Source organism: Parapedobacter sp. GCM10030251 (assembly GCF_042666505.1).
Taxonomy (GTDB): Bacteria; Bacteroidota; Bacteroidia; order Sphingobacteriales; family Sphingobacteriaceae; genus Parapedobacter.
The window spans coordinates 630,423-745,765 of record NZ_JBHTDN010000001.1 but is presented as its reverse complement, the minus strand read 5'-3'; the positions used below and the strand labels follow the sequence as shown (position 1 = coordinate 745,765).

Below are 115,343 nucleotides of genomic sequence, written 5' to 3'. Positions count from 1 at the left end.
CACGATATACCGATCAGCGGGTAACCTCCCCGTAAACCTGCCTGTATCAGCGGATAACGCACCGGTATCAGAAAGATTTCCCTCTCTGTTGACGATCGCATATTCAACCAATTCAGCCACACTCGCTTGATAGTGTACTCTATCTGTATTTCGGATAAACAGGTAAGTTAAATCAGGAATTGTCGTTTTTGAATCATTCATGGCACTTTATTTAAGAATTTCGCAAATCAAGTGCAGCAAATGTATGGATCAAATCTCATATTTTAAATCAAAAATTACTGAAAATCAGACTATTGTAAATAATACACTAAGTCAATCAATTGTCACACAGAACCGTTTATCGTTTTAGCCCCGATTAGAAAAAAATTTTCACAAAATTTTGATGCAAACGTTTACCGACATCGTCGGTTACTTTTAAAGGTTGCCGGCTTTTATTATCTTTAACGATTTGCCAATTACAGTAAAAATATGAACTTATACGCTATTGATACCGGATTCTTTAAGCTTGACGGCGGCGCCATGTTTGGCGTAGTTCCCAAATCCATATGGCAGCGAACCAATCCTGCTGATGAACGGAACATGTGTACATGGGCCAACCGGTTGTTGCTAATCGAGGATGGTCCACGTCTGATTTTAGTAGACACGGGAATCGGGAATAAACAGGGAGAGAAATTTTTCAGTCATTATTACCGGCATGGGGAAGCAACATTGGACAGTTCACTGGCCGCGCACGGCTTTCATCGCGACGATATTACCGATGTTTTTCTCACACACCTTCATTTTGACCACGTAGGTGGAGCAATTGTTCGCGAAAACGAGCAGCTCGTGCCTGCTTTCAAAAATGCCATTTACTGGAGCAACAAGCAGCACTGGGACTGGGCCTTGTTCCCGAATCACCGTGAAAAGCCCTCATTCCTGCAGGAGAACATTATTCCGATCTATGACAGCGGCCAACTCCGCTTCGTAGAAGCCGAGGACGGAGTTAGCTTTTCGGAAAACATTAAAATTCGCTTTGTGTACGGACATACGGATGCCATGATGCTTCCACAGATCAATTACAACGGAAAAACGTTGCTGTACATGGCCGATCTTCTTCCGTCGGCCGGCCATATTCCGCTACCCTATGTAATGAGCTACGACGTGCGCCCGCTCACCACCATGGAAGAGCGGAAAAATTATTGGCAGGAAGCGGTTGATCATGATTACGCGCTGTTCCTCGAGCATGATCCGGTAAACGAATGCTGCACGATACAGCTTACCGACAAGGGGTACCGTCTCAAAGACACGTTTTCCCTAAGCGAATGGCTTTAAATTCAAAAATTAAAGCCGCCATGGAATTGCACCCTGGCGGCTTTTGTTTAGTTTAGTTAGTGTATCGATTATACCGAGGCCTGGCTTTGGCGAATAATGTTCAACGCACCTCCGGCTCTAAACCAACCGATCTGCTGATCGTTGTAACTGTGGCTCACTTCAATCCGCTCTTCTGAACCGTCTGCGTGATGAAGCACCAGCGTAAGCGATTTGCCAGGAGCGAATTCCGTCAATCCGACGATGTCGATGGTATCATCTTCGAGAATCTTATTGTAATCGTCTTTGTTAACAAAGGTCAGCGCCAACATCCCCTGCTTTTTCAGATTAGTTTCATGGATACGCGCAAACGATTTTACCAATACCGCTCGCACGCCCAGATGGCGAGGTTCCATGGCCGCATGTTCACGCGACGAACCTTCCCCATAATTCTCGTCCCCAACCACGATCGAGCCGATTCCAGCCGCTTTGTAATCACGTTGTGTGGCCGGAACAGGACCGTATTCATTAGTTAATTGATTTTTTACCGAATCCGTTTTATCGTTAAAAAAGTTAACGGCTCCAATCAATAAATTATTGGAAATATTATCCAAATGCCCCCGGTATTTCAGCCAAGGGCCCGCCATTGAAATGTGGTCGGTCGTGCATTTGCCCTTTGCTTTGATAAGCAATTTTAATCCCTTGATATCCGTACCTTCCCACGCCGGGAACGGATCAAGCAATTGCAGGCGATCCGAAGTCGGCGATACGGCTACGACTACATGGCTGCCATCTTCAGCGGGCGCCTGGTAACCGGCATCTTCTACGTCAAAGCCCTTCTGCGGAAGCTCATCCCCAGAAGGCGGATCTAACTTCACGGATTCCCCTTTGCTATTCACCAATGTATCCGTAATTGGATTGAACGATAAATCACCGGAAATTGCGATCGCCGCCACCAGTTCCGGTGATGCTACGAACGCATAGGTGTTTGGATTTCCGTCCGCACGCTTGGCGAAGTTCCGGTTAAACGAATGAACGATCGTATTTTTTTCTGCCTTTTCCGCACCCACGCGGGCCCACATGCCGATACACGGTCCGCAAGCATTGGTAAAAATAGTGGCATCCAAATCGGTAAACGTATCCAACAAGCCATCCCGTTCAGCAGTGTACCGCACTTGTTCAGAGCCTGGATTGATACCGAATTCTGCCTTGGTCACCAGTCCTTTCTCCACAGCCTGTTTGGCTACCGACGCTGCACGCGATAGATCTTCATATGATGAGTTGGTGCAGGATCCGATCAATCCCCACTCAACCTTCAGGGGCCAGCCATTCTTTTCGGCTTCCTCCTTCATTTTTGAAACCGGAGTTGCCAAATCAGGGGTAAACGGTCCATTCAAATGCGGTTCCAACTCGGACAGGTTAATCTCGATCACTTGATCGAAATACTGTTCCGGATTAGCATAAACTTCGGGATCGGCAGTCAGATGTTCCTTGATTGCATTAGCCGCATCCGCTACGTCGGCGCGGTTGGTTGCCCGGAGATAACGCTCCATCGACTCATCGTAGCCAAATGTTGAAGTCGTTGCGCCAATCTCAGCTCCCATGTTACAAATCGTCCCCTTTCCCGTACAGGACATGGACGTTGCGCCTTCACCAAAATACTCGACGATGCAACCGGTCCCCCCCTTAACGGTCAGAATACCTGCGACTTTCAAAATAACGTCCTTTGGTGCTGTCCAACCGTTGAGTTTACCGGTCAATTTGATACCGATTAATTTCGGAAATTTAAGCTCCCAAGGCAGACCTGCCATCACGTCGCATGCATCCGCCCCTCCTACACCAATGGCTAGCATACCAAGCCCACCTGCGTTAACGGTGTGCGAGTCGGTACCGATCATCATACCGCCTGGAAACGCATAGTTTTCCAATACCACTTGGTGAATGATCCCTGCTCCGGGCTTCCAAAACCCAATTCCATACTTATTGGACACGGAAGCCAAAAAATTAAACACTTCCTTGCTCTCGGTCGTCGCTACCGCCAAATCCTTTTCTGCGCCTTCCTTGGCGCGAATCAGGTGATCGCAATGAACCGTGGATGGAACGGCAACCCGGGGCCGCCCCGCTTGCATGAATTGCAGAAGAGCCATCTGCGCGGTCGCGTCCTGCATCGCAACACGATCAGGCGCAAAGTCCACATAGGAAACTCCCCGTTCATATCGTTGAGTTGCATTGCCATCCCACAAGTGGGCGTATAAAATCTTTTCCGTCAGGGTCAAGGGCCTGTTCACCACTTTGCGGGCAGCTGCAATACGTTCGCTGTATTGCGCGTAGGCCTTTTTAATCATGTCGATATCGAATGCCATTTATCAAAAGAATGTTATCGTGTTATAAGAAGAAAACGACAGGTGAGGTGTCGTTGTATCACAAAACTGCGCGAAGTTACAAAAAAATCAAGTTACAACGAGGAATGAGCACCGGCGGATTCAATTTGGAAATATTCTAAACAACCACAGATTAGACCAATCAGGCAGAAATCAAATCGGGAGTGATCCGTTTCAACTCGGCAATGGTGTGTGTCGGGTTCTTTGCCGCAAAAATGGAATTTCCAGCCACCAATATGTCCGCTCCGGCTTTCAATAAAGCCAATGCGTTATGGCTGCTTACTCCGCCGTCTACCTCAATAAGTACCCGTTCGTTTCTGTCGGCGGCGAGATCTCTTAATTCCCGTATTTTTCGATAGGTCGCGTCAATAAATTTCTGACCGCCGAATCCAGGATTGACAGACATGACGAGAACCAAATCCACATCTTCGATGATTTCATGCAGGTGCGACACCGGCGTACTCGGGTTAATGGCCACTCCTGCCGTGCACCCCAATTCCTTAATGGCATGTACTGTACGGTTCAGGTGGGTGCAGGCTTCTAAATGCACCGTAATGTTATCGGCACCCGCTTCCTTGAATTGTCGGATGTATTTTTCGGGTTCGACGATCATGAGATGCACATCCAACGGCTTCCGCGCATAGTGAGCAATGGACGCCATCACTGGAAATCCAAAGGAAATATTGGGCACAAAAACCCCATCCATGATATCGATGTGAAACCAATCCGCCTCGCTCTGGTTAACCATGACTATGTCGTCATGTAAATGAGCAAAATCTGCGGAAAGAACAGAAGGAGCAACAAGGTGTCTGCGCTTGGACATGGTTCTTTTTCGGCAAAGATAACGAATTACAAGCGATCTTTGCCAAACAGAATTAACTGTCCTTATTTGTCGGCAAGAAAATCGAACCGGTCCCCCAACTCAGGAGAATGATTATCCGCAGGGTCTATTTCGTTGAGGTAGGCTGCTTCGGGATACAAACTGCCACTAAGCAACCTGTTTAGCCATTTCCGTACGAATGGATATTCAAATTCTGACTTATCCAGCGTAATCAAATATGCGTTATCGGTAATTTCAATACTTGATTTCGTCGTCATATTTCCAACAATTTAACTTCGGAAAAGGTACGGCTCAAATGATAAGCGAATATTAACCTTGATTTATCATACTGTTAAAATCCCATTCGGCAATTTTTTTTTACTTTTGGGATAAAATAGACAGTGTGGCACGATTAAAGATCAAATATAAGGCAACTGATACAGGAGGAAAGTATGCGATCCTTCCCAAGTATGGAATGATGTTAGCAAGCATTGTACTGATTACGGTATTCCTGCCCAAGCAACCCCGCTTCCGATACGAGTTTGAAAAAGGCAAAGTATGGATGCACGAAGATCTGATATCGCCTTATAACTTCGCTGTGCTAAAAACCCAAGCTGAACTTGAAAAGGACCGGGAAAATGTACTGAAATCCGTATATCCCATTTATGACAATCATACCCAGGTAAGCGAACAACAACTCACGCAATTTGAAACCGACCTCCCCGAAAAATGGCAAACCGGCGGGCTGGATACATTGGAAGAAAACCTGAACACGTACGAACAGGTAGGCAAACAGCTGCTCACAGACATCTATAAAAAGGGAGTTATTGCACTAAATAACAAATTTCAGGGGGAACAAACGCATTACAATTTTACTCTGCTTACCGACAATGTCGCTAAACAGTTGAACACGGCAGCAGTGTTTACACGTGAGTCGGCCGTTGAATTCATTAAGAAAAGCCTCGACAACCGATCGGCGATTAAGCAAAAGGATTGGCTGGCCAAATTATTAAATGACTATATCGCTGTAAATTATCTTTTTAATGAGTCGCTGACATCCCGGTTAGAAGAAGATGCATTGGCAAGCATCTCTACCACCAGAGGCATGGTGCAACGCGGCGAACTTATTGTAGCAAACGGCACCACCATCAATAACGAGACGTATCAGAAAATCGAATCGCTGCGCAAGGCATATGAAGAAGAGGCACGCATTGGCGGCAACCGTACCCTGGTTATGTTGGGTCAGTTTTTCATCGTCGCGCTGGTCGTTTCACTTCTTTTCGTTTTTATCTACCTATTTCGAAAGGATATCTACTACAACAACCGCCTGATTTTCCTTATTCTCATTGTCATCACTGGCATGTTGCTGGTATTATCATGGGCCATTAAAATTAATCTTCCCAGTCTATATTACATCCCATATTGCATCGTTCCCGTCATTATGCGGATCCTTTTCGACACGCGATTGGCACTTAACATTCATCTTTTGATGGTTTTATTGGCTGCTTTCTTTGTCCCTAACAGTTTCGAATTTGCATTCCTGCAATTTTCCACAGGTATGGTCGCCATCTACAGCATCAAAACGCTGGTGAAACGGGAACAATTCCTGATCTCATCTGCGATTATTTTGGGCACGTATCTGGTGGCGTATATTGGCATGGGTTTAATGCGCGACGGATCCTTCAATAATCTTTACTGGTCCGATATTGCGCCCTTCGTATTCAGCGTATTGCTCACGTTGTTGGCTTACCCGCTGATTTATGCGTTTGAGCGATTGTTTGGTATTATTTCAGACGTAACTCTCATGGAGTTAACTAATAGCAACTCCAAATTACTCCGGGAACTTTCTTACAAAGCACCGGGAACTTTTCAACATTCCATGCAAGTGGCCAATATTGCCGAGGCAGCGATATACAAGATCGGCGGAAATACGCTCTTGGTACGGGCAGGCGCCTTATACCACGATATCGGAAAAATGGCGAACCCGCAGTATTTTATTGAAAATCAAACGAAGGGGTACAATCCCCACGATGGCCTTTCTTTTGAACAAAGTGCACAGATTATCATTTCACATGTAGCAAAAGGTGTAGAGTTAGCCCGCAAACACCAGCTGCCAGAAGTAATCATTGACTTCATACGCACGCATCACGGCACCACCCGGGTCGATTATTTTTACCAGTCCTATATTAAATCGTTTCCTGAAAAATTTGTAGACGAAGAAGTATTCCACTATCCAGGGCCTATCCCGTTTTCTCGGGAGACCGCCGTATTGATGATGGCAGATTCGGTGGAGGCGGCATCCCGCAGCTTAAAGGAACCTACTGCGCAGAGCCTCAACGATTTAGTAGACAAAATTATCGAATCCAAATTGAGCCAAAAGCAACTCATCAATAGCAACATTACCTTGAAAGATATCACACAAATCAGCGAAATCTTCAAGGATATGCTGAAAAGCATCTATCATGTGCGTATTGACTACGAAGCCAATAAAAAAAGCAATGCATCTCAAAAAGCGGAAGCTGCGCAGTAAACCGGCTTGCACCTGAGAAATTTGCTTTTTTTAAATTCAGGTTTTTCAAATTCGTTTTTTTGTAGTACGTTTGCAGGCGCAAAACGGTGAGGTGCCTGAGAGGCCGAAAGGAACAGTTTGCTAAACTGTCGTACTGGAAACGGTACCGCGGGTTCGAATCCCGCCCTCACCGCAAGCAACGGCAAACCCGACTTTCGTCGGGTTTTTTTGTTTAACAGGTGGTAGCCTCCCCGCAAGAATTCCTATGAGGAAGATCCGGGAAGCCAACCCTTCATGCCCCGATCCTCAGCCGTACCGGGAAGGATGCTGTTAAGCAGGAATGCCCAAAGGCCCGACACGAGCATGGGCGTAGCCAATACAACATTAATAAATACCATCAACGATGTATTTCCATCTCGATCGGATGTTCTTCCATACCAATTTCACTATGGCACCGACGAAAAGCAAAATGATGCCCGCGACCAAGCATACAAAGCGGCTGGCACATTGAATAGGCCTAAGCTTGCTTGGAACGCAGCCCGATAAGCAGCGCTCCACCGAGATACTGCAACTTTTTTATTTTTTAAACTAATATGGAATCCCAACTGTTATCAGATGTAAACCATAGTCGTTGACGGTTTTCGGATGGGTATCGGATTCAGCAACTTTTATAAACGCCTTGGATTCGGTAAGATAAATTAGCGACATTATCAACGGAACGACTTTATCATTGAGTTTAAAAACGATAGCAGATGAAAACAACAATCGGCATTATAGCAGGAAGCCTGCGTAAAGAATCCTTTTCCAGAAAAATAGCCAAGGCATTAATCCCAATGGCGCCGGACGGTTATGAGTTCAAGCTTGTTGCCATTGACGATCTGCCGATATACAATCAGGATTTTGACGATCACAACGAAGTCCCCGAATCATATATTACGTTCAGAAATAATATCGAGTCGCTCGATGGCGTGATTTTTGTCACTCCTGAGTACAACAGATCAGTACCTGGTTGTCTGAAAAATGCCATAGATGTTGCCTCCAGGCCGTACGGCAAAAATAAATGGGATGGTAAGCCGGCAGCGGTTTTCAGCAATTCGCCCGGAGCAATTTCGGGTTTCGGTGCCAACCACCATTTACGTCAAAGCCTGGTATTCCTTAATGTACCGGTTATGCAGCAGCCCGAAGTGTATTTAGCTAATGTACAGGATCTACTCGATGAGAGTGGCAGTCTCAAAGATAACAAGACAAAGGATTTCCTTCAGCAAGCTGTCAACGCTTACATCACCTGGTTCAATAAAAATCATTCCACCAATTCCTGATCTTCATTGGTCCGTAATGAATGACCAGATCGCTTAGTGAATTGTAGTCATTTTACCTGAACATTTTCCTAGCGGCACTATTGGGTTTTTTGGTTGATAACACATGAAGCATATTGATTTGCGCCTGGACTTCCTGCTGGATTCTCGGATCACTGAATCCTTTGTGTTCGAGTATATCCAGATCTTCATCCTGGAGTTCCGTATCGATTACGCATATAAGGGTTTGGGTTAGGTTTAATTCGAAACCCCGCGCGCCTGTCATGCAATATTGCAATATATCATTTAACGAGACGATCAGTTCATAAAGCGCTCGTTCTTTCGGATAGGTTACATCCAGGTCGGCTTCGTCAATATTCTGAAGGACAGACATGAATTCTTCGAGTTTCCTGTTGGTTACCTGGCTTTCGCCGTCAACCATGTCCCATAAACAATCAAGGATATTTCGGATCATGGATGCTTCGGATCCCGATACATGCTTTTCCATAATATCCTCGCTTAAGGAGTATAATTCTTCGCAGAACCATGCTGCCCAAAAAATCAGGTTGTGATCGGGAATTGTGGCGGTCTTCTCCCTTACTTCTTTTAGGTATTCTTCAAAGTCCTTCATTCGACTATTGTAGAGTTATTTCAATTTCCCTTCTGATTGAAACGAACTTCGACAAGATAATGCTGATTTGCAAATCCCCGTGTTAATAAAAAAGGCAGCGGCGCTATAACAAACTTTTACAATCTTTGCAACCAATATGAATTTCTCACATTATACAGCACGTTGGGCTAGGTCCTGGAAAGGTTAAGCCAAAAATCCTGAATGGCATACTTTGCATAAGTTGTATATCTCCAACTAGAATTTTTACAGAAATTAACTTCGGTTAAACCCGACGACATGGTTGAATGAGTTGACGGGGCACAACTGGGTGAATAATTCCCGTGTTTCCGGCTTGATTTGGTTACAGCACAGAAGATCCGCCGTTGCCGGAACTTCTGTGCTGCCGTTTTAAAACGTCTCGCCGCCAACTTAATTAAACGCTCAATATCCACCTTACATCAAAAGCATCGGTTATTTCGATCAGCTTTTGGCCTCGGCCGTCATCCTTACCTATGGAAGAACCCGGTTTATTGAACCTCAGTTTTCCAATGAGCGCCTGCCTTTCTTTAGTATTTCGGCAATGCAGAAAAATAGACAGATAGTTACCGAGCGTCCTTCCTTCGTTGTGCACCAAGTCAGATCCGTAAATCGTTATCCCGTCGGAAACAAGTGATCCGCTTACCACAGGTACTTCTGTATAACCTTCTATCGTTCCTTCAAAGGTCTCAAAATTCAAGGTCCCGCCAAAGCAAGTTTGGTAAAAGGTGAGTGCCTTCCTACAATTACCTGAAAAGGTGATGAAGACTGCACTCACTATTTTACTACCTGCGAAAACCGTCACAGCGGGATCCATTACAGAGGGGTCCGTTATAGCTGATTCCATTACGCATCCGGAATTTCGGGCTCGACCAACTTCATCAGTTTGTCCAGCGACTCCTGCCAACCCAAATAACACATTTCTGCCGGTATTGCTGCAGGGATGCCTTCCTGCAGCACGCTTAGATCCGTGCCACACACGACCTTTTTTAGCCTTACAGTTGTGATCATTTCTCCTGGCAAGCTGGGGTCATCAAATGCGTCGGAGTATTTGATGAATTCATTAGGCTTGATCTCCAGATACGATCCACCGAAAGAGTGCCCATTCCCGGTGCTGAAATTGATAAACGTCATGTGATACTTTCCTCCTACCTTAAAATCCATTTGCTGGACCGTGCATAGAAAGCCATAAGGGGGTAGCCAAGTGGCATAGGCCAGTGGGTCGGCAAATGCTCGAAATACTTTTTCCGGACTTGCCTTGATGACCCGGTGTAATGAAACTGAATTACTTTCCATGATAGTAAATTCCAATTGTGACTGTTAATTAATTACTTCTTACTTTCCTTCGCTTTTTCCTCATTTTCCTTTTTCCGGAAGGCTATGATCTTCTTGATCAACTTTTCCGGCAGCGGCTTATCCGTTGGAATCTGGATAACCGACTTACTGGTTTTATAGCCTGCCAGATCCGCTTTGAAGTGCTCCCAAAACGCGTCGCTATAAGGATGCGACAAAGAGATATGTTTCGGAAATGCACAATAGTATATCAAATAGCCTTTGTATTTAAAGCAGGGAATTTGATAGCTGATGCTTTCCTCTGCATCGGGCACCACTTCATGAATGATCTTTCGGATAATCTGCATCCGCGCTAAGGATTCACCGCTAAATGCCTGATGATACTGATCGATGCTTTGATAATTCGTCTTAGCCATGGGTATAGATTTTTTGGTTATATACATACGAAACGGCCAGAATGCCCAACACCACCAGCGGCAATAGCATAAATCCAATGTTTTGATCTACAACCGCGTGGCTGATAAATGCGAAAATTAAATTAAAGGTAAGCCCTGCATACGCCCACTCCTTTAGTTTGCCGGGTATTCTGGGAAAGGATATGGCGATAACGCCGAGTACTTTAGCAATGACAAGTGCCTGGGCAAAATAGTCGGGGTAGCCCAAAGGCTTCGTGCCAGCGTTTACATACTGAGGTGCGAATAGCAGTGTGCTAAGCGGCATTACACCTTCCCAAAGAACGATGATGATCGTTGCGATCCAAAAGATGATTTTATTCTTTTTCACGTTAGTAGTTTTTAAATGGTATCAATTCGTTGATTCAACATATTTTACAAAGCTGTCCAAGATCGCTTGCCATCCCTGTTTCTGAAATTCAGGATCATTCTCGGTTTCCGCGTCAAATGTCGTAGCGATATGGGTTTGACCGTTCTGTGCTGAAAAAAAGGTCGTAGCCTTTCTTCCGTCTGGCATGGTGTATGAAATTTCCTTATGGAGTTCCACCTGATCATAAACACCTTCGAAATCAAACCCGAAGCTACCATCTTTGGCTTCCATCCTGGTCTTGAATTTACCGCCTACTCTCAGATCGTTTTCGCTGCTTGGGCTATGCCAGCTTGGATCCGCAGTATTCCACCGCATAATGTCGCTCGGTGTATTCCAAGCTTTCCAAACGTTTGCTACAGGAGCTTTTGCTGTTGCTTCTACCGTAATTCTTGTTACTTGTGCCATTGTTAGTTAGTTTTTTTAATAAAATTTATAGTTAGTTTTTTTAATAAAATTTACGATTCAAATTTACATCGGGCCGTCAAACTGCGGCTGTAGTAAAAATGACAATTTTAGGGGTGGATTATGACAAAACTATTTCATAACTTGCGGCTCAATACCGCTGTTTGATATGCAGATTTCTGTCTTTGTACCTGAATATGGGGTAATTGAGGCCGTTACACCGCCATTTAGAACCTTCCACACGGCCAATGAGTTTTTAACCACCTTTGGTAAAAAACCTATTTTCAAAGTTGAATACGTGGGCCTACAGGAATATGTACCGGCCAATAATGGCGAATATATTATCAAAACCGATAGGCTGCTTAAAGATGTATCGACGACTGATTTGCTGATTATCCCCCCCACCTTTGGAGATACCGTCAAAGGAATTCAAGCCAATGCCGAAGCGATCCCGTATTTTAAGCAGTTACACGAGAAAGGTTCGAGCCTTGCGAGCTTATGTATCGGCGCTTTTCTGCTTGCCGAAACTGGTTTGCTAAACGGCAAAAAATGCTCAACACATTGGGCGTATATTAGCGAGTTTAAGGAGAGATACCCCGATGTGGAAGTAGAAGATGGTGCGATCATCACGGAGCACGACAATATTTACAGCAGCGGCGGAGCGAGCAGCCTATGGAACTTAATATTATACCTGGTCGAGAAATTTTCAGACAGGGAGACCGCAATCATGATTTCAAAATATTTTGCGTTGGATATCGGAAGAGACAGCCAATCTCAATTTGCGATATTCAAAGGTCAACGAAATCACGGTCACGAGGATATTCAAAAGGTGCAGGATTACATTGAAAAACACTACTGTAATAAGCTATCCATAGAAACCTTGGCAAAACTGATTAATACGGGCCGGAGAACTTTTGAAAGAAAATTCAAAGAAGCTACCAACAATACGCCCATAGAGTACATACAGCGAGTGCGAATAGAGGCCGCCAAAAAATTCTTTGAGGCATCCCGCAGGAACGTAACCGAAATTATGTTTGACGTAGGCTACACGGACACAAAGGCATTCCGAGACACCTTTAAAAAAATTACAGGGCTTACGCCTATCGAGTACAGAAATAAGTTCGCTAGGGTGACAAATGAGGTATGACTCAAGACCCTAGGCAACTTTTCGGATCAAACTCCATGTCATTGCTATTTTCAGGGCTAGCATCGCACCAAGGAAGCCCAGCAGCGTTGCGTACCCGGTATAGGAAGCCAATTTCCCAAACAGCAGCGGCATAACCGTTATGCCAATATAGGCGCTGGCCATCTGCATGCCCATAATTGCCTGGGAATGCTTTTCGCCGAAATTGCGCGGCGTATCGTGCAGCAGACTTGGAAAAATGGGAGCACATCCCAAACCAACTAACAAAAAACCGGGCAGGAATAATGCCTTCACGGGCAGCAACAGCACCAATAATCCCAGACCGATCAATCCCTCGCCTATATAAACAAGCCGCTTGTTGCTCAGCCTGTCGGAAAGGAATCCCGACGCAAAACGGCCTGCGGTAATTCCCACAAAATAGACGGATATCAGCCTCGCAGCATCTTCCGGCTCGACGCCTCTGGTGAATACAAGAAAACTTGCGCCCCACAATCCGAAAGTTGCTTCGATTGTACAATAGCAGAAAAAGACTATGAGCGCCTGTTTCACTCCCTTGATTTTGAGCAACTGATAAAACGAGCGGCGTTCCCCCTCCCCTCTCGGGTTGTCGCTTGTTGCAGCGCCTCGTATCCAAAGCGGCGTTGAAGCCAGCAACACCGCAAATAGTGCAATCTGGATCCAACCGACCGTCCGATATCCACTGGTCCACGCTTCGCCAGCCGACAAGTAAGCAGCCATGATCATTGGGCCAGTGGCCGCCCCCACCCCCCAGAAACTATGCAGCCAATTCATATGCCGGGCCCGGTAGTGCAACGCCACGTAATTGTTGAGCCCCGCATCTACACAGCCTGCGCCAAGGCCAAGCGGAACCGCGAGCAAGCATAGGTAGCTGAAATGCTGTGATAGGGAATACCCCAATAGCGCCAACGCGGTGATCAATACACTTAAGGTTGTAATGGACGCGACACCAAATCGGTTAATCAATCTCGCGCTCAGCAGACTCGAAACAACCGTTCCCCCGGCCACGATCATGGAGATGATCCCGGCAAAGTGGACCGGAACCTCCAGGTCAACATACATCGTCGGCCATGCGGGCCCTAATAGGGAATCTGGAAGACCAAGGCTGACGAATGCGAGGTATATCACCACAAGCAGTAGGCCTCTTTTCACGTTCATGCTTTCGAATTAATGCTCATCTCGTTAACATCCGGGGGACGGCCAAAGCTATAAAAAAATTGCATTTAATCCACTTGCAGCCGGGGTTAAGCCTCACGTCTTTTAAAGTAAACGATTCGAGGCTCCTGCTGAGATTCGGTGATGCATATTGACCCTACGTAGCGCAAAGCAAAATCCGTACTTTTGTAATCTGAATTTGATTCGAAACAAAATGGGACACATCAGAGCTTATTACGAACGCGTAACGGAATTGAGCGAGTCCGATTGGCAGTATATCGCGGCATTATTTGAGTATGTAAAGTTTTCAAAAGGAGAAACCATCACAGAACAAGGCAATATTGAACACTTTCTGTATTTCATTGAGCAAGGGATTATCCGGTATTATATCTGTGACGAAACAGTGGAGACCACATTTGATTTCTGCTTCGAGAAGGCGTTTGCTAGTGCGTACAACTCGCTGATCACCCAAACCCCGTCGGAATACCGGCTTGGTGCATTATCCAATACGGTCGCCTGGCGGATATCTTATGAAAATCTCCAGAAGATGTATGACAATACCCGTATCGGGAATGCCGTCGGACGATTCCTTAGCGAAAAATTATATATCACAAAAAGCAGCCGGGAATTAGCGTTATTGAGGTTTACCGCGAAAGAACGTTATTGCCATCTCTTTTCGGAACGCCCCGAAATCATCAAGCACATCCCGCTGAAATACATCGCATCCTATATCGGCATCACACCGCAGGCCCTGAGCCGGATTCGCAGGGAAATTTGTTAACATAGATTCATTGCATTCAAACCCGTTTCTTCAGACCTTTGCCCTAAAAGGATTGAAAGTGATTTTACCCATACTTGCCTACGGACATGCCATTTTACGACAAAAGTGCCGGCCTGTCACCAAGGACGATCCGGAACTGAATGTATTAATCGACCACATGTGGGAGACCATGAATGGAGCGAACGGATGCGGACTGGCGGCTCCGCAGATTGGTGAACCCATCACGTTATTTATCGTGGATAGTCAATCGACATTCGAAAATTGTGAGCCGCAAGAACGGTCGCTTTATTTTCCTGCAGAGGACGAAGGAATTAGGGAAACATTCATTAACGCCCGAATAATCAACAGGACAAGTGAAGCCTGGGAGGATGAGGAAGGTTGTTTGAGCATTCCCCATCTTAGCCGAAAGGTAAAAAGACCTTGGACGATTGAGGTTGAATATATGGACCGGCAATTCATAACACATCTCAAGACATTCAGCGGTATGACCGCACGTATGATACAACATGAGTACGATCACACACAAGGTATTTTGTATCTGGATTATATACAGCCCCTTACACGAAAACTCATGGAAAGCAAGCTTCGGAAAATTTCAAAGGGACAAATCCGCGCAAATTATCCCATGCGTTACAAAAAATAATTGCAATATTTTTTATATTTGCACCGGTTTCATACAAGCCGACTAACTACTTCAATAGACTCCGTAGCTCAGCTGGTAGAGCAACTGACTCTTAATCAGTGGGTCGACAGTTCGAACCTGTCCGGGGTCACCTCTTGGGACAAGTCTAAAACAACCGACTTGTCCCATTTTTTTGCTCTCAGTCATTCCCTCATCGTTTCCGACGGTAATGTAACTGTGTTAATCCGGTGTCATATGTCTTTACCGTTACAACTTCAAGCAATTGTTCAGGCCTTCCGTCCTTAAAGAGTTTTACGCCGGCACCCAATAGTACGGGTATAATGGAAATTATAAACTCATCTACTAACTCATCTTTTAACAGTTCATTTATCACTTCTGCTCCACCGTCACAGTAGATATTCTTACCTTTCTCAGATTTTAACCGATTAACCAGTTGGGTCAAACTTCCTGTGTAAAATGTTGTTCTGCCCACACTTGGCCTATTGGTTCTTGTTATAACGAAAACATCTCTTTCTCCGTTATCATAATGAGAAGTGCCGATTTCCTTAAGCACATAATCATAGGTTTTCCTACCAATAATTAATGTGTCGATTGTGTCCGAAAATTCGGCATAACCATAATCTTCTCCATTTTTCTCTACAAGTTTCAAGAAACTTAGATCGTCATTTGGCTTTGCAATGTAGCCGTCTAAACTCATCGCAATGAAAAGTGATAATTTACGCATCTGTCTTAAATATTAAAGTCTATGCAAAATTACTTTCCCATAACCAGTAAACTTTGGAAAAATGCGACAAAATTAAAGTTGAGATGGGGCCATCCCTGTATTTCTTTTGATCTCGTTTGTTAAATGTGAATGGTCATAATAACCACACTCAAACGCGATATCTGCCAAACTTGTTCGTTGCTTGGATTCGTTTATTCTAAACAACGCATTTTGAAACCGAACAATACGAGCATACTCTTTTGGGGTGATCCCTAATTGTATATTGAACTTTCGCTCTAATTGCCTTACGGTTGTAAAGTTCTTTTTTGCGATTTCGCTTATAATTACCTGACCTTGCGATTGATGAATATCTTCCAAAACTGATTTCACGAGTCCGTTTACAGGTTGTAACCTGTGGATGAAAAACTCATGTAAATAGTGCACTCTATTATTCATAAATTTATCGATGTCAAAAGAGTGCCTTTTCTCGAGCTGAATCGTTTGGTCTATTATTTCATTTTGCGGAGCGTAGTTGTAGAAATTTGGGAATACGCCTGGTTTCAAACATACGCCGAACAAGTGCGTATTTTCATCTATGAAGCTGTCCTTAAAGGATGTCATTGCCCCTACTGCGTATGTTTTTCCAAAGTCCATTTTAGCCATTCCGTTATCTGTAATGCAGGTGTCTCCCAGATTGAGGATTACCCCTGCGCAGCCGTCAGGGAAATTTCTTTCCCATTGTTTATCCATATTTTCACCAGTAAGTTCCCAAAAGGTGTGAATATACGGTGCTAATGCTGAAGATGGCGTTATTTCCCTATACTGCATGTCTGATTATATTAGCCCGGAAATGGCCGTTAAACTGAATCGTCACAACTCATTCCATATTCGCCGGTAAAGGTACCGTTCTATAAATCAGCATTAATTTGCCAGCGTCATTTCGTCGATAAGGTGACCGGCTCCGGCGAACTTATCGATGATAAACAGCACGTAACGGATATCCACGGCGATGGTGCGTTGAAGTTCTTTGTCAAAGATCACGTCGCCGGCCATCGCCTCAATGTTTCCGTCGAATGCGATACCGATCAATTCTCCTTTTCCATTCAACACGGGTGAGCCGGAATTGCCCCCAGTAATATCGTTATCCGTTAGGAAATTGACAGGAAGGTTGCCCTCTTTATCTGCATACCGTCCATAATCCCGGTTTTCATAAAGGGTCCGTAGCCGTTCCGGAATATCAAATTCCTCGTCACCGGGTTTATATTTGGCAATGGTTCCCCTCAATGTCGTAAAATAATTGGCGCTGGCATCGTTCTTCGGATCAGGTGGCAATGGATTAATTTTGCCATAGGTTAGGCGAAGCGTACTATTGGCGTCTGGATAGTACGTCTTTTTGGGATTGCGCTTTCGTGTTCCTTCCACGTACAAGCGAAAAGCTCGTTGGAAACGCCCTTGGCGCTCCTGCTGCTCCGGTGAAGTCTGCCGGTACCGGTCAAGCAAGGCCTCCGAGAGCCGATACAGGGGATCTCGCTGCAAACTGAGCGTGTCGGGATCAGCGAGAAAAGCATCGACCCGTTCGCGGGATGCGAACACACTGGTTTCAAAAGCCGAATCGATATAGCCGGAAAAATCCCGGCGGTGATGCCGGTACAGTGAATCGATGTACACAGGTACTCCCCATTCGGCTGCCTTTTCGGTATATAGGTTCAATAGAGAAGCAAGCACATCGCGCTCCAGGGGTAAGTACAGATTATCATAGGTACCTTCGAGGCTCATGGTAATTTGCTGCGATACCTCTTTCCGCTTTGCTTCGTTCTGTGCCGCATAATATAGGAGGGCATTGCCCAGTGAGGAGGGCAGCGCCGCGAAGGTGCTGGACCGCAGCAACCCGATCAGGTAGTTGTCGTGCCGGGCTTTCAAGTCGGTTTCTTTATAATATTGATTAATGTCGTCAACAACAGCGCCGTAGCGTTCCCGGTTGCGCCGCTTCTGCGCCCATTTATCGAACCGGACTTCTTCTGCTGCCTTGATGCGGGCCGTTTGGTGCTGGGTGAGGGCATCGATCATTCCTTGCCGGTTCTTCCAATAATTGGCAACCTGGGAATACTTGGAGGCGTAATCCAGTTTAACCTTAGGATCGGCATCCATATATTTTTTCATCTGATCCATTCCAAGCTTGGAGGCTTCCACCCATGCCGGGTATGCATAGTTCACGTTCTGGTCCACACCGCCCGAGGGCATCCAGCGATTGGTACGGCCGGGGTATCCTAAAATCATCGCAAAGTCATCCGCGGTGTACCCGTTCAGGCTGACCGTGAGGTGATGTTTCGGCTTCAGCGGTACATTGTCTGCCGAATACGGCGCGGGATTACCGTCCCGGTCTGCGTATACCCGGAATAGCGAGAAATCGCCTGTATGGCGCGGCCATTCCCAGTTATCTGTATCACCTCCGAATTTACCGATGCTGTTCGGCGGTGTACCCACCAGCCGAACGTCGGGATAATCCTGATAAACAAAATAGTAATATTCATTACCTTCATAGAACGAACGTACGGAAACGGTATATTTCCCGCCTTCATTGTTTTCCTGTTCGATTTTAGCAATTTCCCGGTTGATCGCGCGTTCCCGGTCAGCCTCGGTCATTGTATCATCTACGACACTCAATATCCGCTGGGTGACGTCGTCCATTCGGACAAAGAAACGTACAGAGAGCGCTTTCGGCTTCAGTTCGTGCTGCCGGGTAGCCGCCCAGAACCCGTTGGTCAGGTAATCGTTTTCCGGGGTCGACAATTCAGCGATAGCACCATAACCGCAATGGTGATTGGTAAGCACGAGCCCTTGTCCGGAGACGATTTCGGCCGTACACCCGCCACCGAACTGCACAATAGCGTCTTTGATGCTGGAATGGTTGATGCTATAGATTTCCTCCGCGGTCAGCTGCAGTCCCATTTTTTGCATATCGCGCTCGTTAAGGCGCTTTAAGTGCATCAGGAACCACATGCCTTCGTCGGCAAGGGCGCTAAGCTTTAACGAAACAATAAGTACTAAAACGATGATTTTCTTCATAATGAAACAAACTAACTTCCTGAATTTAATCTTTCTGTGCCTCCGGCGGGTCCGGAAGTTCATGTGCGCAGGCAAAGCTACGGATACCCTGCAAATTATGCAATAAAGCTGCCGGGGTATTTTCATCGGTGAGCGATCAGAAGACTGCCCTGCCCGTTCATCGATGAGTGCGTAAGTATATTTCTTCCGGACTAGCGTTGGTCACCGGACTTTTCAGTCGTGGAATGGGGCGAAATCCCGTCAAATCAACCGCTGGGGTGAGGTAATCCTCCCGTATCGGTTCCTCACGCACCAGATCAGTGCTTAGGTACTTCTTGTTGCTGTCGCAAAGCAGCGTGACAACGGTAGCATCCGGACCGAGTCGCTGCTTAAGCCGGATGGCGCCAATCACGTTGGCCCCAGAAGAGATGCCCACCGCCAATCCCAGCACACAGGCCAGTTGCTGGGCCATCAGAATGGCGTCACCATCGCTGGCCTGGATCACCGCATCCAATTCGCTGAACCGAATAATAGGAGGAATAAACTCATCAGAAATGCCCTGAATCCGATGTGTACCAGCCTTGTAGCCGGTGCTTAGGGTAGGGCTCTCAGCCGGTTCAAGCGGATGGACTGAGATGGTGGCGTCACGACGCTTAAAGTAGCGGGCTGCCCCCATCACGGTGCCGCCTGTACCGACGCCAGCTACGAAAGCGTCGGGCTTGAGCCCCCACTGCTCCAACTGCAGCCAGATCTCCGGCATAGTCGTCAGTTCATGTGCTTCGGCGTTGCTGCCGTTCTCGAATTGACGGGGCAGGAAAACGTCGCCCATGACGGCCAGCTGCTCGCAATGTGCAATACTGCCGCAAAAACCTCCTTTCTCCCGGGATATTAATTCGACCTTTGCACCGAAGCTGCGGATAATATCCACCCGCTCTCTACTGAGCCAGTCGGGCATAACGATCGTCACCGGGTGGCCCAGTGCCCGGCCAATGGCAGCCAAGGAGATTCCGGTATTGCCACTAGTTGCCTCGACAATCATATTGCCAGGAGCGATCTGTCCGCGGGCGTACGCGCGCTGGAGGATATGAAGGGCCATACGGTCTTTCACACTGCCCGTCAGGTTATAGTGTTCACATTTCACATAGATACAATCAGGCCGGCCCTTGTATCGGTAGTCCAGCCGGAGCATCGGTGTATTACCCACGAGGTGCCAAAGCTGGCTGATGACGTTTTCGACAGTAGTCATTGTGTGCATTTTTTTACAAATCTCCACAACACCTAAAATAACCGCAACACATCGCATCAAAAACCGAATTTTAAACGGAAAAACATAAAACTCACCGAATATTTTCCTAATATTGCCCGGCCGACGGACGCCGTCGCTAATTTTTTAACCGGTTACGCCTATGGCCATATTAGACCCGATTGATCTAGAGCTGCTTCGCATTCTGCAACGAGATAATTCGCTTACAAACAAGGAACTGGGCGACCGGCTACACCGCTCACCTACCGCAATCCAGGAACGGCGGCGGAAACTGCTGGAACAAGGATACATCAAACGTTCGGTGGTAATTCTTGACAAACTGAAAATCGACCGGACGTTGACCGTTTTTGCCCACGTCTTTCTGAAAGAACATAGTGCCGAAGCCCTGGACCGCTTTGAACAGGAAGTAACGGCATTTCCGGAAGTGATGGAATGCTTGCAGATGGCCGGTAATCTTGATTTCATCCTTCGAATCGTTACCCGCGATATGGAAGGCTACAACCGGTTGTTGCGAGAACGGATCGCCACGTTGTCAAACATCGCGACCATCCAGAGCTTTTTTGTGTTGCGCGAGCCCAAAAGCGACACAGCCTATCCGATTTAGATTAATCGAAAAAGAAAAATCCGAACAACTCCCAGGCGCATTGGATACGAACGATGTGGAGATGCTCCAGACAAATTTACCAGTTGCGCATCACGTTCCGATGGTCTCCTATCAAAGGATTTATACAAAAACGAAAGCCAGCAAAAACAAACAATATCCGAGGTTTTTTGTGAACAAATTAAGGAGAAGTCACAAAAATGAAAAAGTGGGTAACGGAAATTCTGGCTCTTGATCCGGTTAGCGGTCACTTAAAAACCTACGGAGGACCACACATTGATGCGCCTACGTGGGAAGAAGCAACGTCATTCTGCCAAGCCAACGGACTCGGATACTGCAGGGTAGTCGGGCAACTTATCGCCGAAGTTGATGAAACCACCGGAGTAAAAGTAGACTATGATAACCTGAACTAACGCATAACTAATTTCAACGTAGGTCGCTTAAATCAAATAATTTTTGCCATATTTAGCGCACGAATAACGCTAACAACAGCGAACGGCTTCTAAAGAAATACAGATGAAACTTGCTACTTATAACGTAAATAGCATCAATGCGCGGCTTCCGATCGTGTTGCGATGGCTGGATGAATGCCAACCAGACGTCGTGTGCCTCCAGGAACTAAAAGCGATACAGGAGAACTTCCCGGTTGAAGCTTTGAAAAATGCCGGCTATGAATCCATCTGGCATGGGCAAAAAAGTTGGAACGGCGTAGCCATTCTTTCGCGCCTGGGAAGGCCAGCTGAGGTTTGCAGAGCGCTCCCTGGAGATCCAGATGATACGCATAGCCGCTATATCGAAGCAAAAATCAACGAAATAGTGGTCGGTTGTTTGTACTTACCTAACGGCAATCCGGCTCCAGGACCTAAGTTTGACTACAAACTCAGCTGGTTAGATCGCCTCATCGCCCACAGTCAATCACTGCTTGAACAAGGTTCGCCGGTAATATTGACCGGCGATTTTAATGTCATTCCCACAGAATCGGATGTGTACAAACCCGAACGATGGGTAGACGACGCACTCTTCCGTCCGGAAACTCGGGAATCCTTCCGTCGGTTGATTGCTCAGGGATGGACCGATGCGTTGAGAAAATTACATCCCGACGAAACCATTTACACATTCTGGGACTATTTCCGAAATGCATTCGGTCGCAATGCGGGGCTGCGCATCGATCATTTTCTACTGAGTCCTGCAGTGGTACCCAGGTTACGTGCGGCAGGTGTGGACCGGCATGTACGAGGGTGGGAAAAATCCAGTGATCACGCGCCGGTTTGGATCGAGTTAGATTGATTTGAGCTAATGCAAACAAAAGTTACCTAGTTACAGGGTTCGCTGCCCGTTAACCAAATCGCCCTCAGCTTTTTGGCTTGCGGTGATGCCAAATCGTCAATGACCAGCTTTTTAGCGTCATCGGGGTGATAGCGTATCCCTACCAAATCAAAGTAATCCTCATAAGGGATCGGCGTATTGCCTTGTGTATACTTCACCAGGAAATCCCTAGCTTCGCCATAACTTAGCTTCGCAATTTCGTCGAAAAGTTCCTCGTCCTCAAAAAACCGATCTTTTCCGTAACGGACTCCAAGGTCATGGGTCAAGTCCTTCAGGCCATACCCTCCTTCGGAAAGGTGCAACAGGTAAATATCCAAACAAGCTCCGATCAAGGCTCCCTTTTGATAGACATTTCCATACTGATCGGCATAGGTAGACGCTGCATATTTACTCAATTGAGTAAATGCCAGCGAATCGTCGTAATTCGCACGCGAATCAGCAATTTTGGCCGCTAGCTTATCCAAAAATTGCTCCGGAGTATTGATGCCGCTTTGTACTTGCACATGATGGGCAGTATATTCGGTCGTACCTTCGTAAAGCCATAGATGCTTGGACAACACGGCAGTGTCGTAATTAAATTCTTTTACTTCCCTCGAAGCAATGGTAAGCGGAGTGATAATATGAAAAAATTCGTGCGAAGACACGTCGACAATCATATTTTTCAGTACTTCCGAAGGCATTTCGGGAATATAGTAAAAAGAAGACATCGTGTGTTCCAATGCGCCGCCCAGCCCCAGCGGAAAAGACTGCTTAATCTTCATATCCTTGAAATAGTAAAGGAATGCATAGCGATCCGCGGGCAATTTGCCTCCCAGGTATTTTCGGGCCCCGTGAAGCAAACTGGTAAGCCAATTAGCAATTTCCCGCGATTGGATCAGCTTATTGGGCGAATACACAGACACCAATACCTCACAATTGCCAACTTGAACGGTTGTGGTGTCAGGAATACCGTACATGATCGGGGTATCATAAAGATCATCAAGGCTCTCCATATGGAAAACATCGCGGGTGGCGGTGCTTTCTACCGGAAGCTTAGCCGAAGATCCATAGAAACCGGATGGTTTTTCGAAAGTCAGCTCTATGGGCAGCTTATTATGTCCCTCCATGTACCCGAAAATACCTGGCGTATGGACAACTACGTTTTTATCTTCAATGTTCGTGGCCGCCATCGGATAAATATGATGTTCTTTGTCCGTATCAAAGATATCCTCAACTTCGTAGCTGATTTTGTAAAGCTTTTTGGCTTTGCCAATTTCCCACTGGTTGGTATTCAATTGCTTCACCGGCAGCCTCCTCCCCTTTCGGTCTACCGCCACGACGTGGGTTGCAAAAGCACCATAATCGCTGATGGCATAGGTACCCGGGATGATCTTGGGTAGCGCGAAGACAACCGTCGATTCGGTTATCTCCGGCGTGATAAGCGTTACGTTGAACCTGTCATCTTCAAGACGGGTTAAATCAACCGTATATTGGTAGCGTTGAGCCCATGCCATTTGCAGGGAAGCAATTCCTGCACATAGCAAAAGCAGTGCGTTTCTCTGATTATACATAGGAGCCAAATGTAACACATTTTGGCGAAATATGAGCCGGTCATACAATCCATCCCGATGCCGCTCCATCGCTAATTTGGTTGCTATTTTTCGTTTAGCCGTCGGATGATGTTGGCGAGTTGGTGGTTGTGCCGCAATGTGTGTACCAAGACGAAATTAAGCCATTCCATGCGGGTCAGGGCGCCCAGGGTAGGCAGCTCAAAATCAAGGCACGTCAGGGTCATATCTGCGTTGCTTTCTGCGAAATGCAGAATCGCCGTCGTTCGCGACGCTAAGGAATTTAGGAGTAAGTTTTTATCAAGTGATTCCTGACTTGGAAGAATGAACTCCGGGGATTGCATTTTTATCTCGAAATTAAGAAACTGCTCACTTAACGGCGTGATATAAGCCCCAGGATCACGCGTTGTAGGCTTGGTATGTCCGGTAAGGCATTCTACGACATTGTAAGATTGCCTCAAGTGATCGCCTACTTGCCCTGCGGTCCAGCTCCCCGGAAAGGGAACCGCGTTTAGCTCATTTTCATCAAGGGAAGATAAAACGGACGTCAATTCATTGAACGCATTTTTCAGCGAGTTGGATAAGTTCTCCTGCATACGAGTTTAACTAAAAAGTTCACCTCTGCAAATTTACGGTTATCACAGCCCGATGGCACGGCAGATTGTGACAATCGGAGGGCCTAAAAGGACAATCTTTGCGCGTAACAGGCCGCTACCATCTAGCCAAACGGTAGGCGCTGTCCCAAAACCGGTACTCCAGCCGACTGGCCGTAACAAAGGCTTCGATCATTTGTGCCCGCATTCGGTCCGTAGTAGCGCCCGCTGCCCTATTGCACCGGCTTATGGCTTGTTGCACAGATTCTGCAAAATCTTCTCCAGCGTACGTTTCAATCCATCGGCGGTATGGATTATCATGGGTTTTCTGGTGAGCATACGTGTAATCGCCCACTTCTTTGTAAATCCAAAAGCAAGGTAGCACCGCCGCCATTGCTACCTCCACGGGCTCCAGGGCAGCCACACTCTTTAGGTAATGGACATAGTGATGACAACCAGGCTCAAGTACGCCACGTTCGACAACGCCAAAATCGCGGAAATAGGATTCATGCAATGCGCTTTCCACGATAATCGCATTCGCTCCAAAGCGCATAAACGCCAGTGCGTCATCGTTGTCGGCAGCCCGGGTGCCGATAAGTGCCAATGCACGTCCGAAGTGCGCCAGGTAGCCGGAGTCCTGCGCCATGTAAAATTGAAATTTTTCCATCGGCAAAGTACCTTCCCGCAATTCGGTGAGAAACGGCATGCCAATGATCGATTGATAAATCGGCTCAATAGCCCTCCAAGCTTGCTCAGACCAGGTCATGTTTCCTAAGTGGTTGTGGGTTAAAAAAATGATTCAGGGGGCCATTACCTTTGCCGATCTGTACATCTCGGCCATAAAGAATGGCTTGATGCACATACTGCTGTCCTTTATCCACCGCTTCTAGTAGACTTTCCCCCAGGGCAATGAAACTGGCGATCGCTGAAGACAGCGTGCAGCCTGATCCGTGGGTATTATCCGTTTCGAACCTATCAAAGTTAAACTCGTGGGTAGAGCCTTGTGCGTCAAAAAACAGGGACGTCAGACGGGGGGTCTTTAAGTGACCGCCTTTCAGCAATACGGATCGGCATCCCAATTTGCGTATTTTTTCTCCGGCACGGCGCATGTCATCCAGCGTGCGTACTGGCATCTCGGCAAGAATAGCTGCTTCGTCCATGTTCGGAGTGATCACCGTCGCCAAAGGAAACATCCGCTCGACAATCGTCTCAATGGTATGATCGGCGATAAGTTGGTCGCCGCTCGTTGCCACCATCACCGGATCAAACACTACCGGAACATTTGGATACCGTGCAAGCGTATCCACAATGGTAGCCACCAGCTCACCGGTATGCACCATGCCGATTTTAATGGCATCGGGAAAGATGTCGTCGAGAATGGTTTCGATCTGCGCACCCACCGCGTGTTCCGGAATCGGGTAGATGGACCGCACGCCTCGTGTATTCTGCACAGGTAATGCGGTTAAAGCCGACGTTGCATAACAACCCAGCGCCGAAATCGTTTTGATATCGGCCTGTATCCCGGCGCCACCGCTGCCATCGAATCCGGCGATGGTCAATACGGAGGGGTAACGAAAGCTCTTTACATTCATATTGTGTTGTTAATAAGTTCTGTCAATTCACGAGCTGCCTCATAGGGACTATCCGCGGAGCAGATCGCCGAAACAACGGCAACGCAATTGGCGCCAGCCTGCATGACTTCTACCACATTATCGCGGTTCATGCGACCTATGGCAACCAGGGGCTTTCCGGTTTGTTGGCGGATTTTCCGTATCCCTTCTATACCCCATTCGGTCAGCGTGTCGCGCTTGGTAGGGGTACTGAAAACCGGGCTGATTCCCAAATAATCGGCTGCTTCGGTTTCGCGGCTATCTAGTTGTTCCAACTGCTCAATTGAATAACCGACCAAACCGGCGCCCTCCCAAATTTTGCGGACTGCCTGCGGGCGCACGTCGTTCCGGCCTACATGGATACCGGCTGCTCCCAACTGCATGGCCACGTCCAGATTATCGTTGATCACCAGCGGCACACCATAGCGATCGGTCACCGCCTTCAATCGGGTGGCATTTCTCAAAAACGCTTTTGTTTCGAGCTCCTTTTCGCGCAGCTGAAGTATTTCCACCCCGCCAAGGATCGCTTGTTCGGCCACCCAGACGAAGTCCCGGCCACGACAATCCGCCTCGGAAATCACCAAATACAACCGGTATGGAAATAAGGCACTAAATTGCATAAGATATCCGGATCCCTTTAACAAACTCTTCTTCCGTAATGCCGTACAATTTGTCGAGTAAGTTAACCTGCAAGCTGCCGGGGCCAGCACTCACTGCAGCCGCCAATTCACCGCTGATGCCTAAGAGTGCCATGGCCGCACTAACTGCTTCCATGGTATCCGTTACCACGGCAACAAAAGCGCCGATAATTGCAGTAGCGGAACAACCCAATCCGGTAACCTTGGTCATCAGCCGGTCGCCATTATCGATACGCACCGGCGGGCCTTCTCCAACCACAAGGTCCGTCTCTCCAGAGATGCACACAACGCTGCCATACTGCTCCGCGATAAACCGTGCTGCATCCAACGCTTCTTCACTGGCGGCGGTACTGTCCACCCCTTTGGTGGTTTTGCGATTCACCTTGGCCAAGGCCATAATTTCAGATGCATTGCCCCTGACCACCGTAGGCCGCATGGCCAGCAATTGGCTGAGAGCCTGATCGCGGTACGGGGTTGCCCCCGCCCCGACGGGATCGAGCACCCAGGGTTTGCCGGAACGCTGGGCGATGGCCGATGCCTGCAACATTGCCCCAAGCCAGTGTTCATCCAGTGTGCCGATGTTGATCACCAACGACTGGCAAATCTGAACCATGTCAGCCATTTCGCTTTCCGCGTGCGCCATGATTGGCGACGCACCCACCGCTAGAAGCGCATTGGCGGTAGTATTCATCACCACAAAATTTGTAATGTTCTGCACCAGCGGAGATTGCCGCCTTACAATCTGTACGTGATTCCAAAGTCGCTTTTCCATGTTTAAATCTCTAAATCAATGGCTAAAGCGGGTTCCTTTGGAACGATTGGAAGCGATTCGTCACAGGATGGGCATGACGACGGAACTTTTCCCTACGCCGGTATGAGCCGGATCAGGTTCAAAGGGTCTTTCTCAATTCTTTTCAGAATACCCCTAAAGCCGCATCAAAGATATAAAAAAATAGTGGTTTTTTTTTCACGCAGACCAAACAATAACAATCCCAAAACTTTAGTTTAAATAAGGAGAAAGGAAATATGATGACAACACCAGCCACATATAAAATAGGCGGCCAACTGGAAATCAACCGGATGGGCTTCGGAAGCATGCAACTTACAGGCCCCGGGGTGTGGGGCGACGCACCCGACCGTGAACTCGCCAAGCGTGTGCTGCTTTCCGCCGTTGAATCGGGAGTCAATTTCATCGATACAGCCGACTCGTACGGTCCGCACACCAATGAGAAGCTCATCCGGGAAGCATTGTCCCTGCATTATCCAGACATCGTCGTGGCTACAAAAGGCGGATTGGAGCGCACGGGGCCAAACCAATGGCCTGTCAATGGCCGGCCAGAACATATACGGCAAACCATCGACGACAGCCTCCAGCGATTGGGCAAGGATGAAATTCAACTATGGCAGCTGCATCGCATAGACCCTGATATACCGATCGAGGAAACGCTTGGGCCGGTGGCTGAAGCCGTGAAGGCCGGAAAAATCCTACATGTAGGCCTTTCAGAAGTGGGTATTTCCGATATCGAACGTGCCGAAAAGGTGGTGCCTATCGCCTCCGTACAGAACCTCTACAACCTGTCAGAACGCAAATGGGAATCGGTTGTTGACTATACAGCAGAGCGTGGATTGGCCTTCATACCTTGGTATCCTTTAGCTTCGGGCCCTGACAAGTTACAAACCAAAATCGGCGCGCTGGCGCAGAAATATCAGGCTACACCAGCCCAGGTTGCACTGGCGTGGTTATTGAAGCGATCGCCCAATATCCTGCTCATTCCGGGCACCAAATCACTCCAGCATTTACAAGAAAACTTAGCGGCGGTTCGAATCGGGCTGTCCGACGAGGATGTCGAAAGTTTAACGACGATGAGCAACGGGCATTCCAATCCGGCATGAACGATTTTATCTTAAAAGTGGTGGCAACGGTTGTCGGTGTCGGAGCTGCGTCGGGCTTGTTTTATCGAGACGACTCGGTATATCTCATTTCCGACAACACCAATTACCTGTATCGTTATTCGCTATCGGCCAATACGCTTAGCAAGACCTTACTGGTAGATGACGACACCCCCCGCGAGCAGCTCCCCAAAAAACAAAAACGAGATTTTGAAGCGATTTCGATTGCTGAAAACCGCTTCTATATTTATGGATCGGGATCAGGCAGTATCAGAAAACGAAATATACAGGTTGCCATTAACGTCGCTGACTCAGGCTGGCGCATGCAGAATGACCTGACGTCATTATACACACGCCTTCGCGGACTTTTCCATATTTCAGACGATGATTTCAATGTTGAAGGAGCCGTACATCACAATGGACAAACCTATCTCTTCAACCGCGGCAATGGCCCAGGACATGTGAACGGCATTTTCAGATTAGGTGCCGCCACACGCGACACGGCATTCATTCCCGTTGATTTGCCTAAATTGGAAGGCGTACAAACAGCTTTTACCGATGCGGTTGTGCTAGACGACAAACTGTACTTCCTTGCCGCCGCTGAAGATACGGAATCCACTTATCACGATGGTACCGTATATGGAACGCTTCTGGGTACGCTTTCCTTGCCAGACCTGTCTTTACAGCGCTGTGCGGTCATCTCTCCTTCTCATAAATTCGAAGGGCTCACGTTCGTTAGGCGGGATGCCAAGCGGTTAACTTTCTTTCTATGTGAAGATTCGGATACAGCCGGTCTGGAAACGAACATTTACCAATTGTCTATTTCCGAATAATCGGATCTGGTAACTCTTCAATCTTTCAGGGAAGCCATATCAATTACGAAGCGATAATGGACATCGCCTTTCAACAACCTTTCGTACGCCCTATTGACGTCTTGTATATGGATCAATTCAATGTCGTCCGTAATGTTTTTTACAAATGTAGGCGAATCCTTTCCTTTAATCCAACCGTGGTAACTCAGAAAGTTAGGAACCGTCAATGAATCCCTGGAATGTTCGTATCGTAAACTTTAGTTAGTAGTGTTCATTTTTCACCTTACGTGCCCATGTATCAAAAGGTGCCAGAAATTCTTCCTGGCGATAAAATTCGAATGGAATCTTCCGGTCATTAATGGAATGTATTATTTCCTCATAAATAAATGCATCGTCGAAACCTGCAGCCGCCGCATCCATACGAGTAGCGGCATACCATACCCGTTCTGGTCGTGCCCAATAAATCGCCCCCAAACACATGGGACAGGGTTCACAGGAAGTATAAAGCGTGCAACCACTTAACTGGAAATTGCCCAGGTGGGCGCATGCCGACCGGATGGCTACGATTTCTGCATGGGCAGTGGGATCCTTATCCGATAGAACCCGGTTGTAACCGCTGCCAATGATTTGCCCTCCTTTAACAATAAGGCAACCAAATGGCCCGCCATGGTTGCCTCTCACCCCTTCTTCGGCAAGTTCCACTGCTTGCTTAAGAAAAGAAAGGTCACTTTCGGTAATTCTGTTCATAATTAGTGCATTTACCCCCTTCACACCTTAGCCATTTGAAAGCCATTTTATCACCACGATCCAGGATAAAGATACACATATGCAGCAATTATTTTGCGTGTAACGGGAATTTCACTAAATTTGCGTCCGAAAAATAGAAATAAGCTATATGTAATCTTCCTTTCTTTCGTGAACCATCCGCCCGTGCTTGTCCCGGCAAGGGCTGTCCGTATACCCTACACGCTAAGAAATAATGATTACACTAGAAAACATAGCTTATTTGCTTCCCCATAAAGATTTGTTGTTCAACAACGTACATTTATCGGTCCGTAAGACTGAAAAAGTTGCTTTGATTGGCAATAATGGCGTCGGGAAATCCACCCTTTTGAAAATAATCGCCGGTGAATTGCAACCTTCGGAAGGTCAAAGGCAGGTTGACTCTACGCCCTATTACGTGCCGCAACTATTTGGGCAATGGAATCACCTTACCGTGGCTCAAGCGTTGGGAGTAGCCGAAAAGATCAATGCACTCCACGAAATCCTGGGCGGTCACGTGACTGAAGATAATCTCAGTGCACTAGATGATGACTGGGCGATTGAAGACCGCTGTACGGAAGCGCTTGGTAAATGGCAGCTAACCGACCTGGATGTATCGCAGCGGTTGGCGACCTTGAGCGGCGGACAGAAAACCAAAGTCTTTCTTGCGGGAATTTCCATCCATCAACCACACCTTATCTTACTGGATGAACCCAGCAACCACTTGGATACTGCCGGCAGGGATCTGTTGTATGAATTTGTGGAATCCACATCCCGGACAATGGTAACCGTAAGCCATGACCGGACACTGTTGAATTTGTTGAATACGGTTTGTGAGCTGGATCGTCAGGGCATTACCACCTATGGAGGCAATTATGATTTTTACGCCACGCAAAAGCAACTGGCGAACCAAGCCCTGCATCATGACATACTCGCCAAGGAAAGAACACTACGGAAAGCCAAGGAAAAGGAGCGCCAAACCCAAGAGCGGCAACAGCGGTTAGACGCGCGCGGAAAGAAGAAACAGGAAAAGGCCGGAGTAGCTCGCATTATGATGAATACATTACGCAACGGTGCCGAAAAAAGTACCGCTAAAGTAAAAAGTGTTCATGCCGATAAAATCAGCGGGATATCGAAGGAACTGCACGATCTGCGGAAGGAATTGCCTGGCGTCGACCAGATGAAATTCGACTTTGATAACTCGGAATTACATCGCGGCAAATTGCTATTTTCGGCTATTGGCATCAATTTCAGCTACAAAGAAACCTTACCTAATGAACCGTTACTTTGGAAAGAAAACCTGACTTTTCAAATCACCAGTGGCGAACGGATTGCCTTGAACGGGGACAACGGTTCGGGTAAAACCACGCTAATCAAAATGCTGTTGGGCGATCTAGAGCCGCAAACGGGCACACTCCAAAGAGCAGCTACCCATCGCGCCGTATACATAGACCAAGACTATTCGCTGATCGATAACCGCCTAGCCGTGTACGAACAAGCTCAATCATTCAACACTACCGCATTGCAAGAACACGAAATTAAACTCAGGCTCAATCGTTTTTTGTTTACAAGGGACGAATGGGATAAGCCCTGCAGCGCACTGAGTGGCGGTGAGCGGATGCGTCTGATGCTTTGCTGCCTGACGATTGGAAGCCAATCGCCGGATATCATCGTTCTGGATGAACCCACAAATAACCTGGACATCCAAAATGCAGAAATACTGACGGCAGCCATCAACGAATACCAGGGAACGCTGATTGTGGTATCCCACGATGATTATTTCTTACAGCAGATCCATATTGAACGGACACTCACACTCGCGCGCTACGCCGATATCCCCATAGGCTGACCATCAGTGCAACGAACGCCCAAACCAACATTTGCCAACAAACCAGCTGCCAGCCACCAAGGGCCCAACAGGTTACCCCGACCCAAGTGCCTAACGCGCCACCAATAAACATGAGCGTCATGTACATCGTATTGATCCGGCTATGCGCAGATTCGTCCAGCGTATAAATCTGTGCCAACGTACTCACCTGGGTTGCCTGCACCCCGATATCCATCAATACCGTCGCCACCAGGAAAGCGATAACAGAATGCGGGAACCACTGGATAACGAAGATGCTAACGATCACCAAGCCGACAGTAAGCACCTGATTTTTTGCCGGATTTCCCTTGTCTGCCAGTCGGCCAAACGCAGGTGCAACCAATGCCCCACCGATGGCCAGCACACCAAATAAGCCAATCGTATCGCTTTCATAATAAAACGGGGCTCCACTTAGGTGAAAAGTAAGCGTGGTCCAGAAGGAGCAGAACGTTCCGAATGTAAATATTCCCAGTGCCGATATGCGTCGCAGCAAGGCAAATCGCTTAAACTGCACCACTGTGGAAGCCAGCAACGCGGCATAATTGCCTCCGTAAACCGGCGGCACCTTCGGCAATAGCCATGCAACCAACCAGGTAGTGACAACCAAAAGACCGGCGGATATACCAAATACATGCCGCCATGAAAACCAATCGGCTATGCAGCCGCTGAAAATCCGTGCACCCAATATTCCCACCAATAAGCCAGTAAACACAATCCCTACCACTTTTCCCTTATCCCGGATAGCCATCGCAGCAGCCATCGGCACCATCACCTGCGTAGCCACTGCAAAAAAACCGATTAACAAACTCAGCGAATAGAGACCGAAAAGACTGTTAACCAACGTCATGCCAACCAGCGTAACCATGAGCAGGAGCTGTAACCTGATAATTAGGTTTTTCCGCTCCAACTTATCACCGAGAGGCGTCACAAAAAGCAATCCAAGCCCATAGCCTGCCTGTGAAAGCACCGGCAAGTACCCTACCTGATGCTCGTCCAATGATAGATCCTTTCCAATTGCTGTCAGAATCGGTTGATTATAGTAGATATTAGCCACACATACGCCAGCCGAGACTGCCAGAACGCCGATCTGTGTTTTTGAGATTCCCTTAACTGCTAAATTTTCCAACGGTATTTTCCTCCGCCGCAAATTTCCATTATTACCGCAGAAATTATAAACCCATCAGCAAATTTCATGTAACAAAATTCTACTTTTTTATCCACGCGGCATATAGATTGCCCCCATACTTTGATTTCCGGTGCCCCAATTGCTCAACCTGATTATAACCGGCGCGCAGAAACAAAGCACTGAGGGACCTGAAATCGACGGGGTATGGCACCCATGGGTTAGCGGCCAAGGTATCGTATTCCACCACAAGAAATGCGTGAAGCGGTTTGCAGTAGTTTGACAGGTTGTGAATTAAGACTTCTTTGTCGCGTACATAATGCATGGAATTCGCGAGCATAATACCGTCCAGGTCTGTTAAAGGCAGCGGCTCATGAACGAAATCCCCCTGTTGGAAGGTGATAGCCGCTCCTCCGGCCCTGTTGTTCAACTTCTGTGGCTGGACATCAACGGCATATAGGGTACTGCCATGGGGCAAAAGATTGCCCAGTGCATAGGTAAAGGTGCCCTTTCCGCATCCCAGATCGGCCCAGCGCTGCGGATCGGAAATGCCCGAAAAGGCACCTTGTATTAACGATGACCAATCATCCATGGCCTGAATGAGCTAATTACCGTGTAGTATACCCTCCGTTGGCAAAAATGGTTTGACCGGTGATCCACCAGCCGTCGGTTACGAGGAACTCGACCAACGGAGCAATGTCCCTAATGTCTGTAAGTCCGCCGAGTGCCGACGCCGATTTATGATAAGCCACCGCGTCCTCGCTTTCCTGTCCATAAAAAAATGGCGTATCCATCGGGCCTGGCGCCACGGCGGTAACGGATATGCCGCGATTACCAAATTCTTTGGATGCCATACGGGTGAAGTGCTCCACCGGTGGCAGATCATCCAGGTGCCGGTCCAATAGTTGGAAATATGCCTGCGTAATCTCTTCCCTTCTACCTGTCTTTTGAATGTTGTCCATTTAATTAGCTAGTCAAACCGTTGAGGTGAATATACAATTTCTTTACCAATTAGTGGAAATCGCGTCGTTTCCGTAAGAAATCCAGCATATCGATTTCATCAATGATACTAAAAATTTTTGCTTAAATTCGCGTCCATATCCAACACGCGACAACGATGTCCTACTGCGACTACATTCCGACGATGCAACCCGAAGCGCGCCGTGCGCTGCACAAAAATTACCACGACAACCATTACGGCTTTCCGATCCATGACGACAATGAGTTGTTTGGCCGCCTAATTCTGGAAATCAACCAGGCTGGCTTGAGTTGGGAGACCATTCTGCGCAAAGAGGAAGCTTTTCGGAAGGCGTACCACAATTTCGATATTGCGAAAGTAGCCGCCTATACAGAAATCGATCGAGAACGCCTATTATCCGATGCCGGCATTATCCGTAACCGACTTAAAATCAACGCTGCCATTGAAAATGCCAAGGCGATTGTTGCATTGCAAAATGAATATGGATCGTTTGAAAAATGGTTGGAACACCATCATCCCAAAACGCTTCCCGAATGGATGAAGCTGTTCAAAAAAACGTTCAAATTCACGGGAGGAGAGATCGTCAATGAATTTCTGATGAGTACGGGCTATCTTCCCGGCGCGCACGCCCCCCATTGTCCTGTGCACGCCGAAATATTGAAGGCAAAACCGCTTTGGGCCAGTAGATAGCTTTATTTCTTAAAAATAAAATACACCGCGAGAACCAAAAACACAAATCCGATTAAGTGATTGACCCGGAGTGGCTCGCTTTTAAAGAACACGATAGCGAATACGGCGAAGACCGTAAGCGTAATCACTTCCTGGATAACCTTTAGTTGCCAGAGGTTGAATGGCCCACCATTCTCACTGAAACCGATCCGGTTGGCCGGCACTTGCAAGGAATATTCAAATAAAGCGATACCCCAGCTGATAAAAATCACACCCACCAAACCCAGGTTGTTGAACCAGTTCATTTCCTTGAACTTCAAATGTCCGTACCAAGCAAGTGTCATAAATGCATTGGAAAGCACCAGCAATCCAATCGTTAAAACGGCTTTCTTTACCATATTCTGAGAACGACGTACGAAGGTACAACGAATTTGCAACTCACGAAAATGGCCGCCCCAAAGGAACGGCCATTTCATCAGCGGCATCGATAAATCACCAAATCACGATGCGCTTTTCCTTTGGCACAAACAACTTGTCACCCTCTTTGATATCAAATGCTTCATAAAACGCGTCCACATTTACAAGCGGGCCGATCGCCCGGTATTGTGCGGGCGAGTGTGGATCTGTTTTCACCTGATTGACCACAAATTCTTCCGTGGTCTTGGTGCGCCAGATCGTCGCCCACGAAAGGAAAAACCGTTGTTGCTGCGTAAAACCATCGATTTTCCCGGGGTTACCCTTATCGTTCAGGTACATTTCAAGTGCCTCATAAGCCACAGATACACCTCCCAGGTCACCGATATTCTCGCCCAGCGTAAATCGTCCGTTTACAAACACACCCGGTATGGGTTCATAGGCTTCAAACTGTGCTGCTAACGCAGCCGTTGTTTGGTCAAACTTCGTCTTATCTGCTTCTGTCCACCAATTATTGAGGTTTCCGTCTCCGTCATATTGCGAACCACTGTCGTCAAATCCGTGCGATAATTCATGGCCGATAACTGCGCCGATGCCACCAAAATTAACGGCAGGATCCGCTTTGTAATCATAAAAGGGCGGTTGCAAGATTGCTGCGGGGAAAACGATCTCGTTATAGAGCGGATTATAATAGGCATTAACCGTCTGCGGCGTCATTGCCCATTCAGATTTGTCGACCGGCTTGTCCTGCTTGGCCCGATTTTCTTCAAACTGCCAACGGCGGGCATTCAGCACATTCTCGAACAGCGAGGTACCCACCTGAAGTCGGGAATAATCTTTCCATTTATCCGGATAGCCAATTTTCACATGAAACTTGCTCAGCTTTTCCAGCGCCTTCTCCTTGGTCTCCGCAGACATCCACTGCAATTGACCGATTCGGTGTGCAAAGGATTTCCGCAGGTACGAAACCAACTCCTCAGCGGCGGCTTTTGCCTCTGCCGGGAAATACCGATCGACATACAGTTTACCCATCAGTTCGCCGGCCACCCCATTCACAAATTGCAGGCCCCGTTTATCGAGCGATTGTTGTTCTTGCTGCCCCTTCAACGTCTTTCCCCAAAAATCGAAACTGATCTGATCCAGCTCCCGGGTCAGGCTTGTCGCCGCATCATCGGCAATTCGATAGCGTAAAAGATCTTTAATGAGCGCTAAATTTTCCGGTTTCAGCACTTTGTCTAGGTTTTGATAATAGTTTAACTCGCCGATAATAACTGTATCGGCAGTGAACCCCAAATCCGTAAGGTATCGAGCTAGGTCAATGTTCTTCACCAGGTTTTTCAAATCCGCCACAGCTACAGGATTGTAACGGAGAGAAGCATTGCGTATTTGCTCCACTGTGAGCATGTGACCTGCCAATTCTTTTTCGAAAGCTACGATCTTGGGACCTTTTAAATCGCGCGTCAGCTGCCCGACTTTCGGCATCAGGACATTGATGTAGTTTTGGTAATTGGCCAGTGTTTTTTCATTCGCTTCATCTTCTTTCTGATAATAAGCTCTTCCCAATCCCAGGTTTGCAGCTCCTAGGTACAGGGCGTTTACATTACTGTTTTTCATGTGTGCGGACACGCCGACGCTGAAAAAAGGGTTGCCGCCAATCGGTGCCATTTCTACGAGATATCGATACAGGTCGTCGAAGTTCTGTATTTCATCTACCTTTTGAAGAAAGGGTTTGATCGGTGCGATCCCCACTTCTTCCCTTGTATCGAAATCGGTATAACTCCGGTACAAATCGGCGATTTTCTGTCCATCCGACCCCTTTGGATAATCCTCGCTCAAAGATTCTTTCAGGATTGCCAGCGTAGCTTCCTTGGTATTTTCTCCCAATTCATTGAAACTCCCCCACCGCGACTGATCCGAGGGGATTTCCACGGTTTTCATCCAATTTCCATTCACATAGTTATAAAAATCATCTTGTGGCCGCACCGAGGTATCCATAAAATCCGGGTTGATGGCGGGCTGTTGTTGAGCTGACGTAGTGAGGGTGGCAATCGTGCAAAATGCCACCAAGGTTACATACTTCCTGTTCATGTGCATTATTTTAATAAAAAAAGCAAAGTTAGAAAATAATTGCCTTATCTTCGCGGACACAAAAGTTAACCTTATGAAACTGGTACATAGCATCCAACTAGCCCCGCACTATCGGGACAGGGCTTGAGGGCCATCGGCAGCTTGACCTTTGGCATTTCCCTTTTTCAGGTTTTACCTGAAACAATCCGTTATTTTTTTACGTCTTAGTTTTAATCATTTTTTTCCGTCGGATCTGCCCGCGCGTCCCCGGAAAGGCAATAAACGAATCATTGATACCATGACACCTACTTGGAAGCGAACATTCGCCATCATATGGACCGGACAATTTGTGTCCTTGCTTAGTAGTTCTGCCGTAAATTTTGCGATCATCATCTGGCTCAGCCTCGAAACCGGTTCGGCCGAAGTACTGGCATTCGCGGCCATTGCTGCATTTCTTCCCCAAACCATTATTGGCCCATTTGCCGGTGTTTATATCGACCGCTGGGACCGCAAACGCACCATGATCGCGGCCGACGGGTTCATTGCGTTGTGTACCCTGTTCATGTCCTTACTTTTCTACCTCGGGTATTCCGAGCTGATTTTCATCTATATCCTGCTAGCCCTGCGGTCAGTTGGATCGGCCTTCCACATGCCTGCCATGCAGGCATCGGTCCCACTTCTTGCTCCCGAATCGGAATTGCTTCGCATTGGGGGGATCAACCAAGTCATCCAATCGGTATCGAGTATTGCTGGTCCGGCGCTCGGCGCATTGGCAATCGGCTTGATGGATATTGGCTATGTATTGCTACTCGACATCGGCGGGGCTGTCTTTGCCATCGCTTCTTTGCTATTGGTACACATTCCCAATCCCAAAAAAGATGCAACAGAACAACAGCAAGGGATAAAGCAGGTGCTACGCGACCTTCGTCTGGGCATAGCGGCGGTGACGTCAAACAAAGGCATATCCTGGCTTTTCGGATTTTCTATTCTGGCAACTTTCTGCATCATGCCCGTGGCTGTATTATTCCCGCTGCTGACGCTTCAGCATTTTGGTGGCGGAAAATTCGAAATGAGTGTGATCGAAGTGGTCTGGGGCATTGGTATGCTCGTAGGCGGCGGTTTATTGGGGATATTCAAGCCTACGATGAATAAGATTATCATCATCAATGCCATGCACATCTTGCTAGGTGTTAGTTTGGCTGCATCCGGTATACTTCCCGTCACGGGGTTTGTTTTCTTCGTGGCGCTCACCGTCCTTGGCGGCGTTGCCGCGTCGATTTATAATGCATCCTTTACAACCATTCTACAAGAAAAAATCGACCCAGCCATGCTTGGGCGGGTATTTTCCATGTACTTCAGCATTGCACTGCTACCATCCATGATCGGACTTCTCAGTACAGGCTTTTTAGCCGACACGGTTGGCATCGCCCTCACCTTTGTCATATTGGGCAGTGTAATCGGTGTGATTGGAATCGTATCGTTTTTCGTGCCCGAACTGATGAAACTGGGCGTCAATGAGGTTGCTTCTGAGGTGTTGGAAGAGGAAATGGGTACCAACTAACCCGTCTTCCTTTCCTGGATTTGTCTCGATTAAGCAAAACGGAGCGTCAACCGGGAAAATTGAAAGCGATGCTAAACGGAATTCCGACATCGTAACGATTAATAGTGAACCGGGGTCAACACTAAAAAAATAGCAATTTTGTCCCATTGTCCATAAATGAACAGCAGGTGTTCGGTATCGAACACCGCTGCGGTGGGACGCACACACATAATTCTCATTATCAGTAGGTTGTATTTTTGGCTTTAAATCTGTTCTTTTTGTCATAATGGATTCAGTCGAGTCTTTGCATTGTAGGTCTCGACAAATGAAGACCTGAGTGCAACTGGTTTAAAAACAAGAATTAAATGACCGAACTTAACATCATATTCCGGACGCTGTGGAAGCACAAGCTGTTCACGACCATCAATATCCTTTCGCTCACGTTTTGCCTCACCAGCGTTATCGCCATGCTGCTGTTGGTAAGCAAGCTGGTCACATTCGATGGTTTCCATGAGCAAGGCAACCGGCTCTATGGGCTACAGGAAGGTGATGACAAGAATCCGCTTGCACCGGGAACGGTCTTCCCGATCGCCGAACGGCTCCATACAGATTTTCCCGAGGTGGAACGGTACACCCGGATGCTTACCTGGGACAACTACCTGTTGGGCTACGGTGAGGGTGACTGGTCGGTCAACCCGGATTTTGTGGATCCAGACTTTCTTCACATGTTTACGTTCCCCCTTCTCTATGGTGATACTGCTACGGCGCTGACCGACATTAACAGCATTGTACTTTCCAACGAACTTGCGTTGCGGGTGTTCGGTGATATCAACCCTGTAGGAAAGGAAATCCGATGGAACGACTCACTGCGACTGACAGTGACGGGGGTGCTGGAACCGCTCCCGGGCGCATCATCATTGAATTTCACCGCGTTGATGCCGACGCAATGGCTATATCGCCATACGCCTTATTTCAGACAGATGGCTGATGAGGGGGAAGCCCGGTTCCTTACGTCCTACGTCCTACTCAAAGCGGATGCCGATCGTACCGCCTTCGAAGAAAAGCTGATGGCCGCTGCACCGCGCTATTACCCTCAAAAAGATCGACACCCCCAATTGGGACTTATCCTATTTAAGGATATCACGCCGCGCTATGAACCCATGCTGCCGTACTATGTGGGCGGCCTACGCCTCATCGTACTTTTTCTGGTGCTGATCGCAGGTGTCAACCTCATCAACCTCACGTCGGCATCGGCGTTGTATCGCATCCGCGAAATCGGTGTGCGCAGTGTATTGGGATCGTTGAAACGGCAGGTGCTCGGCTTATTCCTTTGGGAAACCGCCGCGGTTGTTAGTATATCGCTGATTATCAGTTTAGCGCTAATATCGCCGCTTATCCGATACTTCAACGCCGAAGTGCTCACCGAATTCTCCGTGGACTTCCGATGGCGATTGGATTATCCGGTGTTGATACAGGTAGGCCTTATTTTTATCGCACTTGCCTTCGTGGCTGCTTGGATTCCGACCCGGCGGCTTCTCCGTACTCCGGTGGCGCTCTCTTTGAAGGGACAAATAGCCATGCTACCGAAGCGCAACGCCTTGCAACAAAGCCTTATCGTACTTCAGTTTTCGCTTGCCGTCGTGTTCGTATTCCTCACGGTGGTGGTCCAACAGCAGATGTACCACATGAAACGGGCCGACTTGGGCTTCGACAAGGAACAGGTGATGGTAATCGATTCCTATTTGGGATTCAAAGATCGTGAAAAGGCTTATCAAACCCTAGACCACGCGATACGCGGGCTTAACCGGTTTCCCGAAGTGGAACGCTACTCCGTGGGGCAAAACGTTCCGGGGCAGTACCGGAATTGGTTCGACACCTTCCAATGCGACGGCAAAGAGGTCTATTGCAGGGTGAGCTATGACGTGGATAGCGCGTATTTCCCCGCCTATGGCATCCGGTTCCTCGCAGGCGCCAATTTTTATGACGAACGGGCGGTCGCCAGGCAGAATGCCGTCATCCTGAACCGCACCGCCGCCGAAGCATTTGGCTGGACGCCAGAAATAGCCATCGGTCAGTCCATCCACGCACAGGGCGAAGCGTCCGAAACCAGTACGGTCATTGGTGTGACGGAAGATTTCAACTACCGGTCACTTAACAGCGGCATTGAGCCTTTGGTTCATTTCGCCAATGTGAATGGTGCACCGACCATGCTCAACGGTGGACAATTCATTAGCATACGGCTTGATCCGGCAAAAGCGAAGCCGGTGGTCACTTACCTGCAGGAGACATTTGCCAAAATCCCAGCTACCGGTACGTTTTCGTATTCGTATAGCAACGAAGTTTTCGACAAGCAATACGAACGAGAAGACATGGTAATGACCCTGATAGCCACCGCCGGAGCCATCGCTATCTTCATTGCCTGTGCGGGCACGTTCGGCTTAGCGGCCCAGCTAGCGCGCCTGCGTACCAAGGAGATCGGCATCCGCAAGGTGTTGGGGGCTTCGGTCATCCAGCTGGTCCGCTTGCTGTCCCTGCGGTTTGTTTTGCTGGTAGCCTTATCACTGCTGGTTGCATTGCCCATTGGCTACTTAGGGGCGTCACTTTGGCTGGAGGCGTTCCCCTACCGGATTGAAATAGGTTGGTGGATGTTTGCATTGACCGCATGCATGGTAATGGCTATTGCCTTGATCACGGTCTCGCTTCGAGCGGTTAGGGCAGCGGTGGCCAATCCGGTGGATTCGTTGAGGGATGAGTGATGTATTAGTTTCCGCCTATTACATCGTCTGGATCCATGGCGCTTCGCCACTGTATCCTAGGCCCCCTAGCAACAGGCTGAACAAGTGTGGGTAGGAAGATAAGATGAGTGAAATGGAATGGATGAGAAGAACAAGAAATATGGACCGGTTCGTTTAACGAATAGGCGTCTTGTATAGACTATTAAGGAAATGATAAAGAACTACCTCAAAACTTCCTGGCGTTCCCTATGGAAAAACAAAGGATATTCCGCCATTAATATCATCGGGCTGTCCGCCGGTATCGCGGCCGTATTGGTCATCGCGCTGTGGGTGCAGAATCAATTGCAGTACGACAATTTTTATGCCCGTAAAGGTGATATCTATAAACTTTGGAACCGGTATTCGGATGAAGGGAAAGTAAGCGTCCATGACGTCACCTCCGGGCCTGCAGCCATGGCACTAATGGAAGATTATCCGGAAGTGGAACACGCCGCGCGCATGTATTGGTCTACCGACCGGCTATTGACCTACGGCAACCAAAGCCTCAAATCAGCGGGAAACGAGGTCGACCCCTCCTTTTTGCAAATTTTTGATTTCCCCGCGATAAGCGGGTCCCCCACCCATGCGCTGGATGGTCAAAAGAATATCGTCCTGACGCAACAACTAGCCAGGAGTTTATTTGGCAGTGAAGATCCGCTGGGGAAAATCGTAACACTGGACAATGAAGAACCGTATAAAGTGACTGCTGTGCTTGCAGACCTTCCCAGCCATACCGATTTTGATTTCGGCTACTTGATACCGCTCGACAACATTGAAACGTATGGAAACAACTGGAATACGTACACATTTTATACCTACGTCCGGCTACGCGCGGGAACGGACGCCGAAGCATTTAACCAAAAGATCGCCCCCCTCGTCCGTAAACACGTGCCCGACCTGAAGTCCAATTCGGTATTCCTCTATCCGATGTCCCGCATGCATCTGTATTCGCGCTTCGAAAATGGCATTCCGGTAGGCGGAAAAATCGAGGAAGTCCGTTTGGTTATCGGAATAGGCCTCTTGATCTTATGTATCGCCTGCATTAACTTCATCAATCTCAGCACGGCACGGAGCCAGAAACGTGCAAAAGAGGTCGGCGTTCGCAAGGTCGTGGGCGCTGGAAAGCGCAGCCTGATCGGGCAGTTCTTGACAGAATCCGTTTTGATTGCTTTTATTGCCGGGATACTTGCTATCGGCCTGAGCTTTGCCGCGCTCCCGCTGTTCAACGCGGTACTGGACAAGCCGCTTTCGCTTTCGGTAGCCGACCCCCTGCTTTGGTTGGCACTACTGGGCTTTATCCTGGGTACGGGATTACTGGCAGGTATTTACCCGGCATTTGTTCTCGCTGCTTTTCAGCCGGTCAAAACCCTAAAGGGCCTCATCAAGAAGAGCAGGTACACGTTAAGCCTGCGCGAAGTGTTGGTAATCATGCAATTCGGCATTGCCGTAGTCTTGATCGTCGCCACGCTGGTTATGCGTCTCCAGATCCGCCACGCCAGCGAACGTAACGTTGGGTATATGACATCGCAACTGATCGAAATTCCGATAGAGGGTGATGCTGCCAACCATTACGAAGCCATCAAGGCCGAATTGCTGCGCAGTGGCGCTGTCAAAGGCGTGACACGCACGGGCTGGTCGATCACGGTGAATGGATCCTCTACCAGTGGAAACATTTCGTGGGAAGGCGCTACGCCCGAACAGACCGAAAACTCGTCGTTTGTACTGGCACGCACGGAGAGTGATTTCATTAACACCCTGGGTTTGACACTCGTCGATGGTCGCGATTTGGATTACGCCCGTTTACCGGCAGACAGCAGTTCTGTTTTATTGAATGAAACGGCCGTCAAAACCATGGGGCTGGAAAATCCCATCGGCAAATACCTGAAAAAAGGCAATACAACCTACACCATCGTAGGCATATTCAAAGACTTCATCTATGATTCCCCTTACCGGGATGTATCGCCGATGCTGGTGTCTGCATCCAAGAACTGGCTGCTCAATATGATTATCCGTACCGACGAACACCGCCCGATGCAGCAGAACCTGCAAACCATAGCGGGTATCCTGAAGAAATTCAATCCGGCATACCCCTTCAATTATCAGTTTGTCGATGAGCGGTATGCCGAAAAGTTCAACGATCAGCAACAGATGGCTGCGTTATCACTTATATTTTCATTGCTAGCCATTTCTATTTCCTGTCTGGGGCTATTCGGACTGGCGTCGTACATCGCAGAAACCCGTATCAAAGAAATCGGCATCCGCAAGGTGCTGGGGGCTTCGGTATCCAGCGTTGCCGGATTGCTATCGAAAGATTTCGTGAAATTGGTACTGATTGGGGTAATCATCGCTTGTCCTGTCGCCTGGTGGGCCATGAACAAGTGGTTGGAAGACTTTGCGTACCGCATTGATACCCAATGGTGGATGTTTGCTGTGGCTGGATTGGCAGCGGTGGTAATAGCGTTGCTAACGGTGAGCGGACAGGCTATACGGGCGGCTGTGGCGAATCCGGTGGATAGCTTGAGGGATGAGTGATGTGTTAGTTTCAGCCTGTTACGCGTCGTCTGGATCCAGGGCGCTGCGCTGCTGTATCCTAGGCCGCCTTCGCAACAGGCTGAAAGAAGTGCGGGTAGGAAGGGAATTGCGGGTGTGGATTCAGGGCGCTTCGCTACTGTATCCTAGGCCGCCTTCGTAACAGACTGAAACAAGTGAGTGGAGGTTTTTGGCGACCGTATTGCATGAAAGCGTCAAGAAAATATAAAACGACAAAGAGCAAGAGAATAATGATACATAACTACATCAAAACTGCCCTACGAAACCTTTGGAGGACGCGTGGTTACAGCTCACTCAACATTTTGGGGCTTGCCGTGGGCATAGCAGCAGCTTCGCTTATTTTTTTATGGATTGAGGATGAAGTCGGGTACGACAGCCATTTCCCCAACAAAGAGGATATATACATTATAAAATCTGCACAGGGCACGGACGCAGTCTCGGGCTTACTTGGGCCCGTGATGAAGGCCGATATACCTGAAATCCGATATGCGGCACGGGCAAATTGGAGTAATTCCTATTTATTCACGGTCGGTGACAACGGTATTTACCAAAACGGCCACATCGTCGACCCTGAATTCATGGATATTTTCTCATTGGACTTTGTGGAAGGCAGCAGGGCTACAGCCATGGATAACCCCAATGACCTGGTTATTTCACAATCTGCTGCCGGACGTCTCTTCGGTGACAGTTCCGCACTTGGTAAATCCGTACGCGTCAATGGCAAGGAAGATTATATAATCTCCGGCGTGGTCAAAGACCTGCCCACAAACAGCACCGTCCAGTTTGATTGGCTCGTCCCGTTCGAAACCTTTGAAAAGGAAAACGGCTGGGTCAGGGATTGGCGGAATGCCGTAATCATGACCTATGTCCAGCTAGAACCCTCGGCAAATCTAGCCAACGTAAACCACATGCTCAATGAGGTGGTAATCCGTGAGTCGGGCAGTGAACCCGATAAGGTCCACAACTTCCTCTACCCGATGGAGCGCTGGCGACTTTACAATAATTTCGATGCGGATGGCAACGAGCAGGAAAGCCGCATGAAGTATGTCCGGCTGTTCGGTCTTATTGCATGGGTGGTGCTGCTGATTGCCTGTATCAACTTCATGAACCTCGCCACGGCCCGTTCTGAAAAGCGCGCTAAGGAGGTCAGTATGCGCAAAGTGGTCGGCGCCTCGAAAACCTCGCTTATCAGCCGGTTTTTGGGGGAATCGATTATTCTGGCCGCAATAGCGGGCCTGCTGTCGGTTGGGCTCGTTTATTTGGGTATCGGTGCATTCAATACCTTGGTCGAAAAAGAATTGGTAGTCGACCTGTTGAAACCCGAACACCACTACTTCCTTGTCGGTATCGTCTTGATCTGTGGCATCCTGTCTGGCGTCTACCCTGCTTTTTACCTTTCCGCGTTCAATCCGATAGCCACGCTGAAAGGGGCCAAACAAAAGGCGGGTGCGGCCGGGTTTATACGGCGTGGGCTAGTGATATTGCAGTATACCGCTTCCATTACACTCATCATCTGCACGACCGTCATCTTCCAGCAAATCCAACATGTTAAAGGCCGCGACCTGGGCTTTGAACTCAGCCGGGTGGTTACCGTACCGCTGCGGGGCGAAATGACCAAACATTACGATGCCATTAAACAACAACTCATGGCTACCGGTAATGTAGAGCGCACTGGATTGAGCAGTGGAAGTGTCCTTCATATCGGTGTGCGTACCAGCATGGACTGGGTAGGGAAAGATCCCAACGAGCAGGCTACGTTATCGTACCAATGGGCCGATGACGGCTTTATCCCCACGATGGGTATGGAACTGGTGGATGGGCGCAATTTTAGGCCGGCCATGCTGGGCGATAGCAGCAGCATCATCATCAACGAAGCTTTCGCAAAGTTGATCAGTCCCGACGGCAAGGCTGCCGGTAAAACGGTGTATTGGGACGGTGATCCGTACATGGTGGCTGGAGTGGTGAAAGACTTTATATACAACGATGTTTATGCACCTTCGGCACCGGTGTTCTTCCGCCCTTTCAACTTGTCCGGAGGTATTCTGAATATCAAAACCAGAGCAGGTGCAGACCTTCCAAAAATCATTGCCCAGATTGAGGAAGTTATGAAAGTTCATAATCCGGGGTACCCCTTCGAATACGGTTTCCTGGATGACCAGTTTAACGACATATTCAAGTCGGAGATGCTTATCCAGAAACTTGCCGGTGTATTCGCCCTATTATCCATCGTCGTTTCCTGCCTCGGCCTCTTCGGCCTGGCGGCATTTACTGCCGAACGGCGCATCAAAGAAATGGGTATCCGCAAGGTGCTGGGCGCCTCCGTTGCATCGTTGGTGGGATTACTCAATCGCGAATTCGTTATGCTCGTACTGGTGTCCTGCACACTAGCTTTCCCGGTTACTTGGTGGGTAATGAGCGATTGGCTGGGCAACTACCAGTATCGCATCGATCTGCATTGGTGGGTATTCGGGTTGGCGGGCTTGGGTGCCTTGCTCATTGCGATCTTCACTGTGAGTTCGCAGGCTATACGGGCAGCAATGGCCAACCCGGTGGATAGTTTGAGGGATGAATGATGTGAAGGTTTCAGCCTGTTACGCGTCGTCTGGATCCAGGGCGCTTCGCTACTGTATCCTAGGACGCCTTCGCAACAGGCCGAAACAAGTGCGGGTAGGAAGGGAATTGCGGGTGTGGATCCAGGGCGCTTCGCTACTGTATCCAAGACTGCCTTTCCAACAGGCTGAAACAATTGGGGCAGGAAAAGGAATGAGCGATTTAAGAAAACAAGGACGAAAAAATAACGAATAATGATAGGAAACAATTTTAAAATCGCATGGAGAAACCTCGGCAAACGCAGGGGTTTCTCCGTCCTAAATATCTCCGGATTAGCCCTTGGCTTGGCCAGCGCCTTGCTCATCCTCATGTGGGTAAAGCACGAACGGAGTGTCGACAAATTCCACGCCAAGGGCGACCGCCTATATGTGGTCATGAATCGCGGCATGCTGAACAATGAACTTCATTGCTGGCCCAATACCCCAAAACCCTTGGGCCCAACCCTTGTTGCTGATTATCCGGAGGTCGCACAAGCCACCCGCTATTCACGCACAGGCTTCCTCTTTACCGTGGAGGAAACCCAGGCCAACGCCGGGGGCGCGTTTGTGGACAGTACGTTCCTCTCCCTATTTGATTTTCCGCTCGTTGCTGGCAATCCCAAGATAGCACTATCCCATGCCAATGGCATCGTCCTCACCGAATCACTAGCCATGCGGCTGTTCGGCAAGACGGACGTACTGGGGCAACAGGTGCGCATAGACAGCGCCGACTACGCCATGGTATCGGGCGTACTTAAAAACCTGCCCACCAACACGCGGTTCCGGTTTGACTACCTGCTGCCGTGGACGTACATGGAACGCCTTGGCCGGTCGGACGACCTTTGGGGCAACAATTCCGTGACCACTTATGTGGAACTCGCTCCCCAGGCGCAATTGGCCCGGGTCAACCAAAACATCCAAGACGTTTCCATTAAAAACGGCGACACGAAAAACGAGATTTTCCTCCATTCGTTCCCGGATTGGTGGTTGCACTCCGAGTTTAAAAACGGCCACCTCGCCGGCGGGCGTATTGAAATGGTACAGCTCTTTACGGCTATTGCCGTATTTATTCTTCTTATTGCCTGCATCAATTTCATGAACCTATCCACCGCCCGCTCTGAAAAACGTGCCAAAGAGGTGGGGATACGGAAGGCCGTCGGCGCACGGCGGTATGCGCTCATGGGCCAGTTTCTAACGGAATCCATCCTGTTGGCGTCACTTGCAGGTGTACTATCCATTGCTATTGTATTCGTGAGCCTCCCTGCCTTTGGGGAATTGATAGGCACCAAGCTGGCCATCGACTTCAACAGCATATCCCTTTGGGTAGGCATCTTGGGGGTCATCCTGTTTACGGGAATCCTGGCAGGAAGCTATCCAGCCTTCTTCCTCTCCGGATTCGAGCCGGTGAAGGTACTCAAAGGCACGTTCAGAGGGTTCAACCAAGCGGTCAGCCCCCGCAAGGCTTTGGTCGTGCTGCAATTTACCATCGCCATTGTCCTCATGGCGGCCACACTAATTATCCGGCAACAGATCCAGCACGCTCAGAATCGACAGAACGGTTACGACAAAAACAACCTCATCTATGTCTTCCTATCGGGCGATATCCCCAAGAATTTTCCGTTGATTAAACACGCACTGCTCAACGATAACGTGGCAACGTCGATTACCCGTAGCCTCTCCCCCGTGACAAGCATCTGGAGCAACGGCTTTATTGATTGGGATGGAAAGACACCTGGCAACAGCCAGACTTTTGACCACCTCCATGTCGACGAAGACGCCGTGACGACCTTGGGTATGGAGCTGGTGCAAGGGCGGGATCTAGATCTCACCAACTTTCCGACCGACTCCAATGCCGCAATGATTACCGAATCCGCACAACGCGCCATGGGCCTTGATAATCCAATCGGCAAGACCATCCGTGACCAAGGGAGGAACTGGCATATCGTAGGTGTGGTGAAAGATGTGATCATGGGCTCTCCATTTGAACAAATCCGGCCCATTGTGATGTATGGTGCCAGCAGTTGGTTTTCCGTCATGCACATTAAATTTAACCCGGACTTATCCACACAGGTTGCGCTGGATAAAACCCGGCAAATCTTGAAGGAATATAACCCCAATGAGCCGTTTAATTACAGCTTCATCGATCAGGAGTATGCCGCAAAATTTAGGGATACCCAACGGCTAGGTAACATTGCGGGTCTCTTTACCTTCCTCACCATTTTCATCTCATGCCTCGGCCTATTTGGCCTTGCCGCCTACATGGCCGAGAATCGCACCAAGGAAATTGGGGTACGAAAGGTTTTGGGTGCATCCACACTGTCTTTGGTCAGCCTACTCAATAAGGAGTTTTTAACCCTGGTTGGTATTGCCTGCCTCGTAGCCATTCCAATCGCGCATTGGGTAATGGACAGCTGGCTGAATAAATTCACCTATCATATCGATATCCACTGGTGGGTATTTGCCTTCATCGGGTTCGGGGCTTTGTTCATCGCGCTGCTCACCGTGAGTGGGCAGGCTATACGGGCAGCAATGGCCAACCCGGTGAATAGTTTGCGTGACGAGTAAACGGAAGTGAAAGAGAAAAATAAAGAAACAAAAAAACAACGGTATGTTAAAACATATGCTGACCATTGCTTTCCGAAGTGTACGAAAACACCGGTCTTCTTTCGTCATTAACCTGGTGGGACTCTCGACAGGTCTGGCTTTTGCGTTTTTACTTTACTTGTGGGTACAAGATGAAAGGGCCGTAGATAAGTTTCACGCCAATGACGAAAGGCTCTACCAGGTGCTGCAAAAAAGCATCGAAAACGGCCAAATAAGAACTCTTGAGAATACGCAGGGACCCCTGTCAGAAGCGATGGAAAAAGACCTTCCAGATGTGGAAAAGTCTGTGATGGTAATGAATCTGGTGCGAGAAGGCATGGACATCACGATGAAGAGTGGTGTAAACTCATTCAAATCTGCCTGCTTGTTTTCGAGCCGTTCTTTTTTTGAAGTTTTCACGTTTCCACTCATACAAGGAGAATCCGCCGCCGTATTGAAGGAAAAAAACAGTGTCGTCATTTCCGAAGACATGGCATTAAAGCTATTCGGAACTACGGAGGCGGCATTGGGCAAACCCATCGAATGGAGCGCATTCGGCGTTGACCATCTGTCTGCGGTAACAGGCGTATTTAAAAATGTGGATCCCCGCTCCACGCTTCAATTCGATGTGGTACTAACCAAGCAAAAGTTGATTGAAGACGTCTGGACAAACGGCGCTTCCTGGAATAATACCGGTCCTCAAACGTATCTTTTATTAACGGAAGGAGTGGATGTAGCGGCGTTCAATAAAAAGATTGAACGGTATATCGACCGGTACCAAAACGGCAACATTTTCTCCCTTTTTATACGAAAATACTCCGATGCGTACCTCTATGGCAATTATGAGGGCGGCGAGCAGGCCGGCGGCAGGATTACCTATGTCAGGTTATTTTCTGCCATTGCCTTCCTGCTATTGCTGATTGCTTCGATCAACTTTATGAATCTATCGACGGCGAAAGTCTCAGGCAGAATGAAGGAAATCGGCATTAAGAAACTGCTGGGAAGCGGGCGACGGAGCTTGATTTACCAGTTTTTGGGCGAGTCGATTTTGGTCACGTTCGTGGCGGCGGTCATCGCGTTGGTCCTTGCGTCCGTATTGATGCCGCAGTTCAATTTCATTACGGGTAAGCAGTTGGCACTTCAGTACTCACCCAGCCAGCTGTTCGCATTTTTTTCACTTACGCTAATAACCGGCGTACTGGCCGGCAGCTATCCGGCTCTTTACCTTTCGGGATTCAGGCCCCTGGCTACACTTAAAGGAAAATTGGAAGGCAAGATCGGTCAGTTCCTTGTAAGAAAGGGATTGGTTATCTTTCAGTTTGTTGTATCGTTTGTGCTGATCGTATCGGTCCTTATCGTTTACCAACAAATTGAGTTTGCACGAAATAAGCCGGTCGGCTATGAAAAGGAACATGTCGTCTACTTTAATCTGGAGGGTAAAGCATTTGAACACAAAAACACACTCTTTGAAGAGATCAAAAAGGTTCCGGGCGTAATTCAGGCAGGCGGAATCAGTCAGACACTCATCACCGAGGACGGGGGATCCTCTACCTATGGATTGGAATGGCCCGGAAAGGACGCAAGCCGGAACATCGACTTCATGGTCCGGTCGGTTGACGAAAACCTGATTCCAACGCTTGGTATACGGCTGGACGAAGGAAAAATGTTTTCGAATGATTTGGGGGATAACGCGTCCTATCTCCTATTGAATGAAACCGCGGCAGCAGTCATGGGGTTAACGGATCCCGTTGGAACCAAGGTAACGTTTTGGGGGGAAGAAAAGACCGTACTGGGGGTGGTCAAGGATTTTCACACCGCATCCATTCACCAGCCTATCGCCCCCTTGGTTTTTTACTACAATCCCGAACAAATCGGTATGGCCATGGTGCGTATCCGGGAAGGGTCGGCACACAATGTCATTGCCGAGCTCCACCGCCTTTATTCAACATGGAATCCAGGTTATACGCTGGATCTGAAATTTTTGGAAGAATCCTTCCGGGCACAGTACTTGGCGGAAGAGCAGACGCTTGTCCTGGCAAAATATTTTGCCTTGCTAACGATTTTGATCTCATGTCTGGGATTATTTGGTCTCGCCGCCTTCGATACGGAACGCCGAACCAAAGAAATTGGCATTCGTAAAGTACTGGGTGCCTCGGTTGCAGGTATCGTGCAACTGCTCTCGAAGGATTTCGTGAAACTGGTTCTCGCGGCCATCGTCATTGCTTCGCCCCTGGCCTGGTGGATTATGCACAGCTGGCTGCAAGGCTTTGCCTACCGTATTGACATCCAATGGTGGATGTTTGCGGCGGCGGGGTTGGTTGCTGTGTTGATTGCGGTACTTACCGTGGGCGCTCAGGCCGTCAAAGCGGCGGTGGCCAATCCGGTGGATAGCTTGCGGGATGAATGAGAAGCGCCTGTAAAAAAAACGATTGTTTACTATGGCGTCGATAAATACTTCAAAACGACATGGTAGCTGCCATCTGATAACGCCGTAGCCACCGGCCCCGCCTCTTGGTCGGATACCGGCCGCACGGCATACAAACACATGGTTCTTCGATATCTCTTTGGAGCTCCGTTTGGTCTTCCTTTGATTTTGGTTTGGACTCCGTACTACCTTGGTTTGGCCGGCGTCGATCGAGCAGACCGAGTTGGCTCGGAGATCAAACGGAGCTCCGAAGCCAAATACGCCTCGGCGTCATACCATGTCGCTCTATCCCACTTCCGATGCCCTCCAAATGTGCCTTTCTCCCGTAGGTTTGCCGTGCACCCTTCGGTAAAGTGCCGCTTTTTGGCCTTTTTGCCGAGATATACTCGGGTATCACCGGGATATGGCCCGAATGAGGGATAAGGGAAGGTGGGCTGGAGGCAAACTTTAATACCTTTCGGTTATCCTACTTTTTATACAGATGCACATCGCGCTGGGGAAATGGAATTTCAATTCCGGCTCGGTCCAGCGCATCTTTGCAATCGATGATCAACTGTTCCTGCATCGTCCAAAAGTTTTCATTGGTAGTGGTAACGCGCACGGACAGGTTCACCGCACTGTCACCTAGTTCGGTGACTACGATCTGCGGTGCGGGGTCCTCGAATGCATATTCATTGCGCTTCACAACGTCCAGTAAAATCTGTTTGGCTTGCCTGAGGTCCACCGAATAGGAAACCCCGATATTGAACCAAGTACGTCGCGTACCCAGTAGCGTATAATTGGTGATGCTACTATTTGACAACTCGCCGTTGGGTACAACAACTAATTGGTTTTGGGGCGTATTCAATTTGGTATTGAAAATATCTATGTCATAAACGGTACCGGAAACGCCGGAATCAGATTCGATAAAGTCACCGATCCGAAAAGGCTTCAATACCAGGATAAGCACCCCGCCCGCAAAGTTGGCCAGCGATCCCTGCAGCGCCAATCCTATGGCCAGACCGGCAGCACCGATAATGGCAACAAAGGCGGAGGCCTGTACGCCCAACTGTGTAATAACCACGATAAACAACAGGATATTCAATATCCAGCCGATGAGGTTATTGAGAAACCGCTGAAGCGAGATATCCAGTTTTTGGCGTTCAAATGCCTTTGCAGCCAGGCGTTTAATCAACCGGATCAACCACGAGCCAATCAGGTAAATAAGCAGTGCCGATACGATGCCGGATAAAATCCTCGGGGCCCATTCCGCCGCAGATGCCAAAAAATTATCCCAATACCCTTGAATGTTTTTCGTTGTGATGTTTTGCATGATAGTGATGATTTTGTGATTAATGACAATGAACTCCAAAACTAAGGCTAATCATCTTATTATCCAAAAGACGGGGCTTGGGATCTGTGACTCCGCACAACAGGGCATCAGCGTAAACGGATTCGGTGGGCTGCAGACACAGCAAACCAGCCTGTTTATGCGGGCGACTCAGGTAGCCAGCCCTTCATACCCCGCTGCTCCGGTGTTCCGGGTAGAATATTATCGAGAAGGCAAGCCCAAAGACCCGATACCAGCATAGGGGTGGATAATACGACATTGACGAAAACCATCAGGGAAGTGTTTTCCAGCTCGACCGGGTTATCCTTCATATATGCAGGCAGGGACAAACCCAACATCAACGAGGTTCCTATCAATAGTTGATTTCGAGACATCTTTATTTCTGCCCGTAGAATCAGCTCTAGTCCGGTCATAGCCAGTATGCCGAATGCCGTTAAATACACGGCTCCGAGGATAACCTCCGGTATCTCTGCCATCACCGCCCCCAACTTACCAATCGTACCGATTAAAAGCAGGATGATACCCGCGACCACGCACACATACCTGCTGGCAATGCCGCTTAACCTGATCACGCCGATGTTCTGGGAAAACGTCGACGTGGCACTCCCTCCCAGTATACTGGAGATTATACTGCCAATCCCCTCGGTAGCGATCCCGCGGCTTATCCGCTTTACTTCTGGTGGGTCGGTCTTGGTTACCTTCGATAGCGCCATGTAATCGCCAAAGGATTCCAGCGATGCTGTCAAGTAGGGAATGGACATTGCGAAGATGAATCCAAGATTAAATTTTGGTGCACCCCAAGGAAAGATTTCCGGTGCAATGAACCAGTTGCTCTCGGCAATCGATCGGAGATTAATATACAGGAGATGCTTTTCGGGGAACCATCCCAGCCAGGTTCCTAGGATAGCCACACCATATGCAATAATAACTGCCAGGAACAGCGACATCGTTTTGGCCATCACCCCGAAGGCAAAACTAAAGAGAATGACCAATGCGATGACCACGATCGCATAATGCCAACCGTCGCCAATGAAATCGGTAATGACCGGCCATAGGCCCAATCCGATCATCATGATGATGATTCCCACGGTCATGGGGGAAATAAAACGACTTACCCATTTCAGGACGTTGAACAGTCCCAGGCTCGCTTGGAACACCGCCCCGATCAGCAATGCACCACCCAGGTACTGCATGGTGACCAGTGGGTCCGAATAAAGCGAAACGCCGAGTGAGCCCAAGGCAAGATAGGCCGGTATATGGCCCGATGTGGAACCTTGGATTGTAGGCATCCGTATTCCCAATGTAACCTGTAGGATAGTAGCTATCCCAACGGCCACGTTAATGTAGCCGATCAGCAAGCCAATCTGTGCAGTGTTCAGACCCACCGTAGTTCCTATGATCACGGCCGTGGTGATGCTGCCCAGGATCATTGCAAAAATATGCTGGAAACCATAGATTACCGATTTTCCGATCGGGGGCCTTTCATCCATCTTATAGACCAACGGCTTTTCTTCCGTATTCTTCGCCATAATGCTTAACATATGTCGTTTTCATAAATACAAATGGCAAAGGGCTTTTGTTAACTTTTATATTTTTTTAAACAGATGGAGGAACTAGACTGTTATCCGGATACAAACCATCATGGTCGGCAGCGTGGTGACAAAATAGTATCTATGATGGCCGGGAAGAAGAAGGGAACCATTGAATTGGAGTACGGTATCGACGACCGCCCCCGCTCAGGCAGGGACTGGATCGTATATACCTTGCAATACGTGGTTACCATGATCTATGCCGTTGTGTGGGGTTATGCCATTGTAGGCATTGGGATGGGATTCGAATCCGCTGAGCTTTCCGGTTACATGTCTTCGATTGTCGTCACTATCGGGCTCTCTACCTTAATTCAAGCTTGGCTGGGGCATCGAATGGCCATGGTTTCGGGACCGAATATCATTCCATCGCTTGCCATTGTTGCTGCCATCACGGCAGGTGGTAAGGAGTATGCGCAGCAGGCTTTCTTGGCTCAGGCCATTGCGGGCATTGTCGTTATCGCATTGGCGCTGCTGGGTATGGTGAAATTTATCAAGCGGATATGGAGTCCCCTGATCCTCGGCGTGATGGTGGTGGGCCTATCCATTTCCAAACAGGGGCTCATCCTGTTGACGGCTTCCGGCTTCGGATGGCAGTTCTTTGCGGCCATGGCCCTTGCTTTGGTCGGTATATTCACCGCCATCCGTGCGAAGGGTACATGGGGTACGCTTTCGGCGATGATCGTCATCATCCCGGGTTACCTGATCTTCATGATAAGTGGAAACTTCCAATGGGAGCTACTGCGGGAACCGAGCTTTTTTATCGTACCCCAAGCACTGCCCTATGGCATTGGTATACCGCCGCTTGACCTGATTGCCATCATGATCATCGTAAACCTAATGGCGGTGTTGAACATGTTCGGCAATCTCACCGGCTATGCAGATGTCGTCGGACATACATTGCAAGACAGCGCAATGAAGCGGTCCTTCCTGTATTTCGGATCAATCGAAACCTGTTTAGCCGGCTTACTGGGCGTCCCGGCTACAGTAGCCTATGGCGAGAACCTGGGCATCGTTATGCTGACACGGGTCGCTGCCCGGAGTTTTATCATAGCCGCCTCCCTCCTTTTTGTCGCGTTTGCTTTTATCGGACCGGTTGGTGGATTCATGGCAGCGATGCCCGAGCCGGTAGCGGGGGCCGTGCTATTAGGCATTGCATCGACGGTTATCGGGATCGGAGCGGGCATGATGGCGACTTCCCCTGACTTCGGCCGAAGGGAACAAAGCCTGGTCGGCTTTTCCGTGTTCCTGAGCCTGGGCTTATTCCTCCTTCCGCAGGATGTGTGGAAAGATGTCCCCAGGATTATAACAACCCTTTTCAGTAACCCGATCGTATCGGTCATCATCTTCGTGATGGTATTCGAGCAGCTCATTTTCCGGCAGAGGCAGCACAGGGAATAACAATTAAAAATTTAATAGCAATGGAAAATCAAGAAAAGCATAGGAAGGACGAACCTGCGGGATGGCAGCCTGGAACGGTTTCCGATATGGCCGATGAACGCCGATACGAAGATATGCTTGACAAAGGACGCGAAGCCGTTCTTGCCCAGGCGCAAAAGGACTATGACAGTTTCCAGATAGATCGGACGTTCCGTTTCCCGATCTGGCAGTATGGCAAGCCGAAGGGAAAGCTCTTCAAAGTGGAGTGCGAGGACAATCCAAAGTTCGGGGAAACTTCTTTCCTTGAATTCGATTCGGCAAGGACCGCATTTCTTTCCATCGATTTCCAAATCGATTTTTGCGGTGAAAAGGGATATGTAGATGTCATGAAGTATCCGCTGGAAAACACGGCGGTGCCTTTGGCAGCTACCCTCCTTCGCCCGTCGAAAAAAATAAGGTAGGGAAACTAGCAACAAGGGCGGAAACACAAATGACAGCACCATAAACACACCCTGAGGAATACTGACACTCTGCGGAAAAGCTGCGTACTTAGCCAAGACCGCCAAGGCTAAATAGCTGTACCCCACGGCTGACGCCACTAACACCGTCAGCCAGTCGTCCGAAAAGAAGCACCCGACAGCAAGAATCATAGGAAGGAGCACAACCGTCAAATGCCGGAAGGCCGTTCTCACCTTTACCCCGAGGAAGGACTGAGGCGTCAAAGGGTAAACCCAAACGTACAAAGGGGGCTCGCTCCATGCATAGTAGTTGGCGCATACGAAAACGGCCAACAATAAAGTGGCTATGCTGAGATGCTCGTTATCCACATAAATACCGATGGCCATCAGTATATACGCGATGAGCAGCATTCCAACGGAATTTCTAAAACCTACGGCAAACTCAAAAGGCTGTACCGAGAATGGTGTGGATACTATGGTCATTCCGAAAGTGCCGATACGAAGCGGCAGCAAGGCAACAGCCAAGGCCACGAGGCCCAAAGCGAACCGCGGTTCGCCCTTATAAAGAAGAAATAGCATAAACGGAGCAACCATTAGCATATTCTCCAGCAAACGGATCCGCCAAAATTGGGCTCGGCTAAATACCTGTTTGAGAAAACGAATACGCGTTTGGCCGCTTAATTGAAAAAGCGCAAGCGTTGCCATGCCTCCATATCCCCATTTCGCGTAGGTCATGCGTGAAAAAAAAGCCTCCGATCCCATCAGAAACAGCAGCGGCAAACCAATGTAAACCAGCCATGGATTGACGCCCCAATCACCTACCGTTCGGTGCATTCTTTTTGTTTGCAGGATAAAGAAATACCGCAACGCCGCCATCAGGTAGTTTCCTGTGTTATCCACTTACCCACTGCCGGGGGCTGATAGTTCCGCATCTGATGAAGCAAATCCGGGATATCTGCACTCCACATCAACATCTGCCGGTTGATTTCTTTCAAAAACCCCTTTTCGACCATATGTCGCGCAAGCTCAATCAATTGGTCATAGAACCCCTTCGTATTCAACAGCCCCATGGGCTTCCGATGAAGCCCTAATTGTCCCCAGGTAAGCATCTCGAAAAATTCCTCTAGGGTACCAAAGCCACCGGGTAATGCAATGATTCCGTCGCTGAGCTGGTTCATCTTCGTTTTCCGTTCGTGCATCGTATCCACAAGGATGAGTTCCGTGAGTCGAGTATGCGCAATTTCTTTGGTCTGCAAGAAATAAGGCAGTACACCGATCACCCGGCCGCCATGCTGCAATGCACCGTTGGCCACAGCCCCCATAAGCCCTACTTTGGCTCCGCCATATACCAAACCGATACCGGAATCAGCCAACGTTTTACCTAGCAGGTAAGCTTGTTCCTCATAAATGGTGTCGGTTCCCTTACTTGAACCGCAGAAAACGACTACATTATTCATCGACTATACTTTTTGATGCAGACGGTACGCACCATCCGTTGATGATCTTCATGACAGATTGGTATCCCATTAAATGACACCATAGTGTTTAAGGGCGTTCCAGATACCGTGATCTTCGGTGGTGTCGGTTACGTAGTCCGCGACAGCCTTCACGTTATCGCCAGCGTTGGCCATGGCGACACCTATACCAGCCGTACGCAACATTTGAATATCGTTTCCGCCGTCGCCGAAAGCCATCGTCCGTGCCGCTGATAATCCGAACCGTGCAAAGAATTGCTCCATGCCGATTTGTTTGCTGATTCCACGCGCATTGACGTCGATAAATTCGGGGCACCAGCGACTCGACTCGCAGTTTTTCAGCACCTTATTGATCAAGTGGGCTTCCTTATCTTCGTCGATAAACAGATTGAGTTGCAGCACCTCGGTTTCCAATGCGTCGGCAAAAGGTTGCGGGCGAGGTACCTCAAGCTTCAACAGCTTGAAAATCGCGGTCACATCATCGGTGATATCACTGATGAACGATCCTTCGGTCGTCATTACGCCGACCGGAAAATTATCGATTGTATGCAGATGATTATGCAATAATCGAATATCATCAATATCAATCGTGTGCCGGAAAAACGGCTTGCCCACGTTATCCACGCAATAACTCCCATTGAAGGTGATAAAACCATCAAACCCATAAGATGCCAAAAACTGCGCATGTTCATAAGACCTGCCCGTCGACACGATAATTTTTATTCCTTGCATTTTGAGTAAAGCCAGGGCCTCCAGAGTGGAATCTGGTATTGCTTTGCTCTTCAGACCGAGGAGGGTGCCGTCAATATCAAAAAAAACAGCTTGAACTTTGGGATTTGACATGACACAAAGGTCGACATTCTGTCTGTAGTTTGCAATTTATACCGCTAGCATCCGCGCGACCATCAATATCCCACACATGGAAATTGAATCCGTAATCTCAGAGCGCATCACCATGGCTACGGCCTCTTGCAAGGGAATGCGCCTAATGTGCAGTTCTTCGGTTTCCTCCGGTTCCGCAACCCCTTGCCGCAGGCCCTGTGCAAGGAAGATAAAACCTTCTTCGTCCGTAACCGAATTGGAGGTATGAATACGGCCGATACGCTGCCAGCGTTCAGCGATGAGGCCTGTTTCTTCTTTGAGTTCGCGTTGGGCAGTCGCCAAGGGGTCTTCGCCAAGGGGTCCACCACCTTCTGGTATTTCCCACGAATATTCGCTTAAAGGATAGCGGTATTGGCCGACCAAATAAACAAACCCTTCTTCGTCTACGGGCACGATGCCAATGGCTTTGTTCTTGAATTTAACTACGCCGTATATGCCAGGGCTTCCAGCAGGCGTAACCACATCGCGGTGCTCCACCCGTATCCACGGATTTTCATACACGATTTCGCTGCCGATGGTATCCCAATTATTTGCTTCCATTCACTATTTGATCAATTCCACTTCCCAACTTCTTGTCCACGTTTTTCCCGCTTCGAGACGCTGGATACCTTCTTTGTCTTCCAACTGCTGGTTGTGCGTGGCCGCATCTGCGATACCGCACCAGGGTTCGAGGCAAACGAAATCTGCATCTTTTGCCGCCCATATACCAAAAAATGGAAAGTTTTCGTATCGGAAATGGATACTTTGCTCGTTTATGTTGTTGGCTAATGTGATTTCCCGGCTTTGCAACGTTTTCATTACCAACGCATCGCCGTAAAACAACTCATGACGCAACGGTAATCGGTGATTGTGCAGGGGAACGGTGTGGGTGTGACCGCCAATGAGATTTCCATCGAGAACGTGGCAATTCAACACCTCGTCATCAGGAAATTGCAGGTAATAGTCTTCGTAGCGAAGGCCATCTACATCCGTGCGCACGGCAAACGCTGGGTGCCCCCCGATGGAAAAAAACAGCGGTTCGTCGGTGGCGGGATTGCTAACCTCATACCTGCAACTCAAGGTGTATCCAGCTAGCTTATACCGTAGCGATAGCTGAAAAGCAAACGGATATACCCTACGCGTCTCTTCCGTGTCACGGAGGGTAAAAACGACCTCTTCGTCAGCGAGATGTTTATGCTCAAAAACGTGATCGCGTGCAAAACCATGACGAGGCAGATGGTAGGATTTGCCCTTGTAAAAATAGGTATCATCCTTCAGGGTACCTACGATGGGAAACAACACCGGACTCGTTTTGGCCCAATACGCCGGGTCAGCGCTCCACAAGCGCTCGACTCCATCCTGAATGCATTTCAAGCTTTTGAGCTCTGCTCCCTTCGCAGTGATTTCCGCTCGTATCAATCCATTTTCTAAAGTCATAGGAGCAAAACATTTTTTTCCGCCGCAAAAGTCGCTAAACCAATCGGCCTTTGCAACGGAAATCTTCGGTTCACTTCCATCCGCGGATTCGGTTATCATATTCACCTCTGAAGGTGCCGTAGGTCAATTCCAGCTTTGCTGGGGTAATCGGCCATTGCGGTCAATAACCCTTTCAGGTCCCCGTGAACCGATATTCCGATTTTTTACAAAACCATGGCGTTTGAAGTTGCCTTTCGCCTAAAAACCTTATTAACTTACCGCTGTTACTTAACAGTAAGCGCAACATATGAAACCTGAGATAATAAATCGAATGAAAAAAATCAAAATCGGCACATCGGATTTGGAAGTAGCACCGATTAACTTCGGCGGAAATGTATTTGGCTGGACGCTCAATGAAGCAGAGTCCTTTGCGATATTGGACGCGTTCGTGGAAGCCGGGTTCAACTTCATTGATACCGCGGATACCTATGCATGGTGGGTAAATGGCACAGGCGGGCAATCGGAAACCATTATCGGCAACTGGTTGAAGAGCCGCGGCAACCGCAGTCGGGTCGTCATCGCCACCAAGGTAGGTTCTGAAACCAAAGAACATGGGTTTGATATCAGCAAACCACATATCTTAAGGTCGGTAGACGAATCCCTCAAACGGCTGCAGACCGACTACATCGACTTGTATTATACCCATTATGACGACAATGAGACGCCTGTGGAGGAAACACTCTCGGCGTACGACGAGGTCATCAAGGCCGGCAAAGTGCGTTACGTTGCTGCCTCAAATGTGCCGCCTGCGCGATTGACGGAATCTTTTGAGGTGGCCGAGAAGGAAGGGCTCCCTCGCTATGTGGCCCTGCAGCCACATTACAACCTCGTGGAACGCGCCGGTTACGAAACCGATTATGCGCCATTGGCAGAGAAGTATGGGTTGACGGTGTTCCCATATTGGGCGTTGGCAGCAGGATTCCTCACAGGAAAATACCGGAGCGAAGCTGACCTTGGCAAGAGCGTGCGCGGTGGTGGCGTCAAAAAATACCTGAACCCCAAAGGCTTGGCAATCTTGGAAGCCCTTGATAACGTAGCCGCCAAACACCGATCGACCCCGGGTGCTGTGTCGCTCGCGTGGTTACTGGCGCAGCCGCACGTCGGAGCGCCGATTGTCAGCGCTACCAGCAGGCAACAATTGGATACAATCTTTGCTGCCCCTACGTTAGCATTGGACCGTGAAGACCTCGAACAATTAGATACTGTAAGCAAAGGATGACAACTCGAAGAACATTTATTCAGCAAGCTACCGTAATGGCCGCGGCAGGCGCAATGCTCACCCCAGAGAAAGGGTGGGCCGAAGCACGTCACGACCGTAGTCGAACCTCAACAATGGATGAATCAATGAGCAACGTATCAAAAACACTCGTATTTCCCAAACCTTACGGATTGGGCGGCGTAGGCCCCGGCAACGGCTGGCACACCAACACCAGCGAACAGATCCATCAAACCCTGGAAGCGGCATGGAACGCCGGCGTCCGCTACTACGACACCTCCCCTTTCTATGGATACGGTTTGAGTGAACGCCGCTTTGGGCATTTCCTATTTGAAAAAGACCGGTCTGAATACCTTTTATCCACAAAAGTAGGCCGGATATTCGAAGCCGACCCAAACTTTGAGCCCGGGTCGGCCGGACTATGGAAGGGTCAGCTTAATTTTAAGTTTCGCTACGACTACACGGCCGACGGCGTGAAACGTTCCCTGGAAGACAGTTTACAGCGTCTCGGTCTGTCGTCCATTGACGTCGTATTTGTGCACGACCTCTCGCCCGACAATGGCGATCTGGGCGACCGGTGGATGGAACAATTCGAGATCGCGGCCAAGGGTGCTTTCCCTGCGTTGACCAAATTGCGCGAAGAAGGGGTTATCAAAGCATGGGGCCTGGGTGTTAATCGACCGCAACCCATCTTGAAGGCCCTGGAGGTGGCCGATCCGGACGTTATGCTAGTCGCCATCCAATATACCTTGTTCGAACACGAAGATGCCCTTAAAAACCTGTTTCCCGCAATGGCGGCAAAAAATGTCAAGGCTGTCATCGGTGGTCCATTGAACGGTGGATTTGCGGCAGGCTTGGATCGCTGGAATTACGGGCCCGGTTTGCCGAAGGATATGGTGGAAAAACGCAACCGGATAAAAGCCATCGCCGATCCGTATAAAGTAAGTGTATCCACCCTTGCCCTGCAGTTCGCCGCACAGCATCCGGTGGTGGCGTCGGTCATCCCAGGAGCCAGCCGACCGGAACAGGTGAAAGAAAATATGCAATCGTTCCATACCGATGTACCTGCAGAACTGTGGAGGGCGTTGAAGGATGAAGGGCTTATTCATCCGGACAGTCCCGTGGGCTCATAAACATACAGGCTATGACAATCTCTAGGAAATACGGAATGATGACTATCCTGTTAACCTTTTTAGGAACGACGACCAGCCTGAATACCAGCGGTCAGCAACGTTATCATAGTGATCAGCTGATTCCCGTTGCCGACTTAGGCAAACGCCGGGCCATCGGTGTCAGTGTATCGTCGGAAAACAGGTTATTCGTTTCTTTTCCCAACCAGGGCAAAGACTATCGATACGGCCTCACGGAAATTGTGGACGGTCGGCCCCTGCCCTTTCCGGATGAGGCTTGGAACGCGTCCACGGGCGATTCCGCCACGCGCTTTGTCAATGTGCAGGACTTATACGTCGATACCGAAGACAATCTTTGGGTATTGGACTCCAAGCCGGCCCCCAAGGGTTCGATATTCGGTGGCGCGAACGGCAGCGGCACGCCAACCGAAGGTGCGTTCAAGCTATTGAAAATCAACCTCGGAACCAACCGGGTCGAGCGGGTGTATACGTTTGATGGTCTCGACAAGAGCACGTCCGGACTCAATGACATGCGTATCGATACGGATAAGGACTTAGCGTACCTGTCCGATCCCGGCCGTGCCGCCATTGTTGTGCTTGACCTCGCCTCCGGCACGACACGTACCGTACTCAAGGACCAACCGTTTACCACTGCGGATCCGGAGATTATCCTTACCTATGATGGTAAGGAAATGCGGGATGGGAAAGGAAATCCGTTCCGCTCGAATGTCAACGGCATTGCACTGACCAAAGACAATCGGTATTTCTACTTCAAGCCCATCAATAAGCTGAACCTCTATCGCATCGAAACCCGGTACCTAGCGGATCCGTCATTGATCGACCGCGAACTGGCGTCGCATGTGGAAGACATGGGCAAAACGACCGTGACCCACGGCCTTATTGCCGATCAAAAAGGCAATGTCTATTTGACTTCGTCCATGGACTACAGCATCAAGTACCTCTCACCCGATGGCAAGCTGCATACCCTTGTGCAGGATTCGCGCCTGCTTTGGCCGGATTCGTTTGGGATTGGTTCGGACGGATACCTCTATTTTTCGTGTGCGCAATTGCAGCGCGACCCGCAGTGGAACGATGGCGAAGATAAGGTCGCATATCCGTATCAGATTTATAAAGTAAAGTTGCCGTAGGCTTTACCACAAATGACGACTATTTATCACCGTAATGGCTAAATGCGGATTCAACTTTGACGGTGACAGTATGATCAATTACCTCATAAACCAGCCGATGTTTATGGGAAATACGCCTCGACCAGTGTCCTTTCATGTTATATTTTAACTGTTCGGGCTTACCAGTTCCTGTATACGGATGTTCCATGATTTCTACCAAAAGCTGCGTGAGCTTCTTGAAGGCAGGTTGATCGGTTTTTTTTAGCTTGGCTATATCTTTTTCCGCCTTTGTTGAAAAAGTTAGTTGATACGGCATGTCATAAAGACTCCAGGAAGGTTTGAAGTTCAGCTTTATTTTTGACAGTTTTGACTACCTTTCGTTGTTCGGGATCACTGATAGCCTCTTTCAAGCGTTCCACATTTCGTTTATCCGCATAATACAGATCCCCTGACGGACTGATTTCAAAAGGATTAATACGATGCTCCGCTGGTATTTCCATAAACCCCTTGACCCAGTTTTCATCAAGAAAAACCCGGTCAGGTTCATCACTTACAATCAGATTGACAAATTTCTTTCCACGCTTTACCGCTACGCGCTCCTTTTCGGCCAACTCGAAATATAATTTAGTTTCACTCCGAATTTCCCTTGTTGTAATCACTTTCATAACCTACACCGTTAACACTATTGTGTACACAAATGTAGCAACATTTATTGGGGTTTGCAAAACGGAAAAGTCTTACACAGAAATAATCCCCAACCAACTATCGTAGTCAGACCCGAAGCGATATTCCCCCGTGCAGCCAGCGGGCAGCGTCTTATTTCTATTCACATCCCCACCCCCTCTGGTAGTTCCCCGCGCCGAAACCGGTTCACGAGTTCATGCGCCAACCGAGTCGGTTCCGGTATCCGGTATTTTCCAATGCATTGCCGGATGATTTGCAGGCTGTTTTCCATGCCCAATAGGTGCCCCGGCGAAATGAATACGGGAGCGGTTTTGCTTTTGCTGCGAAACGCATAACCGATCTGCTCGGCACCGGCTATAATTGGGCTGTGATTGCCTACAAGCAGCCCCGGTTCGTCATAGCTGCCCGTCAACAGTTTCTTCGCACATCCGATACTGGGTTGCCCGGTCTCGACACCGAAGTGCGTCGCGATGCCCAAGCGGCGGGGGTGTGCCGCGGACGGACTGAACCAAGCCGACATCGCCGCACGGCGGGAGCGTTTCGGTCCGAACGAACTTGAAGGCGGTAAACAAAAACCCAAACTTGCCATCTTGGTTGCCCAGTTCAAGGATGTCATGATTGCCATTCTTGCCGTTGCAGCCGTCATTTCTTTCTTAGTCGGTGAGCATACCGATGCTTACGTCATTCTCGGCATCATTTTCGGCAATGGGATCATCGGCTACATCCAGGAAAGCCGCGCAGAGGCTTCCATCCAGAAACTCAGGCAAATGGCTGCTCAGCACACCTTAGTGGTTCGGAATGGCACTCCCTCCAAAATCGCGGCCAGCCAGCTGGTTCCGGGCGATGTCGTGCTCCTTAACGCGGGAGACATCGTTCCGGCCGATGGGCGATTATTGAAAATTAGTGCGCTGAAGATCGACGAGGCCATGCTCACGGGAGAAAGCCAATCCATCGAGAAACACACTGCCCCTATTCAAGGGGACGGCTTATTGCCCGGCGACCAGCTCAATTGTGTCTTTAAAGGAACGGTGGTAAGTAATGGATCGGCCCGGATGGTGGTTACTGAAACGGGGATGAACACCGAAATGGGAAAAATTGCCACCCTGCTCGAAAGCGAATCGCAACAAACTCCGCTGCAGCGACGGCTCCACAAATTCAGCAAACAGCTGGTCCTTATCGTACTGTTTATCTGCGTGGCCATATTTGCATACGGCTTATATCGCGGTGAAGAGCTGTTAACGATCTTTCTGACCGCCCTATCGCTAGCCGTTGCGGCACTGCCGGAAGCCTTGCCCGCCGTAATTACCATCGCCCTGGCAAACGGCGCAGCCCGAATGGTCAAGCAACGCGCGCTCATAAGAAGATTACCTGCCGTCGAAACACTCGGATCGGTCACCTATATCTGTAGCGACAAGACCGGCACGCTCACCAAAAACAAGATGACCGTGGAAAAAGTCTGGCATACGGAAGACAGGGAATCACTGCTATTGCATGCTTTCCTGCTCAACAACGAAATCCGGTTTGACGAACACGGAAACCCTTTGGGCGACTCTACGGAAGTGGCGTTGGTAACCTACGCAACGGAAAGCGGAATGAATAGACAGGAAGCGGAAAAGGAGTATCCGGTTGTAGGCACGTTGCCGTTTGATTCCGAACGCATGCGTATGAGCACTTTGCATAAGCGGGATGACAGGTACCTCCTGCTGGTAAAGGGTGCGCCGGGAAAAATTGCCGAGGCGTTGTCGATCGACTATGCGGATGAGAAAGAAGCGTGGCTGAATACCAACCGCGAATGGGCTCGTGAAGGCCTAAGGGTACTTTTCTTCGGCTACCGATGGCTGGATGAACAACCGGAAGAGCTGAATGCCTCGCTAGAAGCAAAACTGGATTTTCTGGGCATGGCGGGCATGATCGATCCACCGCGCGAAGAAGTCGTGGAAGCCATCGGCCAATGCCGGACGGCAGGGATCAAGCCGGTTATGATCACCGGCGATCAACCACTAACGGCGGTAGCCATTGCCGAACGGTTGAAACTGATCGCCTCCGGCGAGGAGAAGGCGCTTACCGGCGCCGATTTGAACAAACTCTCGGACGATGAGCTCAAAACTCAGGTTGCGCATACCGCTGTGTATGCGCGCGTGTCGCCCGAGCAGAAACTTAACATTGTGAAAGCCCTCCAGCAAAACGGCGAATTTGTGGCCATGACCGGCGATGGTGTCAACGATGCGCCTTCGTTGAAGCAAGCGGATATCGGGGTAGCCATGGGCATAACCGGAACCGATGTTGCGAAAGAAACAGCACACATGATTCTGCTGGATGATAATTTCGCCACCATCGTCAAAGCCGTCAAAGAGGGGCGCCGCATCTACGACAATATCCGCAAGTTTATCGGCTATGTATTGTCATGTAACCTTGGCGAGATCCTCGTTATCTTTTTCGCTCCGACGCTGGGATTGGCCATTCCATTGCTTCCAATCCATATCCTTTGGATAAACCTCGTCACAGACGGTTTGCCGGGATTGGCGCTGGCATCCGAACCAGCGGAGAAAAACACCATGCAACGACCGCCGCGGCGACCGGATGAAAGCCTCTTTGCCGGCGGACTTATTCCCCGGATCGTACTAACCGGAATATTGATGGCCATCGGAGCATTCACGCTGCAACTCGTAGCAATGAGCAAAGGCTATGATACCGCGACCCAGCAAACCATGGTATTCACGATGCTCAGTTTCGTGCAACTGGGAAACGCCTTAGTGGTCAGAAGTTTACATACATCCGTATTTCGACTTGCATTGCTCCGGAATCCGTTCTTACTTGCCACCATTCTATTTTCGATAGGGTTACAACTGCTACTGGTGTATGGCTCCTTTCTTCAACCGGTATTCAAAACCGTGGCATTGCCTGCTGAGGCCATGGGATTAATCGTTACGGTATCTGCCGCCTGTGTAATCGCCATCGATGGTTTGAAAATTTTGATCCCTAAAATATCAAACGGCTGATTGTTTGCTATACGTGGTACTTTTTTTGTTAGTTTTACGAAAAGTGCTTAGAAAAAGTTAATTGAGATGAATAATCTAAAATGGACCCTTTACTGCATGGTGGCCGTGACAGTCGCTGCTGTATCATGCCAAACCAAACGGACAGCTTCCTCCGAACAGGGGGCGGATACAGCGCACAACAGCCGCAATTCGCTGGATTGGAGCGGTACCTACCAAGGAACGCTTCCTTGCGCCGACTGCCCCGGCATCCGGTATGTACTCACATTGAATGAAAACAACACTTATCAACTAAAAACACGGTATCTAGAGCGGGGTGATTCCGTATTTACGGAGTCAGGCAAATTCACATGGGATAAAAATGGCAACCAGGTCACGCTTGCAGACCGCGGTGAAAAATTCCAGGTCGGCGAAAACCGACTATTCCACCTCGATATGGAAGGCAATCGCATCACGGGGAATCTGGCCGAACATTACGTATTGAATAGGGTGACGGAAACCATCACGGGAAGGTATTGGAAGCTGATCGAAATACAAGGACAGGCCGTTGCAGAGGGGTCAACGCAAAAAGAGCCCTATATCCAGTTAAATGGCGATGACCAGCGGGTGGAAGCTTCCGGCGGATGCAACGGCATGGGTGGCACGTACGAATTGTCTGAACCGAACCGGATCAAATTTTCGCAGCTGATCGGCACCATGATGGCCTGCGAAAACATGGAAGTGGAAAACGAGTTGAGACGTGCACTGGAATCGGCCGACAGCTATCATCTGCAAGGCGATACCCTCCAGCTATTTCGTGCAAGGATGGCGCCGTTGGCTAAATTTGTAGCCAAAGAAAAATGAGCGAATAAGCGATAAACCGGAGAACACATCCAATAAAAAAAGAGGCTTCGAAGAGCCTCTTTTTTTATTGGATTGTAACGTTACTTACTTCAATTCCAAAAATTTATTGTATTCGATTTCTTTCTTTTCGAGCTTCACCAAGCCTTTGAGGTAATCGAATACTTTCAGCGCTTTCATCTCTTCGAATAGACGGTTGGCTTGTTCCTTCTCACTAAGCAGCTGTACTGCATACTGTGCTAATTGTTGATCAGTAGGTTCTTGTCCGGGGCTATATAACTTGATCTGTGCAGCAATACGCTCCTTGGCCAATGCGAGCACTTCCTCGTATTTCACCTCCAAACCGTTTTGGGTGATGATACGGTTTTCGATCAATGTCCATTTCAGGTTCTTAACGAAATCCGCAAAACCTTCCTCCAGTTCATCTTCTTTAATCTCGGGATTGGTCGCTTTCAGCCATCTTTTGAGAAATGCTTCGGGAAAATCAACTTTCACCGCTTCCAACCCTTTCAGATATAGATCATTCTGTAAGCGCTGAGTGGCATTTTGCACGAACATGCTTTCAACCTCTTCCCGCACCTTCTCTTTAAATTCCGCCTCCGTTTTGACAACGCCTTCTCCGAATAACTTGTCGTAGAACTCTTGGGTCAATTCCGCTTCTTCGAGGCGATTTACGTTTTTAACAGTCAGCTTGAAGGTCGTGTTGCCTAACGATTCAACCTCTTCTTCTTTGATACCCACGATACGGGCGATATCAGATTCATTCTTGAAGGCCTTCTTGACGTCCAGCGTCAGCTCATCATCCTTTTTCAGCCCTATCAGTGTTTTTTTGATTTTTTTGTCTTCCACCAAATCGGTGCGTACTGAAGCTGTGTTGACAATCCCACCTTCCAGTTCATTTCCGTCGAAATCCAGCTGCTTCAACTCACCATACAGCACATCTCCGTCTTCAGAAACCTCCGGGTTGGTCATCTTACCGTAGCTGCGACGGAGGTTTTTGATACGTGCTTCCAGCGTCTCTTCATCCGCTTTGATCACATATTCTGGAAACTTCGACTTTTCATTGAATGGAATTTCAAATTGCGGCGCCAATCCGATTTCGTAATTAAAAGAAAACGCATCGTTAAAATCCCAATTATAATCACTTTTATCATCTTCCTTAGGTAGTGGCTGTCCTAAGATATCGAGTTTGTTTTCGCTGATATATTGATTGATCTTATCGCTTACCAACCGGTTGATCTCGTCAAAGAGAATGGCTTTCCCGTAAGTACGCCGGATATGGGAAGCTGGCACCATCCCCGCGCGGAATCCCGGCAGCTTGGCTTTCTTTGCTTGCTCCTTGATGGCTTTGTCTACTTGGGGATTGTAATCCTCGGGACTGAGGTCTACCCGGATGACGGCATTGATTTCGTCGATGTTCTGGTGTGAAATGTTCATACTCAATTTTAAGCGTTTATCGCATATATAAAAAATCCTCCCGATGCTTTCGGGAGGATCCAAGTGCGGAAGAAGGGACTCGAACCCCCACGCCTTTCGGCGCCAGATCCTAAGTCTGGTGCGGCTACCAATTACGCCACTTCCGCATAGGATTTTATTTGGACTGCAAAGGTAAAGTTAATTCTTTAAAATGACAACACCTTTTTTCACTTCAATTCTCAACGTATCTTCAATTTTCAATCCCTTTTACGACCAAACACAGAGAAATGCACATACCTACCTGGCCGGGCCTTCATATCGGCAATGAGTTCCTCCAAATTTTGCGAAGCTTGATTCAGATTAGTATATAATTGTTCGTCATTCAACAACATACCAATCGATCCTCCGCCCTGGTTGATGCGATCCGTAATGGATTGAAAATCGGCCATCGCCTTATTGGCACTGAGAATGGTTTGCGCAAAATTGGCCTTGGCTACCTGGTCCGTAATACTATCCAAATTAGCCAATACATTGCCAATGCGCTCGTTGTTATTCTTGAGATTGTCGGTTATGGATTCAACATTCCCCATGATGTGGCTGATCCGATTCCGTTCAGAAACGACAAGCCCATCCAACTGTTGGGTAATGCCCTCGAGATTTTGGAGGGAGTTGGCGATGCTGTTGATACTTCGGTTGAAGTCGCGCTGAAAATCTTTATTGATTGTGTTATTGATAGAGCTCAGTACCGAGTCTAACACCGCGGCGATGTCTTCAGCTTTCTTCTGAATCGGCTCAACCTGCTCCATGATATTTTTCTGGATCCCTGCACTCAGTTCATCACCATCCTTCGCATAGGTCGAGCCATCTCCAAGTTCAAAAATGATTGCCTTGCCGCCCAACAGGTCTGTACTGGCTAAACGCGCTACGGTATTGGCTGGTATGGCATAATTGCGCTGTACTTTGAATTCGGTCCGGATACGGCCGTCGGACTGCAATTGCATATCTGAAACGCGGCCAATCTGGTATCCATTTACGAGAACGGGCTTGGACTCAGTAAGCCCATCTACCCGGTCATACGTTGCATAAAAGGTGTTGTCACTGCTGAACACATCGTTTCCTTTGAGGAAGCTGTATCCCAAAATCAAGATGGCAATGGCTACCACCGCCAATATACCTACTTTCGTTTCGTTTGCTATTTTCAAAGCTTGTTAGTTATTGATTGTCAATTGCCTTATTCCATTTCGACCCGTTCTGGACGTCTGGCGGTTGCTTTCATTTCAGCAATGGCGACCTACCTTCCCGGATTACCAATAAACAACGTTCACCGCGCTTTGTTTAACACCACCTTAGCGTCTGCCGCCCGTCAACGCTCAACCTGTCGCTTATATGCTTTGATAGCCTCCACCAGATTATTTACAATCTCAGCTTGTCCCCTTTCCGAGTTCATAAACGTTTCCTCGTTCGGATTGCTTAAAAATCCGATTTCGGTTAACACGGCCGGCATTCCGGCACGCGCCAGCACAGCTAAACTCTGTTCTTGTACGCCGCGGTCTTCCCTACCAGACTTGACATATTGCTCCTGAATGAGCGATGCCAACCGGATACTCTTATCCCGAAATTGATTTTTCATCAGTGAAAACACGATATAACTCCCGGGATCGTTGGGATCGAAGCCCTGGTAGTTCTCCTGATAGTTGTCTTCTAGGAGAATATCAGCATTTTCCCGCAGCGCAGCATCTTGCTCGCCCAACCTACCAAACCCGGAAACGAACGTTTCTGTCCCCCTGACGGTCTTGTCCTGCACATAATAATATCTTCCTTTGCTATTACGTCGTTTGCGCGCAGGAGTAGCGTTGCAATGAATCGAGATAAATAGATCTGCTTTTTTATCATTCGCAAATTCAATGCGTTTATATAGTTCTACATCTACGTCTGTAGTACGCGTATAAAACACCTTCACCCCAGGTATTTCGGATTCAATGGCTTTTCCCAATTTTAAAGCTACTTGCAGCACCACGTCCTTCTCTAAAGATATTGCCCCCTTAGTGCCCGGCTTATCTCCGCCGTGTCCTGCATCCAGGACGATCGTTTTTACCGTATACAGAGAATCCTGATACTTATTTGCAAAAGAAATCGTTGGAATTAGTAGGTAAAAGGCGAGGAAACGAAATATATATGTTGCGGGATGTTTTATCATGTCGAGGTAGTACACCAAAATCCTAACTATTTTAATTAATTTTGTGCCAATTTTCAATTATTGCAAAAATAGTATTCATTGTCAAATTTGAGGTCTGTTGCTGTCTTTTTTCATCAAAATAAATTATTTTTTAACGGTGACGAAGCTTGCATGAGTTATTCTTTATTCATTTCTTCGGTTAAACGGCGACTCAAACAGGTCTCAATCCCACTACTAATCCTAACGGTATTTTCCTGTGTTTCGGTATCCGGACAGGAAAATCCCCCGGCAACGGCACCTCCCGACACCACCCGTAACACGCAGACAGACACACTGAAGGTGGATTCGCTCAACGGCCGATCCGACACTACCCGGCGCAGCTCGTCCGACGGGTTGAAAGCGATGGTTACGATTGCTGCGGCAGATTCTCAGGTGACCGACCTAAAGACCAATATCATCCATCTATACGGCGATGCGAAAGTCAAATACGAAACGTTTGAACTCGCGGCCGACTACATTCGTGTAAACCAGTCGACCAACGAAGTTTTTGCCAGCGGGCTCATCGATCACAACAATAAATACTCGGGACGGCCTGTTGTCATTATGGATAACGAACCCCCGAAAGCCGTGGATTCATTGCGCTATAATTTTGATACCGGCAATGGGGTCACGTTCGGCATTTTCACAGAAGTGGACGGCGGCTTTATCCAGGCAAGCCGGGTTCGAAAGAATCAATACAATGAGATGTCACTCTACCATGGCATGTATAGTACCTGTAATTTGCCCCAACCGCATACACATTTTGGCATCCAAATCAGCAAGGGAATCGTCACGGAGAACCAAATTATTTCTGGACCGGCCTACCTCGTGATGGAAGGAGTTCCCCTGCGATTCATCACCATTCCCTTCGGCTTTTTCCCTAAGCCGAACAAACGCTCATCGGGCTTTTTGTTTCCTACATTCGGTGAGGAATTCAATAGAGGCTTTTTTATGCGGGATATCGGCTGGTATCTGGCATTCAATGACTATTGGGACAGTGAATTGCGGGGAACGCTTTATTCAAAGGGTTCCTGGGAAACGGCAATCCTAACCCGTTACCGGGTAAATTATAAGTTCAATGGCGGATTTAACATCAATTTTGCGAATACAAAAAGTGGCGTAGAAGGAACAGACCAATATCGGGCGATGCACGATTTCCGGGTGAATTGGAACCATACCCAATTGCAGGAGGCCAATCCGGGCACCACGTTCAGTGCCAGCGTACAGTTCGGTACCAGCGGATATGCACACAACACGGCCGCCAATGCTTCCTACAATTACGAAGAAATCACCCGGAACACGATGAACTCCAGCATCAGCTACGGACGGACGTTTGCTGATGGCAAAGTGAATTTCACAGCCAGTATGCGGCATTCCCAGAACATGGCCGACCAGACGCTCTCCTTAGATCTCCCCACGTTTTCGCTCAGTGTAGCCTCTTTCAACCCCTTTGACTCCAAAGACCGCGTGGGTGAACAAAAATGGTACCAGCGGATCAATGTCAGTTACTCTTTACGGGGAGACAACACACTCAATGCCCGGGAAACCGGCTTATTCAGCAAAGAAACGCTAGACCAATTCCAACATGGCTTCCAGCATAGCATCCCAGTAAGCCTTTCGCTGAATGTGCTGAAATTCTTCCAGTTCAATACCAGCGTAAATTACAATGAGGGATGGCACTTCCAGACCTACCGGCGCAGGTTGGAAAATACGGTAAACGGATACGAAGAGTTACGTGATACGGTCAGGGGCTTCCGTCGGTCATACGATTATTCGGTGTCCTCCGGTTTATCCACCAAAATCTACGGGATGTATCCCAAAATCGGCAAAATACAGGCAATGCGCCATGTCATCACCCCTTCCTTTAACCTCAATTATCGGCCGGACTTCTCAGACCCAATGTACGGATTTTACCGCCGATACATCGATGCAAGGGGCGAAGAAAATCTATACTCGATCTTTCAGGGGAGCAAATATGGTTCTCCAGGAAGTGGTCGTTCCATGGGAATCGGCTTTTCCATTGATAACAACCTGGAAGCAAAAATCCTGAGTAAGAAGGATACCACAGACGGCGGCGTCAAAAAAGTACCTATCCTTCAGGGATTAACTTTTAGCGGAAACTATAATTTCGTGGCCGACTCCTTTAAATTATCCAATATCAACTTTTCGGGAAGGACCGCACTATTCAACCAGAAGATCAACCTCAATTTCAACGGAACATTCGACCCGTACAATTATGACCAAACCACAGGAAGACGGGTAAACCGTTATGCCATCAGGGACGGAAAACTTGCGCGTCTTACGCAATTTGGTTTGTCATTCGATTACAGTCTTAATCCCGATGCGAACAAAAGCCGCCAACAGGGACTTGATTCGCTGGACGCCCAGAAACCGAACATGACCCCCGAGCAACAGCAGCAATTAGCCCGCATCAGTTCGGATCCCAACGCGTTTGTGGATTTTAACATTCCCTGGAACCTGGCGGGGTCGTTCAGTTTCCAGTATTCAAATCCCGGAAACCGATCAACGGTTACGGCAACGTTAAACATTCACGGCGATTTCAGCCTGACCCCCAAATGGAAAGTCCAATTTAACTCGGGTTATGATTTCCGGCAGAAGGAAATTTCCATGACCCGTTTCAGCATATACCGCGATTTGCATTGCTGGGATATGTCTTTTGGCTGGGTACCTTTCGGGCGGTTCCAAAGCTATAACGTGACGATCCGCGCAAAGGCTTCCATCCTCCAGGACTTAAAACTGACCAAACGAAACGATAATTTCGGAGGCTTTTAGATATGCAAGCAGAAATCATTACCATTGGTGATGAAATCCTCATCGGACAAATCATCGACACCAATTCGGCCTGGATAGCGCAGCAATTGAATGCGATCGGTATCCGTGTCAAGCAGATAAGTTCTGTCGCGGATGATCCTGCGGATATCCTTGTAGCACTCACCCTGGCATCCGGCCGGGCGGATCTTATATTGGTTACGGGCGGGTTGGGCCCCACAAAAGACGACGTGACTAAACAAACGCTCTCACGGTATTTTGATTGCGGCCTCCGCCGTGCCCCCGAAGTATTGGCACACGTCGAAAGCATTTTTCAAAAGAGCAACCGGCCCATGTTGGAGATAAATCGGAGGCAGGCCGATGTCCTGGATAAAAGTGAGGTACTGTTTAACGAAATGGGAACCGCTCCTGGAATGTGGGTGATGCATCACCAAAAGCCATATGTAATTATGCCAGGTGTCCCCTTCGAGATGAAGCACATTATGCAGGAACGTGTGTTGCCCCGCCTCAGGAATCTCGAAGGACGTATCCCTGTGTGGCATCATACCGTGCTGACCGCTGGCATCGGTGAATCATTTCTTGCTGAAAAAATCGCGGATATAGAAGCTGCCTTGCCTTCTCATATCCACCTTGCCTATTTGCCCAAACCGGGCATCGTGCGGTTACGGCTTACAGCCATAGGAAAAAATCAGGAAGAACTGAAACTAGAAACACAGGCCTTCGTAAATCAATTAAAGGAGCGACTAGGCGAGCATTTTCTCTCGGACACCGACACCACGCTCGAAAATTTAATCCTTGATTTCATGAAGCAACGACAACTTTTGCTAGCAACGGCCGAGAGTTGTACGGGCGGAAGCATCGCCCGGCGAATCACGTCTCTACCGGGCAGCAGTTCGATATTTGAAGGAGGAGCAGTTACTTATTCAAATGCAATGAAGCAAACGGTGCTTGGCGTCATGCCTGAAACCCTTGACCGATATGGAGCGGTAAGTGAAGAAACGGTGCGCGAAATGGCAACCGGCGCCCAAGCAAATTTCCGTACAGACTACGCCATTGCCGTAAGCGGGATTGCCGGACCGGATGGAGGCACTCCGGAAAAACCCGTGGGACTGGTTTGGATAGCCGTAGCCGGAAAAAAACGGGTAATTACCCGCAAACATCTATTCGGTCAGGATCGGGCTGTTAACATTGAACGGTCTTCCACAGCGGCCCTCTGGATGCTTTGGCAACTGTTATATACCGAAACAAACGCAAATGGCACGGTTTAAGCCGACGAGCTACCGTTTGTTTAATATTTAATTCCGAGATTAATTCAATACACGAAATTAAATTTTGATGTTTGTTTTTTAGTCAATTATTTATGTAACTTAGACCGATTTTGATGGGTAAAGACGTAGACTATTTTATGATGTGCAGGTTGGTAAGTCGGTAAACTATATAGCGAGTATTTGCACAGACAGAATTAGAAATTCGATATGGCAGTATATAACCTACAATTGCCCAAAATGGGCGAAAGCGTTTCAGAAGCGACGGTAGTAAGATGGTTGAAACAGCCCGGCGATTCGATTGAAGAAGACGAACCCGTGTTAGAAATTGCCACAGACAAAGTGGATTCCGATGTGCCTTCCCCGGTAGCCGGAATTCTAAAGGAACAACGCTTTGCAGAAAACGCTGTGGCGCAAGTTGGCGACGTTATTGCGATTATTGAGACCGAAGCAACAGCAGACGAAAAAACTACCGACGAAATGGATAGGCGGTCTCCGGGAACTGAATCAGTCGAACCGTCCGATACGACAGACGTGCCCGGTATGGAGCAGTTACAGGAAACGAAAAACGAATCTGTTTCCAAGGGTTCTGAAGGGCGTTTCTACTCTCCCTTGGTTAAAAATATTGCCAGCGAGGAAGGGATTAGCGCAGCGGAGCTGGATAGTATTCCAGGTACGGGTAGTGAAGGAAGGGTAACCAAGCAGGATGTGCTGAACTACCTGGAAGCAAAGAGATCGGGCCAGCCGACACCAAACGACGAACACGAAACACGATCGGCCTCTCCTGTTGTCACTGAAACCACATTTTCGGCGCCGCCCCCGCCCGACAGGCAGGATTGGCAGCAAAGTGAAGTGGCTATTACGTTATCGCCACAGGATGAAATCATAGAGATGGACCGAATGCGGCGGCTGATCGCTGATCATATGGTACGAAGCGTACATACTTCTCCGCATGTGTGTTCATTTGTAGAGGCCGATGTCACAAACCTCGTTAACTGGCGGAACAAAATAAAAGACAGTTACGAAAAACGCGAAGGCGAAAAAATCACTTTTACACCGATTTTTATAGAGGCCGTGACCAAAGCGCTACGGGACTTTCCCATGGTGAACATTTCAGTCAATGGCACGCAAATCATCAAAAAACGCAATATTAATATCGGAATGGCGGCTGCATTGCCTTCCGGTAACCTGATTGTTCCGGTTATTAAAAATGCCGATCAACTGAGCCTTGTGGGGCTCAGCAAGGCAGTAAATGATTTAGCGAACCGCGCTCGGGGTAACCGTTTGAGGCCCGATGATATTCAGGACGGCACGTTTACGCTGACGAACATCGGTGCATTTGGCAATATCATGGGTACCCCCATCATCAATCAGCCCCAGGTAGCCATCCTGGCAGTCGGTACGATTACTAAAAAACCTGCAGTCATCGAAACTGAACATGGCGATCTGATCGGCATCAGGCACATGATGTACCTATCCTTGTCTTACGACCATCGCGTTGTAGACGGTGCACTTGGTGGACGGTTTGTCAAACGCGTAGCCGATTATCTTGAAAATTGGGATGTGAATCGCGAGATCTAAGCTGCTTGTGCCAGCTTTCCCGACACCTTCCGGTATCGTAAATATAACAACACGGACGAAGTGAGTAGTCCCAGTGTAAGTCCATACCAGATCCCCAACACGCCGAAGCCGAGTGCGAGGCCGAGCCCGTACGCCACGGGAAGCCCGATAACCCAGTAGGCGACAAACGTAATCAGGGTGGGGATGTTGACGTCGCCGATTCCGCGCAAAATCCCCAAGCCCACTACCTGCGTGCCATCAAAAAGTTGGAACAACCCTGCAATGACCAACAACTGGGCGGCGATGCCAATCACCAGGGTATCTTTGGTAAAAATCCATGGCAAGTATTGGCTTAAGAGCGCAAACAACAACGCCGTAATACCCATGAAAACCAATACAATGTGATAACTCGAAATCGCAAATCGCCTCAAACGGGGAAAATTCCGTTGGCCAAAACTATTGCCGGTTTTGATGGTAGCAGCGGCAGCGATACCACTCGCCATCATGTAGGTCATCGCAGCTAGCGTAATGGCTACCTGATGGGCAGCCTGCTCGCTGGCACCTATTGTACCCGCCATCACGGCAGCAGCGGCAAAAGCGCCTACCTCAAACACATATTGCATGGCAACCGGAGCACCGATTTTCAGAATGGCCAGGCACCGCGCTCCATCCAGGTACAGCAGCCTGAATTGTTGCAGATACCGTTTAAAATCGATGGATCGAAAAACATACGTACCCATCACGATGGCCATCAGAAAGCGATCAATCAAGGTGGCATACCCCACACCACTTATGCCCATCGGCTTCAATCCAAACATACCTTTTACGAAGACGATGGCCAACAATACATTTAGCACGTTTCCCCATATGGTAATACGCATGGCTTGTTTGGTAAAACCCAAGCCTTCCGCAAATTGCTTAAAGGCGTTAAATACCATCAACGGCATCATCGATAAACTGAGAATAAACAGGTACGGTTTGGCTTCCCGTACGACATCGGGGTCTTGATCGAGGTGATCGACGGCAGCCATGGAACCGAAGTACACCAAACAGAATAAAAGCGCACCAGCGAGCACGTTAATCCATAGACTATTGGAAAGCAGCACCCCGCATTCGACGTAATTCTTCCTTCCATTTTCCTGCGCAATCAGGGGGGTCAAACCGTACGAAATTCCAATGCCGATTACCATCACAATCATAAACACACTGTGCACCAACGATACCGCGGCGAGTGGTACCGTACCGGCAAAATGACCGACCACAATGCTATCCGCCGTGTGCACCAGCGTATGGCCCAATTGCGAAATCATCACAGGCCCTGCCAGTGCCAGCGTACTGAGAGAGTATAGCTTATATGATTTGAATCCTTGGCCCACCTTACACTCCATTTATCGGAGCGGCAAACTTAGACAATTTCCTTTATATGCAATATAAACTTATCGCCTATGTTTACACGATTGCTAGATACGTGCAAACTTCCGGACACGCCCCAGCCGATAAGTATGCAGGAACGGACACAAGCATCCGCAGTAGTTTCGTGGGCAGATAACCAAAATATTTGCGGAAAGCCGCTGAAAAATGTGAAGCATATTTATACCCGACTTCCTGTGCGACGGCAGACACTTTCAGGTTGTTGGCTAACAAGAGGGTCTTTGCAAGTTCCATGCGCCGCGCCGTAAGATACCCAAATACCGTCATCCCATATACTGCCTTGAAATGAGTTTTCAGCGTCGTTTCATTGGTGCCAACTGCGTGAGCCAGCCCAACCAGTGAATAGGGCGCTGCCGGATCGTCGTGCAGCATATTCCGGACCTGCCGGATACGTGCCAGCTCGTCAGGCCGTAGCAGCGTCACCGCCTCCTCCTCCCCGAATCGATCGGCTTTTTCCAAAAAAAGCACAAACAACTCAGCGAGCTTTACTTGCGTATAAGCCGCTTGCAAATACACCGGTTTCTTTTCATGAAGTATCTGTTGGATTAGGGTAATCTTCCTCATACCCAGTTGAATATTTTGCCCGGGCAGCAACCAGGCGCATTGGTCGGCTTTCAGGAAATCGTAAAGGCGCGGCTGGCTATCGGCGATGGGCAGTGAAACGTCTGAGCGCCCTACTACCAACATGAATAACTCACAGGCTCCTTCACCATGAAGGGCAATTTCTTGCGTACACCCCTCCCGTACCAGTGAACAATTGCCTTCTCCCGCTGAAAATACTTTCGTCTCGCCATCACATCTAACACGGATATCTCGTCCCTTTGATACAAAAAACAAGCGAATCTCCGACCGGGGCTGCGCCAAAACCCGCCAACGATAAGCTGCAGGATAAGAGGTACCGACCTGATAATAACTAAACATCCCGAAACGGCTTATCGTGATTGCTCCTCCCTTTACAGTTATCGAATGAATGCCTCCGTCGGCTAAGGCTTCATGCGTAAATTCGTCGCGCTCCAAGGAAAATTCCGCCATGTATAATTTGTATTCCGTTAATTATAATTTATAGGTCATCCATAGCCCTATATTTGCGCCAAATTTACATTATTTAGACTATATATAAATAATAATACTGAAAAATCCATGAAGCGATTCATATCTACCTTGCTTCTGCTTCTCGCAACGATGATGGCCACCGCCCAGACCAGCGAGTTACACGGCAGCATTACGGTGCCTTCCGGCACACCTGTCGTAGGTGCTTCGCTTCGGTTACAACCTGGCAACCGGGACGCGATGACGGATGAACGGGGCCGGTATGCGTTCGTGAACATTCCCTACGGCGACTATGAACTCGAGATTACCTCGCTGGAGATACAGCCCGTAAAAATCCGGTTAACTATCAACCAAACCCGCCAACGCAAGAACATCATTGTGAACGTACAGGAGTCTACCCAACTGGACGAAGCCAACGTATCCCGGAATAGCGAGAAACGGGCGATCGAAACCCAGGGCTTCGCCGTGGCAGTCGTAGAAACCAAAGAAGCATCAGTCCGGAATATACAAACGAACGAATTGCTGGATCGGACGGTCGGTGTCCGGGTTCGCCAGAATGGCGGATTGGGATCTAATGTCGTCTATAACCTAAATGGAATGTCTGGAAGAGCTGTTGGTATTTTTATTGATGGCATCGAGATTTCAACCTATGGTTCTTCATTCAATCTAAATAATATTCCTCCGGCGATGATTGAACGGATAGAGGTATATAAGGGAGTCCTCCCCGCTCATCTGTCCGGCGACCTGCTTGGCGGAGCCATCAATATAATCATGAAAAAGGGCACGTTAAATAACAACCTTACTGCGTCCGTTTCTTATGGTTCATTTAATACCCAGCAGGCTGATCTGAGCGGGATGTACCGGAATTCCAGCTCGGGCTTTACCATGAGAGCGTCCGGATTCTACAGTTATTCAGACAACGATTATGAAGTTTGGGGACCTTTTGTTCGGAATGAGTCTCCTACCGGCGTTATGGAACCGACGCGAGGCAAACGCTTCAATGACGCTTTCAAATCCTACGGAGGGCGTTTTGAATTCGGCTTTACGGGTGTGACTTGGGCCGATAATTTTATGCTAGGCTATGTTGGATCGGATACCTACAACGAAGTTCAACATGGTCAATACATGACCCGGCCTTACATGGGGAGATTTACAGAATCCCAAGCGCATGTCTTCAGTTTAAATTATACCAAGAAGGACCTGTTGCTACAGGGGCTGGAATTTTCGTTCAATGGCGTTTATAGCGATCGCGACCAATACATCCAAGATACGGTGAGCTGGCGGTATAATTGGAGTGGAGAAAAAATCATTGATATTCACGGAAAACCGTTCCGGTCAAGAGAAGGCGCCCAGCAAGGCCGACCGACCATGAATAATATCAATAGACGAATCAGTACGGTCAGGGCCGGACTAAACTACACGATCAGCCGACACCACAAGGTGGTTTTAAACCACGTATTTTATACGGTTGACCGGGAAGATTATGACCAACTACGAACCGTCTTAGAACAAAATTACCGGGTCACAAACGATTTATCAAAAAATGTATCGTCGCTGGCCTACGAAATGCAAGCATTCGATTCCCGATTAAAAACCAATATATTCGGCAAACTCTATCAGCAAAAAATAGATCGGGTCGAACCCGTTTCTGAAGTGGTGAATGGGCAAAATGTCCGGGTGGAGAAACACCTCTCCGATAACCGGAATACGGTAGGATACGGCTTAGCCGCTTCTTTCGCCGTAAAACCTAATCTCATCTTAATAACATCGGCAGAGAAGGCGGTACGCATGCCTGATGAGAGTGAAATATTCGGAGACCAGGCACAAAACATGACGGCTAACCTCTCCATCAGACCCGAATTCAGCAATAACTTCAACCTGGGAATCAGAGCCGGGTCGTATCACCTGAATAACCATGTCGTCTCCCTGTCGGTATCGGGCTTTATCCGCGATACAAAGGATAAGATTGCGATATTGTCTAATGACCGGAGCGTTACAAATGTAGAAACGTTGTACCAAGTCAATCTAGCGGGGGTCCAGGCTATCGGTTTTGAGGCGGAAGCCGGTTATAGCTACCAAAAATTGAATGTCATGCTGAATGTATCGAGATTCAACTCCGTCCTCAAGGATGAGGCTTCGTTGTACAACGACAGACAGATACCGAACGATCCCTTTTTTACGGCGAACGGCAACATACGGTACCGGTTGGAAAATACCATCCAAAAACAGTCGGCAATCAATCTCTACTATAATGCCGGTTATGTACATCCATTCGAGACCATCTGGAAAGTAAGGCCCAGCGACACGGACGTCACGCCGCCCCAATTCATCCAGGATATAGGGATAAGCTATTTGTTCCCTAACCGGAAGCTCACCCTAAGTTTCGATGCCAAGAATATATTCAACAGGGAAGCGTACGACAATTTTGCAGCGCAAAAGCCAGGACGATCCTTTTACGTCAAACTTAATTATACTATTAACAAGTTTTAGCAATCAAATTTAGACATAAATGAAAACTCAATTCGTAAAACTTTTGATGTGCGGAGCGGTAGTGACTGCTTTCACTGTTGCCAGTTGCAGTAAAGATGACAATGGGCCGGATAATAAAGAAGATTTAGGCGACGCCGATCGTTGGATTACGGTTGCCGGTGCGTTGATGCAAGAAACTCCTGGAAATGGAAACGGCGGCACGATGGTTTATTCGGTTAGTGTTGACGACGCAAAAAATCCAGACCGGTCCATCAGTGTGTACGACGATGGTTTTCAGGTGCGTTCCCAACGGACGGCCCGTCTTCAATCGTCAATGGATGGCAGTGTCCTTTTCAACATCGCTTACACAGGGCCTAATGGGGGTGAATTCTCTAAATATCAGGTAAACGGTGGGGATGACTATACCGAAATGGCCGACAAGGTAAATATCTCCAGCTACGCCACCGCTTCGCCAAGATGGTTAAAGTTGTTTGATGGCGATCAGACGGGCATTGCGGTCAACGTTTCCAACGTACAAATCACCACTGAAGCGGACGGCACGACCTACAAGTATGCGAGAGGATTGTCTACCGTTTTGTCCCTCGGTTTGCAACAAGTAGGTATTAAAACCTACGAGCAATATGAAATCCCACTAGCAGCCGAAGAAGAAGCACAAGGGTTCTACATCGGCCGATTGGACGGCCCGGTACTTAACAAGGCGGGAAATAAGCTGATTATTGGCGTTTCGAAAAGCAAATATGATCCCGCAACGGGCCAGCAAGACCGGTCGGGAACTATCCAAATACCCGCAAGATCGTTGGTCGTTGATTATCCGTCACTCAAAAACCCCACATTGATTTCCTCTACGGTCAGCACCGGAAACACAAATGGATACCGTAGCTTCAATGCATTTTTAGCCGAAGACGGCTACATTTATCAGGGCACACAGGAATCCGGGTCCTATTTCCTGAGAATTAACCAAAACAACGAGTATGACAACGACTATGCATTAAGTCTAAACGATGCACTGGGAATAGAAGGATCCTATATCGAGAGCTGGGTATACGCAGGCGACGGAATTGCCTACGTAATGTACACGCATGATGGCGCCGCCGTTTCCAATTTTAATGCAAACGAACAACAAAGCTTTATAGCGAGGGTCGACCTTCGCGCGAAAACAGCTCAGTTGGTTAATTTACCCTACGAGCCTGATCTTTATTTTTTCCAATACCAAGGATGGGTTGTAAACGGTGATGAGGTATTCGTCGCAGTGACGCCTGTTGGAAAAGACGGAAATATTTACATTTTGAACAGCCGGACAGGAACGGTGACTAAAGGTGCGAAACTGGTCAATAAAACCGGAAATCACTACATCGGCATCTTTTAGGATACTCGTGTGAATTGATGGATTGAAAGCCACCGATACTGAAATAGCGACGATAAAGAGGCTGTTTCCGGAAACCGCGCATAGCAATTTCCAGAGATGGTCTCCCGTCGTGTAGGATTAACCGCTTGGACTAACTAAACACCATGACCCGTAAAACGCGCAAGAAAACAACGTGGCAAAAAACCCGGAAATTTTTCAACGACATCCATCTCTGGACCGGCCTCATCAGTGGCATTGTTGTCATTCTGATTTGTTTCAGCGGCACGATTTACACCTACAATACCGAACTGCGTGAATGGGCTTCTCCCCATTTACATAACGTAAAAGTTCCGGCAAACGGAACGCGGATCCCGGTAGATTCGCTGATTCCAAAAATAACCAGCGAATCCGGCGGTACGGTCACCGCCGTCAGCATAGCGGCCAACCCCGCACGCACTTACCAGTTCACCGCACGCGTTGAGGGAGATAACAGCCGATTTGGCACGACATACTACGTCAATCCGTATACCGGAGACATCACCGGAACCTCCAAAGAAACAACCAGAACGGGCGATTTTATGCAAACCATGTTCAGTCTGCACCGCTGGCTCCTGTTGGATAACATTGAAGAACCGCTGATCGGCGATTTGCCCAACCGGCAACTGGGCAGCTATATTTCGGGTACCGCAACCATTTTGTTTACGCTCGGCGTCCTTACGGGTCTGATCATCTGGTTTCCCCAGAAATTACGGACCTGGCGGCAAGGGCTGACTATTAAATGGAGTGCGGGTTGGAAACGGATCAACCACGACCTCCACAATACGCTGGCCTTCTATTCCCTCATTTTCTTATTCGTAATGGGCATAACCGGCCCCCAATGGTCCTTCCCTTGGTACCGTACGGGTTTGCAAAAAGCCCTGGGCACTTACAAGGAACAACCCGCCGGACGTGGCGGAAGCGGGCATGGCGGAGGGGCTCCCGCCCCGGCAAACGCGGAAAGGCACGGTAGTAAAAACGGAAAGCAAGGCCAAAACGAGACTGGAAGCGCCGACAACAAGGAAACCGCGGCTGACTTATCCTTACTACCGTTTGCAAGGTACTTAGCAGCTGTTGATGAAGTACTGCCGTATGAGGGCGATTACCGGGTGACATTGCCCAAAGATGCACAGGCTCCCCTATCCGTCAGCAAAAACCGCGTCGGATTTTTCGCTCCGGCAGCCGGTGACCAGGTAACCATGGAGACCTCAACGGCAAACGTGAAGGAAGTGGAGATTTTTCGCGACAAGCCATTTAACGAACGCGTGGCCAGCTCCATAAAGGCATTGCACATAGGCAATATTTACGGCCAGTTCACAAAGCTTATCTACTTTTTAGCCTGCTTGATAGCCACGTCGCTACCCATTACCGGTACGCTGATCTGGCTCAACAAAATGAAAAAGAAAAGGCCGGTTCGGCGCTAAAACACGATTTTGGTTTCGCTTTTTTTCTCACAACTTATGGATATCACAAAATTTACCCCTACCTTAGCTGTGATTAAAATTGAGATTGTGTTATGTTGAGTACAGTATTGGCCTTCATGAACATTGGAACCAGCGAAATGATGCTGATCGTATTTGTGGCTCTGCTGCTGTTCGGAGGTAAAAAACTACCGGAATTAGCAAGGGGGCTGGGCCGTGGTATACGCGAGTTTAAAGACGCATCAGAAAGCATCAAACGGGATATCAGTGATCAGATTAATAATTTCGAAAAAGATATAGAAGTAAAAGACGTTATCGTACAGGACGAAGAGCCAAAGAAACTAAATCAAACCAATTCTTCCGCTCCTGCCGGTACGTATGAACATAATCCGGGGCGTGAGCCAGACTACTATGGCAGCGAAGGTCCCTATTACCACGACGACCAATACGGCACCACCGAAAACACCTCGGATGCCGGTGGTATGGACAGCACCCCAAAAACAACTCCGCAAGTAGATCCGCAACATCCGGTAAGTGACGAGAAAAACGCGTGACCCACGAAATTCGTATCTCCAGTGAACTTGCTTTGTCCGAGCGACAGGTAAGTATTGTTTTGGCACTTTTTGCAGAAGGTGCCACCATCCCGTTCATCGCGCGTTATCGCAAAGAGATGACCGGTAGCCTCGATGAAGTACAGGTTGCTCAAATACGGGACCGTGCGCAACAATTGCAGGAATTGGACAAGCGCAGGGAAAGCATCCTTAAATCGTTGGCCGATCAGGGAAAACTGACTTCCGAATTGGAACAGCAGGTAAAGGCCGCCGAAACAATGGCAACCCTGGAGGACATCTATTTGCCCTATAAACCAAAGCGAAAAACCCGGGCAAGCATCGCTCGTGAAAAAGGGCTGGAACCACTGGCACAACTTATCCTTCTACAGGATCGTACAGATATTATCGATGCGGCTCAAAACTTCGTTGACCCCGACAAAGGCATACAAGATGTGGAAGACGCGCTAGCCGGGGCACGTGACATCATTGCAGAAACCATTGCCGAAGATGCCAGCATCCGGGCACAGGTCCGGCAGACCTTTCTGGAAAAGGGGCAATTCGTATCCCGCGTGGTCCCGGGTAAAGAAGAGGAAGCCGTTAAATACACGGATTATTACGAGTGGTCTGAGCCCTTGAAGACTGCTCCCTCCCACCGGGTACTGGCCATGCGCCGTGGCGAGAAAGAAGAAATGCTTTACCTCGATATCGACGTACCGGAGAGCGAGGTACTTCCCCTATTGGATAACACGTACGTAAAAGGTGCTGGTGAAGCAAGTGCCCAGGTACGTATCGCCATGCTCGACGGCTATAAAAGGCTGCTTAAACCGTCGATGGAAACTGAAATACGGATGCTAACGCGTCAACGTGCAGATGACGAAGCGATCCGGGTTTTTGCCGAAAATGCCCGGCAGTTGCTACTTGCGGCCCCATTGGGTCAAAAGCGGGTAATGGCCATCGATCCCGGATTCCGCACGGGCTGCAAAACGGTCTGCCTTGACGAACAGGGCGCACTGCTTGAGCATACGGCCATCTTCCCCCATACAGGTGCGGCGAAAGCGGAAGAAGCGGCAAAGACCGTCCGCTATCTTACTGAGAAGCACCGCATACAGGCCATCGCTATCGGCAACGGTACCGCTGGTCGTGAAACGGAAGACTTTATCCGAAGGCTCGCCCTTCCGGGGGTGGTCATCGTCATGGTCAATGAAAGCGGTGCCTCCATTTATTCAGCCTCCGAAGTGGCACGCGATGAGTTCCCTGACCACGATGTAACGGTCCGCGGAGCGGTATCCATCGGCCGTCGGCTGGTGGATCCACTGGCCGAGCTCGTCAAAATCGATCCGAAATCCATCGGTGTAGGGCAATACCAACACGATGTCGATCAAACGAAACTCCAGACCGCTCTGGACGACACGGTCGTCAGCTGCGTCAATGCAGTGGGAGTAGAACTTAATACAGCATCGAAGCAAATCCTATCGTACGTTTCGGGTTTAGGCCCTTCATTGGCCCAGCAAATTGTTAATTTCCGGAATACCCATGGCGCCTTCCGGAATCGGGAATCACTGAAAAATGTGCCCCGCTTGGGTGAAAAAGTCTTCGAACAAGCTGCGGGATTCCTTCGCATACGGAATTCCGAGAATCCGCTCGATGCCAGTGCGGTACACCCCGAACGGTACCCTTTGGTCGAACAGATGGCAGCCGACCTTGGTTGCCGGGTTATCGATCTTTTGCAGGAAGAAAAACTCCGCAGTCAAATCGATCTAAAGAAATATGTGAACGAGGCTGTCGGAATGCCCACCCTACGGGATATCCTTTCCGAATTGGCTAAACCGGGACGGGATCCGCGTGAACAGTTTGAGCAATTTTCATTTACGGACGGTGTCAATACCATCAGCGATCTACGCCTGGGCATGAAGCTTCCGGGTATCGTTACCAACATTACCAACTTTGGTGCTTTTGTCGATATCGGTGTACATCAAGATGGTTTGGTACACCTGAGCCAATTAGCCAACCGCTATGTAAAAGATCCGAATGAAGTGGTGAAAGTCCAGCAAAAGGTGATGGTAACCGTGATTGAAGTCGATGAAAAGCGCAACCGGATCAGCCTTTCGATGAAAGAGACGGGAGGTTTCGAGGGCAGGAAATCCGAAAGACCCGAAAACCGAAAGACGGGAAACCGAAAGGCAGGCAACCGCGAGAGCGGAAAAACAAAACCTCCGAGACGGGAGGAAAACGACATGGCTTCAAAGCTGGCTGCGTTGCGGAATAAATTCGGATCCTGAAGTTAACCGAACAAATCGCTGGATAAATACCGATCGCCCCGATCGCATGCAATAAATACGATCACGCCTTCTTCCAGCTCGCTCGCCAACCGGCTTGCACACGCCATGGCCCCGCCGCTGCTCATTCCCACAAATATCCCCTCCTGCCTGGCTAGTTGCCTGGTCATTTCGACGGCTTCCGATTGGGAAACATCCATCACCCGGTCCACCCGTTGCGGGTCATAAATCTTGGGCAGGTATTCCGTGGGCCAACGCCGGATACCCGGTATCGAAGACTCTTCCGTAGGCTGGCAGCCCACAATCTGTACGGCCGGATTTTGCTCCTTAAAATACATGGAGTTACCCATGATGCTGCCCGTAGTTCCCATGGCACTTACAAAATGCGTGATTTGTCCGTCTGTATCCCGCCAGATTTCGGGGCCGGTTGTCTTGTAATGCGCAAGGTAATTATCGGGGTTAGCAAACTGATTCAAGATAAAGTAATCGCCTCGGCTTCCCTTCTCTTCGGCGTAGTCCCGGCACGCTTCAATAGATTCCAATAGCGTAACTTTCGCTCCGAAGGCTTCCATGGTCAATGTCCGCTCACGGGTGGAATTAGCCGGCATCACCAATTCGATTTCAAGGCCGTAAATACTGGCAATCATCGCGAGCGCGATGCCGGTATTCCCGCTGGTGGCCTCGATTAGCCGCATTCCGGGTTTAATATCACCGCGGTCCATCGCACTGCGGATCATATTGAGTGCTGCCCGGTCTTTCACGCTTCCGCCCGGGTTATTTCCTTCCAGCTTTACATACATCCGGACCCGGGGATTCGGATTCAGTTTCTTTATTTCAACGAGGGGCGTGTTACCCACGCAATCGATCAGCGTCTGCATTACCTAATGAGTTGCTTTTGAATCAACAATTTTTACGGTAGACTGATGATAAACGGTAGTATACGGTGGGATGCTGGATGTAAGCCATACGTTACCGCCAACTACGCTATCGTGTCCGACGACCGTATCACCGCCTAAGATGGTCGCTCCAGCGTAGATTACCACCCGGTCCTGTATCGTGGGATGCCGTCTCGTATTCGCCAGGAACTTTTCAACGCTCATTGCTCCCAACGTGACGCCCTGGTAAATTTTTACCTGATTACCAATTACTGCCGTTTCTCCGATCACCACGCCTGTGCCGTGATCAATACAAAAATGTTCGCCAATCTGCGCCGCGGGATGAATGTCGATACCCGTCTGCGAATGGCCATATTCCGTCAGGATGCGCGGAAGAAGCGGCACATCCAACACCATAAGCTGATGTGCAAGGCGATAGAGCGCAATGGCTAAAAATCCCGGATAGGTACGGATCACCTCAAACTGACTGGTTGCTGCTGGATCACCCTCATAAATCGCCGATGCATCTGTATACATCATCCGCTGCAGTTCAGGCAGCGATCCATAAAATTGCGTCACAACCAAGCCGTTGTTGCAATCTTCACAGGCCTTGGTTCGATTTAAAATACCCACCAGTTCCTTTTCAGACTGGGAAAATTGAGTCTTCAATTGTTCAACGGTCCGGTCGGGATGCGTTTGGCGTTCGGGAAACAGTAAATCCAGTAAGCCCAGTGCCCAGCCTGCGATCACCCCATTAGGCGGCACATCGTTGATTTCTTGTTGCTTACGGTAAAGCTGACTAAAAAACTCGTCATTCATCGTTTGTCGTCGTTGTAACGAAGCTAAGGACGCAAATAATTTGCAGCTTAACAACAATGTCGGTTAATTATTACAATAATTTAAATTGCAGTGACAGGTCGTTATTTTTTTCTAAGTTTGCGCTCATACCTTGTAATAGCATATAGACAGTATAACGAATGAAACTACTCGAAGGAAAAACAGCACTAATTACCGGTGCATCCAAAGGAATTGGCCGGAAAATAGCGGAAACATTTGCCATGCACGGTGCAAATGTAGCATTTACCTACCTGTCATCTGTAGAGAAAGGAGAAGCCCTTGAAAGGGAACTCCAGGTTCATGGCACGAAAATAAAAGGCTACCGTTCGGACGCATCCGTTTTTGACGAAGCCGAAAAATTAGTCAATGATATCGTTTCCGAATTTGGCACCCTTGACGCGGTGGTCAATAATGCCGGGATTACCAAGGACGGCCTCCTGCTTCGGATGACGGAAGACCAGTGGGACGACGTACTCGACATAAACTTAAAATCGGTTTTCAACGTCACGAAAGCCGCTTCTAAGATCATGATGAAAAACCGCAAAGGTGTGTTCATCAACATGAGTTCGGTAGTTGGCGTACAGGGAAACGCCGGACAAGCCAACTATGCCGCCTCGAAAGCCGGTATCATCGGTTTTTCCAAATCGATTGCCAAAGAGTTGGGATCGCGCAACATCCGTACGAATGTCATTGCACCCGGATTTATACGAACGGAAATGACCGAAGTCCTGGACCCGAAAGTCGTGGAAGGCTGGGAGCAAAACATCCCGCTGAAACGGGCCGGAGAAACCGAAGACGTCGCCAACGCCTGCCTGTTTCTCGCCTCTGACCTCGCTTCGTACATCAACGGACAAGTTCTTTCCGTGTGTGGCGGAATGTTATAGCGATTCAGGAAAATGGTATCGGCAGACCGTATATTTTCCATCGCTTCACCGCAGGAATTTGACAGCAGCTGCCTGGAAATCTTCGGGTATCAATCCCACCATTGTGCGGTATATGCCAAATACCTTGCTTTGTTGGGTATAGATCCGGATACTGTAAAACAGCCGGAAGCTATCCCCTTTCTGCCTATTGAATTCTTCAAGCAGCACCGCATCGTATCGGTAGCTCAGGAACCGGAGTTAACCTTCAGTAGTTCAGGCACCACGGGCAGCGTACAAAGCAAACACCATGTGGCGGATGTAGGCATCTATGAAAAAAGCTTCCGTACGGCCTTCGAACAGTTTTACGGCGCTCCAACGGACTGGACCATTCTGGCACTTCTTCCCTCCTACGTCGAGCGGGAAGGGTCGTCGCTTATCTACATGGTAGATGACTTAATCCGCGAAAGCAGGAATCCGTTAAGCGGCTACTTCCTGTACAACCACCAAGAGCTATTTGATCGTTTACAACACCTGAAAGCAACCGGCGGTAAAACGTTGCTGGTCGGCGTTACCTATGCGCTGTTGGATTTCGTGGAAAATTACCGGGCCGACTTTCCGGAGCTGGTGGTCATGGAAACGGGAGGCATGAAGGGTCGCCGGCGGGAGATGATCCGGGAGGAAGTACACGACCGGCTTCGCGATGGATTTAAGGTCAATGCAATACATTCCGAATACGGAATGACCGAATTGTTATCCCAAGCCTATTCAACCGGAAAGGGTTTATTCCGTTGCCCACCTTGGATGAAGGTCGTCATCCGGGATACAAACGACCCATTTAACGTCCTTCCGGACGGCCGTACAGGCGGCATCAATGTCATAGACCTGGCTAACATCCATTCCTGTTCCTTCATTGCCACGCAAGATTTAGGGAAGACATATTCCGACGGGCATTTCGAAGTATTGGGTCGCTTTGATCAAAGTGATATCAGAGGGTGCAACTTGTTAGTGCAATAAAATAGTCCGGTCCTTATTCAGCTTATTGCAGACTCGGGTCGCTGAACGTATCCCCCTGTTGCATATCGCCCGTATCAAATCCTTTTTTGAACCAATAAGCCCGCTGCTCAGAAGTACCGTGGGTAAAGGCTTCCGGCACGACATGCCCCTGCGACTGCATCTGCAAGCGATCATCACCAACGGCCGCAGCAGCTTCCATCCCCTCCCGGATGTCGTTATACTCCAGGTAAACGTCCGAATTTTTATTGGAATGATGCGCCCACACGCCTGCATAAAAGTCGGCCTGCAGTTCCAACATCACCTGCAACTTGTTATATTGAACCTCGCTGAGGCGCTGCCGCGCCGCATTTACTTTATCCATTGCCCCGGTTAACTTCTGAACGTGATGCCCCACTTCGTGCGCCAACACATAGGCCATCGCGAATTCACCCGTCGCGCCGAAGCGATTCCGCAATTCATCATTGAAACTAAGATCAATATACACTTTCTCATCGGCAGGACAATAAAACGGACCGTAGGCAGAAGCGCCCATACCGCATCCATCCGTGGGCGTCTGGTCGCGATACAACACCAGCGTATTCGAACGGAATTCCCGGCCTTGGGAACGGAAAATAGTCTGCCATACGTCTTCTGTGCTGGCATGAACTACCCGAACCAACTCGGTCAGCTCCCTTTCTTCAGCGCTAATCTCAACCGGCACCTCCGAGGTCTGCGTACCCGTGGTCTGCAATTGTTCCAGCATCTGCTGGGGATCCCCACCAAGCAATAGCCCGATAATCAACACAATAACACCACCGACGCCTCCCAATGCAAGTTTACCTCCGGAAGACATTCCCCGCCGATCCTCAAAATTGTCGCTTTGTCTGCCACCTTTCCAACGCATAATCGTAAAATTTGATGGATACTAAAAAAGCCTCACATGGATGCAAGGCTCTTCTACAAGATTGTTGCTTATTGGTTAATAAGAAAAGTCATCTTTGGAATCGATATCCTCAGCCACCTCAACACCGTTACTTTCATAACCGGGTTCGTAGCGTTTTTCAACTACTTCCTGATGGGCCTTGATATAATCAACGACTTCATTCAGCCCTTCCGCGAATTTTTCAAAATCCTCTTTATACAGGAATATTTTATGTTTGATAAACACGCCGTCCTCAAACCGCTTTTTGCTTTCCGTGACCGTGATGTAATAATCATTGGATCGCGTCGCCTTTACATCGAAAAAATAAGTGCGCTTACCTGCCCTTACCTTTTTTGAAAAAACCTCCTCACGCTCTTTGTTGTCAAAATCTCCCATTGTTAAGCTTTTTATTTCTTGTTGTCAGAATCGGGATAAATATAAAAGAATTTAGTTCATTAATGCAAATCTTTCCCTTAAATTGTAAAAAATATTTTTTGGCATATTTTCACCGAAATAAATCGGCAATTTACCGAGAAAAAGCCGTCGATCACCTAATGATGCTTGCAGAACGCATGGAATCGATATACCTTTGAACAAGTAATTTTTAACGTAAAAAGATTTTAACCAACTAGAATGAATACGCAACATCGCCCAACACGCTATAGCTCCAATGCAGGCAGAATGTGGGCCGGAATCATTATCGTATGCATTGGCACCATACTGCTTGCGGGAAAACTGGGACTTGATTGGCTCTTTCCCGACTGGCTATTCAATTGGGGCAATATGTGGCCGTCGATACTCATTGCCGTCGGCCTCATCATTGGTGGCAATTCAAACTTCAGGAACCCAGCCTCCTATATATTGTTGGGAATCGGGGCCTTCTTTCTGTTAAGGAATCTTACCGGTTTTTCCATAGGTCCGATCCTGTGGCCTGCTATAATCATTGGCATTGGCTTGTGGCTATTGTTGGGCAGGGGGCGCTCCGGTCCGATCTCGCCAAGACCGGATCGCCGACAGCGCTATCGCAATCGTTCCTATTCGGGCGATTACGAATGGGACAAACGTGTGGTAAATGAACCAACCGATAGCCCTGCCCCCGGCGGGGCTTCCGCGTTTAACGAGACCGAAGCATCCGAAGAATTTACAAACACCTTTTCAAGCGAAGACTACCTGAGGTCTACTTCGATTTTCGGCGATGTAAAAAAGACCATTATTACCAAACGCTTTCAGGGAGGGGAAGTGGTAAATATCTGCGGAGGTACCGACATCAACCTGATCCAAGCGGATATCCAACAACCCGTGATCATTGATGTGTTCCAGATTTTCGCCGGAATAAAAATCATCGTACCGTCGCACTGGAAAATCCATTCCGACGTGGTATCGGTATTCGGCGAAGTGGATGATAAACGCTTTACGCAAGGCATCCCTCAGGATGAACAAAAGGTGGTTTATATAAAGGGTACTTCGTTATTTGGAGGAATTACCATCAAAAGCATTTAATCGATATACGTGAGCAGTATCCCCTATATCTCATCCAGACAACGACTGATTAACATCAGCTGTTTTATCATCTGGATGATCTATGCGTTCATTCAAACGGCACTGCTCTGGTGGTTTGAAGTTGACTTTAACCTGGCGCTGAACGACAGTCTGGTAAGTGCGACGTTGACCTCACTTTGCTGCTACGTCATCGCCAATGCCCTGAATCACTACCTTCCCCGCCGAAAAGGTTATTTTTACATTGTCATCTGGGGACTTGTTTTGGCTGCAATCAGCGTATCCCTGGATCGCTGGATATTACAATTCATCATTCCTGACAAAAATTACCTCGGTCAGATAGACTTGTCATTGCCACTGCGTTTTTTTATTAATGCATTGCTCATTGCCTGGATCGCTATCATCAATATTCTCTGGAACATCCAGCAGGAATACAAGGAAAACGAGCAGCGGAAAGCTGACGCAGAACGCCTTGCACGTGAAGCAGAGCTTTACAACCTGCGACAGCAGCTGCAACCTCATTTTCTCTTCAACAGCCTTAATTCCATTATTGCCCTCATTGGCCGTAAACCTGAGGAAGCCCGAAACATGACCTTTCAACTGTCGGATTTTTTACGGGGTACGCTACGAAAGGACGACCAACAGTTAATCGCCCTGAAAGACGAGTTAGAGCACCTCCAACTGTATCTATCCATCGAAAAAGTACGTTTCGGACATCGGCTGGAAACGTTGGTAACCTATGACGAGGAGTGCTTGACGAAGACCTTACCCGCGATGATTATGCAACCGCTGGTGGAAAATGCCATCAAATATGGCTTGTATGATACGACGGAACGTGTGACCATCGAGGTCGCTTGCTCTTGCAACAATCACATGTTGGAAATACAAATCGAAAATCCGTACGATAGCCAAAGCAATAAACCACGGAGAGGTACTGGATTCGGACTTCGCGGTGTGGAGCGCCGCTTATATTTATTGTTTGGACGGACAGATTTGTTGGAAACTCACGCTACAACGCATATCTTTACCAGCATAATCAAGATTCCCCAATTATGATTAAAGCGGTGTTGATAGATGATGAACCTTTGGCACGGAGCATGGTGGCTGAGTACCTTGAAAGTTATCCGCAAATAGCCGTGGTAGCCGAATGCAACGATGGTTTTGAAGGTGCCAAGGCGATTATGCAACACCAGCCGGATTTGATATTCCTGGATATCCAGATGCCGAAAATCAACGGCTTTGAAATGCTGGAAATCATTGACAAACAACCGGCTGTCATTTTCACCACCGCTTTTGACGACCATGCAATACGAGCGTTTGAACAGCATGCGGTCGACTACTTACTGAAACCTATTACCAAAGCCCGCTTTGATCAGGCCGTTGCGAAATTTCTCGACGCCCGCCAGCTCACGACGGACAGGGAAAACACGCGAAAGCTAATCGACGACGTAAGCCATACGCCGGGCAAACTTGAGCGCATTGTGGTTAAGACCGGCACCAAAATCAAAATCATTCCGACAGCCAGCATGATTTGCCTCGAAGCGGATGACGACTATGTGAAAATCCACACCGATGAGGGCACATTTTTGAAGAACAGAACCATGGCTTCCTTTGAGGAGCAGTTGGACCCCCTCCAATTCGTTCGCGTTCACCGTTCATTTATTGTCAAAATTGACCACATTATCCGGCTGGAACCCCATGAAAAAGAGGGACACATTGCGGTCCTATCCGATGGCAAAAAAGTAAACGTAAGCAAAAACGGCTATACCCGTCTGAAACAATTGCTGGGAATGTAAATACGTTTCGTTAATTTTGCCAGATGTTTGGAATCATGATCAGAACCACCTGTGTCTTATTAAGTTCATTGTTTTTATTATCATCGGCGTTTGCACAAGAGGCGGATACTCCCCGAAGGATCAATCAGGCGATATTTAATAAAATCGAGTACCATTTCAATCAACAGGAGACTGATTCGATTTATGCGTTGGGCAGTCCGAAATTCAAGCAATCCCTTTCCCTGCAGGCGTTCCAAACGGTTATGTCCCAACAACTTTATCCGTTGGGACAGATTCAGTCGGCTGAATTAAAAAACTACGAGAAAGGCACGGGCATTTACAAGTTGAATTTCATCAGCACCCCCCTGCAATTGGTTTTGGGGTTGGACAGCCTCAACAAGATCGATGTCTTTCTTTTTCAGCCCTATGCGGGCGATCCGGCTCCTGAGAAAACGCCCCCCACCGAATCCGGTAACACGTCGGCATCCAAATTCGATCGGTACGTAGATTCGGTAGCATTAAGCTACAGCCGCAAAGGCCATACCCATGCACTGGCCATCGGTATTATCAACGCAGGCAAAACCAGCGGCTTTTACTATGGGGAAACCGAGACCGGAAACAAACAGCTTCCCGACGAAAATACATTGTTTGAAATCGGCTCTGTCAGCAAAACCTTCACCGCGACTTTACTTGCCTATTTTACGCAGCTCCAGCAAGTAAGTCTGGATGATCCGATTACCAAGTATCTGCCCGATTCGGTTGCTGCAAACCCCGATCTGCAACGGATTACCCTGATGCAATTGGCCAATCACACTTCCGGCCTCCCGCGAATGCCTGATAACATCGAAGCATCGGCGGCTAGCAATTCCCTAGACCCGTACCACGGTTACACAAAAGAACACTTATACACCTACCTGAAATCCTATAAAGCGGAGATTCCGCCGGATTCCCTGTATCAATACAGCAACCTTGGTTTTGGCATATTGGGCGATATCCTTTCAACCGTCTATGGAAAGCCATACGACGAGATGGTAAAGGAAATCATTTGTCAGCCCTTGGGATTGAAAAATACGACGGAACATCCGAATCCTGACAGCCAGTATGTAGCAAAGGGGTATAATGAAAAAGGTGCAGAGACACCTTTATGGACATTTGATGCGTTTACCGCGCACGGATCATTGAAGTCGACCGTATCCGATTTACTGTTATATGCCAAGGCGCATTTTAAAATGCCTGAAACCGATTTGGAACATGCGCTGGCACTCACACGCCAGTTCACGTATTTCAATCCCCCGGATACGGACATCGGACTGGCTTGGCACATGAACGTAGTCGGAGACGAACTCATCTATTGGCACAATGGCGGCACGTTCGGAAGCAGCAGTTACCTTGCTCTAACTCCGGACAGAAAAATGGCCATTGTTGTGCTGTCCAACACGGCAGAACCCGTGGATTCGGTTGCGCTGGCGATTTTAAAATACATGCTGAAGTAACCTACGCTCATACATCTTTACGCAGGATTTCAAGAGGCGGGCGCAGGGTGATGCCCCGGCTATTCAAAAGGCCAACGACAACCGTGATTGCCGTAATGCTTAGGATCAACAGCCCCATTGCAAGCAAGTTCGGCACGAAGGGTACCTCAAAGCTGAAAACAGCCAGCGCCCAGCCGCCGACCAAGGCCAGCAATACCCCGGCGAATGCTGCCAGCAACCCCAAAAAGAAATATTCGAGTGCGGTGATCGCTAAAATCTGCTTTCTCGATGCGCCCATGGTGCGAAGAAGAACGCTTTCCTTGATTCGCTGATACTTACTGATCATCACCGAGGCGACCAGCACGACAAAGCCTGTGATTATACTGAACCCTCCCATAAAGCGGACCACAAAACCAATTTTATCCAAAATCTTGTCCAATACCGATAAGATCAGTCCCAGGTCGATGATAGATACATTGGGAAATTGCCTCACAACAGCTTGCTGCAGCCGGGCGGATACCAACTCGTCTGGAACACGTGTCATCAGTACATGGAATTGGGGAGCATGGTCAATCACCCCCATCGGAAAGATCAACCGGAAATTCGTCTGCACCCGATTCCAGTCCACCTCTCGCAAACTGCCCACAATAGTGGGTATTCTGACGCCCTGTACATTAAACAAAAGCGTGTCCCCGATAGATACACGGATCCGGTTGGCATATCCTTCTTCCAATGATACGCGTGCAGTGTCTCCAGGAACGGTGTTGCCGATCCATTTACCGGAGGTGACCTTTTCCGAGTCGCTCAACCTCGCACGGTAGGTAGTTCGCAACTCGCCTCCTAAAGCGCGTCTCGACACCTGAAGGGTACTATCGGCCCGTGCCTGATCTGCGGTAATCCCATTGATCGCTTCCAGTTGCACGGTGACAATCGGCACTTCATCCATCACAGGGAGATCCTGGCTCTTAACCAATTGGGATATAGCCTGCTTTTGAGATGACTGGATGTCGAAAAGTACCATATTAGGCTGGTTGTCACTTGCAGACAAAGAAACGCGTGCGATAAGCATTTCCTGAACCAATAATAACGTCGCAATGAAAGCCGTGCCAAGCCCGATCGAAATTACCAAGATCACGGTTTGGTTATGGGGACGGAATAAATTGGAAAGCCCCTGTCTCCACAAATAACTCCAGGACACCGGAAAAAAGCGTCTAACCAACCAAATCAATAGATTTGCCGTCGCGAACAATACGGCAAATGCCAAGGCAACACCGGTCGTAAAAACGAGGGTCTGCAAAAAACCGCTCAACTGCAAATATGCATAGCCGAAGATAAACAAGCCAATCAGGCCGTAGACAATCCAGCTCAACCTATCCTTAATCGGATTTTGGGTAGTTAACGATAGCCGCAGTGTATTCAGGGGTGCAATATTCCGGATGCCGATCAACGGCAGCAAGGCGAACAGGACGGATATCCAAACCCCCAAACCGATACCTTGCAAGATGGCAGGCCAGGACAGGTCGCTGCTGATATCAACGGGAACAAAATCTTTGAAAATCAGCGGCAACACCTGTTGGATAAGGGTTCCAAGCATCGCCCCGATTACCGAACCGACCAATCCCACACCGATCACCTGTACAAGAAAAATCAAAAATGCTTGCCGTGAGCTGGCTCCCAGACAACGAAGAATGGCAATACTGCTCAGCTTTTCCTTGATGTAGATATGGATGGCGCTGGAAACGCCGATACATCCGAGCAACAGGGCCACGAAGCCCACCAACGACAGAAACTTATTCAAATCGGAAAATGACCTTCCGGTGTCTTGTTTACGTGAAGCGATCGTATCATACCCCATCCGGTGCACTTCAAGCAATGAATCCAGACCTTTGGCAAGCGCGTCAGCATTCGTTCCATCGGCCAAATGGAAATAGTAATGGTAATTAATCCGGCTGCCCTTCTGACTAAGTCCGGTAGCATCCAGATACGTCAATGGAATGAATACAGCCGGTGCTACCGCCGTAGAAATCCCACTTTGGCCCGGAGATTGGTCCAAGCGACCGGCGATCTCGAACATGACTTCACCTACTTTTACGGAATCGCCCACTTCCGCGCCAAATTGCAGCATGAGTGTTTTGTCGACCAATGCCTGCCGGCGGTCTCTGAAACTGGTGCCTGCCGATTCCGGCACAGTTTCCAGTTTTCCGTAATAGGGAAAGTCACCCCCCAAAGCCCTTACCTGCACCAAGCGGGTACCGCCATTTTTAACAAACAGCACCATGGAGGCGAAGCTCCGCTCTTCGGAGTGTCCCTTGCTTAAACCTCTGACCGAATCGATAAGCCGTTGCTCTTCTTTCTCCAGCGGGTGATTACTGTCGATCACGAGATCAGCTCCCACAAGCGAGGCCGCCTGGTTGTCGATATCTTTTTCGAGGTTATCGCCCAACGCATAAATCGCCACCAACGCAGCGATGCCGATGACAATCGATGAAACAAACAAAAACAACCGTGAACGGCTTCTGCGGCTGTCCCGCCATGCCATACGCACTATCCAGGAGATGGCCAATCTATTACGCGGTGAGGTGACTGCCATCTTACAATGCACTAGGTTTCGTTGCCTCATCCGAAATCACGGCGCCGCCTTTCATACGAATGACACGCTGGGTCTTGAATGCCAATTCCATATCGTGCGTCACCAGCACCAGCGTGGTTCCCATATCTGTATTGAGGTTGAACAACAGGCGTTCGATCGTATCGCTGGTCTCTGCATCCAGGTTTCCTGTCGGTTCATCAGCAAATAAAATCCTGGGCGAATTGGAGAAGGCCCTGGCTATCGAAACCCGTTGCTGTTCGCCTCCCGACATTTGCAAGGGATAGTGGTGACTCCGATCGGCCAAGCCGACTTTATCCAGCAGTTCCAATGCCCGGCTTCGACTGCCGGAGTCGCCGCGCAGTTCAAGGGGCACCATTACGTTTTCCAGGGCGGTCAGCGTGGGCAACAACTGAAAATTCTGGAAAACAAAACCTACGTACTGATTTCGGACCGCCGCCCGGTCGTCTTCGCCAAGTTCATCTAAACAGATCCCGTTTAATACGATACTTCCCTCGCTTACACGGTCCAGCCCCGCACATAACCCTAACAGTGTTGTCTTTCCGCTTCCGGAGGGCCCTACAATCGATACGGTTGAAGCCGCCTCGACGTCAAAACTAATACGTTGCAAAACGGTTAAAGATTTACCTGCGCTTTCATAGGTTTTACCAACTTCCTTTACACTTAATATAGACGCCACGTGCAATTTCATTTAAATCCAAGATTCCCCGTAAAAATAAAACTATTTGCAATCAGGACAAGAAACCTCATTGTGATATAACGCAGGAACAGGGATTTTGACACGTGACCCACAGCTTTGTTACGTGAAAATGCCGAAATAGCCGAGCAGCTGGACAAGCTTGTAAAAAAAATATTACAGCAACGCCTAATTACAGCGAATTGTGCCAATATTGCACCATGAAAATCCAACTTTCTTTTATCAGACGGAACACCGTCTTTTTTATACCGTTAGTATTGGCTTTCCACGCCACGTACGCACAAAAAAAACCTTTGGATCACAGCGTGTACGATAGCTGGCAAAGCATTGGTTCATCCGGAATTTCCCCGGACGGAAATTTCGTTTTTTATACGGTAACCCCGCAAGAAGGCGACGCCGAATTGATTATCACCACACCGCGCAATCAGCAGGTAGGAAAAATCAACCGGGGATTTCAGGCCGATTTCTCTGCAGACCAGCGGTTTCTCATCGCATTGATCAAACCTTTTTTCCACGAAACGAGAACAGCACGCATCAAAAAGAAAAAACCAGAGGAGATGCCCAAGGACTCATTGGCGATATTTGCCCTGGAAACCGATTCGCTCATTAAAATACCAAAGGTTAAATCGTATCAGATTCCCGAAGAGCCGAGTGAATACCTCGCGTATTTAAGCGAATGCATCCAAACCCCCAGAGACACGCTGCAAACCGATAGCACCAATAGAAACGACCCGTCGAACAAAAAGGCAATATCCATGTTGCATATACGGCATCTGCCAAGCGGCGAAGAAACCACGTTTGAGCGGGTGGACTCCTACCTTTTCAACAAAGAAGGAACCGCTTTGGTATTTGTACGCAATGCAGCGGAAAAAGATAGTGTGGGCGCAGACGCCGGACTGTATTACTACGATCTGGCAACCAAGGCCTCTCATCACATCAGCCGCGGAAAAGGCGTCTATAAAAACATTGCATTTGACGAATCTGCCGGTCAGCTGGCGTTTACGGCAGATAAAAGTCCCGAAAAATCCCTTCAGAAGGCATTTAAATTGTATTATTACGTCCCCGCACAAGATACAGCCATCATCATCGCCGACACGCACACCGAGGGTGTACCGCCCGATTGGTATGTAAGTGGTAATGGTGATGTGAGGTTTAGCAAAAACGGCGAAAAGCTCTTTTTTGGCATTGCCCCCATTCCGCCGACAAAAGACACCACCCTGGTAGAATTTGAACATGCCAACGTGGATATTTGGCATTGGAAAGACGATTATCTCCAAACCCAGCAATTGGTCAATCTCCGGAACGAGCAAAACCGGAGTTACCTTGCTGTTACGTATCCGAAGCAAGGAAGAAAAGTCATTCCACTGGCAGATGAACAGGTGCCTGAAGTACGGTTGACGTATGATGCCGATAACGAATTTGCATTGGGTACGACCGACGTTGGCAGGCGCATCGAAACGCAATGGCAGACGGGATCGCTCCAGGATATATATATTGTATCCACAACGGACGGAAGCCGAAAAAAAATAGCGGATAGCATCCGGGGGGCTATCGGCCTTTCACCGACTGGCAAATACGTTATCTGGCATAGCCGATCGGATAGCAGCTGGTATAATCACACCATCGGGTCGGGCACTACCGTACGGTTAAACGTTGATCTGCCCGTCAGCTTCTCCGATGAAGACAATGACGTGCCGGATGAGCCCAACAGTTACGGCATTGCTGGTTGGGGTGAAGAGGACGAAGAGGTGTTCATTAATGACAAATATGACATCTGGGTATTTAGTCCTGACGGCACCGAACGCCGAATCCTTACAAACGGCGTAGGCCGAAGCGAGCAAATTACCTTTAGATACACTCATTTTCCTGAAGGTGCGCGTTCTTCAAGGCGAGGCGGAAAACCCACGATTATCGACAGAAACAAACCCCTGGTTTTGGCCGCATTTAGTCATATCACCAAGGAAAACGGCTGGTATATATCCAACGGACGCAATAATCGCGACCCCAAGAAAATTGTCATGGGACCTTTCCGCTTTGGTGCCATCCAAAAAGCTGCAGAAAGCGAGCAGTACGTATATACCAAAGAAAATTACGTAAGCGCTCCCGACCTATACGCGTCGGCGGATTTTATAAGCGAAACCAAATTGAGCACCCTTAACCCTCAGCAGGCAAATTACAACTGGGGAACGGCCGAACTGATGAAATGGACGACGCCGCGGGGATACGCGGCCGAGGGTATCCTATACAAACCAGAAGATTTTGACCCCGGAAAAAAATATCCCGTCATTGCCTACTTCTACGAAAGGTTGTCAGACGGCCTACACACCTACATTCCGCCGACGCCAACGCCGTCGCGCCTTAACATCAGCTTCTTTGTAAGCAATGGATACCTCGTTTTCGCTCCGGATATCCGCTATGAAATCGGTCATCCCGGGCGATCAGCTGAAGAATACGTCAATTCGGGCATGGAAGAACTAAAAAAACAACCGTGGGTAGATGGCGGGAAACTGGGTCTCCAAGGGCAAAGCTGGGGCGGCTACCAAGTGGCTCACCTGATAACCCGCACCGACATGTATGCAGCAGCTTGGGCCGGCGCGCCGGTTGTCAACATGACGTCAGCATATGGGGGCATTCGATGGTCAAGTGGCATGAACCGTCAGTTCCAGTATGAGCGTACCCAAAGCCGCATAGGCGCCACACTGTGGGAGAACCCGGTTTTATATATCGAAAACTCACCTTTATTCCACCTGCCCAACGTAACCACGCCGGTGGCCATCATGAGTAACGATGCCGACGGTGCCGTTCCCTGGTATCAAGGTATCGAAATGTTTACCGCATTGCGCCGGTTACAGAAACCCGTTTGGCTACTCAACTACAATGGCGAGGCACACAATTTGGTACAACGGCAAAACCGTAAAGACATTCAACGCCGTGAATTGGAGTTTTTTGATCATTTTCTCAAGGGTAAACCCGCAGCTCCTTGGATAGAAAAGGGTGTACCTGCAACCCTAAAGGGTATTGATTGGGGCTTTGAAAACTAATTTCAACACAACATTGTCGCGCACCGACCATAAAAATATGCATGTTTTATTAGAAATAACGCAACAATAACCAACAAAACGGCGGAATTTTTCATAAAACACAAAAAATATTTTCATTTTTATCAAAAAAATAATGAAATGTCATTTTTTTTTTCGAATATTGGATCGGAATTTAAAAAAACAACAAAGCGCATCAAATAAATAAACAAGAATTAAATGTCAGAGTTAAGATTCAAGGCAGTCGAGACTGCCATATCCCGATTAAACAACAACAAAACATCTGAAACGATCAAGCCTTCTTCTTACTATTGCAAAAATGTGTTCACGACTGCTAAGATGAAGGAATACCTTCCGAAAAATGCCTATGCAGAATTGGTGGAAACGATCGATGAAGGAAAGGCAATCAGTCTGGACCTCGCTGAACACATTTCCCAAGCGATGAAAAGCTGGGCGATCACAAACGGTGTAACTCACTACACGCATTGGTTTCAACCACTCACCGGTGCTACGGCGGAAAAACACGATGCGTTTTTTGAGCCTTTGCCTGACGGGTCAGCGATTGATAAATTTACGGCCAGCGCATTGGTTCAACAGGAACCGGATGCTTCTAGCTTTCCCAGTGGCGGTATCCGTAACACGTTTGAAGCAAGGGGATATACCGGCTGGGACCCCTCCTCACCCGCGTTCATATACGAAACCGGAGGCAGCAAGACCCTTTGCATCCCTACTATTTTCGTTTCCTATACCGGCGAGGCGCTCGACTACAAGGCTCCCCTGCTGAAAGCGCTTAATGCCTTGGACAAGGCAGCCGTAGACGTGGCCAACTTCTTCGACAAATCGGTTACCAAAGTTTTCGCTTCGTTGGGTATCGAACAGGAGTATTTTCTCGTCGATTTAGCGTTGTTTAATGCCAGACCTGATTTACAGCTGACCGGTCGCACCCTGTTTGGACACATGTCTGCCAAAGGACAACAGCTGGAAGACCATTATTTCGGAGCGATTCCGGAGCGTGTGCTGGCATTCATGGTTGATCTGGAACAAGAGGCACTTAAATTGGGGATTCCGCTGAAAACCCGCCACAACGAGGTAGCTCCCTCGCAATTTGAATGCGCCCCGATGTTCGAGGAAATTAACCTGGCTATCGACCACAATCAGTTGCTCCTCAACTTGATGGAACAGGTAGCGCTCCGCCATAAATTCAAGGTACTGATTCACGAGAAGCCTTACGCCGACATAAATGGTTCGGGTAAACATAACAACTGGTCGATGATTACCAATACGGGCATCAACCTACTTTCTCCGGGAAAAACCCCGAAGAACAACCTGATGTTCCTTACCTTCTTCGTCAATGTCATCAAAGCGGTGCACGATCATGCGGACTTGCTGCGTGCTTCCATTGCCAGCGCGGCAAATGACCATCGCCTGGGTGCCAATGAAGCGCCGCCGGCCATTATCTCCATTTTCCTGGGAAGCCAGCTTAATGCCGTACTTGATGAAGTTGAAACAGCTAGGGTGGCTAAAAAAGTGAAAAACGAAGCCATGTTGTGGCACGGTATCCCCAAAATACCGGAATTGCAACTGGACAATACCGACCGCAATAGGACCTCTCCTTTCGCGTTTACCGGCAACAAATTTGAATTCCGGGCCGTGGGTTCGTCCGCCAATAGCGCCAGCCCGATGACGGTACTCACCGCGATCGTAGCTGATCAACTGATCGAGTTCAAGTCGGAAGTTGACAAACAGATCAAAAAAGGCACGAAAAAAGACCTGGCATTGCTGAATGTCGTGCGCAAATACATCAAAGAATCCAAGGCCATCCGCTTTGAAGGAAACGGATATAGCAAAGAGTGGGAAGAAGAAGCACACAAACGCGGCCTTTCCAACATCAAGACCACGCCTAAAGCGCTCGATGTATACGTCAGCGAAAAATCACTGGATTTGTTTGAACGGTTGTCCATATTGAGCAGGCGTGAAAGTGAAGCGCGGCACGAAATCCTTTTGGAAAGCTATTACAAGAAAATCCAGATCGAAGCCCGCGTTATTGGAGAAATCGTGAACAGTCTGATTGCTCCCGCAGCTTTCCACTATCAAAATGATTTGATCACGAATGTCAAAGGGCTAAAGGATCTGGGCCTCAAATCCGAAGCTTACAGTTCACAATCCAACCTTATTGAGCGGATTTCCAATCACATCAACACCATCCTGATTGATGCTGAGGCCATGCGCCAGGAACGCAAAAAGGCCAATGTATTGGAAGATGTCCGCGAAAAAGCGATCGCTTACGACGAAAATGTGAAGCCATACTTCGATAAGATCCGCTATCACATCAATAAGTTGGAACAGATTGTGGATGACGGACAATGGCCGTTGCCGAAATTGCGTGAGCTTTTATTTGTACGATAACTAACACCCTCTAAACTTAAATTTCGCGGCCTCCCATCGGAGGCCGCTTTTTTTCTTTTCTACCTGCCTCCATATCCCCCAATTCCAATTCCAGCGCCTTGTTACTTACCTGGATTTCGATCAAGGAGATGACCAAAGACGCAGCAAAGAACAACAAACTTAAGGCAAACGTGAGCTCCGTAAAAAATTGATCTCCCATGTAGATACAATACATACAGACAATGCAGGTAATGAAGCTTAATACGCCCATGGCTTGCATTTGCCTGATCAGTTTGAGCCGAAAGCGCAGATTCTTGATCTGTCCGTGTAAAACCCCGCTCTTATTGTGTTCAAGGTATTTCGCGTGTAAGCTGCGGACCAACGCCGCCAACGCAAGAAACCGATTGGTATAGGCCAACATAATCAAACTGATTGCCGGAAATAATAATGCTGCGGTATTGAATGTGATGCTCATCTTCACAAAAAAATTAAAAAAACTTTGCACAACCAAATCACACCGCCTATATTTGCAGCCGTTGTGTGTTTAGGCACACACAAATCAATTCCTCTTAAGGTCTTGGTTTATAAAGAAGTGGCGAGAGACTGGCTCAGTGACCCACTGGCAACCATCTGTAACGGCGGAAAAGGTGCCAATTCCTGTCCCAATCAATGTCGGTTGGGAGCATATAAATTATAAGACGATGAATACGTATTTGACAAGCAATTTTCATTTCTCATTTTCCCGGGCCAACCGAATGTGCCGTATAACAATGGGCATGCGCGATTGTTGCTAAACCGCTCGCTTGCTACCTGTAAGTAATTTGCCACGCGATGGCGGTTATGTACGCGAGCATCCCGTAATCTAACACTTAACAGAATAATCTATCTCAATCATTTTATAAAATAAATAAATCATGGCTAACGAAAATCTAAAATTTGAGACCCTGCAAGTACACGCCGGGCAAGTAGCTGACCCAACAACCGGCGCTCGCGCAGTTCCCATTTATCAAACCACTTCCTTTGTATTTAACAATGCGGAACACGGCGCCAATCTATTCGCCCTGAAGGAATTCGGAAATATTTATACCCGCATCATGAACCCTACCACCGACGTTTTTGAAAAACGTGTGGCTGCACTTGAAGGCGGTGTTGCCGGACTAGCCGTAGCATCGGGACAATCCGCCCAATTCATTGCGCTGACCAACATCATTGAAAGCGGCGAAAATTTCGTGACCAGTTCCAATCTCTATGGCGGAACGTACAACCAGTTCAAAGTTTCGTTTAAACGTCTCGGTATTGAGGCCCGGTTTACACAAAACGACGAACCCGAGAGTTTTGAAGCACTGATTGACGAAAAGACCAAAGCAATCTACGTCGAGACCATTGGCAACCCTAGCTATACCATCCCTGATTTCGATCGAATTGCAGCAGTGGCCAAGAAACACGACCTACCGTTGATCGTCGACAATACGTTCGGCGCTGCGGGTTATCTCTTCAAACCCATCGAACACGGTGCCAACGTGGTCGTACAAGCCGCCACAAAATGGATTGGTGGACACGGAAACAGCATTGCAGGCGTCATCGTCGATGGCGGCAACTATAATTGGGGTAATGGCAAATTCAAACAATTCAGTGAACCGTCCGAAGGTTATCACGGATTGGTTTTCAGCGACGTATTTGGCGTAGACAGCCCCTTAGGGAATATCCAATTCATCATACGTGCCCGCGTAGAAGGACTCCGGGATTTCGGACCGGCCTTATCACCTTTTAATGCCTTTTTATTGTTACAGGGCTTGGAAACGCTATCACTGCGTGTGCAGCGGCATGTAGACAACGCTTTGGAAATCGCCAAATGGCTCGAAAACCATCCGCAGGTCGAGCGTGTGAGCTATCCGGGACTAAAAAACCATCCGAATCATTCGCGCGCCCAAAAATACCTCAAAAATGGATTCGGCAGCGTACTGTCATTCAAAATAAAAGGCGAAGCCGAGAAAGCCAACACGTTTATCGATAACTTGGAACTGGTAAGCCATCTAGCGAATGTGGGCGATACCAAAACCTTGATTATCCACCCATCGGCAACCACGCATCAACAGCTCAGTGAAGCGGAGCAACGAAGTGCGGGCGTTTTCCCGGGAGAGCTGCGATTAGCCGTGGGTATCGAACACGTCGACGACATCAAAGCCGATTTGCAACAGGCGTTCGATAAAATCAAGTAAATTATGAGTATTCAAACATTCAGTTGTCCAACCTTCAGGTTCGAAAACGGAAAGCGGATCAGTAATCTTGAAATCGCTTACCATACCTATGGTACACTGAATGAACGGAAAGATAATGTAGTATGGGTATGCCATGCGCTAACGGCCAATTCGGATGTTTTCGAGTGGTGGCCAGGGTTGTTCGGCTCAACCGATTTCTTTAATCCCGGCGATTATTTCATTATTTGTGCAAATATCATCGGATCTCCGTATGGAAGCACGAATCCCCTGAGTATCGATCCGGCCACTGGACACCCCTATTACTTATCTTTCCCTCAATTCTCCATCAGAGACTTAGCGGATGCGCACCGGTTGCTTGCGGACTACCTGGGCATAAAAAAGATTGCATTGGCAATCGGTGGCTCGTTGGGCGGTCAACAAGCTTTGGAATGGGCGATCCTGGATCCCGACCGGATTGACCGACTGGTGCTCCTGGCAACAAACGCTGTCCATTCGCCGTGGGGCATCGCGTTTAATGAAAGCCAACGCCTTGCCATCAGTGCCGATCGGACTTTTTATGCCAACCATCCCAACGGAGGCGCCAAAGGATTAAAAGCAGCTCGTAGCATCGCGCTGCTTTCATATCGGGGTTATCCTACCTACGCGGCCACCCAATCGGAACCTTCGAACGAAAAAAATGACGGTTTCAGGGCTTCGACCTATCAGAATTACCAGGGAGAGAAATTGGTTAAACGCTTCAACGCGTACAGCTACTGGTTTCTGAGCAAAGCAATGGACAGCCATAACATCGGGCGTGGTCGCGCGGATATACCCAACGTGCTGCGCCAAATCAAGGCACAAACGTTGGTTATTGGTATCAGTAGCGACCTATTATTCCCAACCGGGGAACAGAAATTCCTGGCTGCGCATATTCCCGGGGCCGCCTATGCCGAAATTGACTCATTTTACGGACATGATGGCTTTCTGATTGAGACAAAACAGATTGCGTCAGCAATCGCGGACTTCTTTCACCATAACGAAGTATTTCGACAAAGAACGTATTATCAAAACGTTAGTTAACTTAATTACCATTATATCGACATAACAGCAAACATGAACAACAAACTTACCCTAGGGCTTTTCGGTTTCGGTGTGGTCGGACAAGGACTGCACGACATCATTAAGACCAAAAACCTCAACCTTGCCATCAAACGATTCGTTATCAAGCATCCTGAAAAAAAACGGACACTACCGGCAGAAATGTTTACGACCGACGCCAGACTGGTGTTAGATGACCCCGAAATCAATACCGTGGTCGAATTGATAGACGATGCCGAAGCCGCCTTCGAAATCGTGTCCACCGCACTGCGGTCGGGAAAAAATGTCGTTTCCGCGAATAAAAAAATGATTGCTACCCATCTCGAAGAACTGGTAGATATCCAACACGAATACGGCACAAGTCTGCTTTACGAGGGAGCAGTATGCGGCAGCATTCCCATTATCCGAAACCTGGAAGAATACTATGACAACGAACTTCTGCATTCCGTAATGGGTATCTTCAATGGTTCGTCAAATTACATCCTTTCCAAAATATTTAATGAAAACTTGGCGTATTCAACCGCATTGAAACAAGCACAGGACCTCGGCTTTGCTGAAACCGATCCCACGCTGGACGTTGGCGGATTCGATGCGAAATTTAAATTGGCCATCGTAGCTTCCCATGCATATGGTCTATACATATCCCCGGATGCCATTTTAAACATCGGGATTGATAAACTTGGTGCTTCCGATATCCAATTTGCACGGGAAAAAAAATTCAAGATCAAGTTAGTCCCCACCGCGCGGGAGATCAACGATAAAGCGGTCATTCTATACGTATTGCCGAAACTCGTTTCGTCCGACAACATCCTTTATGGTGTAGAAAACGAATATAACGGTGTACTGGTCAAAGCGGCGTTTGCTGATGAACAGTTTTTCTACGGAAAGGGAGCCGGTGGCCACCCCACGGGATCCGCGGTGTTGTCCGATATCGCCGCACTCCGATACGGGTACAGATACGAATACAAAAAGCACCTCGGCGCGGGGGAACTTACCTACAGCACCGATTGGGAAATCTGGGTTTACCTGCGCTATGAAGACGAACAACTGATCGACACGCTCGGATTCTCATCGATCAGTGAACGTTACTATGCGAACGATTTCAAATACGTGATCGGCAAAGTCAATCTCGGGAACATTTTAAAAAACCAGGAAGCGGTTAATCGTGAAGGGGTATTTATAGCGGAAATCGCATAGCACGTGGCGGACATTTTGTCAAAAAACAAATTAAAAAAAACATAACAGTTGTTTGTGCATTTATATTTGTATATTGTACAGAAATTATGATGCCATCATGCACTGCACCGTTGCTTTATTATTTGCATTTTTTAACGTCGTCGCCCTCGTTCAGCAGAACGAATCGGGAGTTGAAGCAAGCTCCTGGCAAACATACGGCTATATCGTACTAGGCGGAATTGTATTGATTGTAGCTGTTTTGGTGCTTGTTCGAAAACAATACCGGAAATTTAACGAATGATGACGCATAGCCCACGGTTGGCGCTAGCCAATTTCGTGGGCTATGATTCCCTTTTCAAACCGTATTTTTCAATCTTACTATACAAATGGCTGCGTTGGATGTCGATTTCATCGGCTGTTTTGGATACATTCCATCCATTTTTTTCCAATTTGTATTTAATGTATTCCTTTTCTGTATGGTCCTTGAAGTCCTGAAAAGATGAAAAACCGTCATAGTCCGGCAGGACACTATTTCCTCCAGCGTACGAGGTCGCAATCTCTGCCACTTTCACCACTTCCTCACGATTTACGGCAAAAGAACTGGGATTCGCAAACGTGCGTACGTCCCGGTCGGTGATCGATTTGTCACTCAGGATAATCAATCGTTCAACCAGATTGCGCAGTTCCCGGATATTACCTGTCCATGGCAACTCTTTTAACGCCTCCATTGCCTCCGCTGTGATCCGCTTCACCGGCATATTATACTCATTACACACCTCTTCGCAAAAATGCTCGGCCAACGTAGGTATGTCCTCTTTCCGTTCAGTAAGTGGGGGTACATGAATAATAATGACACTTAACCGGTGGTACAAGTCCATACGGAAATTGCCTGCATCGATCTCTTTGAGAAGGTCTTTGTTCGTGGCCGCAATTACCCGAACATTTACGCTGATTTCCTTTTCCCCTCCTACCCGTGTAATCTTGTTTTCTTGCAATGCTCTCAGCACTTTGGCCTGGGCTGAGAGGCTCATGTCTCCGATTTCGTCCAAAAACAGCGTTCCGTTGTGTGCCTGTTCAAACTTTCCGATACGTTGCTTTACAGCCGACGTAAATGACCCTTTTTCGTGCCCGAAAAGCTCACTTTCAATTAATTCGGACGGGATGGCAGCACAATTGACCTCAATCAGCGGAGCTCCGGCACGTGGCGATTTTTCATGCAGCCAACGTGCCACCAATTCCTTGCCGCTGCCGTTCGCCCCGGTTACCAGCACCCTTGCATCCGTTGGCGCAACCCGCTCGATCGTTTCTTTGATACGTTGGATCGCACCGGAATTCCCGAGGATATCCCGCGTTTTGCTTACTTTCCGTTTCAGCACTTTGGTTTCGGTAACCAATGTGCCGCGTTCCAAGGCATTGCGCACGGTAATCAACAACCGATTCAAATCGGGTGGTTTGGAAATAAAATCGTAGGCTCCCTTTTTACTCGCTTCAACAGCGGTTTCAATCGTACCATGCCCCGATATCATGATAAAAGGCAAATCCGGTTTGATGGCTAATGCTTCCGTGAGCACCTCCATACCGTCCATCTTACTCATTTTGATATCGCAAAGAACAAGGTCAATATCCTCTTTTTTGATAAGGGCTAAGCCATCGATGCCATTATCGGTGTCAATTACCTTATAATCTTCGTATTCAAGGATTTCCCTAAGGGTACTTCGAATGGCTCGCTCGTCGTCGATGATTAATATCTTGGTCATACTTGTATATTACAAAAAAGCAAACCCTATAAGCCGGATTCTGTTCCCGACAAGTCGGGTTCTATCATTTATCTAGGCCTGTCATCGCTGCCAGGCTCTATCGGTCTACCCGTTGCGGTGTCCACCTTCCGGCAGAACGGGAAGCGAGCAACTTCCTTCGATCCGCAACCTATTTGGCCTTTCAACCCCCGGGGTTTACCGCGATGCATGTCACCATGCAAAGCCGTGGGCTCTTACCCCACGTTTTCACCCTTATCCGCCAATCGGCGGACGGTATATTTTCTGTGGCACTTTCCGTATCCGCCAGCCGGCGGATCCTTCCCGTTAGGAAGCGAGGTGCTCTGTGTTGTCCGGACTTTCCTCCCCGGCTAATGCCGCGGCGATAGAACGGGCCTGCTTTTCGCTGCAAAGGTAAGCAATAAGTCACGAATTCAGAAGCGGGTGCCGGTTTTATACAGCCGCGCCCCGAATAGAAAGATCACCAAATAACAAATAATCGGCAGGTAATAGGCCGTTGCCACATCGTGGTCGGCAACCTTACCCATGACAAACGGAAATAACGCTGCGCCCACGACGCCCATTACGATAAAGGACGAAGCACGTTGCGTATGGGGCCCCAGATCCTTGAGACCAAGACTAAAAATGGTCGGAAACATGATGCTGAAGAAGAAATTAAGCATCAACAAAGCCACAAACGATGGCCAGCCCCAACTTTGCCCGATAAGTAAGCACATTGCCACATTACACAGGGCAAACACGGCCAACAGCCTATTGGGCGCGATGTATTTCATCAGAAAGGTACCCACAAACCTTCCCACGGTCATCATGACCATGCTCACCGCGAAATAGTACCCGGCCACCTCATCGCTGAGTCCCATCTTTTCGTGGCCGTAGTTAATGAAAAAAGCCCAAGTACCCCCTTGAGCCGCAGTGTTAAAAAATTGCGCAATAAACGCCCAAACAAAATGGCGGTGCTGAAAAAGTCCCTTTTTTGGAGGTATTGCCGTTGTCTGAGTACCGTCACTCCCATGACCATGTTCGGTTGGCAAGGCCGGGACACGGAGTAAACTGAACGCAACGGCTACCAGCGTGATCGTAATGCCAATACCTATGTAAAGCCACTTTACGGATGTAAGGCTTCCCGATGCGCCGATGTTCCCGCTGAGAATAAAATAACTGCCCAACGTGGGGCCTATGATCGTTCCCAAGCCGTTGAATGACTGCGCAAAATTGATCCGCCTATCGCTTGATGCCTGATCGCCAAGCACCGCGATAAAGGGGTGCGCCACGGTTTCCAGCGTAGCCAAGCCGCAGGCCAAAACGAACAGGGCTATTCGAAAAAAGCCGAACGATTCTGCATCGGCCGCAGGCACAAACAGAAAAGCGCCAACTGCATAAAGCGTTAAGCCTAACAGTACCCCGCGCTTGTACCCAAACCGCTTCATAAAGAGTCCCGCGGGAATCCCCATGACTGCGTATGCGCCAAAAATGGAAAACTGCACCAATCCCGATTCGGCCTTGGTTATTCCAAGTACCGTCTGGAAATGCTTGTTCAGGACATCTCCCATGGTAATGGCCACACCCCACAACAGGAATAATAAGGTGACGAATCCGAACACCAACAAATAGTTGCGCTCGGTAAGTTTTGCAGCATTTCTCTCCATTCGTAAGGTTTTTAAATTAGCGGTCCAAACTTAGCTAAAGTTGCTCTTTAATGCAATGAAAATCGCGTTCAACAAAACCGTTTCAGCTTTTCCCCAGCAATGCGGCATCAAATTGCCTGTGCAATCAGGTAGCCACTGGCCCACGCCCATTGGAAATTATACCCGCCCAGCCAACCGGTCATATCGACACACTCGCCACCGAAATACAATCCGCGTACGCTTTTTGCTTCCAGGGTCTCTCGCTCCAGTTCGTGTGTAGCAATTCCTCCCCGCATCACTTCCGCTTTATCGTATCCCTTATCGCCTGCCGGCTTTACCTCAAACCGGTGGATTGTCTCGGCAATCCGCTTTGCGTCCAATTTCCCTAGTGAAGCAATTTTGGTTTGAACGGGAAGAAAACGGCCGAGTGCCTCCACAAGCCTCTTCGGATAGAAATCGCCCAGAAGCTGACCAACCAACCGTTTCCCCCCCGCAGCTCGCTCTTCCTTAATTAACGCTTCCAAGGAATGTGTTGGAAGGAGGTCGAGCGCGATGGATTCCCCCGGTCGCCAGTAAGAAGAAATTTGTAATATGGCTGGGCCACTAAGCCCCCAATGCGTAAACAGGATATTTTCTTCGAAGCTGATGCGCTGATTGGATACGCGGCAAAACACGCTATTACCCGACAGTGCCGCAAACCAATCCGCATCTTTGCCCGTGACCGTCAGCGGAACGAGCGCCGGGGCGGTAGGTACGATGTCGAGTCCGAACTGACGAGCTATCCGTATCGCAAAATCACTGGCACCTAACTTCGCCACGGGGAGTCCACCGCTCGCCAGTACTACTTTTGGGGTAACCACACGGTGCACCACACCCATTCTTTCATAAGATATCACAAATGAACGGTCGGTCTGCTTTTCGACCGACAGTGCCTTGCTGCCGGTCTGAAGCCGCTGTCCATACCGGTGCATCAGACGTGTCAATGCAGACACGACATCCTTTGCATTGTTACTTGTCGGAAACAGTTGGCCGAGAGTCTTTTCCTTGCCGATGATTCCCTGTTGCGCAAAAAATTCAAGGGTATCATTTACCGTCCACCTGGTTAGGGCATGTTCAGCAAACGAAGGGTCAGCGGACACAAAATTTTCAAGGCCGGTATATAGATTGGTATAATTACAGCGTCCCCCGCCGGAAATACGGATTTTCGCTCCCGGTTGGTTGTTCCGTTCCAAAACCAATGTCAGTTTTCCCCGTAGCCCGGCCTGTATGGCGCACATCAGTCCGCAGGCACCGCCGCCGATAATTACAGCATCATATTGGCTATCTTCTGTCGTCAACGTGATCGTAGCCTAGCCAACCTAAAATTGTAAGTCCAGCGTTCGTTTCTCGGCCCAGCTCCTTTCGCCCATCTCAATTACGTAGATGACATTCCGGGCATGTTCGGGCTGTACCGCTAATTCCCTGCCGGCCGAAATCGCCTCGTACACGTTCCGATAAAAAGCGGGATAGTCTCCCTGTTCACTCTCGACATACTCGAT

General features: G+C 48.5%; 98 protein-coding genes, 3 tRNA genes, 1 other RNA gene, 1 pseudogene and 2 riboswitches (2 of these 105 cut by a window edge). Of the genes and pseudogenes, 46 read left to right on the top strand and 57 right to left on the bottom strand.

Annotation, left to right across the window (positions count from 1 at the left end):
* Positions 1 to 201, bottom strand: partial view of a phosphoenolpyruvate carboxykinase (ATP) gene (gene pckA, locus ACFQRK_RS03155; RefSeq protein ID WP_379003545.1) — the start only. The gene continues 1,416 nt to the left of window position 1, outside the view; only the first 201 of its 1,617 coding nucleotides appear in the window; its start codon is at positions 199 to 201; its stop codon lies beyond the left edge, outside the window.
* Positions 202 to 468: 267 nt separating this feature from the next.
* Between pckA and ACFQRK_RS03150 the strand changes: the two genes are divergently transcribed.
* The gene (locus ACFQRK_RS03150) at positions 469 to 1,311 is read left to right on the top strand and encodes an MBL fold metallo-hydrolase (protein ID WP_379003543.1); all 843 of its coding nucleotides are present in this window, start codon (positions 469 to 471) and stop codon (positions 1,309 to 1,311) included.
* 68 nt (positions 1,312 to 1,379) lie between these two features.
* Here the strand turns inward: ACFQRK_RS03150 and ACFQRK_RS03145 are convergent, their stop codons facing one another.
* The 3 genes from ACFQRK_RS03145 to ACFQRK_RS03135 form a co-directional block, all read right to left on the bottom strand.
* Complete coding sequence (locus tag ACFQRK_RS03145; RefSeq protein WP_379003541.1) at positions 1,380 to 3,650, bottom strand: aconitate hydratase; 2,271 nt, start codon at positions 3,648 to 3,650, stop codon at positions 1,380 to 1,382.
* A 160-nt stretch (positions 3,651 to 3,810) separates the two neighbouring features.
* Complete coding sequence (rpe, locus tag ACFQRK_RS03140) at positions 3,811 to 4,491, bottom strand: ribulose-phosphate 3-epimerase (protein WP_379003539.1); 681 nt, start codon at positions 4,489 to 4,491, stop codon at positions 3,811 to 3,813.
* A gap of 62 nt (positions 4,492 to 4,553) precedes the next feature.
* Complete coding sequence (locus tag ACFQRK_RS03135) at positions 4,554 to 4,766, bottom strand: hypothetical protein (protein ID WP_379003537.1); 213 nt, start codon at positions 4,764 to 4,766, stop codon at positions 4,554 to 4,556.
* A 125-nt stretch (positions 4,767 to 4,891) separates the two neighbouring features.
* Here ACFQRK_RS03135 and ACFQRK_RS03130 point away from each other — a divergent pair, with 125 nt between their 5' ends.
* Positions 4,892 to 7,018: an HD family phosphohydrolase gene (locus ACFQRK_RS03130; RefSeq protein WP_379003535.1), complete on the top strand. Its 2,127-nt coding sequence runs from the start codon at positions 4,892 to 4,894 to the stop codon at positions 7,016 to 7,018.
* 85 nt (positions 7,019 to 7,103) lie between these two features.
* Positions 7,104 to 7,190, top strand: a tRNA-Ser gene (locus tag ACFQRK_RS03125).
* 70 nt (positions 7,191 to 7,260) lie between these two features.
* Here ACFQRK_RS03125 and ACFQRK_RS03120 read toward each other — a convergent pair.
* On the bottom strand, positions 7,261 to 7,395 hold the full coding sequence (locus tag ACFQRK_RS03120) for a hypothetical protein (protein WP_379003533.1): 135 nt from the start codon (positions 7,393 to 7,395) through the stop codon (positions 7,261 to 7,263).
* Positions 7,396 to 7,749: 354 nt separating this feature from the next.
* On the opposite strand from ACFQRK_RS03120, the gene ACFQRK_RS03115 reads away from it, so the two are divergent.
* Positions 7,750 to 8,316, top strand: coding sequence for an NADPH-dependent FMN reductase (locus tag ACFQRK_RS03115; RefSeq protein ID WP_379003531.1), 567 nt, complete (start codon positions 7,750 to 7,752; stop codon positions 8,314 to 8,316).
* Positions 8,317 to 8,368: 52 nt separating this feature from the next.
* Here ACFQRK_RS03115 and ACFQRK_RS03110 read toward each other — a convergent pair whose 3' ends face one another.
* The 6 genes from ACFQRK_RS03110 to ACFQRK_RS03085 form a co-directional block, all read right to left on the bottom strand.
* On the bottom strand, positions 8,369 to 8,923 hold the full coding sequence (locus tag ACFQRK_RS03110; RefSeq protein WP_379003529.1) for a hypothetical protein: 555 nt from the start codon (positions 8,921 to 8,923) through the stop codon (positions 8,369 to 8,371).
* A gap of 412 nt (positions 8,924 to 9,335) precedes the next feature.
* Positions 9,336 to 9,785, bottom strand: coding sequence for a glyoxalase (locus tag ACFQRK_RS03105; protein ID WP_379003528.1), 450 nt, complete (start codon positions 9,783 to 9,785; stop codon positions 9,336 to 9,338).
* On the bottom strand, positions 9,785 to 10,234 hold the full coding sequence (locus tag ACFQRK_RS03100; RefSeq protein WP_379003526.1) for an SRPBCC family protein: 450 nt from the start codon (positions 10,232 to 10,234) through the stop codon (positions 9,785 to 9,787). Before ACFQRK_RS03100 ends, ACFQRK_RS03105 begins: the two co-directional genes overlap by 1 nt.
* A gap of 32 nt (positions 10,235 to 10,266) precedes the next feature.
* Positions 10,267 to 10,647: an iron chaperone gene (locus tag ACFQRK_RS03095; protein WP_379003524.1), complete on the bottom strand. Its 381-nt coding sequence runs from the start codon at positions 10,645 to 10,647 to the stop codon at positions 10,267 to 10,269.
* Positions 10,640 to 11,014, bottom strand: coding sequence for a DoxX family protein (locus ACFQRK_RS03090; RefSeq protein WP_379003522.1), 375 nt, complete (start codon positions 11,012 to 11,014; stop codon positions 10,640 to 10,642). The genes ACFQRK_RS03095 and ACFQRK_RS03090 overlap by 8 nt, the downstream gene beginning before the upstream one ends.
* Before the next feature lie 21 nt (positions 11,015 to 11,035).
* Positions 11,036 to 11,458 carry an SRPBCC family protein gene (locus ACFQRK_RS03085; RefSeq protein WP_379003521.1) on the bottom strand — a complete coding sequence of 141 codons (423 nt, stop codon included), beginning with the start codon at positions 11,456 to 11,458 and terminating at the stop codon, positions 11,036 to 11,038.
* Between the two features lie 166 nt (positions 11,459 to 11,624).
* Between ACFQRK_RS03085 and ACFQRK_RS03080 the strand changes: the two genes are divergently transcribed.
* Positions 11,625 to 12,602, top strand: a complete 978-nt coding sequence (locus ACFQRK_RS03080) for a GlxA family transcriptional regulator (RefSeq protein ID WP_379003519.1) — start codon at positions 11,625 to 11,627, stop codon at positions 12,600 to 12,602.
* A gap of 9 nt (positions 12,603 to 12,611) precedes the next feature.
* Here the strand turns inward: ACFQRK_RS03080 and ACFQRK_RS03075 are convergent, their stop codons facing one another.
* Positions 12,612 to 13,775: an MFS transporter gene (locus ACFQRK_RS03075; protein ID WP_379003517.1), complete on the bottom strand. Its 1,164-nt coding sequence runs from the start codon at positions 13,773 to 13,775 to the stop codon at positions 12,612 to 12,614.
* Between the two features lie 211 nt (positions 13,776 to 13,986).
* Here ACFQRK_RS03075 and ACFQRK_RS03070 point away from each other — a divergent pair, with 211 nt between their 5' ends.
* The 3 genes from ACFQRK_RS03070 (at position 13,987) to ACFQRK_RS03060 (ending at position 15,326) form a co-directional block, all read left to right on the top strand.
* Complete coding sequence (locus ACFQRK_RS03070) at positions 13,987 to 14,553, top strand: Crp/Fnr family transcriptional regulator (RefSeq protein WP_379003515.1); 567 nt, start codon at positions 13,987 to 13,989, stop codon at positions 14,551 to 14,553.
* A gap of 10 nt (positions 14,554 to 14,563) precedes the next feature.
* Positions 14,564 to 15,196: a peptide deformylase gene (gene def, locus ACFQRK_RS03065; RefSeq protein ID WP_379003513.1), complete on the top strand. Its 633-nt coding sequence runs from the start codon at positions 14,564 to 14,566 to the stop codon at positions 15,194 to 15,196.
* A 57-nt stretch (positions 15,197 to 15,253) separates the two neighbouring features.
* Positions 15,254 to 15,326: transfer RNA gene (locus ACFQRK_RS03060), tRNA-Lys, on the top strand.
* A gap of 60 nt (positions 15,327 to 15,386) precedes the next feature.
* Here the strand turns inward: ACFQRK_RS03060 and ACFQRK_RS03055 are convergent.
* From ACFQRK_RS03055 to ACFQRK_RS03040, 4 genes are all read right to left on the bottom strand, one after another.
* Positions 15,387 to 15,920 (bottom strand): dihydrofolate reductase family protein, encoded by a 534-nt coding sequence (locus ACFQRK_RS03055; RefSeq protein WP_379003511.1) that lies wholly within the window; start codon positions 15,918 to 15,920, stop codon positions 15,387 to 15,389.
* A gap of 72 nt (positions 15,921 to 15,992) precedes the next feature.
* Positions 15,993 to 16,727, bottom strand: a complete 735-nt coding sequence (locus ACFQRK_RS03050; protein WP_379003509.1) for a DUF6597 domain-containing transcriptional factor — start codon at positions 16,725 to 16,727, stop codon at positions 15,993 to 15,995.
* A 93-nt stretch (positions 16,728 to 16,820) separates the two neighbouring features.
* A complete protein-coding gene (locus ACFQRK_RS03045) occupies positions 16,821 to 18,965 on the bottom strand; it encodes a S46 family peptidase (RefSeq protein ID WP_379003507.1) in 2,145 nt (714 codons plus the stop codon).
* Between the two features lie 157 nt (positions 18,966 to 19,122).
* On the bottom strand, positions 19,123 to 20,190 hold the full coding sequence (locus tag ACFQRK_RS03040; protein ID WP_379003506.1) for a PLP-dependent cysteine synthase family protein: 1,068 nt from the start codon (positions 20,188 to 20,190) through the stop codon (positions 19,123 to 19,125).
* Between the two features lie 160 nt (positions 20,191 to 20,350).
* Here ACFQRK_RS03040 and ACFQRK_RS03035 point away from each other — a divergent pair, with 160 nt between their 5' ends.
* From ACFQRK_RS03035 to xth, 3 genes are all read left to right on the top strand, one after another.
* Positions 20,351 to 20,812, top strand: a complete 462-nt coding sequence (locus ACFQRK_RS03035; protein WP_379003504.1) for an Lrp/AsnC family transcriptional regulator — start codon at positions 20,351 to 20,353, stop codon at positions 20,810 to 20,812.
* Positions 20,813 to 21,009: 197 nt separating this feature from the next.
* On the top strand, positions 21,010 to 21,222 hold the full coding sequence (locus ACFQRK_RS03030; RefSeq protein WP_379003502.1) for a hypothetical protein: 213 nt from the start codon (positions 21,010 to 21,012) through the stop codon (positions 21,220 to 21,222).
* Positions 21,223 to 21,325: 103 nt separating this feature from the next.
* Positions 21,326 to 22,096, top strand: a complete 771-nt coding sequence (gene xth / locus ACFQRK_RS03025; protein WP_379003500.1) for an exodeoxyribonuclease III — start codon at positions 21,326 to 21,328, stop codon at positions 22,094 to 22,096.
* Positions 22,097 to 22,122: 26 nt separating this feature from the next.
* On the opposite strand, the gene ACFQRK_RS03020 is transcribed toward xth, so the two are convergent.
* The 6 genes from ACFQRK_RS03020 to thiM all read right to left on the bottom strand — a co-directional run bounded on the left by ACFQRK_RS03020 (position 22,123) and on the right by thiM (position 27,295).
* Positions 22,123 to 23,685 (bottom strand): peptidase M61, encoded by a 1,563-nt coding sequence (locus ACFQRK_RS03020; protein ID WP_379003498.1) that lies wholly within the window; start codon positions 23,683 to 23,685, stop codon positions 22,123 to 22,125.
* An 83-nt stretch (positions 23,686 to 23,768) separates the two neighbouring features.
* Complete coding sequence (locus ACFQRK_RS03015) at positions 23,769 to 24,278, bottom strand: DinB family protein (RefSeq protein WP_379003496.1); 510 nt, start codon at positions 24,276 to 24,278, stop codon at positions 23,769 to 23,771.
* A gap of 115 nt (positions 24,279 to 24,393) precedes the next feature.
* Complete coding sequence (tenA, locus tag ACFQRK_RS03010) at positions 24,394 to 25,041, bottom strand: thiaminase II (protein WP_379003494.1); 648 nt, start codon at positions 25,039 to 25,041, stop codon at positions 24,394 to 24,396.
* Positions 25,028 to 25,867 carry a bifunctional hydroxymethylpyrimidine kinase/phosphomethylpyrimidine kinase gene (thiD, locus tag ACFQRK_RS03005; RefSeq protein WP_379003492.1) on the bottom strand — a complete coding sequence of 280 codons (840 nt, stop codon included), beginning with the start codon at positions 25,865 to 25,867 and terminating at the stop codon, positions 25,028 to 25,030. Before thiD ends, tenA begins: the two co-directional genes overlap by 14 nt.
* The gene (gene thiE, locus ACFQRK_RS03000) at positions 25,864 to 26,505 is read right to left on the bottom strand and encodes a thiamine phosphate synthase (RefSeq protein WP_379003489.1); all 642 of its coding nucleotides are present in this window, start codon (positions 26,503 to 26,505) and stop codon (positions 25,864 to 25,866) included. The genes thiD and thiE overlap by 4 nt, the downstream gene beginning before the upstream one ends.
* Positions 26,495 to 27,295: a hydroxyethylthiazole kinase gene (gene thiM, locus ACFQRK_RS02995; protein ID WP_379003487.1), complete on the bottom strand. Its 801-nt coding sequence runs from the start codon at positions 27,293 to 27,295 to the stop codon at positions 26,495 to 26,497. Before thiM ends, thiE begins: the two co-directional genes overlap by 11 nt.
* 72 nt (positions 27,296 to 27,367) lie before the next feature.
* Positions 27,368 to 27,460, bottom strand: a riboswitch (TPP riboswitch).
* An 89-nt stretch (positions 27,461 to 27,549) separates the two neighbouring features.
* On the opposite strand from thiM, the gene ACFQRK_RS02990 reads away from it, so the two are divergent.
* A complete protein-coding gene (locus ACFQRK_RS02990) occupies positions 27,550 to 28,416 on the top strand; it encodes an aldo/keto reductase (RefSeq protein WP_379003484.1) in 867 nt (288 codons plus the stop codon).
* Positions 28,413 to 29,246, top strand: coding sequence for a DUF6929 family protein (locus tag ACFQRK_RS02985; protein WP_379003482.1), 834 nt, complete (start codon positions 28,413 to 28,415; stop codon positions 29,244 to 29,246). The genes ACFQRK_RS02990 and ACFQRK_RS02985 overlap by 4 nt, the downstream gene beginning before the upstream one ends.
* A 17-nt stretch (positions 29,247 to 29,263) precedes the next feature.
* On the opposite strand, the pseudogene ACFQRK_RS02980 reads toward ACFQRK_RS02985, so the two are convergent.
* Both ACFQRK_RS02980 and ACFQRK_RS02975 read right to left on the bottom strand, forming a co-directional pair.
* Positions 29,264 to 29,383, bottom strand: a pseudogene (locus ACFQRK_RS02980) (NAD(P)-dependent alcohol dehydrogenase); the annotation flags it as partial.
* Positions 29,384 to 29,486: 103 nt separating this feature from the next.
* Positions 29,487 to 29,972, bottom strand: a complete 486-nt coding sequence (locus tag ACFQRK_RS02975; RefSeq protein ID WP_379003479.1) for a nucleoside deaminase — start codon at positions 29,970 to 29,972, stop codon at positions 29,487 to 29,489.
* Positions 29,973 to 30,204: 232 nt separating this feature from the next.
* Here ACFQRK_RS02975 and ACFQRK_RS02970 point away from each other — a divergent pair, with 232 nt between their 5' ends.
* Positions 30,205 to 31,836, top strand: coding sequence for an ABC-F family ATP-binding cassette domain-containing protein (locus ACFQRK_RS02970; protein WP_379003477.1), 1,632 nt, complete (start codon positions 30,205 to 30,207; stop codon positions 31,834 to 31,836).
* On the opposite strand, the gene ACFQRK_RS02965 is transcribed toward ACFQRK_RS02970, so the two are convergent.
* The 3 genes from ACFQRK_RS02965 to ACFQRK_RS02955 form a co-directional block, all read right to left on the bottom strand.
* On the bottom strand, positions 31,799 to 32,980 hold the full coding sequence (locus tag ACFQRK_RS02965) for an MFS transporter (protein ID WP_379003475.1): 1,182 nt from the start codon (positions 32,978 to 32,980) through the stop codon (positions 31,799 to 31,801). The genes ACFQRK_RS02970 and ACFQRK_RS02965 overlap by 38 nt on opposite strands.
* A gap of 79 nt (positions 32,981 to 33,059) precedes the next feature.
* Positions 33,060 to 33,569 (bottom strand): class I SAM-dependent methyltransferase, encoded by a 510-nt coding sequence (locus ACFQRK_RS02960; protein WP_379003473.1) that lies wholly within the window; start codon positions 33,567 to 33,569, stop codon positions 33,060 to 33,062.
* Between the two features lie 16 nt (positions 33,570 to 33,585).
* Positions 33,586 to 33,939 (bottom strand): SDR family oxidoreductase, encoded by a 354-nt coding sequence (locus ACFQRK_RS02955; protein ID WP_379003471.1) that lies wholly within the window; start codon positions 33,937 to 33,939, stop codon positions 33,586 to 33,588.
* A 155-nt stretch (positions 33,940 to 34,094) separates the two neighbouring features.
* On the opposite strand from ACFQRK_RS02955, the gene ACFQRK_RS02950 reads away from it, so the two are divergent.
* On the top strand, positions 34,095 to 34,646 hold the full coding sequence (locus tag ACFQRK_RS02950; RefSeq protein ID WP_379003469.1) for a DNA-3-methyladenine glycosylase I: 552 nt from the start codon (positions 34,095 to 34,097) through the stop codon (positions 34,644 to 34,646).
* Between the two features lie 2 nt (positions 34,647 to 34,648).
* Here ACFQRK_RS02950 and ACFQRK_RS02945 read toward each other — a convergent pair whose 3' ends face one another.
* Positions 34,649 to 35,023, bottom strand: a complete 375-nt coding sequence (locus ACFQRK_RS02945; protein WP_379003467.1) for a DMT family protein — start codon at positions 35,021 to 35,023, stop codon at positions 34,649 to 34,651.
* Positions 35,024 to 35,117: 94 nt separating this feature from the next.
* Positions 35,118 to 37,127, bottom strand: a complete 2,010-nt coding sequence (locus ACFQRK_RS02940; RefSeq protein ID WP_379003465.1) for a M13 family metallopeptidase — start codon at positions 37,125 to 37,127, stop codon at positions 35,118 to 35,120.
* Between the two features lie 277 nt (positions 37,128 to 37,404).
* Between ACFQRK_RS02940 and ACFQRK_RS02935 the strand changes: the two genes are divergently transcribed.
* From ACFQRK_RS02935 to ACFQRK_RS02910, 6 genes are all read left to right on the top strand, one after another.
* On the top strand, positions 37,405 to 38,667 hold the full coding sequence (locus ACFQRK_RS02935; RefSeq protein ID WP_379003463.1) for an MFS transporter: 1,263 nt from the start codon (positions 37,405 to 37,407) through the stop codon (positions 38,665 to 38,667).
* Between the two features lie 344 nt (positions 38,668 to 39,011).
* A complete protein-coding gene (locus ACFQRK_RS02930) occupies positions 39,012 to 41,402 on the top strand; it encodes an ABC transporter permease (protein ID WP_379003461.1) in 2,391 nt (796 codons plus the stop codon).
* Positions 41,403 to 41,591: 189 nt separating this feature from the next.
* Positions 41,592 to 43,952 (top strand): ABC transporter permease, encoded by a 2,361-nt coding sequence (locus ACFQRK_RS02925; RefSeq protein WP_379003459.1) that lies wholly within the window; start codon positions 41,592 to 41,594, stop codon positions 43,950 to 43,952.
* A gap of 248 nt (positions 43,953 to 44,200) precedes the next feature.
* Entirely contained in the window at positions 44,201 to 46,543 is a 2,343-nt protein-coding gene (locus tag ACFQRK_RS02920; RefSeq protein WP_379003457.1) for an ABC transporter permease, read from the top strand.
* Positions 46,544 to 46,774: 231 nt separating this feature from the next.
* Complete coding sequence (locus tag ACFQRK_RS02915; protein WP_379003456.1) at positions 46,775 to 49,123, top strand: ABC transporter permease; 2,349 nt, start codon at positions 46,775 to 46,777, stop codon at positions 49,121 to 49,123.
* 43 nt (positions 49,124 to 49,166) lie between these two features.
* The gene (locus ACFQRK_RS02910) at positions 49,167 to 51,548 is read left to right on the top strand and encodes an FtsX-like permease family protein (RefSeq protein WP_379003454.1); all 2,382 of its coding nucleotides are present in this window, start codon (positions 49,167 to 49,169) and stop codon (positions 51,546 to 51,548) included.
* Positions 51,549 to 52,032: 484 nt separating this feature from the next.
* Here the strand turns inward: ACFQRK_RS02910 and ACFQRK_RS02905 are convergent, their stop codons facing one another.
* Positions 52,033 to 52,878, bottom strand: coding sequence for a mechanosensitive ion channel family protein (locus ACFQRK_RS02905; protein ID WP_379003452.1), 846 nt, complete (start codon positions 52,876 to 52,878; stop codon positions 52,033 to 52,035).
* 155 nt (positions 52,879 to 53,033) lie between these two features.
* Positions 53,034 to 54,425 (bottom strand): uracil-xanthine permease family protein, encoded by a 1,392-nt coding sequence (locus ACFQRK_RS02900; protein ID WP_379003450.1) that lies wholly within the window; start codon positions 54,423 to 54,425, stop codon positions 53,034 to 53,036.
* Between the two features lie 75 nt (positions 54,426 to 54,500).
* Between ACFQRK_RS02900 and ACFQRK_RS02895 the strand changes: the two genes are divergently transcribed.
* Positions 54,501 to 55,883 (top strand): uracil-xanthine permease family protein, encoded by a 1,383-nt coding sequence (locus ACFQRK_RS02895; RefSeq protein WP_379003449.1) that lies wholly within the window; start codon positions 54,501 to 54,503, stop codon positions 55,881 to 55,883.
* Positions 55,884 to 55,894: 11 nt separating this feature from the next.
* Here ACFQRK_RS02895 and ACFQRK_RS02890 read toward each other — a convergent pair whose 3' ends face one another.
* The 5 genes from ACFQRK_RS02890 to ACFQRK_RS02870 all read right to left on the bottom strand — a co-directional run bounded on the left by ACFQRK_RS02890 (position 55,895) and on the right by ACFQRK_RS02870 (position 60,093).
* Positions 55,895 to 57,154, bottom strand: coding sequence for a hypothetical protein (locus tag ACFQRK_RS02890; protein WP_379003447.1), 1,260 nt, complete (start codon positions 57,152 to 57,154; stop codon positions 55,895 to 55,897).
* Between the two features lie 41 nt (positions 57,155 to 57,195).
* Positions 57,196 to 57,777: a TIGR00730 family Rossman fold protein gene (locus tag ACFQRK_RS02885; RefSeq protein WP_379003445.1), complete on the bottom strand. Its 582-nt coding sequence runs from the start codon at positions 57,775 to 57,777 to the stop codon at positions 57,196 to 57,198.
* Positions 57,778 to 57,846: 69 nt separating this feature from the next.
* Entirely contained in the window at positions 57,847 to 58,638 is a 792-nt protein-coding gene (locus ACFQRK_RS02880; RefSeq protein WP_379003444.1) for a Cof-type HAD-IIB family hydrolase, read from the bottom strand.
* Positions 58,639 to 58,674: 36 nt separating this feature from the next.
* Entirely contained in the window at positions 58,675 to 59,217 is a 543-nt protein-coding gene (locus tag ACFQRK_RS02875; RefSeq protein WP_379003441.1) for an NUDIX domain-containing protein, read from the bottom strand.
* Between the two features lie 3 nt (positions 59,218 to 59,220).
* Entirely contained in the window at positions 59,221 to 60,093 is an 873-nt protein-coding gene (locus ACFQRK_RS02870) for an aldose 1-epimerase family protein (RefSeq protein ID WP_379003439.1), read from the bottom strand.
* A gap of 310 nt (positions 60,094 to 60,403) precedes the next feature.
* Between ACFQRK_RS02870 and ACFQRK_RS02865 the strand changes: the two genes are divergently transcribed.
* The 3 genes from ACFQRK_RS02865 to ACFQRK_RS02855 are packed head-to-tail and all read left to right on the top strand — an operon-like array spanning position 60,404 to position 63,626.
* Positions 60,404 to 61,351 carry an aldo/keto reductase gene (locus ACFQRK_RS02865; RefSeq protein ID WP_379003437.1) on the top strand — a complete coding sequence of 316 codons (948 nt, stop codon included), beginning with the start codon at positions 60,404 to 60,406 and terminating at the stop codon, positions 61,349 to 61,351.
* Positions 61,348 to 62,481: an aldo/keto reductase gene (locus tag ACFQRK_RS02860; RefSeq protein WP_379003435.1), complete on the top strand. Its 1,134-nt coding sequence runs from the start codon at positions 61,348 to 61,350 to the stop codon at positions 62,479 to 62,481. Before ACFQRK_RS02865 ends, ACFQRK_RS02860 begins: the two co-directional genes overlap by 4 nt.
* An 11-nt stretch (positions 62,482 to 62,492) precedes the next feature.
* Complete coding sequence (locus ACFQRK_RS02855) at positions 62,493 to 63,626, top strand: L-dopachrome tautomerase-related protein (protein ID WP_379003433.1); 1,134 nt, start codon at positions 62,493 to 62,495, stop codon at positions 63,624 to 63,626.
* A 19-nt stretch (positions 63,627 to 63,645) separates the two neighbouring features.
* Here the strand turns inward: ACFQRK_RS02855 and ACFQRK_RS02850 are convergent, their stop codons facing one another.
* From ACFQRK_RS02850 to ACFQRK_RS02840, 3 genes are all read right to left on the bottom strand, one after another.
* The gene (locus ACFQRK_RS02850) at positions 63,646 to 63,921 is read right to left on the bottom strand and encodes a Txe/YoeB family addiction module toxin (RefSeq protein WP_379003430.1); all 276 of its coding nucleotides are present in this window, start codon (positions 63,919 to 63,921) and stop codon (positions 63,646 to 63,648) included.
* A gap of 1 nt (position 63,922) precedes the next feature.
* Complete coding sequence (locus tag ACFQRK_RS02845; RefSeq protein WP_379003428.1) at positions 63,923 to 64,270, bottom strand: hypothetical protein; 348 nt, start codon at positions 64,268 to 64,270, stop codon at positions 63,923 to 63,925.
* 161 nt (positions 64,271 to 64,431) lie between these two features.
* Positions 64,432 to 64,767, bottom strand: coding sequence for an endonuclease V (locus ACFQRK_RS02840; protein WP_379003427.1), 336 nt, complete (start codon positions 64,765 to 64,767; stop codon positions 64,432 to 64,434).
* On the opposite strand from ACFQRK_RS02840, the gene ACFQRK_RS02835 reads away from it, so the two are divergent.
* Positions 64,760 to 67,288, top strand: a complete 2,529-nt coding sequence (locus ACFQRK_RS02835) for a cation-translocating P-type ATPase (protein ID WP_379003425.1) — start codon at positions 64,760 to 64,762, stop codon at positions 67,286 to 67,288. The two genes, ACFQRK_RS02840 and ACFQRK_RS02835, sit on opposite strands and share 8 nt — an antisense overlap.
* A 66-nt stretch (positions 67,289 to 67,354) precedes the next feature.
* Positions 67,355 to 68,128, top strand: a complete 774-nt coding sequence (locus ACFQRK_RS02830; RefSeq protein WP_379003423.1) for a copper resistance protein NlpE N-terminal domain-containing protein — start codon at positions 67,355 to 67,357, stop codon at positions 68,126 to 68,128.
* Positions 68,129 to 68,212: 84 nt separating this feature from the next.
* Here ACFQRK_RS02830 and tig read toward each other — a convergent pair whose 3' ends face one another.
* From tig to ACFQRK_RS02810, 4 genes are all read right to left on the bottom strand, one after another.
* The gene (gene tig / locus ACFQRK_RS02825) at positions 68,213 to 69,562 is read right to left on the bottom strand and encodes a trigger factor (protein WP_379003421.1); all 1,350 of its coding nucleotides are present in this window, start codon (positions 69,560 to 69,562) and stop codon (positions 68,213 to 68,215) included.
* Between the two features lie 64 nt (positions 69,563 to 69,626).
* Positions 69,627 to 69,708: transfer RNA gene (locus ACFQRK_RS02820), tRNA-Leu, on the bottom strand.
* A 90-nt stretch (positions 69,709 to 69,798) separates the two neighbouring features.
* Positions 69,799 to 70,743 carry an MlaD family protein gene (locus tag ACFQRK_RS02815; RefSeq protein WP_379003419.1) on the bottom strand — a complete coding sequence of 315 codons (945 nt, stop codon included), beginning with the start codon at positions 70,741 to 70,743 and terminating at the stop codon, positions 69,799 to 69,801.
* 161 nt (positions 70,744 to 70,904) lie between these two features.
* A complete protein-coding gene (locus ACFQRK_RS02810) occupies positions 70,905 to 71,738 on the bottom strand; it encodes an N-acetylmuramoyl-L-alanine amidase (protein WP_379003417.1) in 834 nt (277 codons plus the stop codon).
* A 150-nt stretch (positions 71,739 to 71,888) separates the two neighbouring features.
* Between ACFQRK_RS02810 and ACFQRK_RS02805 the strand changes: the two genes are divergently transcribed.
* The 3 genes from ACFQRK_RS02805 to ACFQRK_RS02795 all read left to right on the top strand — a co-directional run bounded on the left by ACFQRK_RS02805 (position 71,889) and on the right by ACFQRK_RS02795 (position 77,392).
* Positions 71,889 to 74,549 carry a putative LPS assembly protein LptD gene (locus ACFQRK_RS02805; RefSeq protein WP_379003415.1) on the top strand — a complete coding sequence of 887 codons (2,661 nt, stop codon included), beginning with the start codon at positions 71,889 to 71,891 and terminating at the stop codon, positions 74,547 to 74,549.
* 2 nt (positions 74,550 to 74,551) lie between these two features.
* Complete coding sequence (locus ACFQRK_RS02800) at positions 74,552 to 75,814, top strand: competence/damage-inducible protein A (RefSeq protein ID WP_379003413.1); 1,263 nt, start codon at positions 74,552 to 74,554, stop codon at positions 75,812 to 75,814.
* A 207-nt stretch (positions 75,815 to 76,021) separates the two neighbouring features.
* A complete protein-coding gene (locus tag ACFQRK_RS02795; RefSeq protein WP_379003410.1) occupies positions 76,022 to 77,392 on the top strand; it encodes a dihydrolipoamide acetyltransferase family protein in 1,371 nt (456 codons plus the stop codon).
* Here ACFQRK_RS02795 and ACFQRK_RS02790 read toward each other — a convergent pair.
* Both ACFQRK_RS02790 and ACFQRK_RS02785 read right to left on the bottom strand, forming a co-directional pair.
* The gene (locus ACFQRK_RS02790; protein WP_379003408.1) at positions 77,389 to 78,747 is read right to left on the bottom strand and encodes an MATE family efflux transporter; all 1,359 of its coding nucleotides are present in this window, start codon (positions 78,745 to 78,747) and stop codon (positions 77,389 to 77,391) included. The genes ACFQRK_RS02795 and ACFQRK_RS02790 overlap by 4 nt on opposite strands.
* Before the next feature lie 73 nt (positions 78,748 to 78,820).
* A complete protein-coding gene (locus tag ACFQRK_RS02785) occupies positions 78,821 to 79,834 on the bottom strand; it encodes a helix-turn-helix transcriptional regulator (RefSeq protein WP_379003406.1) in 1,014 nt (337 codons plus the stop codon).
* Positions 79,835 to 79,942: 108 nt separating this feature from the next.
* Here ACFQRK_RS02785 and ACFQRK_RS02780 point away from each other — a divergent pair, with 108 nt between their 5' ends.
* The 5 genes from ACFQRK_RS02780 to ACFQRK_RS02760 all read left to right on the top strand — a co-directional run bounded on the left by ACFQRK_RS02780 (position 79,943) and on the right by ACFQRK_RS02760 (position 87,974).
* Entirely contained in the window at positions 79,943 to 82,342 is a 2,400-nt protein-coding gene (locus tag ACFQRK_RS02780; protein WP_379003405.1) for a TonB-dependent receptor, read from the top strand.
* 19 nt (positions 82,343 to 82,361) lie between these two features.
* Positions 82,362 to 83,708 (top strand): hypothetical protein, encoded by a 1,347-nt coding sequence (locus tag ACFQRK_RS02775; RefSeq protein WP_379003403.1) that lies wholly within the window; start codon positions 82,362 to 82,364, stop codon positions 83,706 to 83,708.
* Positions 83,709 to 83,851: 143 nt separating this feature from the next.
* The gene (locus tag ACFQRK_RS02770; protein ID WP_379003401.1) at positions 83,852 to 85,147 is read left to right on the top strand and encodes a PepSY-associated TM helix domain-containing protein; all 1,296 of its coding nucleotides are present in this window, start codon (positions 83,852 to 83,854) and stop codon (positions 85,145 to 85,147) included.
* Positions 85,148 to 85,239: 92 nt separating this feature from the next.
* Positions 85,240 to 85,698 (top strand): twin-arginine translocase TatA/TatE family subunit, encoded by a 459-nt coding sequence (locus tag ACFQRK_RS02765; protein WP_379003399.1) that lies wholly within the window; start codon positions 85,240 to 85,242, stop codon positions 85,696 to 85,698.
* Positions 85,695 to 87,974 (top strand): Tex family protein, encoded by a 2,280-nt coding sequence (locus tag ACFQRK_RS02760; RefSeq protein ID WP_379003397.1) that lies wholly within the window; start codon positions 85,695 to 85,697, stop codon positions 87,972 to 87,974. Before ACFQRK_RS02765 ends, ACFQRK_RS02760 begins: the two co-directional genes overlap by 4 nt.
* Positions 87,975 to 87,976: 2 nt before the next feature.
* On the opposite strand, the gene cysM is transcribed toward ACFQRK_RS02760, so the two are convergent.
* Together cysM and ACFQRK_RS02750 are read right to left on the bottom strand one after the other, a co-directional pair.
* Positions 87,977 to 88,849 (bottom strand): cysteine synthase CysM, encoded by an 873-nt coding sequence (cysM, locus tag ACFQRK_RS02755; RefSeq protein WP_379003394.1) that lies wholly within the window; start codon positions 88,847 to 88,849, stop codon positions 87,977 to 87,979.
* A gap of 3 nt (positions 88,850 to 88,852) precedes the next feature.
* Entirely contained in the window at positions 88,853 to 89,665 is an 813-nt protein-coding gene (locus ACFQRK_RS02750; RefSeq protein WP_379003393.1) for a serine O-acetyltransferase, read from the bottom strand.
* 158 nt (positions 89,666 to 89,823) lie between these two features.
* On the opposite strand from ACFQRK_RS02750, the gene fabG reads away from it, so the two are divergent.
* Together fabG and ACFQRK_RS02740 are read left to right on the top strand one after the other, a co-directional pair.
* On the top strand, positions 89,824 to 90,567 hold the full coding sequence (gene fabG / locus ACFQRK_RS02745; protein ID WP_379003391.1) for a 3-oxoacyl-[acyl-carrier-protein] reductase: 744 nt from the start codon (positions 89,824 to 89,826) through the stop codon (positions 90,565 to 90,567).
* 12 nt (positions 90,568 to 90,579) lie between these two features.
* On the top strand, positions 90,580 to 91,560 hold the full coding sequence (locus ACFQRK_RS02740; protein WP_379003389.1) for an acyl transferase: 981 nt from the start codon (positions 90,580 to 90,582) through the stop codon (positions 91,558 to 91,560).
* Positions 91,561 to 91,582: 22 nt separating this feature from the next.
* On the opposite strand, the gene ACFQRK_RS02735 is transcribed toward ACFQRK_RS02740, so the two are convergent.
* Together ACFQRK_RS02735 and ACFQRK_RS02730 are read right to left on the bottom strand one after the other, a co-directional pair.
* A complete protein-coding gene (locus tag ACFQRK_RS02735) occupies positions 91,583 to 92,443 on the bottom strand; it encodes a neutral zinc metallopeptidase (protein ID WP_379003386.1) in 861 nt (286 codons plus the stop codon).
* A gap of 75 nt (positions 92,444 to 92,518) precedes the next feature.
* Entirely contained in the window at positions 92,519 to 92,857 is a 339-nt protein-coding gene (locus tag ACFQRK_RS02730) for a DUF3276 family protein (protein WP_379003383.1), read from the bottom strand.
* A 237-nt stretch (positions 92,858 to 93,094) separates the two neighbouring features.
* On the opposite strand from ACFQRK_RS02730, the gene ACFQRK_RS02725 reads away from it, so the two are divergent.
* Genes ACFQRK_RS02725 through ACFQRK_RS02710 form a run of 4 tightly spaced genes read left to right on the top strand, consistent with a single transcriptional unit; the run spans position 93,095 to position 97,226 of the window.
* Positions 93,095 to 93,961 (top strand): hypothetical protein, encoded by an 867-nt coding sequence (locus ACFQRK_RS02725; RefSeq protein ID WP_379003380.1) that lies wholly within the window; start codon positions 93,095 to 93,097, stop codon positions 93,959 to 93,961.
* 9 nt (positions 93,962 to 93,970) lie between these two features.
* The gene (locus ACFQRK_RS02720; RefSeq protein ID WP_379003378.1) at positions 93,971 to 95,014 is read left to right on the top strand and encodes a sensor histidine kinase; all 1,044 of its coding nucleotides are present in this window, start codon (positions 93,971 to 93,973) and stop codon (positions 95,012 to 95,014) included.
* Positions 95,011 to 95,754, top strand: coding sequence for a LytR/AlgR family response regulator transcription factor (locus ACFQRK_RS02715; protein WP_379003376.1), 744 nt, complete (start codon positions 95,011 to 95,013; stop codon positions 95,752 to 95,754). Before ACFQRK_RS02720 ends, ACFQRK_RS02715 begins: the two co-directional genes overlap by 4 nt.
* A gap of 35 nt (positions 95,755 to 95,789) precedes the next feature.
* Positions 95,790 to 97,226, top strand: coding sequence for a serine hydrolase domain-containing protein (locus ACFQRK_RS02710; RefSeq protein WP_379003374.1), 1,437 nt, complete (start codon positions 95,790 to 95,792; stop codon positions 97,224 to 97,226).
* A gap of 7 nt (positions 97,227 to 97,233) precedes the next feature.
* Here the strand turns inward: ACFQRK_RS02710 and ACFQRK_RS02705 are convergent, their stop codons facing one another.
* Positions 97,234 to 99,795 carry an ABC transporter permease gene (locus ACFQRK_RS02705; RefSeq protein ID WP_379003372.1) on the bottom strand — a complete coding sequence of 854 codons (2,562 nt, stop codon included), beginning with the start codon at positions 99,793 to 99,795 and terminating at the stop codon, positions 97,234 to 97,236.
* A gap of 1 nt (position 99,796) precedes the next feature.
* Entirely contained in the window at positions 99,797 to 100,504 is a 708-nt protein-coding gene (locus ACFQRK_RS02700; protein WP_379003371.1) for an ABC transporter ATP-binding protein, read from the bottom strand.
* A 206-nt stretch (positions 100,505 to 100,710) separates the two neighbouring features.
* Between ACFQRK_RS02700 and ACFQRK_RS02695 the strand changes: the two genes are divergently transcribed.
* Together ACFQRK_RS02695 and ACFQRK_RS02690 are read left to right on the top strand one after the other, a co-directional pair.
* Positions 100,711 to 103,551: a prolyl oligopeptidase family serine peptidase gene (locus ACFQRK_RS02695; RefSeq protein ID WP_379003370.1), complete on the top strand. Its 2,841-nt coding sequence runs from the start codon at positions 100,711 to 100,713 to the stop codon at positions 103,549 to 103,551.
* Between the two features lie 216 nt (positions 103,552 to 103,767).
* Positions 103,768 to 105,954, top strand: coding sequence for a glutamine synthetase III (locus tag ACFQRK_RS02690; RefSeq protein ID WP_379003367.1), 2,187 nt, complete (start codon positions 103,768 to 103,770; stop codon positions 105,952 to 105,954).
* A gap of 16 nt (positions 105,955 to 105,970) precedes the next feature.
* On the opposite strand, the gene ACFQRK_RS02685 is transcribed toward ACFQRK_RS02690, so the two are convergent.
* Positions 105,971 to 106,408 carry a DUF2721 domain-containing protein gene (locus tag ACFQRK_RS02685; RefSeq protein WP_379003365.1) on the bottom strand — a complete coding sequence of 146 codons (438 nt, stop codon included), beginning with the start codon at positions 106,406 to 106,408 and terminating at the stop codon, positions 105,971 to 105,973.
* Between the two features lie 104 nt (positions 106,409 to 106,512).
* Positions 106,513 to 106,626, top strand: a riboswitch (SAM riboswitch).
* 221 nt (positions 106,627 to 106,847) lie between these two features.
* On the opposite strand from ACFQRK_RS02685, the gene ACFQRK_RS02680 reads away from it, so the two are divergent.
* The 3 genes from ACFQRK_RS02680 to ACFQRK_RS02670 are packed head-to-tail and all read left to right on the top strand — an operon-like array spanning position 106,848 to position 110,426.
* Positions 106,848 to 108,152 carry an O-acetylhomoserine aminocarboxypropyltransferase/cysteine synthase family protein gene (locus ACFQRK_RS02680; RefSeq protein WP_379003363.1) on the top strand — a complete coding sequence of 435 codons (1,305 nt, stop codon included), beginning with the start codon at positions 106,848 to 106,850 and terminating at the stop codon, positions 108,150 to 108,152.
* 3 nt (positions 108,153 to 108,155) lie between these two features.
* The gene (metX, locus tag ACFQRK_RS02675) at positions 108,156 to 109,211 is read left to right on the top strand and encodes a homoserine O-acetyltransferase (protein WP_379003360.1); all 1,056 of its coding nucleotides are present in this window, start codon (positions 108,156 to 108,158) and stop codon (positions 109,209 to 109,211) included.
* Between the two features lie 33 nt (positions 109,212 to 109,244).
* Complete coding sequence (locus tag ACFQRK_RS02670) at positions 109,245 to 110,426, top strand: homoserine dehydrogenase (protein ID WP_379003359.1); 1,182 nt, start codon at positions 109,245 to 109,247, stop codon at positions 110,424 to 110,426.
* A gap of 320 nt (positions 110,427 to 110,746) precedes the next feature.
* Here ACFQRK_RS02670 and ACFQRK_RS02665 read toward each other — a convergent pair whose 3' ends face one another.
* From ACFQRK_RS02665 to ACFQRK_RS02645, 5 genes are all read right to left on the bottom strand, one after another.
* On the bottom strand, positions 110,747 to 112,162 hold the full coding sequence (locus ACFQRK_RS02665) for a sigma-54-dependent transcriptional regulator (protein ID WP_379003357.1): 1,416 nt from the start codon (positions 112,160 to 112,162) through the stop codon (positions 110,747 to 110,749).
* A gap of 13 nt (positions 112,163 to 112,175) precedes the next feature.
* An RNA gene (gene rnpB, locus ACFQRK_RS02660) (RNase P RNA component class A) lies at positions 112,176 to 112,561 on the bottom strand.
* A 32-nt stretch (positions 112,562 to 112,593) separates the two neighbouring features.
* Positions 112,594 to 113,826, bottom strand: a complete 1,233-nt coding sequence (locus ACFQRK_RS02655) for a sugar MFS transporter (RefSeq protein ID WP_379003354.1) — start codon at positions 113,824 to 113,826, stop codon at positions 112,594 to 112,596.
* Between the two features lie 107 nt (positions 113,827 to 113,933).
* Positions 113,934 to 115,142, bottom strand: coding sequence for an NAD(P)/FAD-dependent oxidoreductase (locus ACFQRK_RS02650; RefSeq protein ID WP_379003352.1), 1,209 nt, complete (start codon positions 115,140 to 115,142; stop codon positions 113,934 to 113,936).
* Between the two features lie 21 nt (positions 115,143 to 115,163).
* Positions 115,164 to 115,343 carry the 3' end of an oxidoreductase gene (locus tag ACFQRK_RS02645; RefSeq protein WP_379003350.1) on the bottom strand. It continues 885 nt past the right edge of the window, so the window shows 180 of its 1,065 coding nt (coding positions 886–1,065); its start codon lies off the right edge, out of view — the gene reads right to left on this strand; the stop codon is at positions 115,164 to 115,166.

What these genes read in the sequence shown, in the direction of transcription:
- ACFQRK_RS02875 (WP_379003441.1), bottom strand. Translation starts at nt 59,217, where the DNA reads ATGGAAGCAAATAATTGGGATACCATCGGCAGCGAAATCGTGTATGAA.
- ACFQRK_RS02955 (WP_379003471.1), bottom strand. Translation starts at nt 33,939, where the DNA reads ATGGACAACATTCAAAAGACAGGTAGAAGGGAAGAGATTACGCAGGCA.
- ACFQRK_RS02960 (WP_379003473.1), bottom strand. Translation starts at nt 33,569, where the DNA reads ATGGATGATTGGTCATCGTTAATACAAGGTGCCTTTTCGGGCATTTCC.
- ACFQRK_RS02930 (WP_379003461.1), top strand. Translation starts at nt 39,012, where the DNA reads ATGACCGAACTTAACATCATATTCCGGACGCTGTGGAAGCACAAGCTG.
- ACFQRK_RS02685 (WP_379003365.1), bottom strand. Translation starts at nt 106,408, where the DNA reads ATGAGCATCACATTCAATACCGCAGCATTATTATTTCCGGCAATCAGT.
- ACFQRK_RS02710 (WP_379003374.1), top strand. Translation starts at nt 95,790, where the DNA reads ATGATCAGAACCACCTGTGTCTTATTAAGTTCATTGTTTTTATTATCA.
- ACFQRK_RS02895 (WP_379003449.1), top strand. Translation starts at nt 54,501, where the DNA reads ATGGAGGAACTAGACTGTTATCCGGATACAAACCATCATGGTCGGCAG.
- ACFQRK_RS03055 (WP_379003511.1), bottom strand. Translation starts at nt 15,920, where the DNA reads ATGCGTAAATTATCACTTTTCATTGCGATGAGTTTAGACGGCTACATT.
- ACFQRK_RS02870 (WP_379003439.1), bottom strand. Translation starts at nt 60,093, where the DNA reads ATGACTTTAGAAAATGGATTGATACGAGCGGAAATCACTGCGAAGGGA.
- ACFQRK_RS03085 (WP_379003521.1), bottom strand. Translation starts at nt 11,458, where the DNA reads ATGGCACAAGTAACAAGAATTACGGTAGAAGCAACAGCAAAAGCTCCT.
- ACFQRK_RS03020 (WP_379003498.1), bottom strand. Translation starts at nt 23,685, where the DNA reads ATGTATAATCAGAGAAACGCACTGCTTTTGCTATGTGCAGGAATTGCT.
- ACFQRK_RS02680 (WP_379003363.1), top strand. Translation starts at nt 106,848, where the DNA reads ATGGCTAACGAAAATCTAAAATTTGAGACCCTGCAAGTACACGCCGGG.
- ACFQRK_RS02740 (WP_379003389.1), top strand. Translation starts at nt 90,580, where the DNA reads ATGGTATCGGCAGACCGTATATTTTCCATCGCTTCACCGCAGGAATTT.
- ACFQRK_RS02795 (WP_379003410.1), top strand. Translation starts at nt 76,022, where the DNA reads ATGGCAGTATATAACCTACAATTGCCCAAAATGGGCGAAAGCGTTTCA.
- ACFQRK_RS02945 (WP_379003467.1), bottom strand. Translation starts at nt 35,023, where the DNA reads ATGGTAAAGAAAGCCGTTTTAACGATTGGATTGCTGGTGCTTTCCAAT.
- ACFQRK_RS02735 (WP_379003386.1), bottom strand. Translation starts at nt 92,443, where the DNA reads ATGCGTTGGAAAGGTGGCAGACAAAGCGACAATTTTGAGGATCGGCGG.
- ACFQRK_RS02730 (WP_379003383.1), bottom strand. Translation starts at nt 92,857, where the DNA reads ATGGGAGATTTTGACAACAAAGAGCGTGAGGAGGTTTTTTCAAAAAAG.
- ACFQRK_RS02865 (WP_379003437.1), top strand. Translation starts at nt 60,404, where the DNA reads ATGAAAAAAATCAAAATCGGCACATCGGATTTGGAAGTAGCACCGATT.
- ACFQRK_RS02775 (WP_379003403.1), top strand. Translation starts at nt 82,362, where the DNA reads ATGAAAACTCAATTCGTAAAACTTTTGATGTGCGGAGCGGTAGTGACT.
- ACFQRK_RS03135 (WP_379003537.1), bottom strand. Translation starts at nt 4,766, where the DNA reads ATGACGACGAAATCAAGTATTGAAATTACCGATAACGCATATTTGATT.
- ACFQRK_RS03050 (WP_379003509.1), bottom strand. Translation starts at nt 16,727, where the DNA reads ATGCAGTATAGGGAAATAACGCCATCTTCAGCATTAGCACCGTATATT.
- ACFQRK_RS03070 (WP_379003515.1), top strand. Translation starts at nt 13,987, where the DNA reads ATGGGACACATCAGAGCTTATTACGAACGCGTAACGGAATTGAGCGAG.
- ACFQRK_RS02785 (WP_379003406.1), bottom strand. Translation starts at nt 79,834, where the DNA reads ATGGCGGAATTTTCCTTGGAGCGCGACGAATTTACGCATGAAGCCTTA.
- ACFQRK_RS02915 (WP_379003456.1), top strand. Translation starts at nt 46,775, where the DNA reads ATGATAGGAAACAATTTTAAAATCGCATGGAGAAACCTCGGCAAACGC.
- ACFQRK_RS02800 (WP_379003413.1), top strand. Translation starts at nt 74,552, where the DNA reads ATGCAAGCAGAAATCATTACCATTGGTGATGAAATCCTCATCGGACAA.
- ACFQRK_RS02880 (WP_379003444.1), bottom strand. Translation starts at nt 58,638, where the DNA reads ATGTCAAATCCCAAAGTTCAAGCTGTTTTTTTTGATATTGACGGCACC.
- ACFQRK_RS03045 (WP_379003507.1), bottom strand. Translation starts at nt 18,965, where the DNA reads ATGAAGAAAATCATCGTTTTAGTACTTATTGTTTCGTTAAAGCTTAGC.
- ACFQRK_RS02765 (WP_379003399.1), top strand. Translation starts at nt 85,240, where the DNA reads ATGTTGAGTACAGTATTGGCCTTCATGAACATTGGAACCAGCGAAATG.
- ACFQRK_RS02905 (WP_379003452.1), bottom strand. Translation starts at nt 52,878, where the DNA reads ATGCAAAACATCACAACGAAAAACATTCAAGGGTATTGGGATAATTTT.
- ACFQRK_RS02935 (WP_379003463.1), top strand. Translation starts at nt 37,405, where the DNA reads ATGACACCTACTTGGAAGCGAACATTCGCCATCATATGGACCGGACAA.
- ACFQRK_RS02835 (WP_379003425.1), top strand. Translation starts at nt 64,760, where the DNA reads ATGCCCAAGCGGCGGGGGTGTGCCGCGGACGGACTGAACCAAGCCGAC.
- metX (WP_379003360.1), top strand. Translation starts at nt 108,156, where the DNA reads ATGAGTATTCAAACATTCAGTTGTCCAACCTTCAGGTTCGAAAACGGA.
- ACFQRK_RS02750 (WP_379003393.1), bottom strand. Translation starts at nt 89,665, where the DNA reads ATGAATGACGAGTTTTTTAGTCAGCTTTACCGTAAGCAACAAGAAATC.
- ACFQRK_RS03035 (WP_379003504.1), top strand. Translation starts at nt 20,351, where the DNA reads ATGGCCATATTAGACCCGATTGATCTAGAGCTGCTTCGCATTCTGCAA.
- ACFQRK_RS03105 (WP_379003528.1), bottom strand. Translation starts at nt 9,785, where the DNA reads ATGGAATCAGCTATAACGGACCCCTCTGTAATGGATCCCGCTGTGACG.
- ACFQRK_RS02890 (WP_379003447.1), bottom strand. Translation starts at nt 57,154, where the DNA reads ATGCACCGAACGGTAGGTGATTGGGGCGTCAATCCATGGCTGGTTTAC.
- ACFQRK_RS02950 (WP_379003469.1), top strand. Translation starts at nt 34,095, where the DNA reads ATGTCCTACTGCGACTACATTCCGACGATGCAACCCGAAGCGCGCCGT.
- ACFQRK_RS02985 (WP_379003482.1), top strand. Translation starts at nt 28,413, where the DNA reads ATGAACGATTTTATCTTAAAAGTGGTGGCAACGGTTGTCGGTGTCGGA.
- ACFQRK_RS02695 (WP_379003370.1), top strand. Translation starts at nt 100,711, where the DNA reads ATGAAAATCCAACTTTCTTTTATCAGACGGAACACCGTCTTTTTTATA.
- ACFQRK_RS02885 (WP_379003445.1), bottom strand. Translation starts at nt 57,777, where the DNA reads ATGAATAATGTAGTCGTTTTCTGCGGTTCAAGTAAGGGAACCGACACC.
- cysM (WP_379003394.1), bottom strand. Translation starts at nt 88,849, where the DNA reads ATGCAGACGCTGATCGATTGCGTGGGTAACACGCCCCTCGTTGAAATA.
- ACFQRK_RS02780 (WP_379003405.1), top strand. Translation starts at nt 79,943, where the DNA reads ATGAAGCGATTCATATCTACCTTGCTTCTGCTTCTCGCAACGATGATG.
- ACFQRK_RS02920 (WP_379003457.1), top strand. Translation starts at nt 44,201, where the DNA reads ATGATACATAACTACATCAAAACTGCCCTACGAAACCTTTGGAGGACG.
- xth (WP_379003500.1), top strand. Translation starts at nt 21,326, where the DNA reads ATGAAACTTGCTACTTATAACGTAAATAGCATCAATGCGCGGCTTCCG.
- ACFQRK_RS03030 (WP_379003502.1), top strand. Translation starts at nt 21,010, where the DNA reads ATGAAAAAGTGGGTAACGGAAATTCTGGCTCTTGATCCGGTTAGCGGT.
- ACFQRK_RS02705 (WP_379003372.1), bottom strand. Translation starts at nt 99,795, where the DNA reads ATGGCAGTCACCTCACCGCGTAATAGATTGGCCATCTCCTGGATAGTG.
- ACFQRK_RS02770 (WP_379003401.1), top strand. Translation starts at nt 83,852, where the DNA reads ATGACCCGTAAAACGCGCAAGAAAACAACGTGGCAAAAAACCCGGAAA.
- ACFQRK_RS03040 (WP_379003506.1), bottom strand. Translation starts at nt 20,190, where the DNA reads ATGACTACTGTCGAAAACGTCATCAGCCAGCTTTGGCACCTCGTGGGT.
- ACFQRK_RS02990 (WP_379003484.1), top strand. Translation starts at nt 27,550, where the DNA reads ATGATGACAACACCAGCCACATATAAAATAGGCGGCCAACTGGAAATC.
- ACFQRK_RS03115 (WP_379003531.1), top strand. Translation starts at nt 7,750, where the DNA reads ATGAAAACAACAATCGGCATTATAGCAGGAAGCCTGCGTAAAGAATCC.
- ACFQRK_RS02655 (WP_379003354.1), bottom strand. Translation starts at nt 113,826, where the DNA reads ATGGAGAGAAATGCTGCAAAACTTACCGAGCGCAACTATTTGTTGGTG.
- ACFQRK_RS02690 (WP_379003367.1), top strand. Translation starts at nt 103,768, where the DNA reads ATGTCAGAGTTAAGATTCAAGGCAGTCGAGACTGCCATATCCCGATTA.
- thiE (WP_379003489.1), bottom strand. Translation starts at nt 26,505, where the DNA reads ATGCAATTTAGTGCCTTATTTCCATACCGGTTGTATTTGGTGATTTCC.
- ACFQRK_RS02810 (WP_379003417.1), bottom strand. Translation starts at nt 71,738, where the DNA reads ATGATAAAACATCCCGCAACATATATATTTCGTTTCCTCGCCTTTTAC.
- ACFQRK_RS03145 (WP_379003541.1), bottom strand. Translation starts at nt 3,650, where the DNA reads ATGGCATTCGATATCGACATGATTAAAAAGGCCTACGCGCAATACAGC.
- ACFQRK_RS03075 (WP_379003517.1), bottom strand. Translation starts at nt 13,775, where the DNA reads ATGAACGTGAAAAGAGGCCTACTGCTTGTGGTGATATACCTCGCATTC.
- ACFQRK_RS02975 (WP_379003479.1), bottom strand. Translation starts at nt 29,972, where the DNA reads ATGAACAGAATTACCGAAAGTGACCTTTCTTTTCTTAAGCAAGCAGTG.
- tenA (WP_379003494.1), bottom strand. Translation starts at nt 25,041, where the DNA reads ATGACCTGGTCTGAGCAAGCTTGGAGGGCTATTGAGCCGATTTATCAA.
- thiD (WP_379003492.1), bottom strand. Translation starts at nt 25,867, where the DNA reads ATGAATGTAAAGAGCTTTCGTTACCCCTCCGTATTGACCATCGCCGGA.
- ACFQRK_RS02830 (WP_379003423.1), top strand. Translation starts at nt 67,355, where the DNA reads ATGAATAATCTAAAATGGACCCTTTACTGCATGGTGGCCGTGACAGTC.
- fabG (WP_379003391.1), top strand. Translation starts at nt 89,824, where the DNA reads ATGAAACTACTCGAAGGAAAAACAGCACTAATTACCGGTGCATCCAAA.
- ACFQRK_RS02940 (WP_379003465.1), bottom strand. Translation starts at nt 37,127, where the DNA reads ATGAACAGGAAGTATGTAACCTTGGTGGCATTTTGCACGATTGCCACC.
- thiM (WP_379003487.1), bottom strand. Translation starts at nt 27,295, where the DNA reads ATGGAAAAGCGACTTTGGAATCACGTACAGATTGTAAGGCGGCAATCT.
- ACFQRK_RS02805 (WP_379003415.1), top strand. Translation starts at nt 71,889, where the DNA reads ATGAGTTATTCTTTATTCATTTCTTCGGTTAAACGGCGACTCAAACAG.
- ACFQRK_RS02700 (WP_379003371.1), bottom strand. Translation starts at nt 100,504, where the DNA reads ATGAAATTGCACGTGGCGTCTATATTAAGTGTAAAGGAAGTTGGTAAA.
- ACFQRK_RS02910 (WP_379003454.1), top strand. Translation starts at nt 49,167, where the DNA reads ATGTTAAAACATATGCTGACCATTGCTTTCCGAAGTGTACGAAAACAC.
- ACFQRK_RS02855 (WP_379003433.1), top strand. Translation starts at nt 62,493, where the DNA reads ATGACAATCTCTAGGAAATACGGAATGATGACTATCCTGTTAACCTTT.
- ACFQRK_RS02670 (WP_379003359.1), top strand. Translation starts at nt 109,245, where the DNA reads ATGAACAACAAACTTACCCTAGGGCTTTTCGGTTTCGGTGTGGTCGGA.
- ACFQRK_RS02665 (WP_379003357.1), bottom strand. Translation starts at nt 112,162, where the DNA reads ATGACCAAGATATTAATCATCGACGACGAGCGAGCCATTCGAAGTACC.
- ACFQRK_RS03120 (WP_379003533.1), bottom strand. Translation starts at nt 7,395, where the DNA reads ATGGTATTTATTAATGTTGTATTGGCTACGCCCATGCTCGTGTCGGGC.
- rpe (WP_379003539.1), bottom strand. Translation starts at nt 4,491, where the DNA reads ATGTCCAAGCGCAGACACCTTGTTGCTCCTTCTGTTCTTTCCGCAGAT.
- ACFQRK_RS02900 (WP_379003450.1), bottom strand. Translation starts at nt 54,425, where the DNA reads ATGGCGAAGAATACGGAAGAAAAGCCGTTGGTCTATAAGATGGATGAA.
- ACFQRK_RS02925 (WP_379003459.1), top strand. Translation starts at nt 41,592, where the DNA reads ATGATAAAGAACTACCTCAAAACTTCCTGGCGTTCCCTATGGAAAAAC.
- ACFQRK_RS02850 (WP_379003430.1), bottom strand. Translation starts at nt 63,921, where the DNA reads ATGCCGTATCAACTAACTTTTTCAACAAAGGCGGAAAAAGATATAGCC.
- ACFQRK_RS02725 (WP_379003380.1), top strand. Translation starts at nt 93,095, where the DNA reads ATGAATACGCAACATCGCCCAACACGCTATAGCTCCAATGCAGGCAGA.
- ACFQRK_RS02845 (WP_379003428.1), bottom strand. Translation starts at nt 64,270, where the DNA reads ATGAAAGTGATTACAACAAGGGAAATTCGGAGTGAAACTAAATTATAT.
- ACFQRK_RS03095 (WP_379003524.1), bottom strand. Translation starts at nt 10,647, where the DNA reads ATGGCTAAGACGAATTATCAAAGCATCGATCAGTATCATCAGGCATTT.
- ACFQRK_RS03110 (WP_379003529.1), bottom strand. Translation starts at nt 8,923, where the DNA reads ATGAAGGACTTTGAAGAATACCTAAAAGAAGTAAGGGAGAAGACCGCC.
- ACFQRK_RS03080 (WP_379003519.1), top strand. Translation starts at nt 11,625, where the DNA reads ATGCAGATTTCTGTCTTTGTACCTGAATATGGGGTAATTGAGGCCGTT.
- ACFQRK_RS02715 (WP_379003376.1), top strand. Translation starts at nt 95,011, where the DNA reads ATGATTAAAGCGGTGTTGATAGATGATGAACCTTTGGCACGGAGCATG.
- ACFQRK_RS03015 (WP_379003496.1), bottom strand. Translation starts at nt 24,278, where the DNA reads ATGCAGGAGAACTTATCCAACTCGCTGAAAAATGCGTTCAATGAATTG.
- ACFQRK_RS03150 (WP_379003543.1), top strand. Translation starts at nt 469, where the DNA reads ATGAACTTATACGCTATTGATACCGGATTCTTTAAGCTTGACGGCGGC.
- ACFQRK_RS03100 (WP_379003526.1), bottom strand. Translation starts at nt 10,234, where the DNA reads ATGGAAAGTAATTCAGTTTCATTACACCGGGTCATCAAGGCAAGTCCG.
- ACFQRK_RS02860 (WP_379003435.1), top strand. Translation starts at nt 61,348, where the DNA reads ATGACAACTCGAAGAACATTTATTCAGCAAGCTACCGTAATGGCCGCG.
- tig (WP_379003421.1), bottom strand. Translation starts at nt 69,562, where the DNA reads ATGAACATTTCACACCAGAACATCGACGAAATCAATGCCGTCATCCGG.
- ACFQRK_RS02970 (WP_379003477.1), top strand. Translation starts at nt 30,205, where the DNA reads ATGATTACACTAGAAAACATAGCTTATTTGCTTCCCCATAAAGATTTG.